The 98868-nt window shown below is 32.2% G+C and carries 83 protein-coding genes and 3 tRNA genes (1 of these 86 cut by a window edge); 32 read left to right on the forward strand and 54 right to left on the reverse strand.

Going from position 1 to position 98868, the window contains the following annotated elements; translation table 11 throughout:
* The 6 genes from IM755_RS11340 to IM755_RS11365 form a co-directional block, all read left to right on the forward strand.
* On the forward strand, positions 1-126 hold the 3' portion of the coding sequence (locus IM755_RS11340; RefSeq protein ID WP_194096926.1) for an ABC-F family ATP-binding cassette domain-containing protein. It extends 1494 nt beyond the left edge of the window; 126 of the gene's 1620 nt are visible here — the last part of the coding sequence; its start codon lies off the left edge, out of view; the stop codon is at positions 124-126.
* A 211-nt stretch (positions 127-337) separates the two neighbouring features.
* The gene (gene pyrR / locus IM755_RS11345; RefSeq protein ID WP_194096928.1) at positions 338-877 is read left to right on the forward strand and encodes a bifunctional pyr operon transcriptional regulator/uracil phosphoribosyltransferase PyrR; all 540 of its coding nucleotides are present in this window, start codon (positions 338-340) and stop codon (positions 875-877) included.
* A 28-nt stretch (positions 878-905) separates the two neighbouring features.
* Positions 906-1835 (forward strand): aspartate carbamoyltransferase catalytic subunit, encoded by a 930-nt coding sequence (locus IM755_RS11350; protein WP_194096931.1) that lies wholly within the window; start codon positions 906-908, stop codon positions 1833-1835.
* A gap of 30 nt (positions 1836-1865) precedes the next feature.
* Positions 1866-2198 (forward strand): ribonuclease Z, encoded by a 333-nt coding sequence (locus IM755_RS11355; RefSeq protein WP_194096933.1) that lies wholly within the window; start codon positions 1866-1868, stop codon positions 2196-2198.
* Positions 2199-2271: 73 nt separating this feature from the next.
* Positions 2272-3177 (forward strand): ribonuclease Z, encoded by a 906-nt coding sequence (locus IM755_RS11360; protein ID WP_194096935.1) that lies wholly within the window; start codon positions 2272-2274, stop codon positions 3175-3177.
* A gap of 108 nt (positions 3178-3285) precedes the next feature.
* Positions 3286-3942, forward strand: a complete 657-nt coding sequence (locus IM755_RS11365; protein ID WP_194096937.1) for an HAD family hydrolase — start codon at positions 3286-3288, stop codon at positions 3940-3942.
* Here the strand turns inward: IM755_RS11365 and IM755_RS11370 are convergent.
* The 4 genes from IM755_RS11370 to IM755_RS11385 are packed head-to-tail and all read right to left on the reverse strand — an operon-like array spanning position 3939 to position 7947.
* Positions 3939-5399, reverse strand: coding sequence for a cryptochrome/deoxyribodipyrimidine photo-lyase family protein (locus IM755_RS11370; protein WP_194096939.1), 1461 nt, complete (start codon positions 5397-5399; stop codon positions 3939-3941). The two genes, IM755_RS11365 and IM755_RS11370, sit on opposite strands and share 4 nt — an antisense overlap.
* A 36-nt stretch (positions 5400-5435) precedes the next feature.
* Positions 5436-6722, reverse strand: a complete 1287-nt coding sequence (locus IM755_RS11375; protein ID WP_194096941.1) for a cryptochrome/photolyase family protein — start codon at positions 6720-6722, stop codon at positions 5436-5438.
* 54 nt (positions 6723-6776) lie between these two features.
* Positions 6777-7475, reverse strand: coding sequence for an SDR family NAD(P)-dependent oxidoreductase (locus IM755_RS11380; protein ID WP_194096942.1), 699 nt, complete (start codon positions 7473-7475; stop codon positions 6777-6779).
* Positions 7476-7479: 4 nt separating this feature from the next.
* Positions 7480-7947, reverse strand: a complete 468-nt coding sequence (locus tag IM755_RS11385) for an SRPBCC family protein (protein WP_194096944.1) — start codon at positions 7945-7947, stop codon at positions 7480-7482.
* A gap of 133 nt (positions 7948-8080) precedes the next feature.
* On the opposite strand from IM755_RS11385, the gene IM755_RS11390 reads away from it, so the two are divergent.
* Positions 8081-8932 (forward strand): DUF2911 domain-containing protein, encoded by an 852-nt coding sequence (locus IM755_RS11390; RefSeq protein WP_194096946.1) that lies wholly within the window; start codon positions 8081-8083, stop codon positions 8930-8932.
* Between the two features lie 54 nt (positions 8933-8986).
* On the opposite strand, the gene IM755_RS11395 is transcribed toward IM755_RS11390, so the two are convergent.
* The 9 genes from IM755_RS11395 to pheT form a co-directional block, all read right to left on the reverse strand.
* On the reverse strand, positions 8987-10672 hold the full coding sequence (locus IM755_RS11395; RefSeq protein ID WP_194096948.1) for a sodium:solute symporter: 1686 nt from the start codon (positions 10670-10672) through the stop codon (positions 8987-8989).
* 112 nt (positions 10673-10784) lie between these two features.
* Positions 10785-13232, reverse strand: a complete 2448-nt coding sequence (locus IM755_RS11400) for a PIG-L family deacetylase (RefSeq protein WP_194096950.1) — start codon at positions 13230-13232, stop codon at positions 10785-10787.
* Positions 13233-13308: 76 nt separating this feature from the next.
* Positions 13309-14787, reverse strand: a complete 1479-nt coding sequence (locus IM755_RS11405) for a rhomboid family intramembrane serine protease (protein ID WP_194096952.1) — start codon at positions 14785-14787, stop codon at positions 13309-13311.
* A gap of 5 nt (positions 14788-14792) precedes the next feature.
* Positions 14793-15329: a mechanosensitive ion channel domain-containing protein gene (locus IM755_RS11410; protein WP_194096954.1), complete on the reverse strand. Its 537-nt coding sequence runs from the start codon at positions 15327-15329 to the stop codon at positions 14793-14795.
* Positions 15322-15906 carry a Maf-like protein gene (locus IM755_RS11415; protein ID WP_194096956.1) on the reverse strand — a complete coding sequence of 195 codons (585 nt, stop codon included), beginning with the start codon at positions 15904-15906 and terminating at the stop codon, positions 15322-15324. The genes IM755_RS11410 and IM755_RS11415 overlap by 8 nt, the downstream gene beginning before the upstream one ends.
* On the reverse strand, positions 15899-16822 hold the full coding sequence (locus tag IM755_RS11420; protein WP_194096958.1) for a geranylgeranylglycerol-phosphate geranylgeranyltransferase: 924 nt from the start codon (positions 16820-16822) through the stop codon (positions 15899-15901). Before IM755_RS11420 ends, IM755_RS11415 begins: the two co-directional genes overlap by 8 nt.
* Positions 16823-17061: 239 nt before the next feature.
* Positions 17062-17589 carry a KdsC family phosphatase gene (locus tag IM755_RS11425; protein WP_111567146.1) on the reverse strand — a complete coding sequence of 176 codons (528 nt, stop codon included), beginning with the start codon at positions 17587-17589 and terminating at the stop codon, positions 17062-17064.
* Positions 17573-18331, reverse strand: a complete 759-nt coding sequence (locus tag IM755_RS11430) for a Rossmann-like and DUF2520 domain-containing protein (protein ID WP_194096960.1) — start codon at positions 18329-18331, stop codon at positions 17573-17575. The genes IM755_RS11425 and IM755_RS11430 overlap by 17 nt, the downstream gene beginning before the upstream one ends.
* Positions 18332-18416: 85 nt before the next feature.
* Complete coding sequence (pheT, locus tag IM755_RS11435) at positions 18417-20846, reverse strand: phenylalanine--tRNA ligase subunit beta (protein WP_194096962.1); 2430 nt, start codon at positions 20844-20846, stop codon at positions 18417-18419.
* A gap of 268 nt (positions 20847-21114) precedes the next feature.
* Between pheT and IM755_RS11440 the strand changes: the two genes are divergently transcribed.
* Together IM755_RS11440 and IM755_RS11445 are read left to right on the forward strand one after the other, a co-directional pair.
* Positions 21115-22620, forward strand: coding sequence for an aldehyde dehydrogenase family protein (locus IM755_RS11440; protein WP_194096964.1), 1506 nt, complete (start codon positions 21115-21117; stop codon positions 22618-22620).
* Between the two features lie 76 nt (positions 22621-22696).
* Positions 22697-23077: a DUF779 domain-containing protein gene (locus tag IM755_RS11445; RefSeq protein ID WP_194096966.1), complete on the forward strand. Its 381-nt coding sequence runs from the start codon at positions 22697-22699 to the stop codon at positions 23075-23077.
* A 35-nt stretch (positions 23078-23112) separates the two neighbouring features.
* Here IM755_RS11445 and IM755_RS11450 read toward each other — a convergent pair whose 3' ends face one another.
* The 8 genes from IM755_RS11450 to recG form a co-directional block, all read right to left on the reverse strand.
* Positions 23113-24036, reverse strand: coding sequence for an AraC family transcriptional regulator (locus tag IM755_RS11450; protein WP_194096968.1), 924 nt, complete (start codon positions 24034-24036; stop codon positions 23113-23115).
* 63 nt (positions 24037-24099) lie between these two features.
* On the reverse strand, positions 24100-25113 hold the full coding sequence (locus IM755_RS11455; protein WP_194096970.1) for a proline iminopeptidase-family hydrolase: 1014 nt from the start codon (positions 25111-25113) through the stop codon (positions 24100-24102).
* A 24-nt stretch (positions 25114-25137) separates the two neighbouring features.
* Positions 25138-26058, reverse strand: a complete 921-nt coding sequence (locus IM755_RS11460) for a hypothetical protein (protein ID WP_194096972.1) — start codon at positions 26056-26058, stop codon at positions 25138-25140.
* 26 nt (positions 26059-26084) lie between these two features.
* Complete coding sequence (locus IM755_RS11465; protein ID WP_194096974.1) at positions 26085-26948, reverse strand: bestrophin family protein; 864 nt, start codon at positions 26946-26948, stop codon at positions 26085-26087.
* Between the two features lie 110 nt (positions 26949-27058).
* Positions 27059-28363 carry a TolC family protein gene (locus IM755_RS11470; protein ID WP_194096976.1) on the reverse strand — a complete coding sequence of 435 codons (1305 nt, stop codon included), beginning with the start codon at positions 28361-28363 and terminating at the stop codon, positions 27059-27061.
* Positions 28364-28486: 123 nt separating this feature from the next.
* Complete coding sequence (locus tag IM755_RS11475) at positions 28487-31573, reverse strand: efflux RND transporter permease subunit (protein WP_194096978.1); 3087 nt, start codon at positions 31571-31573, stop codon at positions 28487-28489.
* A gap of 37 nt (positions 31574-31610) precedes the next feature.
* Positions 31611-32669 (reverse strand): efflux RND transporter periplasmic adaptor subunit, encoded by a 1059-nt coding sequence (locus tag IM755_RS11480; protein ID WP_194096980.1) that lies wholly within the window; start codon positions 32667-32669, stop codon positions 31611-31613.
* 197 nt (positions 32670-32866) lie between these two features.
* On the reverse strand, positions 32867-34975 hold the full coding sequence (recG, locus tag IM755_RS11485) for an ATP-dependent DNA helicase RecG (RefSeq protein WP_194096982.1): 2109 nt from the start codon (positions 34973-34975) through the stop codon (positions 32867-32869).
* Between the two features lie 181 nt (positions 34976-35156).
* Between recG and IM755_RS11490 the strand changes: the two genes are divergently transcribed.
* A complete protein-coding gene (locus IM755_RS11490) occupies positions 35157-37217 on the forward strand; it encodes a M1 family metallopeptidase (protein WP_194096984.1) in 2061 nt (686 codons plus the stop codon).
* 32 nt (positions 37218-37249) lie between these two features.
* Here the strand turns inward: IM755_RS11490 and IM755_RS11495 are convergent, their stop codons facing one another.
* A complete protein-coding gene (locus IM755_RS11495; RefSeq protein WP_194096986.1) occupies positions 37250-37774 on the reverse strand; it encodes a DUF7935 family protein in 525 nt (174 codons plus the stop codon).
* A 319-nt stretch (positions 37775-38093) separates the two neighbouring features.
* Here IM755_RS11495 and IM755_RS11500 point away from each other — a divergent pair, with 319 nt between their 5' ends.
* Positions 38094-40421: an ATP-dependent helicase gene (locus IM755_RS11500; protein ID WP_194097096.1), complete on the forward strand. Its 2328-nt coding sequence runs from the start codon at positions 38094-38096 to the stop codon at positions 40419-40421.
* A 62-nt stretch (positions 40422-40483) separates the two neighbouring features.
* Positions 40484-41104, forward strand: coding sequence for an L-threonylcarbamoyladenylate synthase (locus IM755_RS11505; protein WP_194096988.1), 621 nt, complete (start codon positions 40484-40486; stop codon positions 41102-41104).
* Between the two features lie 51 nt (positions 41105-41155).
* On the opposite strand, the gene IM755_RS11510 is transcribed toward IM755_RS11505, so the two are convergent.
* The 3 genes from IM755_RS11510 to IM755_RS11520 all read right to left on the reverse strand — a co-directional run bounded on the left by IM755_RS11510 (position 41156) and on the right by IM755_RS11520 (position 43579).
* Positions 41156-41992, reverse strand: a complete 837-nt coding sequence (locus IM755_RS11510) for an OmpA/MotB family protein (RefSeq protein WP_194096990.1) — start codon at positions 41990-41992, stop codon at positions 41156-41158.
* Positions 41993-42061: 69 nt separating this feature from the next.
* Entirely contained in the window at positions 42062-43057 is a 996-nt protein-coding gene (locus IM755_RS11515; protein ID WP_194096992.1) for a glycosyltransferase family 2 protein, read from the reverse strand.
* Between the two features lie 78 nt (positions 43058-43135).
* Entirely contained in the window at positions 43136-43579 is a 444-nt protein-coding gene (locus IM755_RS11520; RefSeq protein ID WP_194096994.1) for a type I restriction enzyme HsdR N-terminal domain-containing protein, read from the reverse strand.
* A 62-nt stretch (positions 43580-43641) separates the two neighbouring features.
* Between IM755_RS11520 and holA the strand changes: the two genes are divergently transcribed.
* The 4 genes from holA (at position 43642) to IM755_RS11540 (ending at position 48932) form a co-directional block, all read left to right on the forward strand.
* On the forward strand, positions 43642-44646 hold the full coding sequence (gene holA / locus IM755_RS11525; RefSeq protein WP_194096996.1) for a DNA polymerase III subunit delta: 1005 nt from the start codon (positions 43642-43644) through the stop codon (positions 44644-44646).
* 79 nt (positions 44647-44725) lie between these two features.
* Positions 44726-44908, forward strand: a complete 183-nt coding sequence (locus tag IM755_RS11530) for a CAL67264 family membrane protein (protein ID WP_026725732.1) — start codon at positions 44726-44728, stop codon at positions 44906-44908.
* Positions 44909-44958: 50 nt separating this feature from the next.
* Entirely contained in the window at positions 44959-46650 is a 1692-nt protein-coding gene (gene ettA, locus IM755_RS11535) for an energy-dependent translational throttle protein EttA (RefSeq protein WP_194096998.1), read from the forward strand.
* Positions 46651-46733: 83 nt separating this feature from the next.
* Positions 46734-48932 carry an ATP-binding response regulator gene (locus tag IM755_RS11540; protein ID WP_194097000.1) on the forward strand — a complete coding sequence of 733 codons (2199 nt, stop codon included), beginning with the start codon at positions 46734-46736 and terminating at the stop codon, positions 48930-48932.
* 13 nt (positions 48933-48945) lie between these two features.
* Here the strand turns inward: IM755_RS11540 and IM755_RS11545 are convergent, their stop codons facing one another.
* Together IM755_RS11545 and IM755_RS11550 are read right to left on the reverse strand one after the other, a co-directional pair.
* Positions 48946-50199, reverse strand: coding sequence for a DEAD/DEAH box helicase (locus IM755_RS11545; RefSeq protein ID WP_194097002.1), 1254 nt, complete (start codon positions 50197-50199; stop codon positions 48946-48948).
* A 71-nt stretch (positions 50200-50270) separates the two neighbouring features.
* Complete coding sequence (locus IM755_RS11550) at positions 50271-51302, reverse strand: formimidoylglutamase (protein ID WP_194097005.1); 1032 nt, start codon at positions 51300-51302, stop codon at positions 50271-50273.
* A 118-nt stretch (positions 51303-51420) separates the two neighbouring features.
* Between IM755_RS11550 and IM755_RS11555 the strand changes: the two genes are divergently transcribed.
* A complete protein-coding gene (locus IM755_RS11555) occupies positions 51421-52299 on the forward strand; it encodes a coiled-coil domain-containing protein (RefSeq protein WP_194097007.1) in 879 nt (292 codons plus the stop codon).
* Between the two features lie 51 nt (positions 52300-52350).
* Here IM755_RS11555 and crcB read toward each other — a convergent pair whose 3' ends face one another.
* Together crcB and hutI are read right to left on the reverse strand one after the other, a co-directional pair.
* On the reverse strand, positions 52351-52728 hold the full coding sequence (gene crcB / locus IM755_RS11560) for a fluoride efflux transporter CrcB (protein ID WP_194097009.1): 378 nt from the start codon (positions 52726-52728) through the stop codon (positions 52351-52353).
* Position 52729: 1 nt separating this feature from the next.
* Complete coding sequence (gene hutI / locus IM755_RS11565; protein ID WP_194097011.1) at positions 52730-53965, reverse strand: imidazolonepropionase; 1236 nt, start codon at positions 53963-53965, stop codon at positions 52730-52732.
* A 70-nt stretch (positions 53966-54035) separates the two neighbouring features.
* Here hutI and corA point away from each other — a divergent pair, with 70 nt between their 5' ends.
* Positions 54036-55106, forward strand: coding sequence for a magnesium/cobalt transporter CorA (corA, locus tag IM755_RS11570; RefSeq protein WP_194097013.1), 1071 nt, complete (start codon positions 54036-54038; stop codon positions 55104-55106).
* A gap of 82 nt (positions 55107-55188) precedes the next feature.
* Positions 55189-55359: a hypothetical protein gene (locus IM755_RS11575; RefSeq protein WP_008258162.1), complete on the forward strand. Its 171-nt coding sequence runs from the start codon at positions 55189-55191 to the stop codon at positions 55357-55359.
* 72 nt (positions 55360-55431) lie between these two features.
* Here IM755_RS11575 and IM755_RS11580 read toward each other — a convergent pair whose 3' ends face one another.
* The gene (locus tag IM755_RS11580) at positions 55432-57882 is read right to left on the reverse strand and encodes a TonB-dependent receptor domain-containing protein (protein WP_194097016.1); all 2451 of its coding nucleotides are present in this window, start codon (positions 57880-57882) and stop codon (positions 55432-55434) included.
* Between the two features lie 76 nt (positions 57883-57958).
* Entirely contained in the window at positions 57959-58300 is a 342-nt protein-coding gene (arsC, locus tag IM755_RS11585) for an arsenate reductase (glutaredoxin) (RefSeq protein WP_194097017.1), read from the reverse strand.
* A gap of 65 nt (positions 58301-58365) precedes the next feature.
* Between arsC and IM755_RS11590 the strand changes: the two genes are divergently transcribed.
* On the forward strand, positions 58366-59289 hold the full coding sequence (locus IM755_RS11590) for a CPBP family intramembrane glutamic endopeptidase (protein ID WP_194097020.1): 924 nt from the start codon (positions 58366-58368) through the stop codon (positions 59287-59289).
* The gene (locus tag IM755_RS11595; RefSeq protein ID WP_194097021.1) at positions 59273-60328 is read left to right on the forward strand and encodes an AMP-binding protein; all 1056 of its coding nucleotides are present in this window, start codon (positions 59273-59275) and stop codon (positions 60326-60328) included. The genes IM755_RS11590 and IM755_RS11595 overlap by 17 nt, the downstream gene beginning before the upstream one ends.
* Positions 60329-60414: 86 nt before the next feature.
* Here the strand turns inward: IM755_RS11595 and IM755_RS11600 are convergent, their stop codons facing one another.
* From IM755_RS11600 to prfB, 7 genes are all read right to left on the reverse strand, one after another.
* Positions 60415-60837 (reverse strand): DoxX family protein, encoded by a 423-nt coding sequence (locus tag IM755_RS11600; protein ID WP_026725744.1) that lies wholly within the window; start codon positions 60835-60837, stop codon positions 60415-60417.
* A gap of 101 nt (positions 60838-60938) precedes the next feature.
* On the reverse strand, positions 60939-62558 hold the full coding sequence (locus IM755_RS11605) for a M1 family metallopeptidase (protein ID WP_194097023.1): 1620 nt from the start codon (positions 62556-62558) through the stop codon (positions 60939-60941).
* Between the two features lie 68 nt (positions 62559-62626).
* Positions 62627-64294, reverse strand: a complete 1668-nt coding sequence (locus tag IM755_RS11610; protein ID WP_194097025.1) for an RluA family pseudouridine synthase — start codon at positions 64292-64294, stop codon at positions 62627-62629.
* Positions 64295-64364: 70 nt separating this feature from the next.
* Positions 64365-65993, reverse strand: a complete 1629-nt coding sequence (locus IM755_RS11615; RefSeq protein ID WP_194097027.1) for an acyl-CoA carboxylase subunit beta — start codon at positions 65991-65993, stop codon at positions 64365-64367.
* A gap of 94 nt (positions 65994-66087) precedes the next feature.
* Complete coding sequence (gene lpxD, locus IM755_RS11620; protein ID WP_194097029.1) at positions 66088-67086, reverse strand: UDP-3-O-(3-hydroxymyristoyl)glucosamine N-acyltransferase; 999 nt, start codon at positions 67084-67086, stop codon at positions 66088-66090.
* 156 nt (positions 67087-67242) lie between these two features.
* The gene (locus IM755_RS11625) at positions 67243-68427 is read right to left on the reverse strand and encodes a hypothetical protein (protein WP_194097031.1); all 1185 of its coding nucleotides are present in this window, start codon (positions 68425-68427) and stop codon (positions 67243-67245) included.
* A 26-nt stretch (positions 68428-68453) separates the two neighbouring features.
* Positions 68454-69549, reverse strand: a protein-coding gene (gene prfB, locus IM755_RS11630) for a peptide chain release factor 2 (protein ID WP_194097033.1) whose coding sequence is annotated in 2 segments (ribosomal slippage) — positions 68454-69485 and positions 69487-69549 — 1095 coding nt in all. Because the reading frame shifts where the segments join, the coding sequence is not laid out codon by codon here.
* A 47-nt stretch (positions 69550-69596) separates the two neighbouring features.
* On the opposite strand from prfB, the gene IM755_RS11635 reads away from it, so the two are divergent.
* The 3 genes from IM755_RS11635 (at position 69597) to IM755_RS11645 (ending at position 72556) form a co-directional block, all read left to right on the forward strand.
* Positions 69597-70622, forward strand: coding sequence for a threonine aldolase family protein (locus IM755_RS11635; RefSeq protein ID WP_194097035.1), 1026 nt, complete (start codon positions 69597-69599; stop codon positions 70620-70622).
* A 100-nt stretch (positions 70623-70722) separates the two neighbouring features.
* A complete protein-coding gene (locus tag IM755_RS11640) occupies positions 70723-71778 on the forward strand; it encodes a ligand-binding sensor domain-containing protein (RefSeq protein ID WP_194097037.1) in 1056 nt (351 codons plus the stop codon).
* Between the two features lie 4 nt (positions 71779-71782).
* Positions 71783-72556 (forward strand): sulfite exporter TauE/SafE family protein, encoded by a 774-nt coding sequence (locus tag IM755_RS11645; protein WP_194097039.1) that lies wholly within the window; start codon positions 71783-71785, stop codon positions 72554-72556.
* Here IM755_RS11645 and IM755_RS11650 read toward each other — a convergent pair.
* The gene (locus tag IM755_RS11650) at positions 72549-72872 is read right to left on the reverse strand and encodes a YbaB/EbfC family nucleoid-associated protein (RefSeq protein ID WP_194097042.1); all 324 of its coding nucleotides are present in this window, start codon (positions 72870-72872) and stop codon (positions 72549-72551) included. The genes IM755_RS11645 and IM755_RS11650 overlap by 8 nt on opposite strands.
* 64 nt (positions 72873-72936) lie before the next feature.
* Here IM755_RS11650 and IM755_RS11655 point away from each other — a divergent pair, with 64 nt between their 5' ends.
* Together IM755_RS11655 and IM755_RS11660 are read left to right on the forward strand one after the other, a co-directional pair.
* Positions 72937-75072 carry a S9 family peptidase gene (locus tag IM755_RS11655; RefSeq protein WP_194097044.1) on the forward strand — a complete coding sequence of 712 codons (2136 nt, stop codon included), beginning with the start codon at positions 72937-72939 and terminating at the stop codon, positions 75070-75072.
* A gap of 137 nt (positions 75073-75209) precedes the next feature.
* Positions 75210-76250 (forward strand): PLP-dependent cysteine synthase family protein, encoded by a 1041-nt coding sequence (locus IM755_RS11660; RefSeq protein WP_194097047.1) that lies wholly within the window; start codon positions 75210-75212, stop codon positions 76248-76250.
* A gap of 51 nt (positions 76251-76301) precedes the next feature.
* Here IM755_RS11660 and IM755_RS11665 read toward each other — a convergent pair whose 3' ends face one another.
* From IM755_RS11665 to gcvT, 4 genes are all read right to left on the reverse strand, one after another.
* Positions 76302-76751 carry an SRPBCC family protein gene (locus IM755_RS11665; RefSeq protein WP_194097049.1) on the reverse strand — a complete coding sequence of 150 codons (450 nt, stop codon included), beginning with the start codon at positions 76749-76751 and terminating at the stop codon, positions 76302-76304.
* Between the two features lie 72 nt (positions 76752-76823).
* Positions 76824-78404 (reverse strand): hypothetical protein, encoded by a 1581-nt coding sequence (locus tag IM755_RS11670; protein WP_194097051.1) that lies wholly within the window; start codon positions 78402-78404, stop codon positions 76824-76826.
* A gap of 140 nt (positions 78405-78544) precedes the next feature.
* Positions 78545-79264: a YebC/PmpR family DNA-binding transcriptional regulator gene (locus tag IM755_RS11675; RefSeq protein ID WP_194097053.1), complete on the reverse strand. Its 720-nt coding sequence runs from the start codon at positions 79262-79264 to the stop codon at positions 78545-78547.
* Positions 79265-79544: 280 nt separating this feature from the next.
* On the reverse strand, positions 79545-80627 hold the full coding sequence (gene gcvT / locus IM755_RS11680; RefSeq protein WP_194097055.1) for a glycine cleavage system aminomethyltransferase GcvT: 1083 nt from the start codon (positions 80625-80627) through the stop codon (positions 79545-79547).
* A gap of 164 nt (positions 80628-80791) precedes the next feature.
* Between gcvT and hutH the strand changes: the two genes are divergently transcribed.
* A complete protein-coding gene (hutH, locus tag IM755_RS11685; RefSeq protein ID WP_194097057.1) occupies positions 80792-82294 on the forward strand; it encodes a histidine ammonia-lyase in 1503 nt (500 codons plus the stop codon).
* A gap of 39 nt (positions 82295-82333) precedes the next feature.
* Here the strand turns inward: hutH and IM755_RS11690 are convergent, their stop codons facing one another.
* The 6 genes from IM755_RS11690 to IM755_RS11715 form a co-directional block, all read right to left on the reverse strand.
* Positions 82334-82729 (reverse strand): hypothetical protein, encoded by a 396-nt coding sequence (locus IM755_RS11690; protein ID WP_194097059.1) that lies wholly within the window; start codon positions 82727-82729, stop codon positions 82334-82336.
* A complete protein-coding gene (locus IM755_RS11695; RefSeq protein ID WP_194097061.1) occupies positions 82726-83088 on the reverse strand; it encodes a DUF1304 domain-containing protein in 363 nt (120 codons plus the stop codon). The genes IM755_RS11690 and IM755_RS11695 overlap by 4 nt, the downstream gene beginning before the upstream one ends.
* 3 nt (positions 83089-83091) lie before the next feature.
* A complete protein-coding gene (locus tag IM755_RS11700; protein ID WP_194097063.1) occupies positions 83092-83673 on the reverse strand; it encodes a TMEM175 family protein in 582 nt (193 codons plus the stop codon).
* Between the two features lies 1 nt (position 83674).
* Positions 83675-84190, reverse strand: coding sequence for a DUF421 domain-containing protein (locus IM755_RS11705; protein ID WP_194097065.1), 516 nt, complete (start codon positions 84188-84190; stop codon positions 83675-83677).
* Positions 84191-84197: 7 nt separating this feature from the next.
* Positions 84198-85565, reverse strand: a complete 1368-nt coding sequence (rimK, locus tag IM755_RS11710) for a 30S ribosomal protein S6--L-glutamate ligase (RefSeq protein ID WP_194097067.1) — start codon at positions 85563-85565, stop codon at positions 84198-84200.
* 78 nt (positions 85566-85643) lie between these two features.
* On the reverse strand, positions 85644-88193 hold the full coding sequence (locus tag IM755_RS11715; protein WP_194097069.1) for an ATP-dependent Clp protease ATP-binding subunit: 2550 nt from the start codon (positions 88191-88193) through the stop codon (positions 85644-85646).
* 253 nt (positions 88194-88446) lie between these two features.
* Between IM755_RS11715 and gyrA the strand changes: the two genes are divergently transcribed.
* Positions 88447-90996: a DNA gyrase subunit A gene (gene gyrA / locus IM755_RS11720; RefSeq protein ID WP_194097071.1), complete on the forward strand. Its 2550-nt coding sequence runs from the start codon at positions 88447-88449 to the stop codon at positions 90994-90996.
* Between the two features lie 54 nt (positions 90997-91050).
* On the forward strand, positions 91051-92160 hold the full coding sequence (locus tag IM755_RS11725; protein WP_194097073.1) for a hypothetical protein: 1110 nt from the start codon (positions 91051-91053) through the stop codon (positions 92158-92160).
* 32 nt (positions 92161-92192) lie between these two features.
* Here the strand turns inward: IM755_RS11725 and IM755_RS11730 are convergent, their stop codons facing one another.
* Together IM755_RS11730 and IM755_RS11735 are read right to left on the reverse strand one after the other, a co-directional pair.
* Positions 92193-92954, reverse strand: coding sequence for a C40 family peptidase (locus IM755_RS11730; RefSeq protein ID WP_194097075.1), 762 nt, complete (start codon positions 92952-92954; stop codon positions 92193-92195).
* 86 nt (positions 92955-93040) lie between these two features.
* The gene (locus IM755_RS11735; protein ID WP_194097077.1) at positions 93041-94219 is read right to left on the reverse strand and encodes an acetyl-CoA C-acyltransferase; all 1179 of its coding nucleotides are present in this window, start codon (positions 94217-94219) and stop codon (positions 93041-93043) included.
* A 270-nt stretch (positions 94220-94489) separates the two neighbouring features.
* On the opposite strand from IM755_RS11735, the gene IM755_RS11740 reads away from it, so the two are divergent.
* The 3 genes from IM755_RS11740 (at position 94490) to IM755_RS11750 (ending at position 94752) form a co-directional block, all read left to right on the forward strand.
* Positions 94490-94573, forward strand: a tRNA-Ser gene (locus tag IM755_RS11740).
* A gap of 16 nt (positions 94574-94589) precedes the next feature.
* A tRNA-Pro gene (locus IM755_RS11745) sits at positions 94590-94664 on the forward strand.
* 14 nt (positions 94665-94678) lie between these two features.
* A tRNA-Arg gene (locus IM755_RS11750) sits at positions 94679-94752 on the forward strand.
* Between the two features lie 338 nt (positions 94753-95090).
* Here the strand turns inward: IM755_RS11750 and IM755_RS11755 are convergent.
* The 3 genes from IM755_RS11755 to IM755_RS11765 form a co-directional block, all read right to left on the reverse strand.
* Positions 95091-96524: an AlbA family DNA-binding domain-containing protein gene (locus IM755_RS11755; protein WP_194097079.1), complete on the reverse strand. Its 1434-nt coding sequence runs from the start codon at positions 96522-96524 to the stop codon at positions 95091-95093.
* A gap of 169 nt (positions 96525-96693) precedes the next feature.
* Positions 96694-97542 (reverse strand): hypothetical protein, encoded by an 849-nt coding sequence (locus tag IM755_RS11760; RefSeq protein ID WP_194097081.1) that lies wholly within the window; start codon positions 97540-97542, stop codon positions 96694-96696.
* A 154-nt stretch (positions 97543-97696) separates the two neighbouring features.
* Complete coding sequence (locus tag IM755_RS11765; RefSeq protein ID WP_194097083.1) at positions 97697-98710, reverse strand: hypothetical protein; 1014 nt, start codon at positions 98708-98710, stop codon at positions 97697-97699.
* Positions 98711-98868 lie beyond the last annotated feature (158 nt).

A 98868-nucleotide genomic window follows, 5' to 3' on the forward strand; every position in this document is an offset into this window, starting at 1 on the left:
GCGCAAACTGTTGCCAACAGAATCTTAGAATTAACACCAAATGGCGCTATTGATAGATACATGACATTTGATGAGTATTTAGAGGATGAAAAAATAAAAGAGTTAAGAAAGAAAATGTATTCTTAATATCAATCCCGTTGCTATTTTTAGTAACGGGATTTTTTTAGATGGAAGCCACTGATTTCACTGATTATCACAGATTTTTTCTAATTGTAATCCTTTTAAATCCATAAAATCCGTGGCAAATAACATTTTGGTTAAGCATGAATATTCTCTTTTTTGTAGATTAAAATTGCTATTAGAAATATAAATTCTAAATTTGTACAAACAACACACTATGAGTCAAAAAGTTTTGCTCACTTCAAAAGAAGTACACATTATCTTGCATCGATTAGCTTGCCAACTAATTGAAAATCATTTAGATTTTTCCAATACTGTTTTAATAGGATTACAACCAAGAGGAAAATATTTAGCGGAAAGAATCAAACAAATTTTAGAATCAGATTACAATATTTCTAACATTCAATTGGGATTTTTAGATATTACGTTCTTTCGTGATGATTTCAGAAGAGGCGAAAAACCATTGGAAGCCAATAAAACCCAAATAGATTTCTTAGTAGAAGATAAAAAAGTAGTCTTCATCGATGATGTTTTATACACCGGAAGAAGTATTAATGCCGCTTTAACTGCAATACAATCTTTCGGAAGACCATCAGAAGTAGAACTTTTAACCTTAATCGACAGAAGATTCAGTCGTCATTTACCAATTCAACCTGATTATAGAGGAAGACAAGTGGATGCCATTAACAATGAAAAAGTAATTGTGAAATGGCAAGAAAATGATGGTGAAGATGCAGTATATCTGGTAACAAAATAAACAACAACAAACACACAACTACATATAAATGAAAGAATTATCAGTAAATCATTTAATCGGAATAAAATATATTACCAAACAAGATATTGATTTAATTTTCGAAACGGCAGACCATTTCAAAGAAGTAATCAATCGACCAATTAAAAAAGTACCGTCATTACGAGATGTTACTATTGCCAACATTTTCTTTGAAAATAGTACAAGAACCAAATTATCTTTCGAATTAGCACAAAAACGACTTTCAGCTGATGTTATTAGTTTTTCAGCAGCACAATCATCGGTAAAAAAAGGAGAGACTTTGATTGATACAGTTAACAACATTTTATCAATGAAAGTAGATATGGTGGTAATGCGTCACAGTAGCCCTGGAGCGGCTCATTTCTTGTCCCAGAATATTGGAGCAAGTGTTGTAAATGCTGGAGATGGCGCTCATGAACACCCAACACAAGCCTTATTAGATAGTTTTACAATTAGAGAAAAATTAGGCGATGTTGGTGGAAAGAAAATCGTAATCGTAGGTGATATTTTACATTCAAGAGTAGCGTTGTCCAATATCTTCGCGTTACAAATGCAAGGAGCAGAGGTTAAAGTATGTGGACCAAAAACATTAATTCCAAAATACATTGAATCACTAGGAGTTACGGTTGAACCAAATTTACGTAAAGCCTTAGAATGGGCAGATGTAGCGAATATGTTACGTGTGCAAAACGAACGCTTAGATGTGAGTTATTTTCCTACGACTAGAGAATACACGCAACAATACGGTGTAACCAAAGAATTATTAGATTCGCTAAACAAAGAAATCGTAATCATGCACCCAGGACCAATTAATAGAGGAGTAGAGATTACTTCTGATGTTGCCGATTCACAACAATCGGTGATTTTGGAACAAGTTGAAAATGGAGTTGCAGTACGAATGGCAGTGATTTATTTATTGGCAAGTAAGATTAAAAATTAGTATCTTAGCATAAAATCAGAAATTCAACAAATGAAAGTCGATCAAAAAGGACATACTACTATCATTAAAGATACACAAAATAATCTAGAAGCTTTTGTGGAAAAGGTAATTAATGAATATCATGCGTTTCAAGGTCAAAACTTGATTTTAGATATATCGCAAGATAAAGCTATTTCAAATGCCGATTTAGCGCATTTTAAAGACTTGGCCAAAAACCACAAAAAGGCAAAAAAATCAATGGTTATTGTTACTGACACGGTTGATTTTAATAAAGTTCCCAATTATTTAAACGTAGTTCCTTCTGTCTTAGAAGCCCACGATATGATTGAAATGGACGAAATTGAACGCGATTTAGGATTTTAATAATTAAAAATTGATAATTGAAAATTGATAATTCTGATAATTGTTAATTATTCATTATCAACTATCAATTGAAATGAAACTACAAATACTCGGTTGTTACGCAGCCACTCCAAGAACCATAACGAATCCAACATCACAGGTTTTAGACATAAAAAATCATATGTTCTTAATCGATTGTGGTGAAGGAACACAAGTGCAATTGCGCAAGCATAAAATCAAGTTTTCTCGCATTAATCATATTTTTATTTCGCATTTACATGGCGATCATTTTTATGGATTAATCGGTTTGATTTCTACGTTTATGTTGTTAAATCGCGAAAATGATTTGCACGTTTATGGTCCAAAAGGAATTAAAGAAATTATCTTATTGCAATTGCGTGCTTCGGGTTCGTTTACGGGTTATAATTTGTATTTCCACGAATTAGAATCGAAAGAAAGCGAGGTCATTTTTGAAGACGAAACCGTAATTGTAAAAACGATTCCGTTAAATCATCGTGTTTATACGAATGGATTTTTATTTCAAGAAAAGTTAGGAAAACGCCATTTGAATATAGAAGCGGTTGCCAAATACAAAATTGAAAAAGTGTATTTCGATAAAATCAAATCCGGCGGCAATGTAACTTTAGATTCAGGCGAAGTGATTGACAATGAATTGCTTTCGTTTCCACCCGATGCCCCAATGAGTTATGCTTTTTGTAGCGATACAATGTATGATGAATCTATCGTTCCGATTATCAAAGATGTTGATGTGTTGTATCACGAATCTACTTTCTTAGATTCTGAAATGCAATACACCGAAAAAACCAAACACGCAACCGCAAAAGAAGCGGCTAAAATTGCAAAATTAGCCAATGCTAAAAACTTAATTTTAGGACATTATTCTACTCGTTACGGTTCTATTGAACCTTTCAAAACCGAAGCACAAACCATTTTTGAAAATGTACTTTTGGCGGATGATGGTAGAGAATTTGAATTCTAATTTCCAATGATATAACAAGTTAGGAACACTGATTGGAGAAATTTTGAAAATTATAATAATTTCTTAAATCTGTGTTCCAAAAAAAGTTTAGATTTTAAAGATTAAAAAATGATACAAACTGTAATTTTCGATATGGATGGCGTAATTGTAGATACCGAACCGGTGCATCATTTTGCGTATTACCAACATTTTAAAGAATTAAGCATCGAAGTTTCAGATGAAATGTATCGTTCGTTTACGGGTAATTCTACTCGAAATATCTTTCAAAAATTAAAAGCACAGTTCGATTTGCAAGAAGATGTGGAAGATTTAATCCTGAGAAAACGTCATTTATTTAACGAAGCTTTCGATTTAAAAGAGGATTTGTATTTGATTGAAGGAGTAGAAGACTTAATCAAAGATTTACATGCAAACGGAATTCAGCTAATTGTAGCTTCTTCAGCTTCTAAGGTGACGATTAATAGAGTGTTTACTCGTTTTAATTTACATCAATATTTCACTCATATTGTTTCAGGTGAAGATTTTCCAAAGTCGAAACCGCATCCTGCTATTTTTGAACATGCCGCGAGTTTATCGATTGCTCCAAAAGAAAATTGCATTGTAATTGAAGACAGCACAAACGGAATTCAAGCCTCAGTTTCAGCGGGAATTTTCTGCGTTGGTTATGATAGTTTTCATTCGAAAGATCAGGATTTATCTAAAGCAAATATTATTATTCGACACTTTAACGAATTGAATTTTGAAAAAGTTCGAGATTTGAATTAACTCATTTCTTGATCGTGTAACGTATGTTTCGCTAAAATGTGTTTGCTATCTTTTTTAACCGATTCATTTTTTCGCATTGACCAAAAGAAATCACTGGAAAACTTTCTAGCTTCCTCTAAATTAACAATAGGATTTGGATAATCGCGTCCCAATTCAAATCCATACAACATGGATTCTATTGGAGTTAATTTCCAAGGTTCGTGAATAAATTCCGTTGGTATGTTAGCTAATTCTGGAACCCATTTTTTGATAAAATTTCCATCTTCGTCATGTTCGTACGAATTTTTCACTGGATTATAAACTCGCAACGTATTAATTCCTGTAACGCCAGCTTGCATCTGAATTTGTGGATAGTGAATTCCAGGTTCAAAATCTAAAAATTGTCGAGCTAAATGTGGACTACAATTTTGCCAAGGTTGGAACAAATGGTGCGTGTAAAATGACACAACTAAAGCACGCATTCTAAAATTCAAATAACCAGTTGAATTCAAACACCGCATACAAGCATCAACTAACGGTACACCCGTTTTTCCTGTAATCCATGCTTTGTGATATTTTTCGTTAACTCTTTGATTCAAATTGCGATAACCTTTATTTACGGCGATAAATTCCATTGAACATTCCATTTCAAATTTTTGTATGAAATGCGCTTGCCAACGTAATCGAGAAGCAAAATTAGAAATCTGACGCTTGAATTTTCCTTGCTGATGTAATTCCCAAGCTTTGGTATACACTTGTCGAATAGATAAATTTCCCCAAGCAATATAAGGCGATAAACGACTACAGCCTTTTCTAGCCAGTTCAGGTTTTGAAATGTGACTGCTGTAATTTTGAACGCGTTCTTCAAAAAAAGATTTCATATAGCGCAAAGCTGTTGGAACGCCACCTTTCTGAAAATTAGGATTGTGAACAGTTTTTATGGATGGAATTTCGAAGTGATTCTCTAATTCTTCAATTTCAATGTATTTGACAAAACTTCTTGGTGTAGGCTGAAACGGAAGACAATCTTTATCCATAAAATCATACCAATCTTCTTTCCAAGTCTTTCGGTTTTTGATGCCACGAATAACGCCGTTAGTGATGTATTCATTCCATGCAATTCCTTTGACTTTTAATAGTTTAGCAACAGCTAAATCTCTATCAAAAGTTAATTTTATTCCCGTTTCCTGATGTGAATAAACGGCTCTGATAGAAATAAGTTTGGATAGTTTTTCAAATACTGCAACTGCTTCGCCTTGAACAATTAAGATTTGAGTGTGATATTTTAAAAGTTCTTTCTGTAATGCTTCTAATGATTGTTTGACAAAATCAAAATGACGTTGACTGTAATGATAATCTTTCATCAACGAAGGTTCGAAAATGTAAAGCAATAACGTTTTCCCAGAAGTCGATAAGGCTTCATGTAAGGCTTCATGATCGTGCAAACGCAAATCTCTCTTGAACCAAACAATTTTCATTTTTTTACATTTTATAGTGTTTAGGGCAACGCTATCCTAACCAACAGCTTCTTTATAGACTTTTAAACATTTTTCTCGAGCTTCTTTATGGTCTACGATAGGTTTTGGATAATATTGAGTTTCCAATTCAGGAACCCATTTTTTGATGTATTTTAAGTCTCTATCAAACTTCTTGATTTGTTCTGTGGGATTAAAAATTCGGAAATAAGGTGCAGCATCTACTCCAGAACCTGCAGCCCATTGCCAATTTCCAACGTTACTCGCCATTTCGTAATCTAAAAGGTTTTGGGCAAAATAGGCTTCTCCCCAGCGCCAATCGATTAGAAGATGTTTGCAGAGGAAACTGGCTACAATCATTCGAACCCGATTGTGCATGTGACCGGTTTTGTTCAATTCACGCATTCCGGCATCAACAAAAGGATATCCGGTTTTTCCTTGACACCATTTTTTGAATTTTTCTTCGTTATTTTCCCATTGAATAGCATCGTATTTTTCCTTGAAACTCTTGTTAGATGTATGTGAAAAATGCCACAAGATTTGCATGAAAAATTCGCGCCAAATCAATTCGTTCCAAAAGGTTTCATTCTTTTCAGCGATAGCTTTTTCTATCATTTTTCGAATAGAAACCGCTCCAAATCTGAGATAAATTCCTAAATAAGAGGTTTTGTTTAAAGCAGGAAAATTTCGAGTAGCTTCGTAATTTTGAATTAAACTCTCGGAAATATCATATGGAGTGACTTTAATTTCAGATTTTTCAAAACCAATTTCTTCCAACGTTAAAAAAGGGTAAGAGTGCTGTACTATTTTACCCAATTTTTCTTCGGACGGATAATGAACTATTTTTATTTTCTTAAAATTTTCTTTCCATTTTTTCGAATAAGGCGTGTAGACAACATAAGGATTTCCATCGTCTTTCACCACTTCACTTTTTTCAAAAATTACTTGATCTTTGGAAGTTAAAAATGAAATTCCATTAGAAACAAACAACTGATTCATTTCCTTGTCACGCTTGCGAGCGTAAGGTTCGTAATCGTGATTGGTATAAACTGAAGTGATTTTATTTTCAGCAATTAGTTTTTCGAAAATTTCAATAGGTTTGCCATGAAAAACCGCTAATGATTTTTCATGTTTCTTTAATTCCGATTGAATTTTATCAAGTTGTTCGTGAATAAAACTAACGCGCGCATCATTTTTTGGTAATTGCGATAGAATGTTTTCATCAAAAATGAAAATAGGTAGCACTTCTTCATCACTATTCAAAGCATGAAAAAGGCCTACATTGTCATCTACTCTTAAATCGCGTCTAAACCAAAAGATGTTCATATTTTATTTTGTTTTATTAAGTTCGACAAGTCAATGACTTGTCACTACAAAGAATTATCCGTTTACTAATAATGTTGACATTCCACCATCAACGTGAAATATTTGTCCCGAAATCCAACTGCTTTTATCGCTTAATAAAAAGGTTGCCATTTGTGCACTGTCTTCTGGTTTTCCAAATCGTTTTAGTGGATGACGTTCGGCTGATTTTTCTTGTTTGGTTTCGTTATTCAAGAATTTATCGGCTAAAGGTGTATCCGTTAATGATGGCGCAATTACATTGACTCTTATTTTTGGCGCATATTCTGCAGCTAGTGCTTTTGCAAAACCTTCAATTGCACCTTTTGAAGCTGCGACGCTGGTGTGAAATGGCATTCCCATCGTTGCGGCAACACTGCTAAAAGTAACAATACTAGCTTGTTCCGATGCCAATAAATTAGGCAAAACCGATTGAATTACTTTTACCAAACTTATGAAATTAATTTGTAAATCGGTTTCAAAAGCTTCTGGTTTCAATCCTTTAAAAGGTCTTAAATTAATACTTCCTGGACAATATACCAAGCCATCGATTACAGTAGGTAATTGAGAAGTATCAATAGTATCAGTAGTTGCGTCAAATGAAATATGAGTTGCCTTTACCTCGGATAAGTTTTCATTACTTCTTGAAGCAATATAAACGTTATTTTCAAATTGTAATTCTTTTGCTATGGCTAATCCAATTCCGTAAGAACCACCAATTAATAGTATGTTTTTCATGATGTTATCCTTTAAATTCACCAAATAGGTCGATTAATTTTTTTCTTCTGTATTCGAAAATTTCGTCCAATTTAGGCTTGACTAATATTGGATGAACCAATTGACCCAAAATTCCCATTGGCACTTTATAATCTACAATATCTTCCATTTCAACACCACCAGGGATTTCTTTGATAAAATGTTTGTGATGCCATAAAGCATAAGGACCAAAACGTTGCTCGTCTACAAAATACTGTTTGTCCACTACATGCGTGATTTCTGTAACCCATTTTGTTGGGATTCCTAGTACAGGAGTTATAATATATTGAATGATTTGACCAGGAAACATAGGTCTATCTGCTCCTGAAAGAATTTTAAAACCCATATAGTCAGGAGTAATTAGTTGAAGATTTTTAGGGTCAGATAAAAGTTCCCAAGCTTTGTCTATGCTAATTGGTAAATTTTGTTTGGTATGTAATCTATATATTTTCATATTAATTTTTTTGTAAAGATATAAATTTGTTTAATCTTTATTGTAATAAATTAAACAAAAATTATTCATTTAAGTTTATATTAACATTTGATTCTAATACAATTTGTAAATTTGGGATTCAAAAACATAACCTATGAGAAAAATTATTGTAATGTTGGCTGTAGTACTAGCCAATTTTATGGTTGAGGCACAAGTAAAAACACCTCAATCTAGTCCATTAGCAAAAGTTGAACAAGTTGTTGGACTTACAACTGTACAAGTTGAATATTCTAGACCAAGTGCAAAAGGAAGAACCGTTTATGGCGATTTAGTTCCTTTTGGAAAAATGTGGAGAACGGGGGCTAATGCCAATACCACTATTTCATTCAGTGAAAATGTAAAAATTGGTGGAAAAGAACTTAAAAAAGGGAAGTACGCTTTTTACACTACACCAAAAGCAGACAGTTGGGATATTATTTTTTATTCGGATACTAACAATTGGGGATTACCTGAAAATTGGGACGAATCTAAAGTAGCATTGAAAGTTACCGTTAAACCTGAAACATTAAATAAATCAGTAGAATCACTTTCTATTTTCTTAAATAATTTAACGAATGATTCAGGAGTTATTGAATTATCTTGGGAAAGAACAATGGTATCTATTCCATTTTCTGTTCCTACTCAAGAAATAGCTATGAAGAGTATTGAAAAAACGTTAGCTGGACCATCTGCAGCGGATTATTTTTCATCAGCTCAATATTTTTATCAATCTAATGGTGATTTGAATAAAGCATTAACTTGGGCAAATGCTGCCATAGCTAACGCACCAAAAGGAGAAGATGTTCCATTCTGGTATTTAAGATTAAAGTCATTAATCCAGGCTAAATTAGGAGATAAAAAAGGCGCTATTGCTACAGCTAAAGAATCATTAGCATTATCAGTAAAAGCAGGAAATGCTGACTATGAGAAAATGAACAAAGACAGCATTGCGGAATGGTCTAAATAAGATTTTTAAATTAATTCAAAAAAAGTCCCGAAATAATTTCGGGACTTTTTTATTTTATGAGTTTGATTTGTTAAAAAATTTCTGAAGTATAAGAGATAGACCAATTGTTAGTAAAGCACCAATAAAATTCAACCATAAGTACCCTACAATATCTAAGTAAAAAATATAGAAAATGGCTAGTTGGCTAATACAAGCTCCAATAAAGACTGCTTTTCCTTTGATATAGTTGATATAAAATCCAATCAAGAAAATTCCTAAAACGGTTCCATAAAAAATAGAACCAATAATATTAACCAATTGGATCAAGTTTTCGAATAACGAACTAATACAAGCAAATCCAATTGCTACAATTCCCCAAAAAATAGTGAAATATTGAGTTGCATATACATAATGTTTGTCTGATTTTGCATTTACATTTCGTTTGTAAATATCAATAGCAGACGTCGCTGCTAATGAATTTAGTCCAGAAGCACTTGATGACATTGCGGCACTAAAAATAACAGCCAATAACAATCCTAAAATACCTTTAGGAAGATAGTTTAAGATGAAATAAAGAAAAACATAATCTTTATCATTAGTTTCCGTTTTCCCATCTACTTTTGCTATAACATCTTTTGCTTCTTCCCTTAAGTCTTTTTCCTTTAGTGAAAGCGCCACCATTTGCTTTTTCAGAATCGGATTATCGTATTCGTTGTGTTTTAGTTGTTCAATGTAAATTTGATTTACAATTTTTTTATCAGTATTCAATTGAACTAATTTTTGTTCTAGATTTTCGTAAGCTACCTTTTGCTCAGAAGCTTTTACCTTTGCAACATTGGTAGGATTAAAATGCAAAGGCGCATCGTTAAATTGAAAAAATACAAATACCAAAACACCTGTTAATAGGATGAAAAACTGCATTGGTACTTTTAAAATCCCGTTCATAATTAATCCCATTTGGCTTTCTTTTACAGATTTCCCAGACAAATAGCGTCCAACTTGAGATTGATCCGTTCCAAAATAGGAAAGCATTAGAAAGAATCCTCCGGTAATTCCACTCCAAAAAGTATAGCGTGTTTCAGGATTGTAAGAGAAGTCTAGAATATCCATTTTTCCATTAGCACCTGCAATATGAAGTACGTTTGAAAAATCAACTTCGTGAGGAAGATTTGCTAAAATGTAGAAGAAAATGATAAACATTCCCGACATAATCACGAACATCTGTTGTTTTTGAGTAACATTTACAGCTTTGGTTCCACCCGTTACAGTGTAAACAATCACTAAAATTCCAATTATAATGTTTAGCATATTTAAATTCCATCCTAAAAGTGCTGACAAAATGATGGAAGGTGCATAAATGGTAATTCCAGTTCCTAAACCTCTTTGAATTAAAAATAAAATAGCGGCTAATGTTCGTGTTTGAATATTAAATCGTTGTTCTAAATATTCGTAAGCCGTGAATACTTTTAATCGGTGGTAAATAGGAATAAAGGTGTATGCAATAACAATCATGGCTAATGGAAGTCCAAAATAGAATTGTACAAAACCCATTCCGTCATGATAGGCTTGGCCGGGTGTAGATAAAAATGTAATTGCGCTGGCTTGTGTTGCCATAACGGAAATTCCAACTGTAAACCAAGGAGTTTCGTTGTTGTCTAATAAATAGTCTTTTACATTTGCACTTCCTTTGGTTTTCAGAATACCATAGATGACTATAAACGATAAGGTAACTGATAGTACAATCCAATCTAAAATTTCCATATTAGGTGTAGATTTCCATTATTAAATAGAAAATAAGGATGTATATAGCATTTAGTATTAAAACGATGCTATAACTTTTTTTCCATTGATGTTTGTTTTTGTTCATAATCATTTATTTATCCAATGCAATTAAATTAGCCAATAATCTATAAGCACCGCTAACACCTTCAGGTAATTCTCTAAAGAAGCTCAAGCCAGTATATATATAATTTCCTTTTCCATATTTAGCAATCAGTAAACCACCGGTTTTACTAGTTTCTCCTTCATCGTTTGATGCTAAAATAGGAATAAATTCTGAACTCCATTTATTTGGATAGTATAAGCCTTGTTCTTGTACCCAACCCGTGAAATCTTTTTCAGTGATTTTATTCGGTTGATTTAATACTTTATGATTTGGAGTTAAGAATGTAACCTTTGCATTTTCATCGGTAACACGGTCTCTTGATAATTCCAAACTATAAGGCGCTATTTCTTTAGTAATCAAATTATTAGTAGTGTTATACTGAATGATTAAATTGCCACCGACTAAAACATATTCAAATAAAATTTTATTCTTGTATTTTAATTCATCAATTACATTAAACGCTCGAATTCCCAAAATTACTGCATCAAATTGTTGTAGTTTTTCTATTGAAATTTCGTTCGGATTAATCGTTGAAACTTTAAATCCAAGATTTTCTAAATTCTTGTTTACTTCATCGCCAGCGCCCATGATATAGCCAATATTTTTTCCTTTAATTTCGATGTCTAATTTTACTAATTTGGATTCTGAAGGCACTAGAATGGTTTGCTTCGGAATATGTGGATATTGAATTGTAATTAGTTTATCATCAAATGTTTGATTACCAATTGTAGCTTTTGCACTCAACTTTGTAGCAATTTCGGGTTTGGTTGGATAAAGGGTAAACGTGAATTTTTTCTCTTCGTTTTTTGTGATAATTTCAAACGGAATTTCTTTTGGATTTACTTTCCAATCATTCGGAACATTCAATGATAAAACGCCATTTGCATTGGCTTTATGAGCTTTTACCGAAACTGTAATTTCTTTGGATTGCGTTCCGTTAAAAATTATAACTTCAGGTTCAATTTTTGTTGTAACATCTGGCAAAACAGTAAAAGGAACATACGTTTCGCCATCATCTGGATTGTTGAATTTATAGCAAATATTCTTTACGAATTCAATTGTTTTTCCTTCGATTTCAATAGTGAAAACGACTGGAAAATTAGATGAAACTTCAGGTAAAATTCGAATAGATTTATCCGAAACACGATACATTCCTTCGGTTTGTTTTTCTTTTAACCAAAATAAGTTGGAATAATCAACCGTTTCTCCAATAACCACATTTTTAAGTTGGAAACTTGTTTTCTCGTTATTTTTTAAAACAACATTTTTTGTTTCTAACGGAAGTTGTAAGGCTTTCACGGAAATCAATTTTGCATTCGATTGACTTCGGTTAATGACCTCAATATTGATATTGAAATTACTATCTTTCGTTGTCGTTTCAGTATCGGCAACGGCTTCCATGAACAAACCGCTACACGCTTCAATAATTTTAATAATTTGTTTTGATTTGATTTCTTTCCAATGCGAATCTTCTAGTTTTTGAATCAAATCATACGCTTTAATCAAATTTGGAATATGAACCGATGGATTTCCAAAGTTAAAATTCTTTTCAATGTCGTACAGAATTTTTCCAATTTCATTTCCTCCTTTTACTCGATTCCAAGACGTATCAATTCCTTCAAATAAATTGGTATTACTTGGCAAATCACCTTTTAGTAACTCTAAATATTCAATTTCGTCGCCACGACTTCCTAAAGTTCCAAAACCTTGACATTTGTGTTGGCTTCGGCTCAAAGCGGCTATTTCGTTGTTACTTTTTCCTTTTAACGGATAAAAAACATTCGAATTTATGGCTAATAATTTTGATTTATCGGCAGCATCAAACGCTTCTTGACTTCCGTAAAACCACCAAGAAGTATTGAAGAAAATGCGTTTTGGTTTATATTTTACTAAATCATACGCTTCTAAACTCAACATAGCAGAAGCGGTATGATGTCCGTGTGTTGTGCCTGGCGTATTATGACTAAAGCGATTAACTATAATATCAGGACGAAAAGTTTCAATTACTTGAATAACATCTTCCAAAACTTCATTTTTGTTCCAAATGGAAAAGGTTTCATTCGGTTCTTTAGAAAATCCGAAGTCGTTAGCGCGCGTAAAGAACTGTTCGCCACCATCAATTCTTCTAGCAGCTAGTAATTCTTGAGTTCTTATTGCTCCTAGCTTTTCTCTTAATTCGGTTCCAATTAAATTTTGACCACCATCACCACGTGTTAACGATAAATAAGCCGTTTGTGCATGATAATGATTGGAGAAATAGGTGATAAGCTTAGTATTTTCATCATCAGGATGTGCCGCAACATACAATACTTTTCCTAGGAAATTTAGTTTTTGAACTTGTTCGTAAATTTCAACTGAATTCAGTTTTTGTGGCGCTTGCGCGAATGCTACTATTGAAATAAAGAATATAAAAATTGAAGTAAAGCTTCTTTTCATTGCAATGGTTTTGTTTCAAAAATAAGGAAATAAAAAAAAAGGAAGTTTTAATTGCTTCCTTTTTAACAGTTTTTTATTAATTAACAATACTTTCTATAATGTTATCAATTTCCTGATTTGTTTCTAAAATGCTCTTGTCAAATTTGTCTGATTCCGACTTAATCTTTTCTCGAATTAATTTTGTTTGTTTTAATCGAAGTAATACATATTTTTTTATCATTTCATTTCTTTCCAAAGTTTCTTTTGGAATGCTGAATTTTTCAATTTCTTTTACGATTTTTAAATTCTCGGTCCAATAATATAATGTGTGATTTTCAATGTAATGTAACATTTCTTCTTTACTATAACCGGCCTTATTTTGAATTTCAAGCGCTAAATTTTCATTTAATTCAAAATCTTTCATTTTGATTTCATAGACATCAAAATAATTGATTTCTTGACCATATTCATTTTTATATTTTTGAATTGGATTCGGAATTTTTTGTAACACTAAAAAGGAGCAAGCAATACCTAAAAAGGAAATAATACTTAATATCCAGTTATTAATTACTTGAGATTCTTTGTTGATTAATCCATAATAAAAGGCATATCCGAAAATAAATCCAGAAAGTAAACCTCCTAAATGTGCAGCTGCGTCAATACCATCTTGAAACCCATTCATTAGATTTAATCCTATATAAATAAAAATATAGGTTAGCATTGATTTTCTTGTTGTTTTGTCTAAATAATTGGTTGTTAGTAATGCTAGGAATATACCGAATAGTCCAAAAATAGCACCTGAAGCACCAGCACTTAATGAAAAAGTATTCCACCACAAACTCGCAGTGCTAGCAATGAATCCTGAAATTAAATATCCAATAATGAATTTATATTTCCCGATAATAGGCTCTAAAATACTTCCAATAAAAATTAAGGCATATAAATTCATAATTAGGTGTATAATGCCAATATGAATAAAAACGCACGAAAATAATCTCCAAAGTTCTCCATTTAATGTTAGAGATCTTTCGTTGGCACCCCATTTCACTAAATCTTCTGATGCAGGAGAAATGATGTTCATTCCATCAATTGCCATAACAACAAAGACTAAAATGTTAAAAAAAATTAGAATAGGAGTAAAGAAATAATCTTTTGTAGGAATAAATACTTGTAAATAATCTTTGAAACTGCTTTTCTTTTTACTTATTGAATCGAAATTATTCTTTGGAGTTTCAATAACTTCAATATCACCAACTTCAAAAGCACATTGTTCGTAATGTTTTATTTGTTCTAATAAGCTTTCAATATTTTTTTTGTTTTTTCCCCAATCGAATAATTGATTTCCAACACATTTACTTTCAATTGTAACTTTGGTATCAGAAATTTTAATTGTAATTGATTCGCCCCATGAACTTAAAGATAATGAGGTGTGACCTTCAATTTTATCTTCTGAAGAAGAAATGATATCCCAATGAAGTTGTTTAAAAGCAAATTCGATAGACTTAAAAAAGTTAGGTTTATCACCTTGGTTAATATCAAATTCAATAGTGTAGTGAGGGAGTAGTTTGTTATTCATAGTTTTTAATCAAAAAATTCTTTTTCTTCTAAATTGCTTTTTAAAACCGAAATTCCTTTTTGCATTAATAGATTGTTTGGATAAGTAATCATTTCGCCATCAGAAGACTTTAAAATGACATAAAAAGCTTTGATATCGTCAATTTCCCCTTCGATTGGAAAATCTTTGTCATGTATTTTAATTCTGTCTCCAATTTTAAAAGGATACGAAAAAAATAAAATAATTCCAGCTGTAATATTGCTTAGAATCGACCATTGTGCAAACGAGGCAACGCCCACAACTGCAAAAACAGAAGAAATGAAAAGTAATATTTGATCTTTTTTAACTCCCCAAATAATTACAATTGAAATTAATGCCAAAATGCCAAGTAGTAAGTTTATGTATTTGATTACTAAATTAGTACGATGTTCTAAAACTTCATTTAAAGTAGCATATTTCCGAACTAATTTGTTAGAACTAAAGCGTAAAATAAAATAGACTAACAAAACAATTAAGGTTGCTATTTCTTGATCTAAATACGGATTATCAATAAATTTAAGCATAATTCATCAATTTTTGAAATAACATTTCGGTTGGTAAACCTACTACATTCGTATAAGAACCTTCAATTTTTGAAATTCCGATTAAACCTATCCAATCTTGAATTCCATAACTTCCGGCTTTATCAAAAGGTTGGTAATTATCTAGATAATATTTGATTGCTTCATCCGATAAATTACTAAAAGTTACTTTGGTCACACAATGAAAAACTTCTGTTGTATCAATCGATTTCAAGCAAACTGATGTAATAACTTCATGTGTTTGATTGGCCAATTGTTGCAACATTTGAAAGGCATCGTCATAATCTTTTGGTTTGCCCAACGCTTTTCCGTTTAACCAAACAATCGTATCACTAGTGACTAAAACATCGTTTTCTTTTAGTTCGTTTTCGAAGGCACTTGCTTTTAATTCGGCTAAGAAATTCGTGATTTCTTCCGCTTGTAAATGTTCTGGATAGATTTCTTCAATTTCTTTTAGGCGAATGGTGTAATGCAAATCCATTTCTTTAAAAAACTGTTGTCTTCTTGGCGAACCAGAAGCTAAAATAATATTGATTTTATTGAGTTTTTCTTTAAGCATTGGCTAATTTTAAATTATAAACAATAACCGCAACCGATAAAATTCCGAATAACAATATTATTTTTAAAACCAAACTCAAATGATGATATTCTTTTTTAGTTGTAGCATTTAGTAATTTCACTCCGAAATAAATTAGTGGACCAACAATTAAAATCATCGCATAATACACTACGTAATCCAATTCGAATAAATTAGAATTTACATAATAGGCTAAAATTCCAATTGAAATTACGGTTAAAACACCAACAATTATTTTCGTTTTTTGAACTCCGATAGCAATAGGTAAGGAATTAATTCCCGATTGATAATCGCCATCCATATCTTCTAAATCTTTAACGATTTCTCGAATCAAATTAATGATAAAAGCGAAAATGGCATAATGCATTAAAATATCAAAAGCTTCTTTCATTCGGAAACGATTATCCACATCAATTGCTGGTAAAATATCAAATAAACCAATGATGATAATACTTGTTGAAAGCATCAAAGCTACTACCACATTTCCAAGAACTGGAATTTGTTTGAAACTGGTTGCATACATATAAAGTAAAGTTGCCACCAAAATAAACATCGAAGCAAAAGTAGGTTTGTAAATTACATTCGATAAATAAAATCCAATTCCAACACCAACTATCGTCAAACCAATGTACCAGTTATAAGCTACCGTTTCCGAAATAGAAACCCCAACCACACGGTTTTGAGGTTTTGCAATTTCGTCGGTATCTTGATCCATTATATTATTGATGACATAACCTCCAGCCGCAATACAAACCGTTGCAATAACTAATAAAATGTAATTAATATCGGTTAAGGCTAAGTCTACATACGATTGTGCTAAAAATAAGTAACGAAATACCAATTGCATGAAGGCAAGCATTAGTAAATTTTGGTAACGAATTAATTTTAAGTATTTCATTTTGTTTTTTTGTTTCAAGTTTTAGGTTTCAAGTTTCAGGTTTTTTGGAACACAGATTAAAGAAATTTTTAAAATCTTTTATGAACTTTAATTGAAGTAAAATATAACTTAAATTTTACTTATATGACTTATGTGTTTTAAATTTTGTTTCAAGTTTCAGGTTTTCACACAGAGCTTAACAGATTCATTTGGCGTGCTTTGCGAAAAATCTTTGCGCTCTTCGCGTTAAAAGTCAACTTTTAATCAAACTTCGCATCAAAATGTTCCATCCATTTGCCTTGTACTTTCATTACTTGTTCGATTACATCACGAACGGCTCCTTTTCCGCCTTCTACGTGCGAAATGTATTTGGATATTCCTTTGATTTCTGGAACAGCGTTTTGTGGACACGTTGGTAAACCTACTAATTGCATTACGTGATAATCTGGAATGTCGTCTCCCATATATAACACATTTTCAGGTTGGATATTGTAAATATCAGTGAATTCTTTGAAAGTTTCTACTTTGTTTGGAACACCTAAATGAATATCAGTAATCCCTAAATTTCTCAAGCGAACACGAACACCTTCATTACTTCCGCCTGAAATAATACAAACGGTGTAGCCATTTTCAACAGCTGCTTTCATGGCATAACCATCTCTGATGTTCATGTTGCGAAGCATTTCGCCTGTTGGGGTTACATGAATAGTTCCGTCGGTTAGCACTCCATCTACATCGAAGATGAAAGTGGTGATTTCGTTCATGAGTTCTTTATAACTTTTTGACATGTTGTATCGATTGTGTAAGTAATTGATATAGGTTTTTATATTCTGGATTTTCTAAGAAATCTAAATGTTTTTCAATGGTTTTGGTATCGTTTCGCAAAGCCGGACCTGTTTGTGCTTCTTTCGGAGAAAGTTCCATAATTTTATGAGCTGTTTCTTGAATTAAAGGATGCAATACATCAAAAGGAACGTTGTTTTCTTCGCAAATTTCATTCCCAATTTGGTACAAATGATTCACAAAATTACAAACAAAAACAGCCGCTACGTGCAAACTTTTTCGTTGTTCTGAATTGATTCTAACTACTTTTTGTGAGATACAATTTCCTAATTTTTCCAAAAGTTGGTAATCGGCTTCATTTTCAGCTTCTAAGCAAATGGGGATAGGAGCGAAGTCGATTTCCTTGCCTTTGGTAAAGGTTTGAAGTGGATAAAAAACGCCTTTTCGATTCTTATCATTCAAAGCCGAAAGAGCAGATGTGCCAGAAGTATGTACAACTAATTGATTTTCAAATGGTAATTGTGCCGAAACTTCCGCAATAGCATTATCCGAAACCGAGATAATGTACAAATCAGCTTCCGTAATTTTATGATAATCAGATGTGATTTTGTCCTCAGGAAGCAAATGCGATAAATGAATTGGATTACGAGCAAATGCTTGTACCAAATCCACTTCTTTTGCCTGTAACAACACCTGAATTAGATGTTGCGCCACATTTCCTGAACCGATTAATACGACTTTTATCATGGGGTAAAAATAGTGATTTTTGATGTGAAAATACATAAAAAAATCCCAACACTACTATTGGGATTTTGAATATATAATAACAAAATTATCTTAATGTTGCTCCTAACTGACTTTCAAAATTACCTTGTAACTTACTCATAATTTTATCAATTTGAGTATCGGTTAGTGTTTTAGAATCGTCTTGTAGAATGAAACTTACTGCGTATGATTTTTTACCTTCTGGTAAGTTGTTTCCGGTGTAAACATCGAATAAATTTACGTCTTTTAACAAGCCTTTTTCGGTTTGTTTGGCGATGTTGTAGATTTGTTCGAAAGGAACGTTTTCATCTAACAACAAAGCTAAATCTCTACGAACTTCTGGATATTTTGGAATATCGTTGAATTTAATTTTCGTAGAAACGTATTTCTGAATTTTATCCCAAGCAAAATCAGCATACAACACTTCTTGTTTGATATCGAAATACTTTAAAACTGATTTTTTAACCGTTCCAAATTCTACAATTACTTCTTTTCCAACTGCTAAAGCTAAGCCTTCTGCGAAGATATCATTTTCAAATGGTAATGAAGTTACTTTTTTGTCCAATCCTAAACGACTTAAAATCGTATTGATATAACCTTTAAACAAGAAGAAATCGGATTTTGATTGTGGGTTAGTCCAACTTTCGTTTTGTCTGTTTCCAGTTACAAATAACGTTAAGTGTTTGTTTTCGTCATGACCGTTAGCCGTTTTGTGGTAACTTTTTCCAAATTCGAAGAATTTTAAATCACTTCTTTTTCTATTGATGTTGAAAGAAATTGCTTCTAATCCAGAAAATAATAACGATTGACGCATTGCTGATAAATCACTACTCAAAGGATTTAACATCATCACGTTGAATTCTTCTTTCAAGTTTTCAGAAAGTTTTACGTAATCTGGCGTAGTTAGTGAATTCGCCATCATTTCGTTGAAACCTAATGAACACAATTGGTTCGCAATGATATTTTGTACTTTATATTCTTCCGTTCTTGATGAATTGGCTGTGGTAGCATTCACTTTAGAAGGAATTTTGATGTTGTTATATCCGTAAACACGTAAAATTTCTTCGATAACATCAATTTCTCGAGTTACATCCACACGATAAGAAGGAATGGTTAATCCCAAACCTGCCTCTGTAATACTACTAACTTTGATATCTAATGAAGCTAAAATTTTCTTAATCGTTTCTGGTTTGATTTCTTCTCCAATGATTTTATTCACTTTGTTAAAATGAATAAACACACTGAAATCTTCAATCTTTTTAGGATAAATATCTACGATGTCTGAAGTAATTTCGCCACCTGCCACTTCTTGAATCAACAAAGCAGCACGTTTTAAAGCGTATTCTGTAATACTTGGATCAATTCCTCTTTCAAAACGGAAAGAAGCATCAGTACTCAACGTATGTCTTTTAGCTGTTTTTCTCACCGAAACTGGATTGAAATAAGCACTTTCTAAGAAAATAGCCTGTGTTTTTTCAGAAACTCCTGAAGTTTTCCCTCCGAAAACTCCCGCAATACACATTGGGCCACTTTCGTCACAAATCATTAAATCTTCTTCGTGAAGTGTACGTTCGATATCATCAAGAGTAACAAATTTAGTTCCAGCTGGAACCGTTTTTACTACTACTTTGTTTCCTTTAATTTGAGCCGCATCAAAAGCGTGTAAGGGTTGACCTAATTCGTGTAAAACGTAATTCGTAACGTCAACAATATTATTTTTTGGAGTTAAACCAATTGCTTTCAAACGGTTTTGTAACCAATTTGGAGATGGTTTCACGGTAACTCCAGAAATCGTAACTCCACAATATCTCGGAGCTAATTTTTCGTTTTCAACTTTAACATCGATTTTTAAAGTACGTTTCTCCACTTTAAATTTACTTACCGATGGCGTAATTAATTCCGAAGAAGTTCCTTTTTGCAACAATCCAGCACGTAAATCACGAGCAACTCCCATGTGCGACATAGCATCGGCACGGTTAGGAGTTAATCCAATTTCGAATACTTCATCGGTTTCAATTTCGAAAACTTTTGAAGCTGGCGTTCCAGGTTTTAAATCTTCGTTCAAAATCATAATTCCGTCATGACTTTCGCCTAAGCCTAATTCGTCTTCAGCGCAAATCATTCCGTGACTTTCTTGCCCGCGGATTTTTCCTTTTTTAATTTCGAATGCGTTTCCTTCTTTGTCAAATAACTTCGTTCCAATAGTCGCCACAGGAACTTTTTGTCCCGCTGCCACGTTTGGAGCACCACAAACAATTTGAACAGGAGCGTTTCCGTCACCTAAATCAACCGTTGTAATTTTTAGTTTATCAGCATCAGGATGTTTTTCGCATGTTAACACATGACCAATCACAACGCCCTGTAAACCTCCTTTTAAACTTTCGTATTTATCAACGCCTTCTACTTCCAAACCTAAGTCGGTAAGAATGTCGGCAATTTCTTCAGATTTTAAATCGGTTTTAATGAATTGTTTTAACCAATTGTAAGATATACGCATTTTGTATCGAATTTTAAAGCGCAAAGATACTTTATAAAATTAGAATTTAGAAATTAGAATTTAGAAATTTTGAACACTAGTTTGGTGATAAGTTTAGAAAGATTAAATTGTTAATTTGATAAATATTTGAGTTAAAAATTATTAGAAATGTAATTTTTAGATGTTAAAATTATGTCAATATCAGTTTTGTGCTATTAAATGAAATAATTGTGCTATTCTAAAATAAGAATTGAAACTAATTTTGAGAAACAAACCTAAAATCAAAATTATGAGTAATTTAATTCAAAGACCACAACTAAAAGAAAAGTACGATAATTATATCAACGGAAAATGGACAGCGCCTTCAACAGGACAATATTTCGAAGTACTTTCACCAGTAGATGGTAAATTAATGGCAAAAGCAGCGCATTCGGCTAAAATGGATGTTGAAATGGCTGTAAATGCGGCTGACGAAGCATTCAAAACATTCAGTCAAACTTCGGCAACAGAAAGAAGTATTATGTTGAATAAAATCGCAGACAGAATTGAAGCTAATTTAGAATACATCGCTGCGGTTGAAACCTTAGACAATGGAAAAGCCATTCGCGAAACTATGGCGGCTGATATTCCTTTAGCAATTGACCACTTTAGATATTTTGCCAGTGTAATTCGCGCTGAAGAAGGTTCGATTACCGAATTAGATAAAGATACAGTTTCTATCATCGTACATGAGCCAATTGGTGTTGTTGCCCAAATTATTCCTTGGAACTTCCCAATTTTAATGGCCGTTTGGAAATTGGCACCAGCTTTAGCTGCAGGAAACTGTGTAGTGTTGAAACCTGCAGAAAGTACACCAATTTCAATTATGGTGTTAATGGAACTAATCGGAGATTTGATTCCAGCAGGAGTTGTTAATGTTATCAATGGTTTTGGAGCAGAGTTAGGAAGAACTTTGGTAACCAATCCAAAAGTATGTAAAGCAGCATTTACAGGTTCGACTGCTACTGGTAGAATGGTAATGCAATATGCTACTGAAAATATTATTCCAGTTACGTTAGAATTAGGTGGAAAATCACCAAATATTTTCTTCCCTTCAGTTATGGATGCCGATGATGAATTTTTAGATAAAGCTCTAGAAGGAGTGGCTCTTTTTGCCCTAAATCAAGGAGAAGTATGTACGTGTCCGTCAAGATTGTTAATTCACGAATCGATTTATGATAAATTTATCGAAAGAGTTTTAGAAAGAGTAAAAGCTATCAAAATGGGAAATCCATTAGATCCAACAGTGATGATGGGAGCTCAAGCTTCGCAAATTCAAAAAGACAAAATTCTTTCGTACATTAAATTAGGTAAAGAAGAAGGTGCTGAATTGTTATGCGGTGGTGATGTGAATCATTTAGGTGGCGATTTAGAAGGCGGTTATTACATTCAACCTACGTTATTCAAAGGACACAACAAAATGCGTATTTTCCAAGAAGAGATTTTTGGACCTGTGTTAGCGGTTACAACTTTTAAAACAACAGAAGAAGCTTTAGAAATTGCAAACGATACCATGTACGGATTAGGTGCAGGTGTTTGGACTCGTGATGCACATGAATTATATCAAGTTCCAAGAGCTATTCAAGCGGGACGTGTTTGGGTAAACCAATATCATGCTTATCCAGCTGGAGCGCCATTTGGAGGTTACAAACAATCAGGAATTGGTAGAGAAAACCACAAAATGATGTTAGACCATTACCGTCAAACTAAAAACATGTTGATTTCTTACAACAAAAACAAATTAGGATTCTTTTAGTAGATAATTTTTAATTTAAAGTCGCGATTCATGATTGATGTTATTTTGAACTCGCGACTTTTTTTATTTGTAAACTATGGAAAAAATAAAACGATTAGAAGCAACCGAAAAAGCAATAGAATTAATCAAAATGCTATCGGATAAGTTTGGTGATTTGATGTTTTACCAAGCGGGTGGTTGTTGCGAAGGAACGCAACCGCAATGTTTTGAAAAAGGTGGATTTTATTTGCGTTATGGCGATGTTTGTATCGGAACTATTCAAGGGTTTGAATTTTGGGTAGACAAAGATTTATTCGAATATTGGAAACACGCTCATTTTACACTAGATGTAACCGATGGAATAGGAGCAGGCGGATTTTCATTAGAAACACCATACGGAAAAACATTCAAAGTAAATTACAGATTATTTACCGAAGAAGAAGCTCAGAATTTGGAAGAAATTCGATTGAATGAGTAATGCTATTCACTAATTACTTTTCACTAATCACTCTTTTACCCGTTGTAATTCATCAACTGATATTGCTTTGGTGTAACGCCTTCGTATTTTTTGAACAATCTTATAAAGTAATTGCAATCTTCAAACCCGGTAGCATACGAAACTTCGTTGACTTGAATGTTGGGATTGCTCAGTAGTTTTTTAGCGTATTTGATCTTTTCGTTTAATATGAATTCAATTGGGCTCATACCTAGTTCTCTTTTGAAATAACGATAAAATGAAGTCGTACTCATACAGGCTTTATCGCTCAAATCTTTCAAATTAATTGTTTCTCGGATATTATTTTTGATATATTCAATCGCAGGTGTAATCGGGCTATTGCTATCGATGAATCTTTCGTTTTCAAAACGTTTGGTGGTTTGCGTTTGAATGATTCGGATAATCAATTCTTGAAGCGTTAAATCGGCAAGAGCGTCTTTGGTTAACGAATTGCCCATGCATTCTTTAATCAACTTGTTGATAGTTCCTGCTAATTCAACATTGTTATAAAAGAAATAATTTTCGTGGTCTAATTTCCACAAATTACTTTTTCCTTCTTTCGGATATTTCTCATTTAAAAAATCTAAGGTATTCGTGATAATCTGATTATCGATTGCCAAAGCAATACACTGCGTAGGATTGTCTTTTGAAGCTTCGGGAAAATCGATTTTCATTTCGGCATTGGAAGGAACGATCACGGTTTCGCCAGGTAAATATTCAAAACTTGGGTCTTCAAATAAATGCATCACTTTTTTTCCACGCAACATACTCGTAACCACCAAATCATTAAACTTCAACGGAACCAAATCTGATTTTTGATAGGTTTCAAAAATATTCAATTCGCAATGATCTAAAGAGAAAATGGTCCGATTTTCCACCAAAGTTTTTAACGACTTTTCGTGAGTTAAAGCAGGAGTAAAAAGTAACGCTTTGTTTGCCATTCTAAAATTTCAAATAGAAAAACTAAGATACAAAAAAAGCAACTACTAAGAGTTGCTTTTGGTTTATTTTTTCAAAAACGATATTAATCCGTTAAAATAGGTCTTTTGATCATCGTAAAATGCCATATGACTTCCTTTTGGACAGAATAAATACGAGCCGTTTGGTAAGATTTTTGAAATTTCCTCCATGTGTTTTGGATCCATCGTATCGTGTTTTGCTCCGATGACTAGTGTTGGGATTTTTACGTTTTTCAAATCAGTTTTTCTATCCCATTTTTCTAATTTTCCTGAAATTCCAAATTCACTCGGACCTTGCATGGTGACATAAAGCGACTGATTCATCTTGGCAAACGAACGATTTACCGGTTCTGGCCAATCTTTTGCAGGGAAACGAAGAATGTGTTTTTCATAGAAATTAGGAAGCAACAATTCCATATATCTTGGATTTGAAAAGTCGTTATTGGCTTCAATTTTCATCAATTCTGCCAAAACTTCTGGATTCATTTGTTTGCTTAAAACTTCATTGGCATATTTGTCATATTCAGGGCAACTTGCCATCATGTTTGAAATGATTAAGCCTTTCATGTTGTTTTGATATTTTAAACTGTATTCCATTGCTAAAATACCGCCCCACGAATGTCCTAACAAGTAGAAATTGGTGTTGTCTAAGTTTAATGCTTTACGAACTTGTTCCACTTCTTCCACGTATCTAGGTAAATCCCACATTGAAGTATCGTTTGGATTATCAGCATTTCCACAACCTAATTGGTCGTAATAAATGAACTCGATACCTTCAGCTGGTAAGAAATTTTCAAAACATTCAAAATATTCGTGCGTAGCACCTGGACCACCATTTAAAAGCAATACTTTAATTTTTGGATTGTTTCCAATGCGTTTTGTCCAAACATTAAAAGTGCCTTTTGGAGTTGTAATGGGAATAACTTTTACACCACCATTTTGAATACTATCAGCAGATTGTGCAAAATACTCGTTTTGAGTGGTTACGGTTTCTTGTTTACAGCTTGTGAATAAAGCTATGGTGAAGAGTAGGAGTGTGGTTTGGAATAGGTTTTTCATAGAGTTTTAATTAAGAAAATTAATTTATTTTATAGAAATTACACTAGTTAATTTTTTAAATTCTATAATGTTTTCTTCAAAATGAGATTTGGCGCTTCCATAAATGAGAATTGCTTTGTCATTTTTTACTAAAACGGTAATTAACATGAGTTTTATTTCTGATTTATGGTCGAAATAATACTCAACTTCCACTGCATTATAACCATTAATACTTTTTTTGGATAAATTTTTAGTTTCTTTTTTAATAAGTCCTTGTCTAATTAGGCCATTAACAAGTTCTTCGACAAGTTCTTCTTTTGTCATACTCTTATCAAAAGGAACAGAAGTAATCATCATCATAGGTTCATCTACATATGAATCTTTAATTATTCCATTTTCTGAAAAAATAAACATATTTGCAGTAGCTTTTGCAAATTTATATTTTGATTCATTCTTTCCAATTTTAAAAACACTTGCTGAAAAAGGATCAATTACTAATGTTTTATCATATTTTATTTTTAGAAATGCTGCTTTTATGTCTTTAAATAATTCAGTTCTTAAATTACTTGGATATACACCCATTACCATTGCAGTAAAAGTAGAGTCACCAAAAACAACTTGAAGGCTCTCATTACTATCAGCTCCTTTTATGTGTGAAAATTTAGCTTTATAACCATCAATTTCTAATTCTTCAAATTCTAAAACTTTTATTCCTCTTTTTTCAAATTCAGCTCTCGTATAAGTTGCGGTATTTGAATCAAAATTACCGCCCACTAAATCCATCACTTGTATTAGAGCTGTTTCGTTTTTTTCTAAACCAACAATATTTTTAGCTTCTTTAAAACCTTTTGGTGGAATTATATAGAGTTTTGTTCCTTTGACATTTATATAACCACTATTTGTTTGAGTATTTTGTCCAAATAAGTTTATTGATATTAATAAAAAAAGAATAAGTTTAGCTTTCATGTTTTATTTATTTTTGAATTTTTAGATTACAAAATCTCTTCCACGTGTTTCTTAATATTTGAAGCTATTTTCGTCATCGGTAAATCGTTGGCGTCGTTGCCAAATGGGTCTTCAATTTCTTCGGCGATTAATTCTAAACTCGCTAAAACATAAAAGATGAAAATCACTACAGGAATTACATAGTAACCCAAACTAAATACGAAGCCGAAAGGTAAGGTCATCACAAAAAAGAAGATGAATTTTTTGATGAACGAACTGTAAGAGTAGGGAATAGGTGTGTTTTTAATACGTTCGCAAGCGCCACAAATATCGGTAAACGATTGTAATTCGGAATTGATGATGTAAAATTGGTCACCCGTAATTTTTCCTGATTTGTACAAATCATTCGCTTTTTGAAACAACATTTTTGCCACTTGATTCGGGCGATGTTTGTGGTGATCCATTTCTAAATCCAAACCTTCAAACAACATTTTACTTACTTCTTCATTCAATAAATGTTTGGAAAGCACCGAAGCATAAGCCGGAATCACTTTTCTGTAGAAATTTCTATCATTCTCATCAGACAAATAAGCGGAAAGTTTTATGGCTAAATTTCGACTATTGTTCACTAAAGCACCCCATTGTTTTCGACCTTCCCACCAACGGTCGTAAGCCGTATTGGTTCTGTATGCCAATAATAACGACAATACAAAACCAACAGTGGTGTGCATTACATTTAGATTCTTTACATGACTGGTTTCAGAAAGTTTCCAATATTCCAATTCCAAATAGGCGATTCCGTAAGCATAAAATCCAATGAAAATCATCATCGGAATCAGTTGACGAAAGGTATCCGATTCGTGAAAACGAAAAATAAAAGTAATCCAGTCTTTTGGGTTGTATTGAACCATTTATTAATGTTTAAATGTTGAATTGTTTAGTTGTTGAATTGTGGGTTTTGATAATACAATTTTTCGATTTCACAGTTTCACAATTAAACGCTTTAACAAATCTAATTATATTAATTCAATTTTAAAGTACCGGCTAATTCTTTTAAGTTAATTTCTGAAAGCTTGGTTACATATTGCGCATTCGAATAACGAACTGATGCTTCAACAAAGTTTTGCTGAGCGGTTCTAAATTCGATAGTAGTTATGGTTCCAATTTTGAATTTTGCTAAAGTGATATCCAAATTTTGCTTGGCGATTTCTAAGTTTTTTTCTTCCACTTTTACCAACTCTAAATTAGTTTGATAACTCGCATACAACGAAGCCAATTGTGATGTTAATGACAATTTTTGTTGTTCTAAAAGTAAACCTGCATTCTCAACTTGATATTTCGCTACTTTTTCGTTTCTGTTTTGAAGAAAACCATTAAAAATAGGCACAGTAGCCGTTACTCCATACACAAAACCTTGTCCAGAGGATTGTGTGATGAATCCCAAAGAAGCTTCTGAACGTGTGAAATTATAACCTGAAGTAATTCTAACCGTTGGATAACGATTGCCTTTGACTTGTTTTAAATTCAAATCGGCTACTTTTTTAGATAGAATTTGCGCTTGCAATTGCGGATTTTGTTTTTCGGCTGTTGCTTTTAATTCGTTGAAATCTAAATTTTGTTCAAATGTAACTTCGTTAGCGACTTTAAAATCGGTTTGAATATCGCGAACTAATAATTCGTTCAATCTGATTTTACTGATTTTGATGAGTTCTTTTTGTCTTAATTGTAAACTTAAATCGCTGTTCAAATCTACTTGTGCATTCAAAACTTCTAATTTTGAAGCTTTTCCAATGCTAAAACGATTTTGAGCGGTTGTTAAGCGTTGGTTTGAAATTACAATTGCCGTATCAATCGAAGCTAAGACTTGCTGTTGTTGCACCAAATCGAAATACGTAGTGTAAACATCGCTAATTCTGGTTAAAATGGCGGTTTGTAATTCGGCTTTTCCTTGTTGTTCTAAAATATTTAATTGCTCTTTTCGGGCAAACATACTTAAACCATCGAAAATTGTCCAATCTAATCCAATGCCATAAGTTAAATTCATGTTTTTGGCATTGTCTAATTCTCGTTCTGTGCCGTCTGCTTGGGTTTGTTTGGTGTCTAATTGACTATTATTGTTTGTAAAATTCGCATTCAACGAAGGCAACATTCCAGCATTAGCTAAATTGTTATTGGTAGCATCAATTTTGGAATTATTTTTTGCGATTTTAATATCGTAATTGTTTTCCAAGGCAATTTTTACGGCATCTTCAAGTGAAAGCAATTCTTGTGCTTGCGCTGAAAATCCAAGTAAAAAAATGAATATATAAGTATATAAATTTCGCATAGTGTTTTTATATTTTCACCGCAGATTCGCAGAATTTTTTGTTTTTAAGTGTTTTTTTATTGAATACTTGTAGGATTATATTGATTCCAATTATTCTTTTAATTTGCGAATCTGCGGTTTATTTTATTTTTCTAAAGCGTCTAAATTATCAAATTCTGGTCGGTGTTTTTTGGCTCTTGACCACATTAAATAGATGGCTGGAATTACGAATAAGGTTAAGATTAACGAGAACATCGTTCCACCTACAATAACAACTCCCATTCCCATTCTACTTGCCGAAGCAGCTCCAAGTGACAAAGCAATTGGTAAAGCTCCTAAAGCAATGGCTAAACTAGTCATTAAAATAGGTCGTAAACGAGCTTCCGAAGCTTCTAAAATGGCATCGTATTTTGATTTTCCTTGTTCGCGAAGTTGGTTGGCAAATTCGACTATCAGAATTCCGTTTTTGGTAACGAGCCCAATCAGCATGACGGTTCCAATTTGACTAAAAATATTCCAAGTTTGTCCGAATAGCCATAGTGAGAATAACGCTCCAGCTACTGCCATTGGTACAGTTAAGATAATGATGAAAGGGTCAATGAAACTTTCAAACTGAGCGGCTAAAATCAAATAGATTAATAATAACGCCAATCCAAAAGCGAAAGAAGTATTCGAACTACTTTCTACGAAGTCACGAGATTCTCCACCTAAATCAGTTGTAAAAGTATCATCTAACACTTTTTCTTTGATTTCGTCCATCGCATTAATACCATCAATCATACTTTTTCCAGGTGCTAAACCAGCAGAAACGGTTGCCGACATGTAGCGATTGTTATGGAATAATTGCGGTGGATTACTTTGTTCTTCCACCTCAACTACGTTATCTAATTGAATTAATTCGCCCGCTTTGTTTTTTACAAACATCGAAGTCAAATCTAATGGAGCATCGCGGTCTTTTTCATCAAATTGACCAATGACTTGATATTGTTTCCCATTTTGCATGAAATAACCAAAACGTTGTCCGCTTAACGATAATTGCAAGGTTTGCGCCACATCTAAAACCGAAATTCCTAAACTTTCCGCTTTTTCACGATTAATCGTTACGTTGATTTCAGGTTTATTAAATTTCAAATTCACGTCTACATTAGAGAAAGTTTCGTTTTTACTCGCTTCTTCCATGAATTGCGGAATCTTTTCTCTTAATTTTTCAAAATTTGGAGCTTGAATGATGTATTGAATTGGCAAACCACCTCGTCGGTTCACAGAAATCGTTGGTTGTTCGGAAACATTTACTTTCGCTTGCGGATATTTTTTTGTCCATTTGTTCAAATCATCTACAATTTCTTTTTGTGATTTTTCTCGTTCACTTGGGTCAACCAAAGCTAAACGAACTCTTCCCGCATTTACAGAAGAAGATAAAAAACCTGGTGAAGTGATTACCAATGCCACTTTTTTCTCTGGAATCGAATCGTTGATTAATTTAGATAAATCATCCATAAAACGATCCGTGTATTCGTAAGTAGAACCTTCGGGAGTAGTTACACTGACAATTCCTAAACTTCTATCATCGTATGGAGCCGTTTCTTTTGGAAGAATTGCAAAGAATAATATAATCAATCCAATACAAACTCCGATAATTGGGAAACTCAACCATTTTCTCTCTAAGAATTTGGTTAAAGAATTCGCATATCCAGTGTTTAAACTTACGAAGAATGGTTCTGTAGCTTCATAGAATTTGGTTTTCTTTTGTTCGCCACCTTTCATTAAATACGCATTCAACATTGGCGTTAAAGTCAACGATACAAAGGCGGAAATTAATACCGCAGCACCTATGACTACACCAAACTCTCGGAACAATCGTCCTACGAAACCTTCTAAGAAAATAATTGGTAAGAAAACGGCAGCTAATGTTACCGAAATCGAAATTACTGCAAAGAAAATCTCATTTGAACCTTTGATAGCCGCTTCGATAGGCGACATACCTTCTTCAACTTTTTTGAAAATGTTTTCGGTTACTACAATTCCGTCATCTACTACTAATCCTGTAGCTAAAACGATAGCTAATAAAGTTAATACGTTGATGGAAAAGCCACACAAGTACATGATGAAAAATGTAGCAATCAACGAAACTGGAATATCGATTAAAGGTCTAAATGCGATAGACCAATCTCTAAAGAATAAAAAGATAATGATGATTACCAAAACTACTGAAATCGCTAATGTTTCGGCAACTTCAACTACTGATTTTTTAATAAAAATAGTATTATCTAAAGCAATATCTAGTTTGATATCACTTGGTAAATCTTTCTTTAATTTGTCAACTTCTGCATAAAATTGTTCAGCAATTTCTAAGTAATTCGTTCCAGGTTGCGGAATAATTGCCACAGCCACCATTGGATTTCCTGATTCGGTAAACTTGGTTTCTAAATTTTCGGAAGCTAAAACTGCATAGCCAATATCGCTTAAACGAACGGTTTTATTCGCATCAGCTACAATGATAATATCGTTGAATTCTTTTTCGGTGGATAAATTTCCAAGCGTTTTTACCATTAATTCGGTATTAGCACCTGTTAATTTTCCCGATGGCAATTCTACATTTTGTTTGTCCAAAGCATTTCGAACATCGGCAACTGTAATTCCGTAAGCATTCAATTTGATAGGATCCATCCAAATGCGCATCGAATAACGTTTTTGTCCCCAAATCTGTACGCTACTCACACCAGGAATCGTTTGAATTCTCTCAGAGATTACGTTTTCAGCATAATCACTCAACTCCAAAGCATTTCTAGTTTGACTCTGAACGGTCATCGAAATAATGGCATCTGAATCGGCATCTGCTTTTGAAACAACTGGTGGAGCATCGATATCTTGCGGTAAACTTCTAACGGCTTGCGAAACTTTATCACGCACATCGTTAGCAGCTTCTTCTAGGTTTTTCTCTAATTTGAATTCGACTGTAATATTACTCGAACCTTGATTACTTGAAGACGTAATGTTTCGAATACCATCAATCGAATTAATAGCTTTTTCAAGTGGTTCTGTAATTTGCGATTCGATAATATCGGCATTAGCACCTGTGTAATTCGTTCGAACATTAATTACAGCAGGATCAATCGATGGGAATTCACGAACACCCAAATAACTAAATCCTAAAATACCAAAAAGGATAATCAATAAGTTGATTACAATGGTAAATACGGGTCTTTTTATACTTAAAGTAGATAAACTCATTTTAAATTTGAAGTTTGAAATTAGAATTTAGAAAAGCTTATTTTACTTTTACTTTGATATCTGCTTCGTCTTTTAAAGCCATAACGCCAGAAGTTAAAATTGTATCTCCTGATTTAACGCCTTGTGTAACGATTACGTCTTTATCAGTTCTGGCAATAGTTTCAATTTTTACTTCTTTTGCTTTTCCGTTGTTGGCAATGTAAACCACTTTTCCGTCTTGAACAGGAACAACCGCTTCTGAAGGAATTTGAATAGCTCCTTTGATATTTTTTAGAGGAAGTTCAATAGTAGCAAAGGTTCCAGCAAGTAATTTTCCATTCGGATTTTCAGCAATCGCTCTAATTTTTAAGGTTCGAGTGGAAGTTTCAATCTCAGGTTCAATAGCGTATATTTTTGCTGTGAATTTTTCAGGATTATTTGGAATCGTGAATTGAATATTAGTATTGTTTTCAACTTCCGAAGCATATTTTTCAGGAATTGAGAAACTAATTTTCACTTGATTCGCACTAACTAACTTGGTGATTAGCGTAGTAGGTGTTACATAAGTTCCAGGAGAAATGTTACGTAAACCAATTTTTCCAGAAAAAGGCGCTCTTACAGTTGTTTTAGCAATTTGTGCTTGAATCAATTGTGTTTGCGCTTTAAGACTTCTATATTCGGCACTTGCAATCTCATATTCTTCTTGACTGATAGCTTCTTTTTGAAGTAATAATTTAGCTCTTCTTTCATTTTCTGAAGCAAGTCCTTGTTTTGTTATAGCTTGTGATAATTGCGCTCTTAGCTCAATATCATTTACTTTCAATAAAACCTGACCTTTACTTACGTTTGTTCCTTCTGTGAAATAGATTTTTTCTACAATTCCAGAAACCTCACTTCTAATTTCCACATTTTCATTGGCTTCAATAGAACCTGAAAGGGAAATAGTATTCGCAAAATTAGTTTCAGAAACTACAATAGCATCAACCATCATTGGAGGTTTTTTATCTCCTTTTCCACCACCTTTTTCAGATTCGGAACTGTTTTTTGTGATTCTATATCCAATTAAACCAACAAGAGTTAAAGTGATTAGCGTGATGCTTATTGTTTTTATTTTCATAATTAGGGACTAAACTTAAGAATTTATACAAAACTAAGTCTTACGTTATAATTATGCCAAAACCTTACCATTTATTTAACATTGTTGTAGGTACAAATGTTTTAAAAATTTGAGATTTATTTAAAAAAGTTACGAAATAGGTGTTGAAATTTACTTTTTGTTATAATTTTTCTACACTTCGTTACATTAAATGAAATTTAGCTAATATAATTCCAAATGGTTTTCTTTTTGCCTAACTCAATAAAAGCTTCTCTCAATTTAGCATGTTCTGGTTTTTCCATTGGAGCATCATCTTTTAATAGTTTTATGGCATGATGTCTTGCCAATTGTAGAATCTCTTTGTCTTTGACCAAATCCGCAATTTGAAGATTTAAAACACCACTTTGTTGCTTGCCCATGATGTCACCAGGACCGCGCAATTTTAAATCAACTTCCGAAATTTCGAAACCATCATTGGTACGCACCATAGTTTCCATTCGGATTTTACTATCATTACTTAGTTTATGGCTCGTCATTAAGATACAATAACTTTGTTCGGCACCACGACCAACTCGTCCTCTTAATTGGTGTAATTGTGATAATCCAAAACGCTCCGCACTTTCAATTACCATTACAGAAGCGTTTGGAACATTTACACCAACTTCAATCACAGTAGTTGCTACCATAATATTAGTTTTTCCTTCCGAAAAACGACGCATTTCCTCATCTTTATCGGCAGGTTTCATTTTCCCATGCACGATAGAAATAGAATATTGAGGTAATGGGAAATCTCTAGAAATGCTTTCATAACCATCCATCAAATCCTTGTAATCCATTTTTTCTGATTCTTGAATTAATGGATACACGATATAAACTTGACGTCCTTTTGCAATTTCATCTTTTAAAAATTTCCAAACTTTTAATCGGTTCGAATCATAGCGATGAACGGTTTGAATCGGTTTTCTTCCTGGAGGTAATTCATCAATTACTGAAATATCCAAATCACCATACAAACTCATAGCTAAAGTTCTTGGAATTGGAGTAGCGGTCATGACGAGAACGTGAGGAGGAACATCATTTTTCTTCCAAAGTTTAGAACGCTGTTCTACACCAAAACGATGCTGTTCATCAATAATTGCTAAGCCTAAATTATGGAATTGCACTTTGTCTTCTAACAAGGCATGGGTTCCAATTAAAATATCTAAACTTCCGTTTTCGAGTTCTTCGTGGATAATTTTTCTATCTGAAGTTTTAGTTGAACCAGTTAATATTTTTATATTGATATTCAGTTCTTTTGCTAATTCAGTAATTCCGTTAAAATGTTGGTTGGCTAAAATTTCGGTTGGCGCCATTAAGCAACTTTGAAAGCCATTATCTTTCGCCAAAAGCATGCACATTAAAGCTACAATCGTTTTTCCAGAACCTACGTCGCCTTGCAGTAAACGATTCATTTGGGCGTTGCTTCCTAAATCGTTACGGATTTCTTTTAGTACGCGTTTTTGGGCATTTGTTAAATCGAAAGGCAAATGATTTTTATAGAAATTATTGAAGTTTTCACCCACTTTTTCAAACGGCATTCCTTTTATTTTGTGTTTGCGAATGAGATTCTTCGTAATCAATTGCAATTGGATGAAAAACAACTCTTCAAACTTTAATCTGAATTGCGCTTTTGCCAACAAATCTTGACTTTTTGGAAAATGAATATTGAATAAAGCCGCATTTTTTGGAATCAATTTTATTTCTTCTAAAAGATAATTGGGTAAATTTTCAGAAAACAAAGCTTGCGTTTCCACAAACAATTGTTGCATCATTTTATTGATGACTTTGTTTGAAATTCCTTTGTTAGCTAATTTTTCCGTACTTGGATAAACCGGTTGCATTGCCGATCGAAGACTGGCTTTGTGCTCTTCCAATAATTCCATTTCAGGATGCGCCATGTTATATGAGGCGCCAAATTGTGCTACTTTTCCAAAAATCACATACGGAACATTGATTTTGATACTCTCGCGAATCCATTTTTGTCCTTGAAACCATACGAGTTCCATTTGTCCCGTTTCATCTACAAAAGTCGCAACTAATCGCGAACGTCCTTTACCTTGTTCAACAGTTTTAATATTGATGATTTTACCAACAATTTGAACTTCTGAATTACTGTTTTGCAGTTCGTTTATCTTGTAATAACGCGTTCTATCAATGTAACGATTGGGAAATAGATTCAGTAAATCGGCATACTTATGAATACCCAATTCCTTACGCAATAAATCACCACGTTGCGGACCAACGCCTTTGAGATATTCTATGGGAGTTTCGAGTAGATTCAAATTCAAGTGCAATTACAAGTTAAAAGTTCAATTTTTTGGAACACCGATTCAAGAAATTTTAAAAATTTATCCAATTTCTTCAATCTGTGTTTCTAAATGTAAAAGCGAAGATAGTTTATAATTTGTTAATTTAAAAAGGAGAGAATTTGAAAATGTTTATATTCGTACTTTATTAAATTCCAATAAGATGTTTCGTATTCTTTTAGCCTTGTTTTTTATTAATATATCTTTTGCTCAACAAATTGATAAAGTTGATTTTATCAAATGTGATGCTTTGGTTGCCCCAAATCATTTTGAAAAATCAATTTCTGGAACGATTATTTATGAATTTAAAGTAAAAAAAGCAATTGATACCATTAAAATTGATGCTATCAATATGGAATTTTCAGAAGTTGCCATCAATGGAAAATCTGTAAATTTCCAAAATTCAGGAAAAACATTAAATTTATTTGAAGGATATAAAAAAGGAAAAAACACATTGACTTTTAGATATTCAGCAAAACCCAAACAAACGCTTTATTTTACAGGTCAAGATGAGAATTTGCAAATTTGGACACAAGGACAAGGGCGTTATACGAGTCACTGGTTGCCGAGCTTTGATGACGTGAATGAAAAAGTTATTTTTAATATTTCTGTTGAATTTAGAAATGATTTTCCAGTGATTTCAAATGGTACTTTTATCTCAAATAAGTACAATTCGAAAGGGAATTTAATCACGTGGAATTATCAAATGCAAAAACCAATGTCTTCTTACTTAGTAATGTTGGCCATTGGAAATTTCGCAAAACAAGCCAGAACAACTAAATCAGGAACGCCATTAGAATTTTATTTAGATAAAAATGATGTTTCAAAATTTGAACCAACCTATCGTTATTCTAAAGAAATGTTTGATTATTTGGAGCAAGAAATAGGAGTGAAGTACCCTTGGGGCATTTACCGACAAGTTCCGGTTCGTGATTTTTTGTATGCGGGAATGGAGAATACGACTTCTACTATTTTTGCACAAGATTTTGTAGTAGATGAAATTGGTTTTAATGATAGAAATTATGTAAATGTTAATGCACATGAATTAGCACATCAATGGTTTGGCGATTTGATTACCGCGCAATCAGGAAAACATCATTGGTTACAAGAAGGTTTTGCTACATATTACGCTCTATTAGCTGAGCGTCATTTGTTTGGTGATGATTATTTCTATGAAGAATTAAACGACTATGCCGAACAACTAAAACGAGCTTCCAAAACCGATACGATTCCTGTGATGAATGAAAAGGCGAGTTCGTTATCGTTTTATAAAAAAGGCGCTTGGGCATTGCACGTGATGCGTGAAGACATTGGAGCAAAGAATTTCCAAAAAGCTGTAACGAAATATTTAAAGAAATACCAATACAAAAACGTCAATACAGATGATTTCTTGAAGATTGTAAAAGATGTTTCGGGTTATGATGTGGAGAATTTCAAAAAAGTTTGGTTAGAAAAAGCAGGATTTGAAATGGAAATCGCCCAAAAGTATTTGACTAAAAATAAGTTCATTCAAGATTATTTTGCTTTAAAGAAAAGTAAAAAAACATTAGTCGAATTGACAGAAATTTTGAAATCAGATGCTTACTATCCAATTAAACAATATATTGTTTATCAAACAAGGAACGTTCCTTTCGAAGAACGTAAAGTCATTTTAGAAACTGCTTTAGCAACAAATGACATTTTGGTAAGAAGAGCTGTTGCGGAATCCACACCAGTAATTCCAGAAGCATTTAAATCGCAATACGAAACGTTATTGAATGATAATTCGTATCAAACGAAAGAAATAGCTTTAACCAATTTATGGAAAAACTTTCCAGAAGACCGTTTGCGTTATTTAGAACAAACCAAAGAGATTGTTGGGAACAATGATAAAAGTTTCCGCTTAACTTGGTTGGGCTTGGCTATGAATACGGAAAATTTACCTGAGCAAGTGAAAGCTACTTCGTACAATCAATTATTGGATTTTGCTTCTGAAAACTATGAAAGTTCGGTTAGACAAAATGCTTTAGAATTGTTATTACAACTAAATCCGAACGATGAAAAAGTAATTGAATTATTGTTTAAAACAACAGTGCATCACAAATGGCAGTTTACCAAATTTAGTAGAGATAATGTTAGAAGATTACTAAAAAATCAAGAATACAGAACAATAGTTGAAAAATTAGCATCAACTTCGGATGAAACCATGAAAGAGTTGTATTTGAAATTTTTAAACGAAAAATAAAAAAATCCCGAGTTGATGCTCGGGATTTGTATTTAAAATACTCTTTTCAATTCTTCTTTCAAATAGCTAATTGCAATATTACTTGGCGCTTCGGTTTCTGTTAGTTCTAACATAATGGCTTCTCTTAGTTTATCGGCATCAGCAACATCTTCTCTAAGTGCATTTTTTCGAATCATTTGCACCGTACTGTTTTTAGCTTTCAATATGATATCCCAAGTTTCTGCGGTTAAATAAATTTGTTGCGTTAAATTATGCTCAAATTCAGTTTGAATATGGTGCGATAATAAGGTTGCATAATCATCTTTACTTTTGCTAATTGGTGCTACACGAAGTAACAATTGTGTTGGGTTAATCCTTTCCAACAATAAAACCATTCGCTCATACGCTTGCAAACGAATCGGTAACGCTTGTTTTTGATTTTCTCTTAATAACTCAAATTTGCGTTTACTTTCTTCGCTGTTATAAAATTTTTGCATCATTACAAAAGCTACACCACCCGTAATCAAAGCAGGTAGGGTATAAGCAGCAATTTCTAATAATTTATCTTCGATTGTCATTTTTAATAGTTTTAAATATGTCGCAAATTAAGATTAAAATTATTAAAATTCAAATAAGTTTAGGAACACAGATTTGAGAAATGTCTAAAATTGTAAAAATCAAATCTCATATTCTAAAATGAGTTATTCCATTTTTCTATGTTATCTATGATAAGTGAAACGTCCGAAGCTTCGGACTAAAATCAAAACAAAGCAAAACTATTGTGTCTATGTGTTTAAATATTTCTCTCGCTTTAAGCACAAAATAAAAACTTGTAAAAACACGAATCAAAGTGTATTTTTGTAAATTAGTTAAAAGTTATCGAATCCTATGAAAGAAATGCAGCGATATATCAGCCAATTAAACGAAGCACAGCAAGCACCTGTATTGCAGAAAGACGGTCCCATGATTGTAATTGCGGGAGCGGGTTCTGGTAAAACACGTGTGTTAACCGTTCGTATTGCTAACTTAATGAGTCAAGGTGTAGATGCTTTTAATATTTTGGCGTTAACGTTTACCAACAAAGCCGCACGTGAAATGAAAAAACGTATTGCAGATATTGTTGGAAATAACGAAGCGAAAAACCTTTGGATGGGAACCTTTCACTCGGTTTTTGCTAAGATTTTAAGAAGTGAAGCCGATAAATTAGGTTATCCATCTAACTTTACGATTTACGATTCTCAGGATTCTTTGCGTTGTTTAGGAGGAATCATCAAAGAAATGCAGTTGGATAAAGATATTTACAAACCAAAGCAAATCTTAGGCAGAATATCATCTTATAAAAACTCTTTAATTACAGTAAAAGCCTATTTCAATAATCCCGAATTACAAGAAGCAGATGCGATGAGTAAAAAACCGCGTATGGGGGAAATTTATCAACAATATGTGGAGCGTTGTTTTAAATCGGGTGCGATGGATTTTGATGATTTACTATTGAAAACTAATGAATTATTAAATCGTTTTCCAGATGTACTAGCAAAATATCAAGATAGATTTAGATACATTTTAGTAGATGAGTACCAAGATACGAATCACTCGCAGTATTTGATAGTTCGTGCGTTATCGGATAGATTTCAGAATATTTGTGTGGTGGGAGATGATGCACAGAGTATTTATGCCTTCCGTGGTGCGAATATAAACAACATTTTAAATTTTCAGAAAGATTACGACAACGTACAAATGTATCGTTTGGAACAAAATTATCGTTCATCGAAAAACATTGTTGAAGCAGCAAATAACGTAATCGATAAGAATAAAACCAAGTTAGATAAAATTGTTTGGACATCCAACGATGACGGACCCAAAATAAAAGTCCACCGAAGTTTAACTGATGGGGAAGAAGGACGTTTTGTAGCGGCAACTATTTTCGAGCAGAAGATGCAAAACCAAATGTTAAACGGACAATTTGCAATATTGTATCGTACCAATGCGCAATCTCGTGCTATGGAAGATGCGTTACGTAAACGAGATATTCCGTATCGAATTTATGGTGGTTTATCGTTTTATCAACGTAAGGAAATCAAAGACGTTTTGGCGTATTTGCGATTGGTAATTAATCCAAAAGATGAAGAAGCTTTAGTTCGTGTGATTAATTATCCAGCCAGAGGAATTGGTGATACAACGGTTGAAAAATTAACGGTTGCAGCCAATCATTACAAGCGTTCTATTTTTGAAGTAATTGAACACATTGATAAAATTGATTTGAAACTAAACGCAGGAACAAAAGCAAAATTGAATGATTTTGTGACGATGATTAAGAGTTTTCAAGTCATTAACGAAAATCAAGATGCGTTTTTCTTAACTGATCATGTTACGAAGAAAACAGGATTGGTTCAAGAACTCAAAAAAGACGGAACTCCAGAAGGAATTGCGAAAATTGAAAATATTGAAGAATTACTAAACGGTATCAAAGATTTTACCGAAGGTCAAAAAGAAATCGATGGAGCCAGAGGTGCGTTAGCCGAATTTTTAGAAGACGTAGCATTAGCAACCGATTTAGATAAAGATACAGGTGATGATGATAGGGTAGCACTTATGACGATTCACTTGGCAAAAGGATTGGAATTTCCACATGTGTTTATTGTGGGATTAGAAGAAGATTTATTTCCAAGTGCCATGAGTTTGAATACCCGAAGCGAATTAGAAGAAGAACGTCGTTTGTTCTACGTTGCTTTAACTCGTGCCGAACATCAAGCGTATTTAACGTATGCGCAATCGCGTTATCGTTGGGGAAAATTAGTAGATAGCGAACCTTCGCGTTTTATTGAAGAAATCAATGATGAATATTTAGAATATTTGAATCCAGTAGATTCGGGTTATCGTTACAAACCGGTTATGGATATTGATGTTTTTGGCGATATTGATAAATCGAAATTAAGATTAGCTAAACCAACCGCAGGAACGCCACCAAAATATTTAACACAAGACCAACCAAGTCCAACCGCGAATATTAGACGATTGAAACCAGTTTCAAGTAATTCAGGAAGTTCTAATGTGGTAGATGCTAATTTAAACGTTGGAAATATTGTAATGCACGAACGTTTTGGAAAAGGACAAATCGTAAACATCGAAGGAGTAGGAGCAGACAAAAAAGCCGAAATTCGTTTTGATGTAGGTGGATTAAAGAAGTTGTTGTTACGATTTGCGAAGTTGGAAGTGATAGGATAGAAGTTTTAGTTTTTTAGATTAACTTGAAACTTGAAACAAAATTAACTTGAAACAAAAATAAGATGTCAGAAATCATAAAAATATACGAAGACAAACCAAGCGAAGCCGCAATTAAAAAAGTGGTTGAGGTTTTAAAAAACGGAGGTTTAGTCATTTATCCAACCGATACGGTTTATGGTTTAGGTTGTGATATTACCAATTCTCGTGCGTTAGAAAAAATTGCTAAAATCAAAGGAATTAAGTTAGAAAAAGCCAATTTTTCCTTTGTTTGTTCCGATTTGAGTAATCTTTCCGATTATGTGAAACAAATTGACACTTCCACATTTAAAATTTTAAAACGCGCTTTACCTGGACCTTACACGTTCATTTTACCAGGAAATAACGATTTACCTAAAGAATTCAGAAAAAAGAAAACCGTTGGTATTCGTGTTCCTGATAACAATATTGCTCGTGAAATTGTAAAACTTTTAGGTAATCCAATAGTTTCAACCTCAATTCACGATGAAGATGAGGTAATTGAATACTCAACCGATCCCGAATTAATCTTCGAAAAATGGAATAACAAAGTTGATTTGGTTATCGATGGTGGCTACGGAGACAATGTGGCTTCAACCATTGTAGATTTAACAGGTTACGAACCAGAAGTAATTCGTGAAGGAAAAGGAAGTTTGGATATATTATAATAAAAAACGCCTCAATCACTTGAGGCGTTTTTTTTATATTTTGAAGGTGAATTATTTTCCACTTAAGTTTTTCATTTCCTTTTCTAACATATCGTAGAATTGGTCAATCTTTGGCATAATTATAATGCGAGTTCTTCTGTTTTTAGCTCTATTTGCTGGTGAATCGTTTTCCACTAAAGGAATATAAGAACTTCTTCCTGCAGGAATTAATTGTTTTGGACTAACACCTAAATCTTTATGTAAAACTCTTACGATTGAAGTCGCTCTTTTTACCGATAAATCCCAGTTGTCTAATAAAACTGCATTTTTAATTGGCACATTATCAGTGTGACCTTCAACTAAACACTCGAAATCAGGTTTGCTGTTGATTACTTTAGCCACTTTAGCTAAAACACCTTTTGCTTTATCACTTACTTCGTAACTTCCCGATTTGAATAATAAATTATCAGCAATCGAAATCATCACAACTCCTTTTTCAACATTAATATTAATGTCCGGATCGTCGATTCCAACTTCACGTTTTAAGCTTGTTACTAAAGCTAAAGTAACACTATCTTTTTTAGTTAAAGCATCTTGTAAGCGTGTGATTTTTAAATCTTTTTCTTTTAAACTTTCCAAAGATTTTTCCAGATTTTCTGCACCTTTAGTTGTTAATGTTGTTAAATTTCCAACATTGTTAATTAAGTCAGAATTGTTCTTTTTCAAGAAATCAACTTGTTGCGCTAAGGCTTCTTTTTCAGTCAAACACGTATTTAGTTTTACGGTTGCTGTGTTTAATAAATCTTGAATTTCTTTGTTTTTAGCTTCTAATTCCGTGTATTTCTTTTTTGAAACACAAGAACTTAATGAAATAGCAGCTACTGTGGCGAATAACATTACTCTTCTCATACGTTTAAATTTTTTTACAAAATTAAATGGAAATTGTTAAAAAATAGCTTTTATTAACCTAAACTATTGTTAAAAAAGGTCAGCAAAGACCTTGCCATTCTTGATAAAGTAACGATAAACGATGCTGTTTATTTTGTAATAATTTGATTTTTGAATTGCACCTCTTTTTTTATAAAACTGATTTGCAAGATGATAATAATAAAAATGAGCCTGAATAATTGCAAAAAAATGTTTGAATTTTCCCTTCAAAATAAATTGAATTCCCGCAAGTCCATCCAAACACAATCTCATAAAAAGGATTGGCAATAATTGATTTTTCGGCAAATTCTTGGTTAACATCAACAATGAATTTCTGAAATTTAAAAAGGTTTTTCTCGGATTTCCTTCGTTTAAAGTAGCACCACCAACGTGATAAACAGTTGATTTTGAAGTATATTTTATTTTGTAACCCAAATTAAAAGCTCTCCAACACAAATCGATTTCTTCTTGATGGGCAAAGAAATCATCATCAAAACCGTTTAGTTTTCGGTAGACTTCTTTTCGGATAAAGAAACAAGCTCCGGTTGCCCAAAAAATTTCGATTTCATCATCGTATTGATTTAAGTCTTCTTCAACAGTATCGAAAATTCTACCACGACAAAATGGATAACCAAATTTATCAATAAAACCGCCAGCACCACCAGCATATTCAAAATGCGTTTTCTTTTTGAAATCTAATAATTTAGGTTGTATGATGGCAGTCTCGGGTTGATTTTCAAAAATTTCTAAAATAGGAGTAAGCCAATTTTCAGTCACTTCAATGTCTGAATTTACCAAGGCATAATATTCTTCTTCAACAAACTTCAAGGCTTCATTATAACCTTTTGCAAATCCAAAATTCCCAGTATTTTGAATGATTTTTACCGAAGGAAATTGGTTTTGAATCACTTCAATAGAAGTATCGGTCGAAGCATTATCAGCTACATAAATCGTAGCTTCATTAGAAAACGCAATCACCGAAGGCAAAAACTGTTCTAACAATTTGGCTCCGTTCCAATTTAATATGACTACTGCTATTTTTTTCAAGTGATTTTTTGTTTCAGGTTTCAAGTTTCAGGTTATTTGGAGTTTTAAAGAAAAAATTCATCCATCATCCAGCTTCCATCATTTATATTCAGGAAGTTCTCTTAAAAAAACATATTTCTCATTCTCAAAATCCATTTGGCAAAAATAATGATTTAGTCCATTGGTCACCATTAAATATTTCGCTTTCAAAACTAAGTTATAACGAGCGATTTGATCAAATGTTTGTTGGGAAATCGGAACTTCTGGTGCTTTGCATTCGATAAGTAAAAATATTTCTCCGTTAGGTTGAAAAACAACACCATCATATCGTTTACTTAATTCGTTAATTTTGATTAATTTTTCAACGTTGATATACGATTTTGGATACTTTTTATCTTGCAATAAAAATTGAACTACGTGTTGACGCACCCATTCTTCGGGAGTAAGAAGAATAAATTTTTTTCTGATTTCATCAAAAATAGACACTTTATTTTCACTATTTTTGAACCGAAAGGAATAGGTTGGAAAATTCAATTTTTGCATAGTTCAAAATTAGTTAAATATTACAAACTGCCAACTATTTACTGACCACTGAATACTAAATTATGGACGAAGTAATTCAAATTACAAAAGATATAAAAGCCGGAAACATCAAACCCATTTATTTTTTTATGGGTGAAGAGCCCTATTATATTGATAAATTGACTGATTTTATTGAGCAAAATGTGTTGCAAGAACACGAACGCGATTTTAATCAAACGATTTTATATGGTCGTGATGTTACAATGGAAGATGTGGTTGGAAATGCTAAACGTTATCCAATGATGGCAGATCGTCAAGTAGTGGTTGTTAGAGAAGCTCAGGAATTATCACGTCATATTGAAAAGTTAGAATCGTATGCCGAAAACCCGCAGCCTACAACGGTTTTGGTTTTTGCTTACAAATACAAAACTTTAGATAAACGTAAAAAAGTAACGAAACTTTTAGACAAAGTCGGAGTAGTTTACGAAAGTAAAAAAATGTATGAAAATCAGGTTGGTGATTGGATTAAACGCGTTTTATCTGGACAAGGTTATAGCATTGAACCTAAAGCAGCCGCTATTTTAGTAGAATTTTTAGGAACCGATTTATCCAAAATCAGTAACGAATTAGAAAAACTAAAAATTATTTTACCAAAAGGGCATACGTTTACTCCAAAAGACATTGAAGAAAACATTGGTTTTAGTAAAGATTATAACAACTTCGAATTGCGAAAAGCCATTGGTGAAAAAGACCAATTGAAAGCCTACAAAATCATAGATCACTTCTCACAAAACCCAAAAGATAACCCGTTGGTGGTTACTACTGGATTGGTATTTGGTTTCTTTTCGCAATTATTGCAATATCACGGATTAAAAGACAAATCTCAGTTTAATGCAGCTAAAGTTTTAAAAGTAAGCCCTTATTTTGTAAAAGATTATGAAGTAGCATTCCGAAATTATCCAATGAAAAAGGTAAGTGCAATAGTTGCTGCTCTTCGTGACATCGATGTAAAAAGTAAAGGAGTTGGTGCTTCATCAATGTCACAACACGATTTACTAAAGGAAATGTTGATTAAAATTTTCAATTAATACAAAGCATAAAAAGTTTTAAAATTTGTACCTTCGCAGTCCTAAATTTCACAAAACTTTAGATAAAAATATTTAGATTATGGGAATGAATAAAAATACAATTTTAGCTTGGGCCACTTTCATTATGATTTTAATGGGATTATTATTGATTGGCTTAGGAATTTACAGATATGCCGATGTAGCAGGTTGGGGATTCTCAGCTGTAGGTGTTGGTTTCTTTGCTATTGCTTGGGTTTTTAATGCCTTAAAAGGAAGAGTGTAAAAAAGTAATAAGTACAAAATTTTAATAATCATAAATCAAACATATAGTTTATGTCAGACGATAAAAAAGTCATTTTCTCCATGCAAAAAGTAAGCAAAGCTTACCAAGGAAGTGACAAACAAGTATTAAAAAACATCTATTTGAGTTTCTTTTACGGAGCTAAAATTGGTATTTTAGGTTTAAATGGTTCCGGAAAATCTTCGCTATTGAAGATTATCGCTGGAGTAGATAAAAACTATCAAGGAGATGTTGTTTTTGCACCAGGATATACTGTAGGATATTTAGAACAAGAGCCAAAATTAGACGAAACTAAAACCGTAATTGAAGTAGTTCGTGAAGGAGCAGCGGAGATTTTTGCTTTATTGGAAGAATTCAACAAAATCAACGACGATTTTGGTTTGCCAGAAGTTTATGAAGATGCCGATAAAATGCAAAAACTAATGGATCGTCAAGCAGAATTACAAGACAGAATAGATGCTTGTGGTGCTTGGGAAATCGATACTAAATTAGAAATTGCAATGGATGCGCTTCGTACTCCAGAAGCAGATACACCAATTGCGGTTTTATCAGGTGGAGAAAAGCGTCGTGTAGCTTTATGTCGATTATTATTGCAACAACCTGATGTATTGTTATTAGATGAGCCAACCAACCATTTGGATGCGGAATCGGTACTTTGGTTAGAACAACATTTACAACAGTATGCTGGAACAGTTATCGCAGTAACGCACGATAGATATTTCTTAGATAACGTTGCGGGTTGGATTTTGGAATTAGATAGAGGAGAAGGTATTCCATGGAAAGGAAATTATTCTTCTTGGTTAGACCAAAAAGCGAAACGTTTAGAGCAAGAAGAAAAAGTGGCTTCAAAACGTAGAAAAACATTAGAACGTGAGTTGGATTGGGTGCGTCAAGGAGCAAAAGGTCGTCAAACCAAGCAAAAGGCACGTTTACAGAACTATGATAAATTATTGAACGAAGACCAAAAAGAATTAGACGAAAAATTAGAAATCTACATTCCAAATGGACCTCGTTTAGGAACTAATGTCATAGAGGCTAAACATGTTTCAAAAGCATTCGGGGATAAATTATTATATGATGATTTAAATTTTGTATTGCCACAAGCGGGAATTGTTGGAATTATCGGTCCAAATGGTGCTGGAAAATCGACCATTTTCCGAATGATAATGGGAGAAGAAACTCCAGATTCAGGTTCATTCACAATTGGTGATACGGTTAAAATTGCTTATGTAGATCAATCGCATTCTAATATTGATGTGAATAAATCTATTTGGGAAAACTTCTGCGATGGTCAAGAATTAATCATGATGGGCGGAAGACAAGTAAATTCGAGAGCGTATTTATCTCGTTTTAACTTTGGCGGAAGCGATCAAAACAAAAAAGTAGCTACTTTATCAGGTGGGGAAAGAAATAGACTTCACCTAGCTATGACTTTAAAAGAAGAGGGTAACGTTTTATTATTGGATGAGCCTACGAATGACTTAGATGTTAATACATTACGAGCTTTAGAAGAAGGTTTAGAAAATTTCGCTGGTTGTGCGGTAATTATTTCCCACGATAGATGGTTTTTAGATAGAGTTTGTACACATATTTTAGCTTTTGAAGGTGATTCTCAAGTATATAGTTTTGAAGGAAGTTTCACAGAATACGAAGAAAACAAGCGTAAACGCCTTGGAAAAGATGTAACGCCAACTCGTATTAAATACAAAAAATTAACACGATAAACATTTGTTATAAAATCCTGATTTAGTCAGGATTTTTTTTTATTTTAGTAGTTCTTAAAATCAATCCTATTTAAAGCAGTTACATGATAACTTACACGCGTTTTTATTTTGTTTTATTTTTCTGTTTGACTTCCATTTTGGGATTTGCACAGTCAACAAATTCAACAAAAAAAGAAGCTAAGGAATTATTGAAACAAGCAGGACAAAGTTTTCTGCAATTAGATTCTAAGAAATCTCTCGATTTTGCTCAAAAGGCACTTATTCTTGCAACAAAGAACAATGACGATTTATTGGCTTCCAAAGCATACAATTTAATTGGATTAAATTTCGAAGAATTTTCAGATTACAAAAAAGCAATTGAGTATTACAATAAAGGACTTGTTTTAGCTAACAAAGTAGACAATGATACAGTTAAAGGTTGGTTAAACAATAATTTAGGTAATGTTTATTGTTATAGAAAAATCGATTTTCAAAAAGGAATTAAACATTATAAAGAAGGGTTAAAATATTCAATTCAGCATAAAGACGAATATGAAATTATGTTTTCAAAATTGAATATTGGAAGTGCTTATTTTGCTGTTGAAGATTTTAGTAATGGTATTCAGTATTTCAATGATGTCAAAGACTATGTCGATAAAAATGGAGATATCGAATCGAAAATCTCGTTGAATTCAAATTTTGGTTTATATTACAATAGTTTAAATAATAACAAAAAAGCAGAAGAATATTATTTAAAAGCAGTTCATTATTGTGAGCAGAATGATGTTGAGTTAATTAAATCTAATGCAAGTGATGTTTATAATGATATTTCAAACTTTTATTATAAAATTAAAAATTTCGAAAAAGCACATTTCTATCTTTTAAAACACGATGAATTACAAGATAAGATTTACAATGAAGAACGTTTAAATGATGTTAAGGTAGGTGGATTACAAATAGAACACGACGAGATTAATAGAGAGATTGATAAAATTAAAAAAGAAAAAGAAATTCAACAAGAAAAATTACAGGCTAACCGTGTTTTTGTAATTCTTTTAGGTGTTATCTTTTTCATATTGTTGCTTTTATTACTTTCCTTAATTCGAAATAATAAATTTAAAGCGAAAGCGAATTCTGATTTAAAAGAAGCAAATCGAGAACTATTAATCGCTAAAGAAAAAGCAGAAGAAGCATCACAACTAAAAACGCAGTTTATATCTACAATAAGTCACGAATTAAGAACACCTCTATATGGAGTAGTCGGAATTACTGATATTATTTTAGATGAACATAAAGAATTAAAAAACAGCCCGCATTTAAAATCCTTAAAATTTTCTGCTAACTATTTACTGTCATTAGTAAATGATATTTTAAAAGTTTATAAAATTGAAGAAAACCAAGTAGTTTTAGAAGATATGGTTTTCAATATTCAAGACGAATTAACGGTTATAAAAGATTCGCTTCATTTTTTGGCCATTAAAAATAATAACCAAATTTTCATTGAAGTTGATAATTCAATCCCAGAAGTTTTAGTTGGAGATAAAATACGATTGTCTCAAATTTTTATCAATTTAATGAGCAATTCCCTTAAGTTTACCGAAAATGGAAAGGTAGTTGTTAAAGCGAATTTGGTAGAAACAATTGGAACAAAATGTTATTTGAAGTTCCAAGTAACCGATAACGGAATAGGAATTGCCAAAGAAGATCAAAATAAAGTTTTTGAAAAATTTGTTCAAGTATATCGTAAAGAAGACGATTATCAAGGAACAGGATTAGGATTAACAATAGTTAAAAAATTAGTCGAATTATTCAACGGAACCATTCAATTAGAAAGCGAAGAAGGAATAGGAACAACCATAACATTCACCTTGCCATTAGATTCTGATGTTTCTAAAGCAAAATCTATTGTTAATAATTTTGATGTAGATCTTTCGGTAAGAAGAGAATACAAAATTTTGGTGGTTGAAGACAATAAAATAAATCAAGTAGTCACAAAAAAATTACTTGAAAACAATCATTTTAAGTGTGAAATTGTAGATGATGGTTACGCGGCTCTAGAATTAGTTAGTAAAATTGATTTTGATGCCATTTTAATGGATATTAATATGCCTATCATTAATGGTTTTGAAACTTCAAAATTAATACGACAAAAGGGAATAACCATTCCAATTATTGCTGTTACAGCATTCGACAAACAAGATATTGAAGAAAAAATTATAGACGCGCAAATAGATGAAGTAATCGTAAAACCTTTTGAAAGTCATAAACTGTTTGAAACCATTAAACGATTAGTAGATAAATAAAAAAAACGTTGGCTTAGTACCAACGTTTTTTGTTTTTCTTAGAAGCATCCGATTTTCTTGATTTTGAATTGGGATTCATCTTATTTTTATTTCTTAAATCGGGTTTTGCATCTGGATTTTTAACTTCGTCTTTCCATTCATATGGATGATCTGTAATTACTTTGACTTTCATTCGGATTAATTTTTCAATATCCTGCCAATATGGTTTTTCATCTTTTCCACAAAATGAAATGGCTAAACCTGAATTTCCAGCACGACCAGTACGACCAATTCGGTGCACATAGGTTTCAGAAATATTTGGAATGTCAAAATTAATTACAAATGGAAGTTGTTCAATATCAATTCCTCTTGCCGCAATATCGGTAGCAACTAAGATATCGATTTCTTTATTTTTAAACTGTTCTAGAACACGTTGACGTGCATTTTGCGATTTGTCTCCGTGAATAGCTTCTGCTTTTATATGTGCCTTTTTTAGCACTTTTACAATGTTATCAGCGCCGTGTTTGGTTCGGGTAAACACTAAAGCATTGCTCAAACTTTCTTGAATAATTAACTGTTTTAAAAGTAAACGTTTCTCGTCTTTGTTTACGAAATATACTTTTTGCGATACATTTTCAGCCGTACTCGATATTGGTGTAACTGAAATGTATTTTGGTCTTGTTAAAAAAGTATCCGCTAATTCCCTAATAGCTAAAGGCATTGTTGCAGAAAACAATAACGTTTGACGGTTTTCAGGAGTTAATTTGATGATTTTCTTAACATCATTAATAAATCCCATATCCAACATTTGATCCGCTTCATCTAAAACCAAATGATGCATGTGATTCAAATCGATAAAGCCTTGTTTGTGTAAATCTAAAAAACGTCCAGGAGTTGCGATTAGTACATCAACACCCATTTTTAATTCATTTACTTGTGGAACCTGATTTACACCACCAAAAATCACTAACGATTTTACATTGGTATATTTTCCATACGTTTTAAAACTTTCGTCAATTTGTATGGCTAACTCTCTAGTTGGCGTAACTACTAAAGTTCTAATATGTTTTGTTTTTTTTGCCGAACCTACAATTCTGTGAATTAAATTTAGAATTGGAATAGCAAAAGCACCGGTTTTTCCTGTTCCAGTTTGAGCACAGGCAACTAAATCTTGTCCTGCTAATATTTCAGGAATCGCTTGCTCTTGAATAGGAGTGGGGTTAGTGTAGCCTTCTTCTTCTAAAGCTTGTTGTATATTGTTAAATAATTTTAATTCGTTAAATGTCATAAATAGTAATTTTTCCTATCAAATAAGTTTGATAAGGGTACAAAGATAGTGTTATTTTGAGGAAAAAGGTTTTATCCCATTTTGGCTTTCATGAAATCAGTAATTAACGAAGCAATTAATTTACCTGTTAAATGATTGTTTTTAGAATCATCAAGTGCTGGAGCTCCTTCACAAATATGAAAATAAGAAGCGTTCTGATGTTTTCCAAAAAAGTAAGTAAAATGTCGGGCTTTATCAACACTAAAGCCGCTTAAAGTCATAGCACTTGAAGGAATATTCGGAATGGCATCTAAATCTAATTCCACTCCAAAAGGTTCGTTTTTTATAAAATTAAGTGCGTTTTCTAATTCAGTTTCGAAGTTTTTCTCCCGTTTTACTTCTACTTCTTCATAAGTAACAAATTTTACCCTTGAAGTTAATTCTTTCAACGTATTGAAAACACTTTTTGAAACGAAGTTTTCATGTAATCCAAAAACGAAATATTTCTTTAAAAAGCCGTCTTCAAAAGCATAACTGAATCCATTTCCAGAATGTCTTCCTTCCAAGATTCTAAAATCGGTATGAGCGTCAAAATTTATAGCATTTACTGGTTTTCCTTTGGCTAAGGCTAAACCTTTTATATTTCCATAAGCATTATTATGTCCACCACCCACAATAATTGGAATTTTACCAGCATTACAAATTTGGTGTACAATATGCGAAACTTCAATATCTAATTGTTCTACTAATTTGAAGAGTTCTTTTCTATGTTCTTTGTTGTTTGCATCTAAATTTTGGGCTTTTACTAGAAGTTCATCTACATTTAATTTACCTAAAACCAGTAAATTACTTCCTTTACAAAATTTATTGTGTTGAATATTAGCCAAACTTTGTAAAGCACTATCATAAGCCGAAGCGGCACCAATTCTTCCTAAATTTGCTTTTACTCCAATATCTTCTGGTATTCCAAAAAGTACAAATTTAGCTTCGTTGTTGGTTATAAATTCCACAATATCAGTGTCTTTTGGGACTGTGATGATTTTTTCTCCAAATTTTATTTCGCCACTTCTGTGGTTCGTTATTTTGGCTAATTCGTTTTGGCTTAAAAGTGTAATATTCTCCATAAAATTAATAAATGCAATCAAAAGTACTATTTTTAAATAAAATTCGTTTAAAATTTAGAAAATACTTTAAAAATTGTATTTTTGGAAAAACTTAACATTAACCCAACAATACCAAAAAATGGAAAACAAATCAAATAATTCCGGATTAAAAGCTGCTGTAGTAGTCTTAGCCTTACTTTTCTTAGGAAGTGTAGGTTATATTTTCAAACTAACTTCAGATAATAAAGAAACTGTAACTTCATTAACTACAGAGAAAAATACTTTAGCTGAAGAATTAAAAGCTAAAATTGCAGAATATGATACAATGATTGCTGATAACACGGCATTAAAAGATGAATTACAAGCAGAACAGGCTAAAATGGTAGCTTTGTTAGAGCAAGTTGAAAAATCGAAAGGTGATGCTGCAGCTATGGCAAAATACAAAAATGAATACTTCCGTTTAAAAAGAGAAATGGATAATTTAGTAGCTGAAAATAAAACATTGAAAGAGCAAAATGTTGCTTTAACATCTAGTTTAGATAGTACAAAAGTAGTTTTAACAGATGCAAAGAAATTCAATGATACTTTATTAACTCAGAACGAAAGCTTAACTAAGACAGTTGAAAAAGGTTCTAAACTAGCGGTTTTAAACTTAAAAGTTTTAGCAGTTAAACAAAAAAGTTCAGGAAAACAAATTGAAACAGATAAAGCAGGAAGAGCTGATAAGTTAAAAGTTAGTTTCTTAATTGCTGAAAACCAAATTGCTAAAACTGGTGCAAGAGAATATTATGTTCAAATTATTGATAGTAAAAATAATATTTTAGGTGAAAAGAAAACTATACCAACAGGAGATAAAACATTAACATATAGTTTTGTTTCTACTGTGAAATATGAAAATAAGACAGTTCAAGTTAATGAAGAAGTTTCAGGTAAAGATTTTGCAAAAGGAACTTACTTTGTAAATGTATTTGACAAAAATGCAGAATTAGTTTCTAAAACAAGTTTCGAATTGAAATAATCGTTTTATAAAATTTTAAAGTCCAATGAGAGTAATTTCATTGGACTTTTTTTATAGATATTTTGATAAATAACTTCCAAAACCAACTGCTGAAATAGTTAATATAATGGAAGTTGCAATATAGATGTAAGCAGTAATTTGGTTGTTATTCTGAAGTAAATTGTAGTTTTCTAATGCAAAACTCGAAAAAGTGGTAAATCCTCCACAAAAACCTATAATCAGTAAAAACTTCAAAGGATGATTTTCTGGAAAGTATTTTCCTAAATAACCTATGAATAATCCAATAAGTAAACTTCCTAAAATATTCACTAAAAATGTACTTAAAGGAAACGAACTTTGAAAATATTTAGAAGTTAACCAATGAGTTAAGTATCTAAGAATACTTCCCATGGCACCTCCAATTCCAACAAGTAAAAGAGTTTTAATCATATTAAATAAATTTACCTTCTATCATTACCTTATCAATTAAATTTGTTCCAAAAGCATAAGGCAATTGGTAAAAACTCATGATTGGTTTTGTGATGATGAGATTTGCTTTTTTCCCTTTTGTTATGCTTCCGTGCGTTTTTGAAATTCCCATCGCGTAAGCACCATTTATTGTAGCTGCGTTGATGGCTTCTTCTGGAGTCATTTTCATTTTGATGCAAGCCGTTGCCACTACAAAATTCATATTTCCTGATGGAGTAGTGCCAGGGTTATAATCGGTAGCCAAAGCTAATGGTAAACCTGCATTCATCATTTTTCTTGCTGGAGTATAAGGAATACTAATAAAATAGGAACAACTTGGTAAAGCCACTGGCATGGTTTTGCTGTTTTTCAATACTTCAATATCTTCATCAGTTACAATTTCTAAATGATCAACAGATAATGCACCATTTTCAACGCAAGCTTTAATTCCGTCGATTGCGGTGAATTGATTTACGTGAATTTTTGGTTCTAAACCGTATTTTCTTCCGGCTTCCATGATTTTGATGGTTTCTTCAACTGAAAAATAGCCGGTTTCAAGGAAAGCATCAATATAATCCGCTAAATTTTCGGAAGCAATTTTGGGTAACATTTCGTCGATAATCAAATCGATGTAAGCTGAATGATTTTCTTTGTATTCCATTGGAAAAGCATGTGCGCCTAGAAACGTTGCTTTGATTGCAATTGGATAATTTTCTTTTAAACGTTTGATAACACGCAACATTTTCAATTCGCCTTCAACCGTTAATCCGTAGCCCGATTTGATCTCAACTGCGCCAGTTCCTTGTTGCATCACTTCTTCTAAACGTAATTTCGATTGTTCGTAAATTTCATCTTCCGAAGTTTCGTTTAATTTTTTTGCCGAATTTAAAATTCCGCCGCCACGATTCGCAATTTCTTCATATGATAATCCATTTATTCTATCTACAAATTCTTGAATTCGGTTTCCTGCATAGACGATGTGTGTGTGACTGTCTACCCAAGTTGGTAAAATAACTTGTCCAGTTGCATCAATGATTTCAACATCAGAAAGTTTTGGACAGTATTCCATTGAACCAAAATCGGAAATGATATTATTTTCAATTAAAAGATAAGCATTATCAATTTTAGGCAATATTGCCATATCGGTTCCAGAAATTTTATCAATTTCAACTTCTCTAATTTGTAATAGTTCTTTTATGTTGATGAATAACGTTTGCATTGAAAATAAATTTTCGTAAAAATACTTCTCATTTTTAAAAACTCCTATCTTTATATAAAATTTGTTTGTTTTGAGAAAAATTAAATACAAAAAAGGAAGAAAAGTTCATCCAAGTACGTTAGAATATACAGGGATTCATAAAGATACACCAACAGAAATGCAAATGTTTGTGTATGATACTGATGAAGTTATTGAATTTCAACAATGTGAACCTCACGATTTGGATACTAATATTGATGCTTTAAAAGTGAATTGGATTAACATTCATGGTTTAAATAATCATACATTTATTGAAAAAGTAGGAGCTAAGTTTGAAGCAGATTATTTTATTATAAGTGATATTTTAAATACTACAAAGCGAACAAGAATTGAAGAATATCATAATATTTTATTTTTCAATGTTAAATCGCTATTACCTCAAAAAAAGTCAGATAATATTAGTGTAGAGCAAATTAGTTTTTTATTAAAGGATAATGTTTTGTTATCTTTTCAAGAAAAAAGAAGCGATTTTTTTACACACATTAGAGAACGAATTAGAACAAATTCTGGAGTCGTACGAACAAAAAAAGCAGACTATTTATTGTATTTGTTATTAGATGCGATAATTGAAAATTTTTATATTACCATTGAAAGTGAAGAAAATAAAGTGGATGATTTAATTGATTTGTCAAAGAAAAATACGAATCCAGAAGTTTTAGAATTGATTGAAAAACATCGGGATAATTTCAATTTTTTAAAACGTTCGATTATTCCATTACGCGATTCTTTGTATTCTATCAAAAGCATTAAAGATGATAATGTTTTCAATGATATTCAGCATGAAAATTTTACGTTTTTCTCACGATTACACCAAAAATGTTTAGAATTATTAGAACAAATAGATTCTGATTTAATTACTTTAGATAGTACATCAAATTATTTTTTCTCAGCTCAGAACCATAAAATGAATCAGGTTATGAAGACTTTAACGGTGGTTTCGATGTTCTTTTTACCTTTAACTTTTATCGTTGGGGTTTATGGTCAGAACTTTAAAAACTTACCTGAGTTAGAGTGGGAGTATGGCTATTTTATTATTTGGGGAATAATGTTAGCAGTTGTTGCGGTAATGTTTATATATTTTAAAATCAAAAAGTGGTTTTAGGGTAAAAATAATAGCAATTATATTGTCAAAAATAAATATTCCTATTATCTTTGACAAGAATTCATAAATTCCGGAAAATATTATGTTTGAATTTCAACAGTACCTAGGTTTTTTACTTTTCTTAACCATATTAACTATTGGTTTTTGGTTGATGATATTCTTAGTAGGATTTGTTCACTATTGGTTGGGCGGAGCTATCATGGAATTGATTAAAGAGAAAAGAGCTAAAAGACAAGCTGAATTAGAAGGATAAATTTCTTTTAATTTTTAAAATAAAAAGTCCCGATTTAATCGGGACTTTTTTTATTTGTAATGGTTTTGGAAATTATGGTCTTCCCATAAAATCTCCTTCACCACCATTATCTTCTCTTCTAGGTTGTCTTTCTTTTTCGTTTTTCTGTTTGTTAAAACGGTATGTAAAAGTTACCATAACTTGTCTTACTCTCCATTGCATTTCGCTGTAAGAGTTTACCACGTTTGGAATGTTTGTTTCCATGATTCTTTTTCTTGAATTGAAAACATCGCTCACATTTAATGAAATACTTGCTTTGTCTTTTAAAACATCCTTACTAAACGCTAAATTCATTGAAGCAACACCTAGTGATTTTCCTTGAGCATTTGATTGTGGAGCATTGTAAGTTGCATTTGTTTGCCAATCGATTTTGTAAGGAAGTGTAATTTTTGATGAAATTCTTGCAAACCAAGTTAAAGCTACATTATCAAAATTTTGATTAATAGTATTTCCTAAATAATCTACATAAGAATAGTCACCTTGAGTTTCATTTCTGAATGCATTGAAGTTACCATTTAGTCTCCACCATTTATATGGTGTGTAATTTAAATTAAATTCAAAACCAGTTCTGTATTCTTTTGATAAGTTAATAGGCGTACTTAAAATTACAGGAACGCCTTCAACAAATAATCCTGATTCTTTTCTAATGAATTGAAAAGCATCATTTGTGATATTGATATAAGCCGAAGTGTTAAACGTTAACTTTTTCCATTTTTTTAGATAGCCTAAATCAACAGCATCGGTTAAAGAAGGATTTATATCTGGATTTCCTTGAAAAATATTAATATTACTTGATAATGAAGATACCGGATTCAAGAAACGACCTCTTGGACGGTTAATTCTTTTACTATAACTTAAACTAACTGAACTCGATTCAGAAAATTCGTAATTAAAAGTAGCTGATGGGAATAAGTTGTTGTATTTTTTAGTGTTGTAATCATTTAATGATAATGAATTTACTTCAATGTGACTGTCTTCAAAGCGCAAACCAAAGAAGTAAGAGAATTTATTAATTTTAGAACCGTATTGAGTATAAAGTGCATTTACATTTTCTACATATTCTAATGTGTTAGAAAAGTCGGAAACAGGAGTAACCACAAAATCAGTTAAATTCTTTTGAAAACTTCCTCTATAACCTGCTTCAAAACGACCGTTTTTACCAATTGGTAAAACATAGTCGGTTTGAATCAAATTTCTTTGTTGTTTGTTCTTGTTTGATGTTCCTTGAGTTGTTAAAGTTGCAGGATCATCTAAAATTTGATCATAAATAGTTGCAAATTCATTTTCTCTGTTTTGAGATGTAGCAAAATCAACTGTTAATTTATGGTCGTCTTTTTTGAATTTTTTAGTAAAGTTTGATGAGTATTCAATACTGAATTCATCACTTTTTTGATCGTTTAAACGATTTCTTACAAAGGTTGGATTATTTGAAGCATCAAAATTGTAAAAGAAAACATTATCTGGATTTTTTCCGTTATTTTCTCTAAATGTTAACGCATTGGTCCAAGTTAATGATTTTGATAAATTTAAATCGATACCAAAGTTAGCATTGTAACCTTCACTTAATCTTTCATTTGTTCTTCTTTCTTTAATAAAACGACTCGTTGAACCATCTGCATTAAAGTATTCGGCGTCAACTAAAGAATTTCCTGGATTATTTCTATAATTATATCCTATGTTAGAAAATAAATTATAATCATCACTTTTCTTGTTTAAATTAATGCTGGTTCCATAAGTTTCAGGATCACCTGCATTTACCATTACAGAACCATTTACACCATTAGCTTTTCCTTTTCTTAAAACAATATTAATAATACCGCCACCACCTTCGGCATCATAACGTGCTGATGGATTAGTTACCACTTCTACTTTTTCAACAGCATCGGCTGGTAAAAGTTTTAAGGCATCTGCAATATTAATTCCAGCTAAACCAGAAGGTTTTCCGTCAATTAATATTTTTACATTTTCATTACCTCTTAAAGCTACAGTTCCTTCAGCATCAACAGTTACAGATGGTACATTGTCTAATACATCGCTAACAGTTCCACCTTTAACCATCATATCTTTCCCAACGTTGTAAACCCTTTTATCAAGTTTAATTTCAACTGTAGATTTTTCTGCAACAACTTCAATTTCATTTAATTGTGCTACATCGGCTTCCATTTGAATTGTGCCTAAGTTGGAATCAGCATTAAAAACTTTTTGCGGAATTGTTACCGTTTTAAAAGAAATAAATTCAGCTCTAACATTGTAATTTCCAGCGGTTACTTCAAATTTAAAAATACCGTTTTCATCGGTAATACCACCAGATAGTTGTTTGGTTGTACTATTTTCGAATACAATTGTAGCATATTCTAAAGGAAGATTAGTTCCTTTTTCAATGACCTTTCCGGAAACAGTAACTTTTTTTCCTTCAGGACGCTGTGCAAAAGCAGTTAAACTTAAGAGTAATGTTAAGGCAACAATAAGAATTTTCTTGTTCATAAATATATTTTTTCAAATAAGACTGCAAAAGTAACTTTTGGTTTAGCCTTACTTTCCTAAATCTTTGTTAAAACTACTAGAGGATTTCGTTAATCTTTTCTTTTGGTCTTGCAATAACTGCTTTATTACCATTTACAATGATTGGACGTTCTATTAATTTTGGATTTTCTAATAGTGCATCAATAATTTGATTATCTGTTAGATCTTTCCCTTTATAGTTTTCTATCCAAATACTTTCTTTGGTTCTAACAAGTTCTATAGGTTTGATATTCAGTTTTTTGATTACTTCTTTTAGTTCTTTTTCTGTAAAAGGTTCATCAAGGTATTTTCTAATTTCAAAAGGTTGATTTAAGTTTTCGATTTCGCACAAACCTTCTCTCGATTTGGTACATCTTGGATTATGGTAAATAGTTATCATGTTTTCTTTTTCACAAAGAAATAAAAAATAGTACTTTAGTAGCAAACTTAATTCGTTTAAAAGTTATGTATATCGAACAATTAAAATTTAAAAAAGTTAACTTATTTTCTTATTTGCCAATTCCTTTGGGTTTTATTTTATTGATGCTTTTCAATTTTCTTATGTCTGAAGGTGTAGATACTAATGAAGTTATTCAACAGACTATCAAAATGATAGGTGTGAATTTAACTTTTGTAGCACTTGTAGGACCATTAGCTTTTGGATTATTGATTGTTTTGTTTTGGGTGAAATTCGTTCAAGGACAATCGATAACTAGTTTGACTACTTCAAGAACAAAAATCGATTGGAAACGCGTTTTTTTCTCTTTCTTCCTATGGGGAAGCATTACTACTTTAATGATTTTAGCGCTTTATTTTACCCAACCTGAGAATTTTGTTTGGAATTTTAATCCTGAGAAATTTTTTATTTTTCTTGTGTTAGCCGTTGTTTTAGTTCCAATGCAAACTAGTTTTGAAGAGTATCTTTTTAGAGGTCATATGATGCAAGGAATTGGCTTAGCAACAAATAGCAGATTAATTCCTTTAATTATTACATCTGTGTTGTTTGGTTTAATGCACATTGCTAATCCTGAAGTTGAAAAAATAGGTTATATCATTATGTTATATTATATTGGAACTGGTTTTTTCTTAGGGATTATGACTTTAATGGACGAAGGTCTTGAATTAGCTTTAGGATTTCACGCGGCTAATAATTTGGTTGGAGCTTTATTACTAACAGCAGATTGGACGGCATTTCAAACCAATTCTATTTTAAAAGATTTGTCAGAACCATCAGCTGGCTTCGATGTTTTAACTCCAGTTTTTGTAATATTTCCAATCTTACTTTTAATTTTTTCCAAAGTTTATGGTTGGAACAATTGGAAAGAAAAATTGACAGGAAAATTAATAGAAAATAACAAAGAAATTGATTTCGATGATTCCAAATTATAGAAGTATACACAATAGATTTAAAATTAATAATTTTCATTTTGATAAAGAAGCTCTTTATCAATTAGCCTATACTTTAATAAAAGAAGGTAAAGATTATGAAAATGATTTAGGTGTTTTTTTATTGGATTGGTTGGATGATAAAGAAACAATTCAGTTGACTACTTCTGGAACTACAGGAGCGCCTAAAGTTATTACAATCAAGAAGCAGTCAATGGTTTATTCTGCTATTGCAACAGGAAATTTTTTCAGTTTGCATCCTCAAGATAAAGCGCTACTGTGTTTACCTGCTAAATATATTGCTGGAAAAATGATGATTGTTCGTGCCATGACCCTTGGTTTAGAGTTAGATATTATGGCTCCGAGTTCGCACTTAAATGATTTATTACCTCATAAGAATTATGACTTTGTTGCTATTGTTCCACTTCAGGCGGAAAATAGTTTAGATAAATTATATCAATTCAAAAAGATAATAATTGGTGGAGCAAAAGTTTCTGATGATTTAGCTTCAAAATTAAAGAACATAAAATCAGATATTTATGAAACTTATGGAATGACCGAAACCATAACACATATTGCTGCTAAAAAAATAGGAGATCCGTATTTCAATGTTTTAGAACATGTTTCCATTTCAGATGATGATAGAAATTGTTTGGTAATTGATGTTCCAAGTATTACTGATGAAAAAGTAATTACTAATGATATTGTTGAAATTCTAAATGAGAATCAATTCAAATGGATTGGTCGTTACGATAATGTGATTAATAGTGGCGGAGTTAAGTTATTTCCTGAACAAATAGAGACAAAGTTAGCTTCAAAAATTAAAAATAGATTTTTTATAACTAGTCAACCTGACGCTGTTTTAGGTTCAAAAGTAGTTCTAGTTCTTGAAGGTGAAAAAAGAGACATTGATTCGTCTATTTTTAATTCTTTAGAAAAATTTGAAAGACCAAAAGAAATCTTATTTGTTCCTGAATTTGTAGAAACAGAAACAAAAAAAATAAACCGAAATAAAACATTGAAAAAAATAAAGGTTGTATAAATTAAGCCTAATATAACACTTAAATGAATGGATTATGAAGTTATGATGTAAGTACTATATTAAAATTTTTATACAACCTTAAGTAGTTATTCTTCCATTTTTAAATAATAATCTGCAGAATGTTTTCCACTGCCAAAGAAGATGAAAAATACACTAGTAGCAAATGCTATTAATGATTGAACAAAATCTGACGGATTAAATACACCAATAAAGTTTATTGCGAAAGCACCTAAAAGTATAGGTAACTGAACCCAAATTGACCAACGAGTCAAGAAGCCAATGATAATCATTACTCCACCTGCCATGTGCGCCATTGCAACATAATGAATTAGTAACATTTCGCTACCGAAACTTCCTACTGAATTTAAAATTTCATGTAAATATTTTTTGTCTACAATAAAAGAAACACCTTTTAAAAGTAAAAAAACACCTAATGAAACTCTAAGAATATCTATCGGAATACATGTGTTTGCATTAGCCCATTTGTTTAATTCTCTAATTCTAGCCATAAAGAAAAGGATTAAAATTACACTAGGCTAATTTACTAAAAATTAACATATTATGTTTTTTTGATGCGTTAATTAAAACATAAATTAATAAAAAAAGAAGACTAATTGTCTTCTTTAATTTTAACATAAAACTGATTGTCATAAATTTGAAAACTCTTTTTGCTGAGTTTTTTTAGTTTGATTTTCTGTTCTTTTGCTGTTGGAAATAATCTAATTTTTTTCCCTTCAAAACCAATATCAATAGGCATATTGAAGTCTTCATTTACATTATCCCATGAATAATATAGATAATCACCTTTGATTTTATAAATAAAAACAGGAACTTGGTTGGTGTATAAGTATTGTCTAAATATTGGTGTTAAATCTGTACCTGAAGCCTTGTTAAAGTAATCAATTACAGTGTCTGAAGTAATAATTTTCTTTTTGAAAGTTTCTGAATAATTATAAAGCATTTTCCACCATTTTTCATCATCGGCAATAACGTGTCTTAAGGTATTTAATAATAACGAGCCTTTGTAATACATATCTCCTGAACCTTCATTGTTAACTCCATACTGACCAATAATTGGTCTATCATTTCTAACATTTTTAGCTTGCCCGTTAATGTATTTCATGGCATCATCATATCCTTTAATACATTCAATAAAAACAGTTTCAGAATAGGTTGTAAATCCTTCATGAATCCACATATCGGCAATATCCATACTGGTGATACTGTTTCCAAACCATTCGTGACCTGTTTCGTGAATTGTAATATAATCAAAAAACATCCCAACACCAGTTCCAGATAAATCAAAACCCATATAGCCTTTTTTGTACTTGTTACCATAAGCAACCGCACTTTGATGTTCCATACCTAAGTAAGGCGTTTCTACTAATTTATAACCATCTTCCCAAAACGGATAACGGCCAAATTTAGACTGAAAACATTCCATCATCGGTTTTACTTCCATAAAATGCTCACGAGCTTTCGCTTCGTTTTCTCTTAAAATATAATAATCTAAATCCAAATCGGGCATTTTATCTTGGATGTGAACATAATCAGCAATATTAACAGTTATAGTGTAATTGTTAATTGGGTTTTTAACTTCCCAATCCCAACGAGTGTAACCATTTTTTAAATCTTGAGAACCTAAAAAGCGTCCGTTTGAAACATTCATTAAACCATTAGGAACAGCAACTTTAATGGAAGCACCATTATCAGGTTCGTCAGTTTGAGAATCTTTTACTGGATACCACAAACTAGCACCAGTTCCTTGCACTGCTACGGCTATAAAGTCTTTTCCTACTTTGTCTTTTGAAAATACAAAACCACCATCCCAAGGGGCATTTCTGGCAATTCTAGGATTTCCTGAATAATAAAATTTTAATTTATGATTTGATTTTGAAGCTAATTTTTCAGGAAAATCTATAAAAACAGCATCATTGTCGCGATTGTATTTTAATTTTTTAGTATTCCAAACAATCGAATCCACTTTCATATTGTCAAATAAATCCAATTGAATTTTTTGAGTAGGAACAAGTACTTCAAAAGTGATTTCATTGAAGCCTTTGATGCTTTTTTGTTCTGGATTTACCGTAATGTTTAAATCATAGCGCTTTACATCATAAGAAGTTCTCTCGATACGTAAACCACCTTGAAGTGAATCACGACGTGTAAATTGAGCATTAATTTGTTGAATTCCTAATATCGTTAGGATAACTAAAAAACTGTTTTTCATAAGGATTGTTTTCAAAATCTAAATATAAGAGTTTGAATTGGAAAAAATGTTACAAAAAGAACTGAATTTTAAAATTCTGCAGCGGTAGTTATAGTGAGTTCTTCTTTTGAAATAGGATGAATAAAAGTTAAACTTTCAGCATGTAAATGCAAACGATTAGCTTTTGAGCCATACAAATCATCACCTACAATCGGAGTTTTTAAACCTAATTCGTGTGAAGCATGCACTCGTAATTGATGTGTTCTACCCGAAATAGGATAGAAGTACACTAAAGTTTGGTTATTCTTAACTTCAATCTTTTCCCATTTAGTTTGCGCTGGCTTTCCGTGTTCGTAGCAAACCAATTGTCTTGGTCTATCATCTAAATCTACTCGTAGTGGTAAATCGATAAAACCATCATTTGCTTCTAAAACACCATCTAATAAAGCAACGTAGCGTTTTTTTATAGTTCGTTTAATAAATTGACTTTGCAATTTTACATAAGTTTCTTCCTCTTTTGCAATTAACATCAATCCCGAAGTCGACATGTCTAAACGATGCACAATTAAGGGTCCAGTGGCGTTTGGATATAATTCTTTGACTCTTTGATATACCGAATCGGAAATAATTTTTCCAGGAACAGATAGAAATTCTGCGGGTTTATTTATAACTGCTAAAACCTCATCTTCAAAAACTATTTCAATATTTTTTCCTTCCGCTGGATTTTCCTGAAACGGATTTGCTTCCATATCCAAACCATTTAGCATGTGAGACAATAAAATTGGCTCACACTTACTTTTACAAGCCGGATAAAATTGTTTGTGTTTTCGAATCTCCGATTTTGGCGATTGTCCCCACCAAAATTCAGCCATCGCTATAGGTTTTAAATGATGTTCAAAAGCGTAATGTAATAATTTTGGAGCCGCACATTCTCCAGCACCAGCAGGCGGATTATTATTGAAAATTTCGCCAATACTTTTTCGTTCTCCAAATTGATTCAAAAAGGAATATTCAGCAAACAGTTTTTGTTGTAAAGCTCCTGATTTTTGACGGCGCTCTTCTTTAAGTTTGTTAATTTCATCCAAAAGTAAATTGACTTCTTTTTGTACATTTTCTATTTGAAAATTCCAATATTTGGTCATTTTTTTGAGTAAAATGCTCTCTTTTTTGCTTTCTTCGGAAAGTTCAAATTCTAATTGTTCGATTTCAGCTGAAGATAAATCAGTGAATGAATTTCGTTTTTCATCGCGTTCCAACTTTAATCTTTTGATTTTATCTTTCTGATTTTGAATATCGGTTAAAGCTTCAATTTTCGTAGCGTCTAATTGATTTTTCTTGTTTTGAAGTTCGTCTGAATTTTCAAAAATTTCGATTTGACGATTGATTGCATTCAAAACTTCTTCTTCTTTTCTAAAAAAACCATCTTCGTGCAACATATCAAAAATCGTTGGTACAAAATAGGGAAGGTGATTTACTCCTGCTAATTTACCAGAAAAAGCCCATAAATAGCCCAATTCTCCTTCTTGATTTTGACAAACTAAAACGCCAAACATTTTGCCTATTACCAAACCTTTTTGATTTTCTTGTAATCCGAAATTGTGTTCAAAATCAGTTTGTGTTTCTAAATACGCTTGCAATTCAGTTGAAGCAATAGTACTTAATTCATGAGGTTCGTAATAAAAAGGAAACGTGAATTTTTCGGGTAAGGAAATACCTGAAATATTGGTTTTGAAAGATTGGAAAATTGTTTTTTTCATAAAAAAGCCACGAACGCACAAATATAAACATTCGTGTATTCGTGGTTATTAAGTTTTTAAAATTTGTTTATTACACCTGAATCACTCCTAAATTAAACTGTTTTTCAATAGGAGCGTGGTTAGCTGCTTCAATTCCCATAGAAATCCAATTTCTGGTTTCTAATGGATCAATGATAGCGTCTGTCCACAAGCGAGAAGCAGCGTAGTATGGTGAAACTTGTTCGTCGTAACGTGCTTTTATTTTATCAAATAATTCTTTTTCTTTTACTTCATCTATTACTTCACCTTTTGCTTTTAAAGAAGAAGCTTCAATTTGTGCTAAAACTTTTGCTGCTTGCGTTCCGCCCATAACGGCTAATTCTGCACTTGGCCAAGCGAATATTAATCTTGGATCGTATGCTTTTCCACACATCGCATAGTTTCCTGCTCCGTATGAATTTCCGACAATTACAGTGAATTTTGGCACAACTGAATTTGCCATCGCATTCACCATTTTTGCTCCGTCTTTGATAATTCCACCGTGTTCTGATTTGGAACCTACCATAAATCCGGTAACATCTTGTACAAATACTAATGGAATTTTCTTTTGGTTACAATTGGCAATAAAACGTGTTGCTTTATCCGCTGAATCCGAATAAATTGCTCCACCAAATTGCATTTCGCCTTTAGCGTTTTTTACAATCTTTCTTTGATTAGCTACAATTCCAACTGCCCAACCATCGATTCGAGCGTAAGCTGTGATTAAGGTTTTTCCGTAATCACCTTTATATTCGTCAAATTCTGAATTGTCTACCAATCGTTTGATGATTTCATACATATCGTATTGATCAGCTCTCGATTTTGGTAAAATTCCGTAAATATCTTTTGGTTCTAAAGCTGGTTTTTCTGCTTTCACACGATTATATCCTGCTTTATCGAAATCACCAATTTTACCTACGATACTTTTAATTCTGTCTAAAGCATCTTTATCATCTTTAGCTTTATAATCCGTAACACCCGAAATTTCGCAATGTGTTGTTGCTCCACCAAGTGTTTCATTGTCAATGGTTTCTCCAATGGCTGCTTTCACTAAGTAACTTCCAGCTAAGAAAATACTTCCAGTTTTATCTACAATCATGGCTTCATCACTCATAATTGGTAGATAGGCACCACCAGCAACGCAACTTCCCATAACGGCGGCAATTTGAGTAATTCCCATACTACTCATGATAGCATTATTTCTAAAAATGCGACCGAAATGTTCTTTGTCTGGAAAAATTTCATCCTGCATTGGTAAATAAACTCCTGCAGAATCCACTAAATAAATAATTGGTAAGCGGTTTTCCATAGCAATTTCTTGTGCACGAAGGTTCTTTTTTCCGGTAATTGGAAACCAAGCGCCTGCTTTTACAGTAGCGTCATTAGCCACCACAATACATTGTTTTCCAGAAATAAATCCGATTTTTACAACGACACCTCCAGAAGGACATCCGCCGTGTTCTTTGTACATGCCATCTCCAACAAAAGCGCCAATTTCAATGCTTTTTGCTTTTTCGTCTAAAAGATAATCGATGCGTTCACGTGCTGTCATTTTGCCTTCAGCATGTAATTTTTCGATACGTTTTGGTCCGCCACCTAATTTAACTTGGGCAAATCGATTTTTTAAATCAGAAAGTAAAAGTTTGTTATGATCTTCGTTTTTATTAAAGTTTAAGTCCATCTGGGTTTTTGTTGTTTATTGGTTGGCTAAATTACGAAATCCATCTGAAAAATATATTTTTTAGATGGATTTAGTCTTAATTTTTAACGAATGTTTATTTTTTGTAATCGTTTACCATTCTTTTTAAAATTGCCCATTGTCTTAACGTATCTTTAGCATCGATTGCAGGGTAACCTAATAGTGTTTTTCCAGCTTCAACATCAGCCGCTACACCTGAACCAGCACCAATCATTGCGCCATCTCCAATAGTAACGTGATCTTTAATCGATGCACTTCCACCAATAATTACGCCATTTCCAAGAGTTACCGAGCCAGCCAAACCACTATTTCCAGCCATTATACAGAACATTCCTAATTTACAATTGTGTCCGATTTGAACTAAATTATCAATTTTGCAACCATTTCCAATAACTGTTGAACTAAACTTTCCTCTATCAACACAAGAATTGGCTCCAATTTCAACATTATTTCCAATGATTACATTGCCAATTTGTGGGATTTTCACCAAACCTTTTTCAGGATCAGGACGAAAACCAAATCCATCAGCACCGATAGTTGCATTAGGATGAATAATACAGTCATTTCCAATATGACAACGTTCTCTCACTACAGCGCCAGACCAAATTGTAGTATTTTTACCAATAGTACATTCATCTAAAACGGTTACATTGGAATACAAAATAGTGTTTTCTCCTATAGTTACATTTGGACCGACATAGCAATTGGCGCCAACTTTTACATTATTGCCAATTTGAGCTGTTTCGTCAATTGTTGCTGTTGGATGAATATTGGTTTTGAAAACAGGTGGAGGAGGAGCAAAAAGTGCTAAAACTTGTGACATAGCTAAATCCGCATTTTTTACTTTTATAAAGGCTCTATTTTCTCCTGGTTCTATCGAAATATCTTCATTTACAACAGCAACACCTGCTTTAGAAGTTGCCCATAATTTCTCATATTTTTTATTTCCAATGAATGAAATTTCAGATTCATTAGCGACTTCTAATTGTTCTGGAGCTGTAATTTTTGTTGTTATTAAACCAACGATCGTTCCTTTTAATACTTCGTTGATTTCTTCGATTGAAATTTGTTTCATTAGTTGTTTTATTGGATATAATTTTCGAATATACAAAAACAAAACTTTTTTTTGATGCTACTATAAAAAAATCCGAATTCATTAAAAGAAATTCGGATTTTAAAATCATAATTATTTTAGAACAATTGATGTCTTTTTTTAATAACCTTATGTATCTTAGTTGATGGAGTCGTATACATTGTTAATTTTAAGAATATTGTACTTTATTCCAATATTTAAACTATTTGGTACATCAACATTTGTATTATTGGTATAATTTAATTCGAGGATTAAATTTTTGTAGTTTGCACCTAGAGTAATTCCAAAATTTGGATTATTAATTTTGAAGTCTGAATCAATATCTCTTTGAACATATATATGTCCTTTATAAACTGATTTAAGCCCAACTTTAGGTATTATAAAAAAAGAAGTGTTTTTATTTAATTTGAAATATCTTTTAACTCCAATTGAAGAATTGAAAGTGTTTTTAATCTCATATTTTATTTTATAATCTGGATTTATGAATATAGGATTATAATAATCTGCCTCGCCAGATACTTTGTTTATATCAAATGAAAAATCAAATAATAAGCCATAATTTCTATTAAATACAGGAGGAATTATTTCTATTTCAGAATTTAAACTTATAATACTATTGTTGCCAAAATCAATTGTTTTGTCAATATTTCCCTTGAATTCTTTTTTTAAATTTTCATTTCTATAATTTGCTCCTAGTCTAAATTGAACTAAAACAGAATCTTTTCTTACATGTGTTTTCGTTTCATTTTTTCCTATTTTTTTGTTCATTTTTATAACATATTTTGATAAGTCAGAATAATCGTATTTAACATTTTTCACAACTTTATTCATTGTATCTCTTTCTATTCGAGCTAATTGTCTTTTGTAAGAACTAATGTAATATCTTTTATTATCAGAACTTATTTTTTTGTGAAGTAATTGTCTTATCGTGTCATTTTGTTCTTTAATTAGGAAAATTCTATCTTTTTCATCATCTAACATGTAAAGGGAGATATCACCTTCTACTAAAACTCTTATTAGCTTATTTTTTAATGAGTAAAATATTTTTTCACTATTTATTTTAGAATCATCTATTTTTATTTCTGTCCGAATAAATTTAATGTTACTAACTTCAAATTCTATAATAGATTTGCAATCTACTTGTAATTCTTCATTGTTAATTTTTACAGTTATGAATTCTGGAGATTGAATCCATTTTTTCTTTAAGATTTCACAATTGATTTTTTTATTATTTTGATCAATGTAATATCCTTTTTCAAATTTGGTTTGTGCAGATAAAAATGTAATTGTAATTAAAGTGAGTAGTGTAAAAATTTTTTTCATTAGTTGTTTTTTTTATTTAAAATTATTTAATCTTCTTTTTGCCCCATCATCATTAAATAGGCTTTTAAGAAATTATCGATATCACCGTTCATAATTCCTTCCACATCACTTGATTCATAACCTGAGCGTACGTCTTTGACTAATTTATAAGGATGCATTACATAATTGCGAATTTGAGAACCCCATTCGATTTTCATTTTTCCTGCTTCAATATCGGCTCTTTGTGCAAGACGTTTGTTTAATTCGATTTCGTATAACTGCGATTTCAACATTTGCATCGCACGTTGGCGGTTATCTTGTTGCGAACGCGTTTCTGAACACTGAATTTGAATTCCGGTTGGTTTGTGAAACAATTGTACTTTGGTTTCTACTTTGTTTACGTTTTGTCCACCGGCACCACTCGAACGAGAAGTAATGATTTCGATATCCGCAGGATTAATTTCTACTTCAATAGAATCATCCACCAAAGGATACACATAAACCGAAGCAAAAGAAGTATGACGTTTCGCATTACTATCAAAAGGAGAAATACGAACCAAACGATGTACTCCGTTTTCACCTTTTAAGTAACCAAAAGCAAATTCGCCTTCAAATTCTAATGTTACAGTTTTGATTCCAGCAACATCTCCTTCTTGAAAGTTCAATTCTTTGATTTTATACCCTTGTTTTTCACCCCACATCAAATACATTCGCATTAACATGGAAGCCCAATCACAACTTTCGGTTCCACCAGCACCTGCGGTAATTTGTAAAACAGCACTCATGCTATCTCCTTCGTCGGAAAGCATATTGCGGAACTCTAAATCTTCAATGTGATGTAAGGTTTTTTGATATTGCTCTTCAACTTCTTCTTCGGTAACATCTCCTTCTTTAAAGAAATCCATCATAATTTGAAGTTCTTCAGAAAGTTCCAAACCTTTATTATAATCTTCTACCCATTTCTTTTTTGAACGTAGGTTTCGGATAATGATTTCGGCTTCTTTGGCGTTGTTCCAAAAGTCGGGAGCGAAGGTTTTTTCTTCTTCGTTAGTTATTTCAATCGTTTTGGCATCGATGTCAAAGATACCTCCTTAACGCACCAAGGCGATCAATAATATCTCTGACTTGTTCTGTATTTATCATAAATATTGTAGTTTTACAGAACAAAAATAGCTATTCTTTTTTATTCTATGGAAATAAATTTAGTAAGTGATACCGTAACGAAGCCTTCTGTTGAGATGTTAAACGCAATGTTTAATGCAAAAGTAGGTGATGATGTATATAAACAAGACCCCACAGTCAATGAGTTAGAGGAAACTTTGGCTGATTTATTTGGGATGGAAGCAGCCTTGTTTTTTCCTTCCGGAACTATGGCAAATCAGACGGCGATTAAGTTACATACACAACCAGGCGAACAAGTAATTTGCGATAAATACTCGCACATTTATCATTATGAAGGTGGAGGAGCCTCGTTTAATAGTGGGGTTTCTTGTTGTTTAGTTGATGGAAATCGAGGGATGATTACCGCTGATTTGGTTAAAAACGGGATTAATGATCCCGAATTTTATCACGCCCCTTTAACTTCTTTAGTTAGTATTGAGAATACAACAAACAAAGGTGGTGGCGCTTGTTATGATTTACAACCTTTACAAGAAATTAAGCAAGTTTGCATCGACCATAATTTGAAATATCATTTAGATGGTGCGCGTTTATGGAATGCTTTAGTAGCTAAAAGACAACACCCTAAACAGTTTGGGGAAATGTTTGATACGATTTCAGTTTGTTTATCGAAAGGATTGGGTGCGCCTGTTGGTTCGGTTTTGTTGGGAAGTAAAGAGGATATGCATCGTGCTTTGCGAATTAGAAAGATTTTTGGTGGCAACATGCGACAATCAGGATATTTGGCTGCCGCTGGATTATTTGCTTTACAGAATAACATTAGTCGTTTAGAAATTGATCACAGAAGAGCCAAAGAATTAGGTAATTTATTAGAAAAAATGCCATGGGTTGCTAATGTAGAACCTGTTGAGACCAATATTCTGATTTTTGGCTTGCAACCTTTTGTAGATGAAAAACTTTTCATGGAAAAATTAAAACAAAAAGGGATTGCGATTAGTTCTATGGGACATGGAAAACTAAGAATTGTAACACATTTGGATTACAAAGAAGTTATGCATGAATATGTGATGGAAGTGTTTTCTAAACTGACTTTTTAATTTTTTGGAATACAGATTGAAGAAATTTAAATAATTTTTAAAATCAAACTTGGGATTATTTTAAAGGTTTAAATATACTAAAATGAAAAAAACTTCAAAAATGATATACCTGATTCTTTTATTATTTATTAACCTCTCTTGCATTAAGCAACAATCAAATGAAAAGGGAAGGAATAATTCTGAATTAGTAAGTACTTCAAAAACCGATACTTTAAAATTCACTTCTGGAATTCGTGCTATATTTCAAGATAGTAAAGGTAATTATTGGCTTGGAAGTCATAACGAAGGGGTTAGCTATTATAATGGGAAAACTTTTGAATACTTTGCAACTAATGAAGGGTTAACCGACAATCAAATTCGTTCAATTGAACAAGATAAGAATGGAAAAATTTGGTTTGGCACAGCAAAAGGGGTGAGTGTATATGATAATGGAAAGTTAATAAATTATCCAACAAATTTAAGCTACCCAAGATATGAATGGAATGAAACCAGTGGTGATTTATGGTTTAATGCGGGTGCGGAAGACGGAATAAATCGTTTTGACGGAATAAATATGAACTATTTGATTTTCCCAAAAACCAAAAATAAAAATACTGATAATACTGACAATACTTACGGTGTTACGGGTATCTCAAAAGATAAAGAAGGTAAAGTTTGGATTGCGACTTATGCAGCGCTATTTAGCTATGATGGCGAAATGGTAAATATCTTTGATAAAGAAAAATTAAATCTAAAAGATAATGAGCGTTTACATATAAGAAGTGTATTAGCCGATTCAAAAGGACGAATTTGGATAGGAAATAATGGCATTGGTGTTTTACTTTTGGAAGGCAATTCAACAATTAATTTTTCTGAAAAGTATCATTTAATTCATCCAACAAGTAAAAGGAATGGTAATAAATCAGAACCAGGCACATTGGAACACCCTTTTGCTATTGAAGAAGATTCAGAAGGCAATATTTGGTTCGGAGATTTATATACAGGAGCTTGGAAATATGACGGCAAGACAATGACAAATTATAATATTATTGACAAAAATCTTAAATCTCAAATGATTTGGACAATTTATAAAGACAATGCTAATAATCTGCTTTTCGGAATGGCAGAGGGCGGCGTTTATAAATTCAACGGAAAATCATTTGATAAAATATTTTAAATAAATGGAAATAGTAATCATTTCAATTGTAGCTTTTTTAACCGCCATTCTAACCTTTTTCTCAGGTTTTGGTTTAGGAACTTTGTTAACTCCGGTTTTCATGTTGTTCTTTCCAGTGGATATTGCGATAGGATTATGTGGATTAGTACATTTTGCTAACAATTTATTCAAGTTTTTCTTGGTCGGAAAACACGCCAACAAAGAAGTTTTACTAAAATTCGGAATCCCAGCGATTTTTGCGGCTATGATAGGTTCGTGGCTATTGTTGCAAATTTCTGATTTACAACCTTTATTTACTTATTCGCTTTTCGGAAAAGAATGGGAGGTTTTACCTGTAAAATTCATCATTGCGGTTCTATTAGTAATTTTTGCGCTCTTAGATTTAATTCCGTACTTAAGTAAATTGGAGTTTGGAAAAGATAAATTGCCTTTAGGCGGAATTTTAAGCGGATTCTTTGGTGGACTTTCGGGACATCAAGGGGCTTTACGAAGTGCTTTTTTGATTAAAGCCGGTTTATCCAAAGAAAGTTTTATCGCTACAGGAATTGTAGTTTCTATGTTTATTGATTTTACCCGATTGAGTGTTTATGCTTCAAAAATCACTACTTATACGTTGTATGAAAATAAAGTATTGTTGATTTCAGCTACACTTTGTGCAATTACCGGAGCGTATTTGGGTAACCAACTTTTAAAGAAAGTTACCCTAAAATTTCTCCAAGTTTTTGTCGCTGTTTTATTGCTTTTAGTTGCAATAGCTTTAGGAATGGGAATTATTTAAACATATCCATTCCTGGGATATTTGGCATGCCTTCTTTTGCAACAGCAGCTAATTCTGTTTCGTGAACGTTTGTTGCTTTTTCGATAGCTTTGTTTAAAACGTTAACCAAATAATCCTCAAGCATTTCCTTGTCTTGAAGCAAATCATCACTTACGGTAATGTTTTTGATTTTTCTGTTAGCGGTAAGCGTTACTTCAAGCAATCCATCAGCGCTTTTTTCATCGATTAATACAAAGTCTAAACGCTTCTTTGTTTCTTCTACTTTTTGTTGGGTTTCTTTTAGTTTACCCATCATACCCATAATATCTCCAAACATAATTTTTATTTTTTTATTCCGACAAAAATACTAAATTAGCAGTTAATAATTATTGTAAAACTTCATGAAAAAAATCACGTATTTCCTTTTGGGTTGTGTTATTTTTGCTCCAGTTCACAGTCAAAATAAATCAAAAAAAATGTCTGAAAAATTACAGCCACCAGTTGCTAAAATTGTTCCAAAAATATTAGAAAAGCATGGTGATAAAAGAATTGATAACTATTATTGGTTAAACGAAAGAGAAAATCCAGAAGTTATCGATTACTTAAATAAAGAAAACGAATATTATCAAAAATCAACTGCTCATACCAAACAATTACAAGACGAATTGTTTTTGGAAATGAAAGGAAGAATTAAGGAAGATGATAGTTCAGTTCCTTATTTATACAACGGATATTACTACATCACTCGTTTCGAAAAAGGAAAAGATTACCCAATTTATTCTCGTAAAAAAGGAAGTTTAGATGCCAAAGAAGAAATCATGTTCGATTGTAACGAAATGGCAAAAGGACACGCTTATTTCAATCTGTCGGGTTTAAATGTTTCTGAAGATAACAAATGGGTTGCGTTTGGAGTGGATTTAGTCTCAAGAAGACAATATACTATCCAAATTAAAAACTTAGAAACAGGAGAAATTCTCCCAGTAAAATTAGAAAATACAACAGGAGGTTCTACATGGGCTGGCGATAACAAAACGTTATTTTATACTCGTAAAGATGCTCAAACATTACGTTCTGATAAAATTTATAAGCATACTTTAGGAACGGATGCTTCTGCAGATACAATGGTTTTTCATGAAAAAGATGATACCTTCAACACGTTTGTTTACAAGGAAAAATCAAAGAAATATTTAGTTATTGGTTCGTCAAGTACCTTGACTTCGGAATACCAAATTTTAGATGCGAAAAATCCGAATGGTGAATTTAAAGTTTTCCAAAAAAGAACACGCGGATTAGAATATTCGATTTCACATTATGGTGATAGTTTTTACATCGTTACTAATAAAGACAAAGCAACCAACTTTAAATTAATGAAAACTCCAGAAACAGCAACTTCTGCTGAAAACTGGAAAGATTTAATCGGACACAGAAAAGACGTTTTATTAGAAGGTATCGAAATTTTCAAAGATTATTTAGTGGTTGAAGAACGTTCAAACGGATTGAATAAAATTCAAATTCGTCCTTGGAATGGAAAAGGGGAGTATTACTTACCTTTTAATATTGAAACTTACACGGCATACACCACAACTAACGTAGATTTTGACACTGAAATTCTTCGTTATGGTTACCAATCTATGGCAACACCATCTTCTGTTATTGATTTTAACATGAGAACTCAAGAGAAAAAAGTGTTGAAAGAGCAAGAAGTATTAGGTGGAAAATTCGATAAGAACAACTACATAGAAGAACGAGTTTGGGCAACGGCAACTGATGGAACTAAAGTGCCAATCTCTATGGTGTATAGAAAAGGAATCAAAAAAGATGGAAAAAATCCATTGTTGTTATATGCTTACGGTTCTTATGGAGCGACTATGGATCCTTATTTTTCATCAACTCGTTTGAGTTTATTGGATAGAGGTTTTATCTATGCAATAGCTCATATCAGAGGAGGCGAGGACTTAGGAAGAGAGTGGTATGAGAACGGAAAACTTTTAAAGAAAATTAACACTTTCACCGATTTTATTGACTGTTCAAAATTTGTGATTGCAGAAAAATATACTTCAGCAGCACATCTGTATGCTGAAGGTGGTTCGGCAGGTGGTTTGTTAATGGGAGCTATTGTAAATATGAATCCTGAACTATATAACGGAGTAATTGCACAAGTTCCTTTTGTGGACGTGATTACAACTATGTTAGATGACACCATTCCGTTGACAACTGGAGAATATGACGAATGGGGAAATCCAAATGATAAAGTATATTACGATTACATGTTGTCGTATTCGCCTTATGATCAAGTGAAAAAGCAAGCTTATCCGAATATGTATGTATCTACTGGGCTTCATGATTCGCAAGTACAGTATTGGGAACCTGCAAAATGGGTAGCAAAATTGCGTGTAATGAAAACAAATGATAAGCAATTATTCTTAGATACAAATATGGATGCGGGACATGGAGGTGCTTCGGGTAGATTTGAAGCGTTGAAAGAATTAGCTAAAGAATTTGCATTTTTGTTAGATTTAGAAAAAATTAAGAAGTAGTTTAACTTTTTTTGTTAAATTTGCAAGGTTTTAAAAGTGTCAAAATCACTAAAAAAAATAAAAAATCAAGTATAAAATACTATAAATGCTAGTAATGCATAGTATTTTGGAAACATTAAAACAAACAGTATCTTCATATGAAAGAAGAAATAAAAGCCTATAATAGTGTATTAGAATTAATCGGAAATACACCATTAATCAAACTGAATAAAATTTCAGCTGATATAAAAGGTAATTTCTATGCGAAAGTTGAAGCCTTCAATCCAGGACATTCCACTAAAGATCGTATTGCATTATATATTATTGAGGAAGCAGAAAGAAGAGGAATCTTAAAACCAGGTGATACAATTGTTGAAACTACTTCAGGAAACACTGGATTTAGTTTGGCAATGGTAAGTATTATCAAAGGATATGATTGTATTTTAGCAGTTAGCTCAAAATCGTCAAAAGACAAAATTGATATGTTACGTTCGATGGGAGCAAAAGTTTACGTTTGTCCTGCGCATGTTTCAGCTGATGATGATCGTTCTTATTATAATGTTGCAAAACGTTTACACGAAGAAACTAAAGGTTCGGTTTATATTAACCAATATTTCAACGAATTAAATGTTGATGCTCACTACAAGTCTACAGGTCCTGAAATTTGGGAACAAACGAATGGTAAAATTACACACTTGGTAGCGTGTAGTGGTACAGGAGGAACAATTTCGGGTACAGCACGTTTCTTGAAAGAAAAAAATCCTAACATTAAAATTTTGGGTGTTGATGCTTTTGGTTCGGTTTTGAAAAAATACCATGAAACAAAAGAGTTTGACAATGCTGAAATTTATCCATACCGTATTGAAGGTTTAGGTAAAAACTTAATTCCAACAGCTACCGATTTTGATGTGATTGATAAATTTATCAAAGTATCTGATGAAGAAAGTGCACACACTACAAGAGAATTAGCTAAAAAAGAAGGTTTATTTGTAGGATATACTTCTGGAGCTGCTTTTCAAGCTGTGAAACAATATGCTGAGGAAGGTGAATTTGATGCAAACAGCAATGTAGTTATCATTTTCCCAGATCATGGTTCACGTTACATGAGTAAAGTATTTAGTGATGAATGGATGAACGAACAAGGTTTCTTTGATTCGGTTAACCAAGAAGAAGCATTAAAAATTGAAATCATCAAGTAATTTGATTTTAGATATAGAAAATCCCAATCTTTCGATTGGGATTTTTATTTTTTAATTATCCGGAATATTCGGTTCTACTAATTTCTTTAATTTTTCTAACGATTCTTGCCAACCCAAGTAACACATCTCAGTAGGAATCATTTCGGGGATATTTTCTTGTAGTATTTTGATTTCTGTACCACACGAAACTTCTTTTAACCAAACCGAAGTTGTCATTTCGCCTGGTAAGTTGGGGTCATCAAAGGTATCAGTGTATTTTAAAAACTCATTTGGTTTTACATCGAGATATATTCCACCAAAAGAATGTGCGTTACCCGTTGTAAAGTTGATGAACGACATTTTAAAACTACCTCCAATTTTCACTTCCATACTGTGAACTTCACACAAAAAGCCATAAGGTGGAATCCACGAAGCCATTGCATTTGCCTCTGTAAAGGCACGAAACACCTTTTCAGGTGGAGCCGTTACTACGCGATGTAACGATACAAAATTATCTGCCATATTTTTTTATTACTAATTTACGAAAAAAAGAATTGGGTTTTGTTTTCGTGGGCACTGAATTATCAGGTTTCTTTATTTACGTTCAAAAAATTCCATTCTGATGTTGTTATAGTTTCCTTGTTGAAAAAGTTCTATTTCAATTACTATATTGTTTTGCAAAGTCCAAGTATGTGATGTTTTTTTCTTTTTTCTATTTATGGCGTTTGGTTTTCCAAATTCATTAGTCAGAATTAAAACAAGATCATTAAATCTTTCTAAGAAAGCTTTGTTTTCGGCTTTTTCATTTTCAAAGTCTAAACTTGTTGTCTGTGTGCTTTCCCAATTAATAGTTATTGCACGGACTAAATCATTCTTTTTAGTAACATAATACATAATTGAGTTAGAAATAATCGCATCTTCAATAACTAAGTATGATTTATTAATATCTATTTCATAATTGTGAGGATTCCAACTATCATCAATACCGATTTTATGATTAGGTGTAATGTCAAAAGTTTTCCATTCCTTTTCCTTTATTTGAATCTCTGTAAGAGTCAATTTTTTAAAATTGGATAGAATTGATTTAAGTCTATTTTTAAAAATTTCATTTGATTTTTCTATTCCTATGATTTCTGGTTTTAATTCAGCTTTATTAAATATATAGGTAACATGAATTTTATTTCCATCAATTGTTGTTAGCCCATTTATTTGATCATTTTTTGTCTTGAATTTGAGTAATTCATTAGTTTCGTTTAAGTTTTTACAACGATAGGAGTAATACCAATCAAAAAAAATGGAATTATCAAGTATTTTTTCAATCGGTTGAACTTTATTGTTTTCTATTCTTGAAAGATATGTAGCTGTGTCAGTTTCATAAATATGAAGAAGTTCATTTTTGAAAACAAAAGAACTAACAATGTTAGGATGATATGAAAAATCAAAATCATCAATATCTTTATCTTCATAAATGACTTCGAACCCTTTTGACTGACTATACCAAGAGTAATTTTTACCCGATTTTTCTATATTTTCATAAGTTATTTCACTATCACATTTTGTGAGTTCTTCAGGATTATTAATTTTAATAACTTTAAAAGAATTAGTCAAATAGTAAGTCTTATTGATTTTATTGATTAAAGGTGTTGTACACTCTAAAACATATTGATTACCATTCTTTTTGTCTTTAAACCAAGTTTTTCCTCCCCATTCTCCGAAATTTAAAGAATAAATATAATAGTCTTTATCTTCATATATTAAATCATCTGTTTTACTAATTTTATTCCAATTATAATTTTCTATATTCAAATTATAACTTTGTTCATCCATGTAGGGTTTTAAAATAATACTATCGTTCTTTACGTAAAAATCTAAATAAACTGTTTGTAACTCCATTGGACAATCAACAACTCTTTCAACTTTACCATTGTTTAAAACACAGAGGTATCTTTTACCATAGCCTCCATATTTTAATATCGGTTGTTTATAAAGCACATAATATTTTTCTTTAAATTTAAGTGCATTTGTCATTTCACCATTAATATCTATTGAAATTGTGTCCTGAACAATTGTAAAGCCATTTTTTAAAATTATCTCGTTTTTATTCTTTTGGCTGTTAGCAGAATTACAAGTTAAAATTAGAATTGAGAATAATAATATTTGAATAGTTTTTGTCATATTTTTTATTCGTAGGATTCTTTTAAGATTCCTTAAAAACAGTTAATAGCATAATAAAGTTATTCCTTTTTATCACGCTAATATATAAAAAAATCCTCACAATTTCTTGCGAGGATTTCGTATATAAGATAGAAAAAGAATTACTCAGCGCTTTCTTGCATCGTATGATATACGTTCATAACGTCATCGTCTTCTTCAATTTTTTCTAATAGTTTTTCAACATCTGCTACTTGCTCAGGTGTTAATTCTTTTGTTATTTGTGGAATTCTTTCAAATCCAGAAGATAAAATTTCAATTCCTCTTGATTCTAATTCTTTTTGGATAGCACCAAAGCTTTCAAAAGGAGCGTACATTAAAATACCGTCTTCGTCAGCAAAGATTTCTTCTACACCAAAATCAATCATTTCTAATTCTAATTCTTCCACATCTTGTCCTTCTGCTGGAATTCTAAAATTACAGGTGTGATCAAACATAAATTCTACCGAACCTTGTGTTCCAAATGTTCCGTTGCATTTGTTGAAGTAACTTCTAATGTTAGCAACCGTTCTATTGTTGTTATCCGTAGCGGTTTCAATTAAAATCGCAATTCCGTGAGGAGCATAGCCTTCAAACAACACTTCTTTAAAGTTAGCCGTGTCTTTATCCGATGCTTTTTTAATAGCACGTTCTACGTTATCTTTAGGCATGTTCGCAGCCTTCGCATTCTGAATTACCGCTCTTAAACGTGAGTTGGTTTCAGGATTTGGTCCGCCTTCTTTAACGGCCATTACAATATCTTTTCCTATACGTGTAAACGTTTTAGCCATTGCAGACCAACGTTTCATTTTACGGGCTTTTCTAAATTCAAACGCTCTTCCCATTTCTATATAATTTCAATATTCTTAATTCGTTGTTCAATATTCAAAATTTCAGTGCAAATGTAAAAAATCAAGTTTAAAAGTCAAGTATAAATTTAAACGCAAAGCTCGCAAAGTTTTTCGCAAAGTTCGCAAAGCGATAATCTAAAAATCTTCTATGAACTTGTATTCGCAATCAAATTTAACTTGAAAACTTACATGACTTAAATGTTTAAAATTAAAGCTCAAATTCAAGGTCAATTTTAATTTTCAAGTTTGTTCTTGAACTTGTCCTTGTTCTTGACTATTTCTTGTAAAATGGCATTTTAACCACTTTTGCTTTAATATCTTTATTTCTAATTCTAATGTAAATTTCAGAATCTGGTGTAGCTAAAGCCGTTGGCACATAACCCATTCCGATAGCAATTCCCATAGAAGGTGATTGTGTTCCTGATGTTACGATTCCAACAATATTTCCGTTAGCATCTGCAATTTCGTAATCGTGACGAGGAATTCCTCTTTCTACCATTTCGAAACCAACTAATTTACGAGCAACGCCTGCTTCTTTTTGTTTCTTTAAGTTTTCTGAATTCGTGAATTCTTTATCGAATTTGGTAATCCAACCTAAACCTGCTTCTAATGGCGAAGTGGTATCGTTAATATCGTTTCCGTATAAACAGAATCCCATTTCTAAACGTAACGTATCACGAGCTGCTAATCCAATTGGTTTGATTCCGAAAGCGGCTCCAGCTTCGAAAACTTTGTTCCAAATGTATTCTGCATCTTCGTTTTTAAAGTAAATTTCAAATCCTCCCGAACCTGTATAACCTGTAGCCGAAACAATTACATCGCTTTTTCCTGCGAAATCACCAATTTGGAACGTGTAATATCCCATGTTAGCTAAATCGATAGAAGTCAATGATTGCATAGCTTCTGCAGCTTTTGGTCCTTGAATTGCTAATAAAGAATAATCATCCGAAAGGTTTTGCATATCCACACCTAAATCATTGTGCGAAGAAATCCAATTCCAATCTTTTTCAATGTTTGAAGCATTCACAACTAACATATAATGATTATCAGCCACTTTATAAACGATTAAATCGTCAACAATTCCACCTTCGTTATTTGGTAAACAAGAATATTGTGCTTTTCCATCAACTAATTTAGAAGCATCATTTGAAGTTACTTTCTGAATTAAAGCCAACGCATTTTCTCCTTTTAAGAAAAATTCTCCCATGTGAGAAACGTCGAAAACACCAACGCCATTTCTAACGGTTTCGTGTTCTACATTTACTCCTTCATATTGTACTGGCATATTGTATCCTGCAAACGGAACCATTTTAGCTCCTAAACTTTCGTGAATGTGCGTTAACGCTGTATTTTTCATGATTTGATGTTGTTTTTTTGAATGCGCTAATTTATTGAAAATTCTTAAAAATGCACCCAGAATTCCCTTAAAATTTGAGAGATATTTATTTTTTGTTAATAATGCTGATAAATCTTGCATTTTAACAATTGTTTGCAGAATTTTGGACTTTTAAAATTAAACCAATGGAAACTACACATTATATAAGTTCAGATTTATTGTCGATTGACATGATTAACGAGATTGTTTTTCAAGGAAAACAATTGGCATTATCAGAGGAAGCTATCGTAAACATTGAGAAATGTAGAAAATATTTAGATGATAAAATGAAATCAAACTCCGATCCAATTTACGGAATCAACACCGGTTTTGGTTCGTTGTGTAATGTGAAAATTTCGAATGAAAATTTATCAAAACTTCAAGAGAATTTGGTAAAATCGCACGCTTGCGGAACAGGAGAGGAAGTACCTCATGAAATCGTAAAAATCATGTTGTTATTGAAAATTCAATCGTTAAGCTACGGACATTCAGGTGTTCAGTTGGTAACTGTGCAACGTTTGATTGATTTTTACAACAATGATATTTTTCCAGTAATTTACACTCAAGGTTCGTTAGGAGCTTCGGGCGATTTAGCTCCGTTAGCGCATTTATCGTTACCATTGTTAGGAGAAGGCGAAGTGTATGTTGATGGTTTCAGACAACCAGCTTCAAAAGTATTGGCGAAATTTGGTTGGGAACCAATCGTTTTACAATCGAAAGAAGGTTTGGCATTGCTGAATGGAACGCAATTCATGAGCGCTTATGGCGTTTTCTGTTTGATTAAAGCAGAGAAAATTTCGTATTTAGCGGATTTCATTGGAGCAGTTTCATTAGAAGGTTTTGATGGGAGAATTGAACCATTTACGGATTTGATTCATTTAGTTCGTCCTCATAAAGGTCAAGTACAAACGGCTGAAAGAATGCGCGATTTGTTAGAAGATAGTGAAATCATTGCGCAACCAAAAGTACATGTGCAAGATCCATATTCATTCCGTTGTATTCCACAAGTGCATGGTGCTTCAAAAGATACGATTGATTATGTGAAGAAAGTGTTCCGTACCGAAATCAACTCGGTTACTGATAATCCAAATATTTTCGTAGGAGAAGATTTGATTATCTCTGGAGGGAATTTCCACGGACAACCATTGGCTTTAGCCTTAGATTTCTTAGGAATAGCGTTATCAGAATTAGGAAGTATTTCGGAAAGAAGAACCTATCAATTGATTTCGGGATTGAGAAATTTACCAGCATTTTTGGTAAACGATCCAGGATTGAATTCAGGTTTCATGATTCCACAATACACAGCGGCAAGTATCGCAAGTCAAAATAAGCAGTTAGCAACACCATCAAGTATTGACAGTATTGTTTCTTCAAACGGACAAGAAGATCACGTGAGTATGGGAGCAAACGCTGCAACTAAAACCTTACGAATTGTTGAAAACGTAGAACGTATTTTAGCTATCGAATTATTAAACGGTTCGCAAGCTTTAGAATTCAGAAGACCGTTAAAATCAAGTGAATTCATTGAAAGTTTCGTAAAATCGTACAGAGAAGAAGTATCGTTTGTTTCAGAAGATAGAATTCTACACTACGATATTGAAAAATCAGTTTCGTTTTTAAATAGTTTTCAAATTGAAATGGAAGATTAAAAAAAAACGCTATTGAATTCCAATAGCGTTTTTTTTATTTTATTCTGTTAGAAATATTTCGGCTTCTTTAGAAAAATTATCAATTCCAGGTATTGTAGATCTTGATATATATGATTTGTCTTTTGTTTCTAGTATTTCAACTTTAATAGGATAGGTAAAATCGGGTTTAATTTTTAAAGTCTCTTTTGTAGCAGTAACTATATAGGTGCATTCGTCTATCCATTCTACATTAAAAGTAAGTTTTAAATCGTTTCCTTTAATTTGCTCAATTTGCAATTTTCCTTTTCGTTCGATCATAAAAGTAGTTCCAGATTTTTCATCAACTAATTTGAAAGTTCCGTTTTTAAATTTCTTGCAATTATTTTTTTGAGCAAAGCCTGATTCAAAAGAAAATAATGAACTTATTAATAAAAGTAGAATAACGATTTTTTTCATAAAGTAAAGATTAAAATGATTGTAATAATAGCGGGTAACGCTTGTACATAAAATATTTTTTTTGATGCGGAATAAGCTCCAAAAATTCCAGCAACACTAACGCAACAAAGAAAGAAGACAGCAATATTTTGGCTCCAATTTTCATCAGAAATAGCTAAAGACCAAAGTAACCCTGCAGATAAAAAACCATTATACAAACCTTGATTTGCAGCTAAAACTTTTGTTTTTTCGAATAAGTCTTCAGGAATGGTTCGGAATACTTTTTTGGCAGCTGTTGTCCAAGCAAACATTTCTAGCCATAGAAAATACAAGTGGAGTAGTGCTATGACGATAATAAGTATTTTGCTGATGATGTGCATGATTTATTCGTTTTCGTTTAAAATTCGTTCGATTCGTTTGTCTGGAATTAGCCAAATTAAAGCCACTAAAATGTAAATCGCTCCAGAAATTTCGACATAATATTTAGTCAAAACTACAGCAATTAAATATAGAACTACCGATAATTTTCCTTTATAATCTTTACCAATAGCTTTGGCTAATACAGAGTCTTTTCCGTGGTCGATTAAAATTATTTTTTGTAAAATAAAATAAGCAATAGCGTTCATTAACAAAACCAAACCATACAACATCATGGGAAATGAATTAAAATGATGTTCTCCAATCCAAGCCGTTGTGAATGGAATTAAAGACAACCAAAACAGTAAATGTAAATTAGCCCAAAGAATTTTACCATTCACTCTTTTTACGGTATGCATCATGTGATGATGGTTGTTCCAATAAATTCCAACATAAATAAAGCTCAAAATATAACTCAGAAATTTATGTGATAATTTAATTACAGCTTCAAAAGTTGTGTTATCTGGAACTTTAAATTCCAAAACCATGATGGTAATTATAATGGCTAAAACGCCGTCGCTGAAAGCTTCTAATCGGTTTTTATTCATATTAATTGTTTAGTTCGCCTAATGTTTTATGAATTTTTCTTTTATGATGGGTTTGTTTTAAATTCTCGTTACCTGAAATGATACTAATATTTCCATCAATTTCAAACATGGCTAATTTTACATCTTTATAATATTCAATTCCGTGTTCGCGCATGGCTTCTTCAAGTTCTTCTGATGTAATTCCTAATCGAGCTAAGGTTTTGAATTCAGTTTTTCCGTTATGAATTAAAATTTCTGGTTTGTCTTGCACCAATCTTTTAATAAATTTCGATTTCAACATTACTTTCTTAAAAATAAAATTGATTAAGAAAAGTGAAAAAGCAGCAATCATTCCGCCATACAACGAAGTATCAGCTCCAACCATAGCATTTTGAACCGAATTACTAATCAACAAAATTAGAATAACATCAGCTGTATTAAGTTGTGAAAGTTCTTTTTTTCCAAATATTCGCAAAGCAATTATCATGAAAAAATAAACAGCAATACTTCTTAATGTGATGTCGATATACGGATTCATTATTTAACTATTTCCACTTAAAGTTTTTCTCAATTGCTTTAATCATTTCGCCTGCAATGTCTTTTTGAGTAGCGCCTTCAATTCCTTCTAAACCTGGAGATGAATTTACTTCTAATAATAACGGACCTTTTGACGAACGAATGATGTCAACTCCAGCCACTTTTAAATTCATTGCTTTTGCTGCTTTGATTGCGATTTTCTTTTCATCAGAAGTAATTTTTACCACAGAAGCAGTTCCTCCCATGTGAATATTAGCTCTGAATTCTCCTGGAGCAGCTTCACGTTGCATGGCTGCAACAACTTTTCCATCTACAACAAAGAGCCTCAAATCTTTACCATTTGCTTCTTTAATAAATTCTTGAACTAAAATATTAGCATTTAAACTCTTGAAAGCATTGATAACCGATTCAGCAGCTTTTTTGGTTTCTGCCAAAACGACACCTTTTCCTTGTGTTCCTTCTAATAATTTTACGATTAAAGGCGAACCTCCAACCATTTTAATTAAATCGTCGGTATCTAAAGGTGAGTTCGCGAATCCGGTCGTTGGGATATCAACGCCGTTGTTTAATAACAATTGTAATGAAAATAATTTATCTCTCGATTGACTAATAGCCGCTGAGTTATTTAAAGCAAATACCTTTAAAGCTTCAAATTGACGCGTTAAAGCACAACCATAATACGTCATGCTAGGACGAATTCTAGGAATAACAGCATCAAAATCATTCAAAACTTTTCCACCACGATAATGAATTTCAGGTTTTGTGGCATCTAATTTCATGTAGCAGTACTTCAAATTTAAGAAATGCATTTCATGACCTCTTAATTCGCCTGCTTCTAAAATACGTTTGTTACTGTATAATTCAGGATTACTGGCTAATAAACCAATTTTTAATCCTTTTTTATTTTCGCTTGCTGCGTAATAATATTCTTTAAGTTTTTCGGTTGTAGGTTGTCCCAATAAATAACGTTTTTCAGGATCGACTAAAACACGACCTGACATTGCTTCACGACCCAATAACATTCTGAAACCCATCGAATCGCGATTGGTTAACGTAACTTCGATTTCCCAAGTTTTGCCACCAATTTCAAGTTTGGTTTTGATTACATAACGTTGTTCTCTAAAGCCGCTTGAGCTTTTAACGACTCTTTTGTCAATTAATGGTGCTTCGCAATGGATTACTGCTTTTGCATTATTTTGGATAGGATTAATATCGAATTTAACCCAACTCTCACTGTCTTTTTCAAATGTAACAATATTGATGGCGTGCAATGCCGATGTTTTTGCGCCAGAATCAACACGTGCTTTGATAGTTGGAATTCCTAAAGCAGGGAAGGAACACCATTCTTCGCTACCTACGATAACTTTGTCTTGCATAGATGTATTTGTAATTTAAAACTAATGTAGTATTTTTTTTAATACAATTATCATTTCGATACATAAAAAAAACCAAGCTTAAGAGCTTGGTTCTTCTAATTTTTTAATTTCTATTTTGAGTTCTTGTGCGGTTTCATCTAAATCCATGAAAATCTGATCGCCTTCGTGGATTTTATGTGTGATAATTTCCTCTGCAAGAGCATCTTCAACATATTTTTGAATAGCTCTTTTTAAAGGACGCGCACCAAATTGCTTATCGAAACCTTTATCTGCAATAAAATCTTTTGCTTTTTCTGAAAGTACAAGTGTATAACCTAAATCTTTCACTCGAGCATATAATTTATCCATTTCGATATCGATAATTTTATCGATATCGTGTTTTTCTAATGCATTGAACACAATAACATCATCAATACGATTTAAGAATTCAGGAGCAAAAGCTTTTTTCAAGGCATTTTCGATAATTCCTTTTGAATGTTCTTCGGTTTGTGCTTGTTTTGAAGCTGTTCCAAATCCAACTCCTGTTCCAAAATCTTTTAATTGACGCGCTCCAACGTTAGAAGTCATGATGATAATCGTATTTCTAAAATCAATTTTACGACCTAAACTATCGGTTAAATGTCCATCATCTAAAACTTGAAGCATCATATTGAATACATCTGGATGCGCTTTTTCAATCTCATCTAATAATACAACGCAATAAGGTTTTCTTCTTACTTTTTCGGTTAATTGACCACCTTCTTCATATCCAACGTATCCAGGAGGCGCTCCAACTAATCTTGAAATCGCAAATTTTTCCATGTATTCGCTCATATCAATACGAACCAATGCATCTTCAGAGTCGAATAATTCTTTTGCAATAACTTTTGCTAATTGTGTTTTTCCAACACCTGTTTGTCCTAAGAAAATAAACGAACCAATCGGCTTGTTTGGATCTTTCAAACCAGCACGATTTCTTTGTATCGATTTTGCGATTTTTAATACCGCTTCGTCTTGTCCAATTACCTTACCTTTAATTAGTTCTGGTAGGTGAGCTAATTTATTACTTTCAGTTTGAGCAATACGATTCACTGGGATTCCAGTCATCATAGAAACGACATCTGCAACGTTATCTTCTGTAACAGTTACTTTGTTGTTTTTAGAATCTTCTTCCCATTGTTCTTGAGCTATAGCTAAATCTTTTTCAATGCGTTTTTCATCATCACGAAGTTTAGCAGCTTCCTCGTATTTCTGTTTTTTAACAACGGTATTTTTAAGCTCGCGTACTTCTTCTAATTTCTTTTCTAATTCTAAAATTTGTTTCGGAACATCAATATTGATAATATGAACACGAGAACCCGCTTCATCTAAAGCATCAATCGCTTTGTCTGGAAGGAAACGATCGGTCATATATCTATTCGTTAATTTAACACAAGCCTCAATAGCTTCTGGAGTGTAAATTACATTATGATGGTCTTCGTATTTTGGTTTGATGTTATTCAAAATCGTAATTGTTTCTTCAACAGATGTTGGTTCTACAATCACTTTTTGGAAACGTCTTTCTAAAGCACCATCTTTCTCAATATATTGACGGTATTCATCTAGCGTTGTTGCGCCCACACATTGAATTTCGCCTCTTGCCAATGCAGGTTTAAACATATTGGAAGCATCAAGCGAACCAGTTGCGCCTCCAGCACCAACAATCGTGTGAATTTCGTCTATGAATAAGATGATATCATCATTTTTCTCTAATTCATTCATTACCGCTTTCATTCGTTCTTCGAATTGTCCGCGATATTTTGTACCTGCTACTAAACTTGCTAAATCAAGTGTAACTACACGTTTGTTGAATAAATTACGAGATACTTTTTTCTTGATAATTCGTAAAGCCAAACCTTCAGCAATTGCTGATTTTCCAACCCCAGGTTCTCCAATTAAAAGAGGGTTGTTTTTCTTTCTTCGACTTAAGATTTGAGAAACACGTTCAATTTCTTTTTCGCGTCCTACTACAGGATCTAATTTTCCTTCTTCAGCCATTTCAGTTAAATCGCGCCCAAAGTTATCTAATACAGGAGTTTTTGATTTTTTATTGGTCTTACTTCCTGATGAAGGATTGTTAAATGAGCTTTCCTTTAAACTGTCATCTTGTCCGGAATCGTCATTAAACGACTCTGCTTTTGGCAAGTTTTCTAAATAATCGTCTTCGTTTGTCATCATGGCTGTATACTGTTCTTTAACGGTTTCGTAATCAATTTTTATTTTGTTCAACAACTTGGTTGTTGGGTCGTTTTCATTGCGTAAAATACATAGCAATAGGTGAGCGGTACTAATTTCAGAATTATTGAATAGTTTCGCTTCTAAAAAAGTAGTCTTCAGAGCACGTTCTGCTTGGCGTGTTAAGTGAAGATTTTGTTTTTCTAGATTTTGAATACCATTTGGGTTAGCGGGACTTAAAATCTCTACTTTTTTTCTTAAGTGAGATAAGTCAACTGCTAAATTATTCAAGATATTAATAGCTTTTCCATTGCCATCTCGAAGTATTCCTAGCATTAAATGTTCGGTACCAATAAAGTCGTGACCTAGTCGTAAAGCTTCTTCTTTACTGTAGGTAATTACGTCTTTAACTCGTGGTGAAAAATTATCGTCCATAGCATTTGTAATATAAGTAAAAGTACAAAATTCTATAAGGAAATACAAAAATCATACCTTATAAAAGTACAGATAGGCTAAATGACAAAAAATATTTCAAAAATGAAAGTTTCTTTGAAGTGAATTATAAGCAATTTGTAAACAAAATTGTTAATAAATAGTCGAAATAAGTGTTTTAAAATTTGTGGTAAAAGTTCAAAAAGCTGTATATTGGCACGTTTTAGTACTAATATATAATTTAATATAAATACTTATGTCAGAAGGAGAAAAGTTAATTCCTATTAACATTGAGGAAGAAATGAAATCAGCTTACATCGATTATTCGATGTCTGTTATTGTGTCACGTGCACTTCCTGATGTTAGAGATGGTTTAAAGCCTGTACACCGAAGAGTTTTATTTGGAATGTACGAATTAGGAGTTCTTTCGAACAGAGCCCACAAAAAGTCGGCAAGGATTGTTGGAGAAGTTTTAGGTAAATATCACCCACACGGTGATACCTCAGTATATGATGCAATGGTGCGTATGGCTCAAGAATGGAGTTTACGCTACTTAATGGTTGATGGTCAAGGTAACTTTGGTTCTGTCGATGGTGATAGCCCAGCAGCAATGCGTTATACAGAAGCCAGAATGAAAAAGATTTCGGAAGAAATGTTGGCTGATATTGACAAAGAAACAGTTGATTTTCAATTGAACTTTGATGATACGTTGCAAGAACCAACAGTTATGCCAACAAAAGTACCAACTTTATTGATTAATGGTGCTTCTGGTATTGCGGTTGGTATGGCAACAAATATGGCGCCTCACAACTTGACTGAAGTTATTGATGGAACATTGGCATTTATCGACAATAATGATATTGAGATTGATGAATTAATCAATTATATAAAAGCACCGGATTTTCCTACTGGAGGAATTATCTATGGTTATGAAGGAGTAAGAGAAGCATTCAAAACGGGAAGAGGACGTATTGTAATGCGTGCAAAAGTTGGTTTTGAAGAAGTTAATGGTAGAGAAGCCATTATCGTTACTGAAATTCCTTATCAGGTTAACAAAGCTGAAATGATTAAGAAAACAGCGGATTTAGTTAACGAAAAGAAAATAGAAGGTATTTCAAACATTCGAGACGAATCGGATAGAAATGGAATGCGTGTAGTTTATGAATTAAAACGTGATGCAGTTCCAAATGTTGTTTTAAATACACTTTATAAATATACCCAATTACAATCTTCATTCAGTGTAAATAATATTGCATTGGTAAAAGGTCGTCCGCAAATGTTAAATCTTAAAGATTTGATTTATCATTTCGTTGAACACCGTCATGATGTTGTAGTTCGTAGAGCGCAATATGATTTAAGAAAAGCTGAAGAAAGAGCTCATATTTTAGAAGGTTTAATTATTGCATCTGATAATATTGATGAAGTAATCAAAATCATCAGAGCCTCTAAAGATGGTGATGAAGCTAGAGCAAAATTAATTGAGCGTTTCAAATTATCGGAAATTCAAGCGCGTGCAATCGTAGAAATGCGTTTAAGACAATTAACAGGTCTTGAACAAGATAAGTTACGTGCTGAATACGAAGAAATCATGAAATTGATTGCGTATTTAAAAGAATTACTTGCAAGTAAAGAAATGAGAATGCAAGTTATCAAAGATGAATTAATTGAGATTAGAGACAAATATGGCGATGAGCGTCGTTCTCAAATTGAATATTCTGGAGGTGATGTTAGTATCGAAGATTTAATTGCTGATGAAAGTGTGGTTATTACAATTTCTCATGCAGGTTACATCAAACGTACTTCATTATCAGAATACAAAACTCAAAATAGAGGAGGAGTTGGGCAAAAATCGGCTGGAACTAGAGATCAAGATTTCTTAGAGCATTTATTTGTGGCAACTAATCACCAATATTTAATGTTCTTTACTCAAAAAGGTAAGTGTTATTGGATGCGTGTTTACGAAATTCCAGAAGGAACAAAAACAAGTAAAGGTCGCGCAATTCAAAACTTAATTAATATTGAGCAAGATGATAAAGTAAAAGCATTCATCTGTACGCAAGACTTAAAAGACCAAGATTATATCAATAGTCACTATGTAATTATGGCTACGAAACAAGGTCAAGTTAAGAAAACGCCGCTTGAACAATATTCTCGTCCACGTCAAAATGGAATTAATGCTATCACCATTAAAGAAGATGATGAATTAATCGGGGCAAAATTAACTACAGGAAACAGTCAAGTTTTAATTGCTGTGAAATCAGGTAAGTTAGTTCGTTTTGAAGAAGAGAAAACACGTCCAATGGGAAGAACGGCTTCTGGAGTTAGAGGAATTACATTAGCCGACGAAAAAGATGAAGTAATTGGATTGGTTTCTATTGATAAAGATCATGTAAACGATTCTCAACTTTTAGTAGTTACTGAAAATGGTTACGGAAAACGTACTAAGTTGGTAGATGAAGACGGAGAAGATGTGTACAGAATCACAAATAGAGGTGGAAAAGGAGTAAAAACTCTTAACATTACTGAAAAAACAGGTCAATTAATTTCTATTAATGACGTTACAGATGAAGATGATTTAATGATCATCAACAAATCAGGATTAACCATTAGAATGAAAATTTCTGATTTACGTGTAATGGGAAGAGCTACTCAAGGAGTTCGATTAATTAACATCAAAGGAAATGATTCAATTGCTGCGGTAACTAAAGTACTTCGCGAAGATGAAGAAGTAGAATTGGATGAAAATGAAAATATTTCAGATGCTGAAAATGGCACAGATATTGATTCAACTGAAACACAAGAATAAATAGAAAGAGCCCAAATTTATTTTGGGCTTTTGTTTAACCCAGATTTTAAAATAATGAAAAAATTAGTATTAAGCGCAACGCTTTTATTATCAGTTGCTACATTTGCTCAAAAAGAGGAGCTAAAAGTTTTAAAGAAAATTTATGCTAAAGAAACTATTTCAGATAAAGATTTAGAGGCTTATAAAGCGGCAAGTACGGCTTTAGATGGCCTAGCAACAGAAGAGTCTGATAAAGTTTATGCAAAGTTTTATAGAGTTATGTATCCTACTGTAGTTTTAGCATCTAAAGGAGAAAAAGCTACAATGCAAGATCAAATGAAATTGTATAGCCCAGATTTTATTAGAGAATATGGTGCAGTAATTGATGAAACAATTGAGTTTGAAAAAAAATCAGGAAAAAAGATTTATACAGATGAATTGATTGAAGAAAAAAATCAATTCAAACAAACGTTAACAACATTGGCTTTAAATTTAAATACTGGTTCAAAGTTTAAAGAAGCTTCTGTTTTCTTTTATAGTTTATATCAATTTGATCCTAAATCTGAAGGAAAAGCATTGAAAAACGCAGCTATTTTAGCAGTTCAAAGTCAAGATTATAAATTGGCTCAAAAAATGTACGAAGAATATGCAGTAAGTGATTATTTAAATAACGGTACAACATTTTTTGCTGTTAATAAAGCAAATGGAGCTGAGGAAGAGTTTAATTCTAAAGAAGAAAGATCGAAATTTATAACAACTTTGGGAACTCATGAGAAACCTAAAGATGTCAAAAACAGTACCACAAAACCAGATGTTTATAAAATATTAGCGATTCTTTATTCATCAAATGGAGAAATTGAAAAAGCAAAAGTAACTTATGCTGAAGCTAGAAAATTATCCCCAAACGATGAAGAATTGAAAAAAGGTGAATTTGATATTTATTTCAATGCAGGTTATGCTGGTTTAGCAGAAGATGATAAATTAGTTACAGAGATTAATAATTCTAGGGCTGATAAAAAGAAATATGATTCATTAATGTTGAAAAGAAAAGAAATGTTTGCTAAATCATTACCAGATTTTGAAAAAGCATATTCTATCAATCCAAATGATGCCAATACAAAAAGCATTTTAAAAATGACTTACGAAATAATAGGGCAACCTGAAAAAGCGAAAGCAATCAACTAAAACAAAAAGTCCCGAATTAATCGGGACTTTTTTTATATTATTTTTTTAATAACTCTCAGTTTGTGTGTATGTCTGTTGACGTCTGCATTATAAATTCCTAAATGGTCTAAACGATCAATTCTTACTTTTCCTGAAGCGTGAATTATATAATTGTTTTCCATCATAATTCCTACGTGAATGATATTACCTTCTTCGTTGTCAAAAAAAGCTAAATCGCCTGGTTCACTTTCTTCGATAAAACTTAAAGCTTCACCTTGTGTAGCTTGTTGTGAAGCATCTCTCAAAAGTTTATAACCATTCAATTTGTAAACCATTTGAGTAAATCCAGAACAATCAATTCCAAAAGGCGTTTTTCCTCCCCACAAATAAGGCGCGTTCAAATACATGAAAGCTGTTTTGATTAAATCTGATTTTGATTTTTCTCCACAAACTTTCAAACCTTCAAAAGTATATTTACTTATATTAATTTCTTCATTATCCATAAAAGACAAAGAAGCGCCTAATGTAATTGAAGTTAATTGATTGTTTGGAGTTGTAATATATTCTACCAAATCCGCATTCAAAACAATAGGAGTATTGTTTAAAATTTGATATTGTTCTTCAGAAATAGCTTGATATTGCTTCGAGTCAATCCAACCGATATAGCTATCATATGCTATTTCCACCTGCACCCATTTGGCAGTCATTTCGATAATTTTAAAGTGTTCGCCAAAAAGCAATTGCGAAACTTGTTCGCTTCGATCACTGGCTTCTGCTCTTACGGGTACTATGGCTAAATTACAAATTCCAAACATGTTGGTTCAAAATAAGAAATGATGAATTAAGAATTTAATTACAAATGTAACTAAAATTCAAAATTCACCATTAATAAAATTATAAATTATGCTCTTTCAATAACAATTGCCGAAGCGCCACCACCACCATTACAGATAGCAGCCGCACCAATTTTAGCATTGTTTTGGTTTAAAACATTGATTAACGTAACGATAATTCTTGCTCCAGAACATCCAAGTGGGTGACCTAAAGAAACAGCTCCACCGTTTACATTGATTTTATCATTGTCTAATCCTAAGATTTGCGCATTAGCTAATCCAACCACAGCGAAAGCTTCATTAAATTCGAAGAAATCAACATCAGCAACTGTTAAACCAGCTTTGTCTAATGCTTTTGGTAATGCTTTTGCAGGTGCAGTTGTAAACCATTTTGGTTCTTGAGCCGCATCAGCGTATGATTTAATATAAGCTAAAGGAGTTAATCCTAAAGATTGTGCTTTTTCTTCGCTCATTAATACTAAAGCCGCAGCTCCGTCATTAATAGTTGAAGCGTTAGCAGCTGTAACCGTTCCTTCTTTTGTGAAAACCGCAGCTAATGAAGGAATTTTATCTAATTTCACATTAGTGAATTCTTCGTCTTTAGTAACTACGATAGCGTCACCTCTTCTTTGAGGAACTTCAACTGGAACAATTTCTGCATCAAATTTGCCAGCTTCCCACGCAGCTGCAGAACGCTCATACGATTGAATTGCGAAGTTATCTTGCGCTTCTCTTGTAATGTTGTATTCAGTTGCACATAAGTCAGCACAAACCCCCATAGCATTGTTATCGTATGCGTCAGTTAAACCGTCTTTTTGCATTCCGTCAACTAAAGAAGTTGGTCCAAATTTTACACCATTTCTCAAGTGAACGTAATGAGGAATCAAACTCATGTTTTCCATACCACCAGCAACTACGATTTCAGCATCGCCAGCCATAATAGCTTGAGCACCTTGCATAACGGCTTTCATACCACTAGCACAAACTTTATTTACTGTAGTACAAGCTACACTTTCCGATAAACCAGCGTATAAAGCGGCTTGTCTGGCAGGAGCTTGGCCGTTTCCAGCTTGAACTACGTTACCCATTAAAACTTCGTCAACTAATTTAGGGTCTAAATTGATTTTATTTAAAGCGCCTTTGATGGCAGCAGCACCTAATTTTGTAGCAGGTACACTAGATAAAGCTCCCATGAAACTTCCAATTGGAGTTCTTACGGCAGAAACGATAACTACTTTTTTAGTCATGATAGAAAGGTTTTTTTATTTGAATTGCGAATTTACTATTTTTATTCGAATTGAGGCAAGGTTTTTGTTGATATTCTAAGTTGAAATCGAATTTTATTTTGATATTAATAATTTGATTTCATTTTTAATGAAAAGCTATTGTATTGATTGTAAGCGTTTTTTTAGAAATTAGAAAAATATATTGAAAAAAACTCCCGAAAATGTTGTATAATTAAGAATGAAAATATACATTTGCAACCGCAAAAAAGATAAGTTCTTACAACAATAATAGGAGAGGTGCCGGAGTGGTAACGGAGCAGATTGCTAATCTGTCGACGGGTAACCGTCGCCAGGGTTCGAGTCCCTGTCTCTCCGCTTTTTTGTTTTTTTGCGGGGTGTAGCGTAGCCCGGTTATCGCGCCTGCTTTGGGAGCAGGAGGCCGCAGGTTCGAATCCTGCCACCCCGACGATAACAACTTTAGGTTGCGTAGCTCAGCTGGATAGAGCAACTCACTTCTAATGAGTAGGTCCCAGGTTCGAATCCTGGCGCGATCACTTAAATCCGTAACGTCTTGATTTTCAAGTTGTTGCGGATTTTTTTTGTGACCTACCTAAATTCATAACCCCTTCATTATCAGAAACTTAAAATTTTTGCAGTATTTCAAATAACGTATTTTTGACACGGTTTTGACACGCTATTAATTTAACGTGTCAGAGATTAAATTATTGTAAATGAAGGAATTTTTATTAATGATTAACGTCTAGGAGTTTGTTTAGGTTTCGTTTGAGAACTGATTATTTTCTGTTAATGATAAAATTTGATAAGAAATTTATATATGTGTCAATCACAAAAATTCGGATTCTTATCAAATGCTTTTTAGTAGCTCTGTACTTTATTTTCTAAATCGATCTCTTATTTTTAACATAATCTCATTAAATTTAATATCAGAAGAATCAGGTAATCCAATACCTTCGAGAACAATTTTTGCAATATAAAAAAAAGAATCTCCCTTTTCTATATCTATTTCATAATGATTACCATTAACAAAAGTTGGAATTTCAACTGTTTCTTTAGGAGCTATTGGTACGTTATACAGTTTTATCTTTTCAAGATAGTCATCATCATCAAAAAAAACAAACTTGCGCCAAGTAGATGTCAATTTAGCTCTAAATCCGATTGGATTTTTAATTTCGTAATTATTATCTCTGAGTATGTTTTCATAAGTAGTTGTAATTATTAAAATTGTAAAGATTAAATCTACTCCATCAATCATTTTTATGTAATCTGAAAAATCTGTTTCAATTCTTCTGCCTGTTATTTCCGATTTTATAGAGATTTCAGGCCAATCGTCAAAATATTCTTCCATTTCGTTAGGATAAAAATTATCTTGAAGATATTTAATTACTTTTGAATCAATATAATAGTCAGGAATGTTTTTTAAATTAAATTCCCTGATTGGAATAAAAAATTTTAAACCACCATTTCTAAACAATTCTGCTGTAGTAGATTTGTAAATATGATTATTTTTATTTAATGGTCTTATAATTAATGAGTCTTGAGAACTATAAATACTGTTAAAATTTAAACCAAGATTTATGCTAGTTTTATCATCGTCTTTACCAAAAGTAAATTCTACACCTTGATAAAATCTATTGGCAACATTTTTAAAAAAATCTGACGTATAAAATTCATCAAATTTATAATCATTAAAAGGCTTTGGAAATAAATAGAGTTCTAAATATGATTGATCTGATTCAGATTGACCTTTTGTTTCTCCAAAATTATTAATGCAGCTAAATCTTTCTATTGATTTTTGATATTCTTCGGTTTTTTCTTGAAGCTTTTCAATTATATATCTGTCTTTTATTGGGTTGCTTTGATTATTTTCTCTTTGATAAATAATCCCTTGGCTGTTTATGTATGGTGGAGTTGGACTTTCTTCAATTAAAATTATGAAAACATATTTTCCATTTTTTAATTTTACAGTTTTAAAATGAAATATTGGTTTTGGATATATATTTTCTGCGATTATTTGAGAAATTTGGTCAGTTAAGTTTTTATATTGACTAATGTCAATTCCACATAAATCCGTAGCAATATTTTTATCATTTGAATCAACACCATAAAATAACCACCCACCTTTTGTATTAGCAAAGGCAGAAATTGATTTTGAAATTTTAAGATTATCAAATTTTTCAGTTTTTTTGGGAAAATCGGATTTAAACTCAATATACCAGCCTTCGGATATTGAATTATCTATTAGTTTTTTAAGCTCATTTTCATCTAAATCAAATAAATCTTTTGAGAATGGTGAATATTTTATCATATAGTTTTGATTTTTTGAGATTGTATATTTACTAACATTCTAAGTATTGGTGTAGGATTAGCAACTTAGAGCGATTATTTTTACTAAGTTGAGATTTTCCAACGGAAAATCGAATGTTGTTTTTTATTGATTAGTAGCTATTGTGCCAAACCGTTGTTAGCTCAGGCTCTTATATAATTTCGAATTGAACTCCAGTGATTTTTGAAATAGGTTTGTAAGGAAACCATCTAATATTTAATTTAAGTTTTTCATTAGCCCCAACTGTTTCTACAATACAGGGAGTACCATTTTTGCTTTTAGACTCCCAAAGTAAGTTCATAAGTTCTTGAGCTTCTTGTTGGTAATGTTTGTATGTAAGATTATTTATATTTTTATTTATCTCTTTCAAAATTTCGAATTTTTGATCGATTAAAGGAATGATGTCAAATAAATCTTCTTTGTTATTTAATTCTTGTTTAATAATTACTCCCCAAGAATCATAATTTAAAAGCAACTCATTCTTTACAAGGCAAAGTTTTAATGAGTTTCCTGTTTGACTAGCTGTCGTAGATAATGAACCTGCAGGAAGACCACAATGCTGAGCATAATTACGTAATTTATATAGAAATCTATATGAGAAGTTTTCATCATATGCCTTACTTGTTTGTGTTTTAAAATTCAAAAATTCTTCAGAATTTGAACCATATTCTCTTTTTATGCGAGTTTCTGTGTGGTCTAAATAGGTTCTAATAGAAGAAAGAATATTTAAGATATGTCTGTTAATATCTAAATATAAGTTTTCAAATTCATTACTATTAACACCGTTATCTAAACTTTTTACAGTTTTGCTAATTTTTGCTTTAAAGTCGAAATAATTTAAATCAACGATTTTGTATAAGTTTTCATTACTTTCTAATCTCATTAAAGAAGTTATATAATTGGAATATTTTCGGAATTCTTCTTCACTAAACTCTCTAACCATCCACAAATCAGGTTTTTCGAAAGTTGAAAGTGAATATGTGATTGTTTCTGTCTTCATTTTTGTTTTAAACTTGCAACTAACGTTCCGCCCCTTCTCGTCAGTTGCGAAGTTCGGAACTTTATATTTTCTGTTAAAGATAGAAATTCTTGCGAAACGTAAACGTGAACTTACCACAAAATTCGCAATTGCGAGAAACGGCTGTTACCAGTAGTTATTGTAATTTTTTCATCATAAACTCTTGTGTTAGCTTTATGATATTTTCTCTTGTATGACTTAAAACATCATCTTCTTGGTTGCAGATAAAATAAATATATTGTTCAGTAATTAGCGTTGGAGGATTAACACCAAACATTCTAAACCATAATTCTCTAAAACTATTTCTGTAAAATGAAAGTGTGTGCTTTACTTTTTCTTTTCTAATCATTTCTTTTAGAAAAGCTTTTCTTTCGACATTATGCATTATCCTTACTTTGAATTCCTCTTCATTATAATTAGCAAATTTTTTAAATTGAGCATTATTTAAATCATAGAAATCAAAGAATTTTACGTCGTCGATTGATTCGTAAAATTGAATTACAAAATCGTTCAATATCGCAAGATTTGGTTTTCTGTCACTCGTGAATCCCACAAAGTTTGATGTATATTCTTTTTCACCACCAAGAGTTTCCAAATATGTTATACTTAATGGAAATTCCTTAAGTTCTTCGTCTGAAACCTTTGCATGATTTAGTATTATTAAACGTAATTTTTCAAATACCTCTGGCGATAATTTAAAGGCTTGTTCACAAACTGCTGTTCGCCAAATCTGAATAAAAAAGAATAATCTAATAATCCTAATTTCTTTAAAATCTAATTCTTCATTTTCGCTAATCTCCGCGCCTCTTAATTTAGGTAGAATATTATCTATAAATCCATCTTCTATTTCAGTAAAAGTTGCTTCACACTGTGTACAGAAAATATAGTCAACAGAAAAAGGGATTTTCTTTGCTTGTTCGATTTCTTCTTCTGTGGCTTCACGGCCTAAAGTTTCCTCTAGTTTTTTTATCGAAGTTTCACGTTGAAAATTGAATTCTACAAAAGCTGAGTCATTAGATAAATCAAAATAAAACCCTGTTTCTCTTTCATTTCCACCGTCTAGGTTCAAACAACTTCTTATAATTTTATCTGTAAAATAATGTGTGTTTTTTTTGTCGGCTTCTCTGATTGTACATAAAGGACATTTCATATTATAAGATAAAGTCGTTAATAATTACTGGTAACGTTCTGCGGCTTGCTCTCAGTGGCGTTGCACCAACACCAAGCCATTACAAATATAACAAAACATTCCATTCAGCAGCGGATTTTCCGTAGGAAAATCCGGAAGTAGCCATTGAAGCAAACCGC

It is taken from the genome of Flavobacterium proteolyticum, from assembly GCF_015223105.1.
In the GTDB taxonomy this organism is placed as follows: Bacteria; Bacteroidota; Bacteroidia; order Flavobacteriales; family Flavobacteriaceae; genus Flavobacterium; species Flavobacterium proteolyticum.

Excerpts from the sequence above, each read along its gene's own strand:
- hutH (WP_194097057.1), top strand. The coding sequence starts at position 80,792 with ATGGAAACTACACATTATATAAGTTCAGATTTATTGTCGATTGACATG.
- IM755_RS11645 (WP_194097039.1), top strand. The coding sequence starts at position 71,783 with ATGGAAATAGTAATCATTTCAATTGTAGCTTTTTTAACCGCCATTCTA.
- IM755_RS11420 (WP_194096958.1), bottom strand. The coding sequence starts at position 16,822 with ATGAAATACTTAAAATTAATTCGTTACCAAAATTTACTAATGCTTGCC.
- crcB (WP_194097009.1), bottom strand. The coding sequence starts at position 52,728 with ATGATTAAAACTCTTTTACTTGTTGGAATTGGAGGTGCCATGGGAAGT.
- IM755_RS11425 (WP_111567146.1), bottom strand. The coding sequence starts at position 17,589 with ATGTCAAAAAGTTATAAAGAACTCATGAACGAAATCACCACTTTCATC.
- IM755_RS11390 (WP_194096946.1), top strand. The coding sequence starts at position 8,081 with ATGAGAAAAATTATTGTAATGTTGGCTGTAGTACTAGCCAATTTTATG.
- IM755_RS11415 (WP_194096956.1), bottom strand. The coding sequence starts at position 15,906 with ATGCTTAAAGAAAAACTCAATAAAATCAATATTATTTTAGCTTCTGGT.
- IM755_RS11430 (WP_194096960.1), bottom strand. The coding sequence starts at position 18,331 with ATGATAAAAGTCGTATTAATCGGTTCAGGAAATGTGGCGCAACATCTA.
- IM755_RS11490 (WP_194096984.1), top strand. The coding sequence starts at position 35,157 with ATGTTTCGTATTCTTTTAGCCTTGTTTTTTATTAATATATCTTTTGCT.
- IM755_RS11730 (WP_194097075.1), bottom strand. The coding sequence starts at position 92,954 with ATGTTTGGAATTTGTAATTTAGCCATAGTACCCGTAAGAGCAGAAGCC.
- pheT (WP_194096962.1), bottom strand. The coding sequence starts at position 20,846 with ATGCGTATATCTTACAATTGGTTAAAACAATTCATTAAAACCGATTTA.
- arsC (WP_194097017.1), bottom strand. The coding sequence starts at position 58,300 with ATGATAACTATTTACCATAATCCAAGATGTACCAAATCGAGAGAAGGT.
- IM755_RS11595 (WP_194097021.1), top strand. The coding sequence starts at position 59,273 with ATGATTCCAAATTATAGAAGTATACACAATAGATTTAAAATTAATAAT.
- IM755_RS11600 (WP_026725744.1), bottom strand. The coding sequence starts at position 60,837 with ATGGCTAGAATTAGAGAATTAAACAAATGGGCTAATGCAAACACATGT.
- IM755_RS11610 (WP_194097025.1), bottom strand. The coding sequence starts at position 64,294 with ATGAAAAAAACAATTTTCCAATCTTTCAAAACCAATATTTCAGGTATT.
- IM755_RS11505 (WP_194096988.1), top strand. The coding sequence starts at position 40,484 with ATGTCAGAAATCATAAAAATATACGAAGACAAACCAAGCGAAGCCGCA.
- IM755_RS11400 (WP_194096950.1), bottom strand. The coding sequence starts at position 13,232 with ATGAAAAGAAGCTTTACTTCAATTTTTATATTCTTTATTTCAATAGTA.
- IM755_RS11705 (WP_194097065.1), bottom strand. The coding sequence starts at position 84,190 with ATGAATCCGTATATCGACATCACATTAAGAAGTATTGCTGTTTATTTT.
- IM755_RS11625 (WP_194097031.1), bottom strand. The coding sequence starts at position 68,427 with ATGAAAAAAATTTTTACACTACTCACTTTAATTACAATTACATTTTTA.
- IM755_RS11550 (WP_194097005.1), bottom strand. The coding sequence starts at position 51,302 with ATGGAGAATATTACACTTTTAAGCCAAAACGAATTAGCCAAAATAACG.
- IM755_RS11480 (WP_194096980.1), bottom strand. The coding sequence starts at position 32,669 with ATGAAAATAAAAACAATAAGCATCACGCTAATCACTTTAACTCTTGTT.
- IM755_RS11455 (WP_194096970.1), bottom strand. The coding sequence starts at position 25,113 with ATGAAAAACCTATTCCAAACCACACTCCTACTCTTCACCATAGCTTTA.
- IM755_RS11510 (WP_194096990.1), bottom strand. The coding sequence starts at position 41,992 with ATGAGAAGAGTAATGTTATTCGCCACAGTAGCTGCTATTTCATTAAGT.
- IM755_RS11355 (WP_194096933.1), top strand. The coding sequence starts at position 1,866 with ATGAAAGTCGATCAAAAAGGACATACTACTATCATTAAAGATACACAA.
- IM755_RS11665 (WP_194097049.1), bottom strand. The coding sequence starts at position 76,751 with ATGGCAGATAATTTTGTATCGTTACATCGCGTAGTAACGGCTCCACCT.
- IM755_RS11385 (WP_194096944.1), bottom strand. The coding sequence starts at position 7,947 with ATGAAAATATATAGATTACATACCAAACAAAATTTACCAATTAGCATA.
- IM755_RS11695 (WP_194097061.1), bottom strand. The coding sequence starts at position 83,088 with ATGCACATCATCAGCAAAATACTTATTATCGTCATAGCACTACTCCAC.
- IM755_RS11445 (WP_194096966.1), top strand. The coding sequence starts at position 22,697 with ATGGAAAAAATAAAACGATTAGAAGCAACCGAAAAAGCAATAGAATTA.
- IM755_RS11465 (WP_194096974.1), bottom strand. The coding sequence starts at position 26,948 with ATGGTTCAATACAACCCAAAAGACTGGATTACTTTTATTTTTCGTTTT.
- hutI (WP_194097011.1), bottom strand. The coding sequence starts at position 53,965 with ATGCAAACGTTATTCATCAACATAAAAGAACTATTACAAATTAGAGAA.
- IM755_RS11495 (WP_194096986.1), bottom strand. The coding sequence starts at position 37,774 with ATGACAATCGAAGATAAATTATTAGAAATTGCTGCTTATACCCTACCT.
- gyrA (WP_194097071.1), top strand. The coding sequence starts at position 88,447 with ATGTCAGAAGGAGAAAAGTTAATTCCTATTAACATTGAGGAAGAAATG.
- IM755_RS11460 (WP_194096972.1), bottom strand. The coding sequence starts at position 26,058 with ATGAAAGCTAAACTTATTCTTTTTTTATTAATATCAATAAACTTATTT.
- IM755_RS11540 (WP_194097000.1), top strand. The coding sequence starts at position 46,734 with ATGATAACTTACACGCGTTTTTATTTTGTTTTATTTTTCTGTTTGACT.
- IM755_RS11655 (WP_194097044.1), top strand. The coding sequence starts at position 72,937 with ATGAAAAAAATCACGTATTTCCTTTTGGGTTGTGTTATTTTTGCTCCA.
- IM755_RS11470 (WP_194096976.1), bottom strand. The coding sequence starts at position 28,363 with ATGCGAAATTTATATACTTATATATTCATTTTTTTACTTGGATTTTCA.
- IM755_RS11500 (WP_194097096.1), top strand. The coding sequence starts at position 38,094 with ATGCAGCGATATATCAGCCAATTAAACGAAGCACAGCAAGCACCTGTA.
- IM755_RS11735 (WP_194097077.1), bottom strand. The coding sequence starts at position 94,219 with ATGACTAAAAAAGTAGTTATCGTTTCTGCCGTAAGAACTCCAATTGGA.
- IM755_RS11690 (WP_194097059.1), bottom strand. The coding sequence starts at position 82,729 with ATGAAAAAAATCGTTATTCTACTTTTATTAATAAGTTCATTATTTTCT.
- IM755_RS11590 (WP_194097020.1), top strand. The coding sequence starts at position 58,366 with ATGTATATCGAACAATTAAAATTTAAAAAAGTTAACTTATTTTCTTAT.
- IM755_RS11715 (WP_194097069.1), bottom strand. The coding sequence starts at position 88,193 with ATGGACGATAATTTTTCACCACGAGTTAAAGACGTAATTACCTACAGT.
- IM755_RS11660 (WP_194097047.1), top strand. The coding sequence starts at position 75,210 with ATGAAAGAAGAAATAAAAGCCTATAATAGTGTATTAGAATTAATCGGA.
- ettA (WP_194096998.1), top strand. The coding sequence starts at position 44,959 with ATGTCAGACGATAAAAAAGTCATTTTCTCCATGCAAAAAGTAAGCAAA.
- pyrR (WP_194096928.1), top strand. The coding sequence starts at position 338 with ATGAGTCAAAAAGTTTTGCTCACTTCAAAAGAAGTACACATTATCTTG.
- IM755_RS11670 (WP_194097051.1), bottom strand. The coding sequence starts at position 78,404 with ATGACAAAAACTATTCAAATATTATTATTCTCAATTCTAATTTTAACT.
- gcvT (WP_194097055.1), bottom strand. The coding sequence starts at position 80,627 with ATGAAAAATACAGCGTTAACGCACATTCACGAAAGTTTAGGAGCTAAA.
- IM755_RS11700 (WP_194097063.1), bottom strand. The coding sequence starts at position 83,673 with ATGAATAAAAACCGATTAGAAGCTTTCAGCGACGGCGTTTTAGCCATT.
- IM755_RS11405 (WP_194096952.1), bottom strand. The coding sequence starts at position 14,787 with ATGAATAACAAACTACTCCCTCACTACACTATTGAATTTGATATTAAC.
- IM755_RS11395 (WP_194096948.1), bottom strand. The coding sequence starts at position 10,672 with ATGGAAATTTTAGATTGGATTGTACTATCAGTTACCTTATCGTTTATA.
- IM755_RS11635 (WP_194097035.1), top strand. The coding sequence starts at position 69,597 with ATGGAAATAAATTTAGTAAGTGATACCGTAACGAAGCCTTCTGTTGAG.
- rimK (WP_194097067.1), bottom strand. The coding sequence starts at position 85,565 with ATGCAAGACAAAGTTATCGTAGGTAGCGAAGAATGGTGTTCCTTCCCT.
- IM755_RS11475 (WP_194096978.1), bottom strand. The coding sequence starts at position 31,573 with ATGAGTTTATCTACTTTAAGTATAAAAAGACCCGTATTTACCATTGTA.
- IM755_RS11410 (WP_194096954.1), bottom strand. The coding sequence starts at position 15,329 with ATGCTTAAATTTATTGATAATCCGTATTTAGATCAAGAAATAGCAACC.
- IM755_RS11450 (WP_194096968.1), bottom strand. The coding sequence starts at position 24,036 with ATGGCAAACAAAGCGTTACTTTTTACTCCTGCTTTAACTCACGAAAAG.
- IM755_RS11605 (WP_194097023.1), bottom strand. The coding sequence starts at position 62,558 with ATGAAAAACAGTTTTTTAGTTATCCTAACGATATTAGGAATTCAACAA.
- IM755_RS11350 (WP_194096931.1), top strand. The coding sequence starts at position 906 with ATGAAAGAATTATCAGTAAATCATTTAATCGGAATAAAATATATTACC.
- IM755_RS11575 (WP_008258162.1), top strand. The coding sequence starts at position 55,189 with ATGTTTGAATTTCAACAGTACCTAGGTTTTTTACTTTTCTTAACCATA.
- IM755_RS11640 (WP_194097037.1), top strand. The coding sequence starts at position 70,723 with ATGATATACCTGATTCTTTTATTATTTATTAACCTCTCTTGCATTAAG.
- lpxD (WP_194097029.1), bottom strand. The coding sequence starts at position 67,086 with ATGAAACAAATTTCAATCGAAGAAATCAACGAAGTATTAAAAGGAACG.
- IM755_RS11530 (WP_026725732.1), top strand. The coding sequence starts at position 44,726 with ATGGGAATGAATAAAAATACAATTTTAGCTTGGGCCACTTTCATTATG.
- IM755_RS11380 (WP_194096942.1), bottom strand. The coding sequence starts at position 7,475 with ATGAAAAACATACTATTAATTGGTGGTTCTTACGGAATTGGATTAGCC.
- IM755_RS11765 (WP_194097083.1), bottom strand. The coding sequence starts at position 98,710 with ATGAAATGTCCTTTATGTACAATCAGAGAAGCCGACAAAAAAAACACA.
- IM755_RS11375 (WP_194096941.1), bottom strand. The coding sequence starts at position 6,722 with ATGAACATCTTTTGGTTTAGACGCGATTTAAGAGTAGATGACAATGTA.
- IM755_RS11545 (WP_194097002.1), bottom strand. The coding sequence starts at position 50,199 with ATGACATTTAACGAATTAAAATTATTTAACAATATACAACAAGCTTTA.
- IM755_RS11365 (WP_194096937.1), top strand. The coding sequence starts at position 3,286 with ATGATACAAACTGTAATTTTCGATATGGATGGCGTAATTGTAGATACC.
- IM755_RS11370 (WP_194096939.1), bottom strand. The coding sequence starts at position 5,399 with ATGAAAATTGTTTGGTTCAAGAGAGATTTGCGTTTGCACGATCATGAA.
- IM755_RS11760 (WP_194097081.1), bottom strand. The coding sequence starts at position 97,542 with ATGAAGACAGAAACAATCACATATTCACTTTCAACTTTCGAAAAACCT.
- IM755_RS11440 (WP_194096964.1), top strand. The coding sequence starts at position 21,115 with ATGAGTAATTTAATTCAAAGACCACAACTAAAAGAAAAGTACGATAAT.
- IM755_RS11725 (WP_194097073.1), top strand. The coding sequence starts at position 91,051 with ATGAAAAAATTAGTATTAAGCGCAACGCTTTTATTATCAGTTGCTACA.
- IM755_RS11615 (WP_194097027.1), bottom strand. The coding sequence starts at position 65,993 with ATGGACTTAAACTTTAATAAAAACGAAGATCATAACAAACTTTTACTT.
- IM755_RS11520 (WP_194096994.1), bottom strand. The coding sequence starts at position 43,579 with ATGCAAAAATTGAATTTTCCAACCTATTCCTTTCGGTTCAAAAATAGT.
- IM755_RS11755 (WP_194097079.1), bottom strand. The coding sequence starts at position 96,524 with ATGATAAAATATTCACCATTCTCAAAAGATTTATTTGATTTAGATGAA.
- IM755_RS11360 (WP_194096935.1), top strand. The coding sequence starts at position 2,272 with ATGAAACTACAAATACTCGGTTGTTACGCAGCCACTCCAAGAACCATA.
- IM755_RS11580 (WP_194097016.1), bottom strand. The coding sequence starts at position 57,882 with ATGAACAAGAAAATTCTTATTGTTGCCTTAACATTACTCTTAAGTTTA.
- IM755_RS11650 (WP_194097042.1), bottom strand. The coding sequence starts at position 72,872 with ATGTTTGGAGATATTATGGGTATGATGGGTAAACTAAAAGAAACCCAA.
- IM755_RS11555 (WP_194097007.1), top strand. The coding sequence starts at position 51,421 with ATGGAAAACAAATCAAATAATTCCGGATTAAAAGCTGCTGTAGTAGTC.
- holA (WP_194096996.1), top strand. The coding sequence starts at position 43,642 with ATGGACGAAGTAATTCAAATTACAAAAGATATAAAAGCCGGAAACATC.
- IM755_RS11675 (WP_194097053.1), bottom strand. The coding sequence starts at position 79,264 with ATGGGAAGAGCGTTTGAATTTAGAAAAGCCCGTAAAATGAAACGTTGG.